The organism is Paenibacillus chondroitinus NBRC 15376, assembly GCF_004000765.1.
Taxonomy (GTDB): domain Bacteria; phylum Bacillota; class Bacilli; order Paenibacillales; family NBRC-103111; genus Paenibacillus_E; species Paenibacillus_E chondroitinus.
This window is the reverse complement of the sequence record NZ_BILW01000021.1, coordinates 1-114,807: the sequence shown is the minus strand read 5'-3', so window position 1 is coordinate 114,807 and position 114,807 is coordinate 1. Positions and strand designations below refer to the sequence as shown.

General features: G+C 46.0%; 115 protein-coding genes and 2 pseudogenes (1 of these 117 only partly in view). 95 read left to right on the top strand and 22 right to left on the bottom strand.

From position 1 onward, the window contains the following. The 7 genes from PCH02S_RS21945 to PCH02S_RS21920 form a co-directional block, all read left to right on the top strand. Nucleotides 1-836 carry the 3' portion of a GntR family transcriptional regulator gene (locus tag PCH02S_RS21945; RefSeq protein WP_127456089.1) on the top strand. It extends 262 nt beyond the left edge of the window, so only the last 836 of its 1,098 coding nucleotides appear in the window; its start codon lies off the left edge, out of view; its stop codon occupies nt 834-836. 79 nt (nt 837-915) lie between these two features. Then, a complete protein-coding gene (locus tag PCH02S_RS21940) occupies nt 916-2,595 on the top strand; it encodes a ribulokinase (protein ID WP_127456088.1) in 1,680 nt (559 codons plus the stop codon). Nucleotides 2,596-2,637: 42 nt separating this feature from the next. Further along, nucleotides 2,638-4,125 (top strand): L-arabinose isomerase, encoded by a 1,488-nt coding sequence (araA, locus tag PCH02S_RS21935; protein ID WP_127456087.1) that lies wholly within the window; start codon nt 2,638-2,640, stop codon nt 4,123-4,125. A 202-nt stretch (nt 4,126-4,327) separates the two neighbouring features. After that, on the top strand, nt 4,328-5,329 hold the full coding sequence (locus PCH02S_RS21930; protein WP_127456086.1) for an aldose 1-epimerase: 1,002 nt from the start codon (nt 4,328-4,330) through the stop codon (nt 5,327-5,329). 106 nt (nt 5,330-5,435) lie between these two features. Continuing rightward, the gene (locus PCH02S_RS35830; protein WP_164819681.1) at nt 5,436-5,591 is read left to right on the top strand and encodes a hypothetical protein; all 156 of its coding nucleotides are present in this window, start codon (nt 5,436-5,438) and stop codon (nt 5,589-5,591) included. 72 nt (nt 5,592-5,663) lie between these two features. Further along, nucleotides 5,664-5,996: an ASCH domain-containing protein gene (locus PCH02S_RS21925; RefSeq protein ID WP_127456085.1), complete on the top strand. Its 333-nt coding sequence runs from the start codon at nt 5,664-5,666 to the stop codon at nt 5,994-5,996. A 69-nt stretch (nt 5,997-6,065) separates the two neighbouring features. Then, nucleotides 6,066-6,509, top strand: coding sequence for a DUF2269 family protein (locus tag PCH02S_RS21920; RefSeq protein WP_127456084.1), 444 nt, complete (start codon nt 6,066-6,068; stop codon nt 6,507-6,509). Between the two features lie 2 nt (nt 6,510-6,511). Here PCH02S_RS21920 and PCH02S_RS21915 read toward each other — a convergent pair whose 3' ends face one another. The 4 genes from PCH02S_RS21915 to PCH02S_RS21900 all read right to left on the bottom strand — a co-directional run bounded on the left by PCH02S_RS21915 (nt 6,512) and on the right by PCH02S_RS21900 (nt 9,574). After that, nucleotides 6,512-7,210, bottom strand: a complete 699-nt coding sequence (locus PCH02S_RS21915) for a class I SAM-dependent methyltransferase (RefSeq protein WP_127456083.1) — start codon at nt 7,208-7,210, stop codon at nt 6,512-6,514. A 152-nt stretch (nt 7,211-7,362) separates the two neighbouring features. Beyond that, the gene (locus tag PCH02S_RS21910) at nt 7,363-7,788 is read right to left on the bottom strand and encodes a threonine/serine exporter family protein (RefSeq protein ID WP_127456100.1); all 426 of its coding nucleotides are present in this window, start codon (nt 7,786-7,788) and stop codon (nt 7,363-7,365) included. 2 nt (nt 7,789-7,790) lie between these two features. Continuing rightward, nucleotides 7,791-8,570, bottom strand: coding sequence for a threonine/serine exporter family protein (locus PCH02S_RS21905; protein WP_127456082.1), 780 nt, complete (start codon nt 8,568-8,570; stop codon nt 7,791-7,793). Between the two features lie 248 nt (nt 8,571-8,818). Then, nucleotides 8,819-9,574, bottom strand: coding sequence for an alpha/beta hydrolase (locus tag PCH02S_RS21900; protein ID WP_246069200.1), 756 nt, complete (start codon nt 9,572-9,574; stop codon nt 8,819-8,821). 77 nt (nt 9,575-9,651) lie between these two features. On the opposite strand from PCH02S_RS21900, the gene PCH02S_RS21895 reads away from it, so the two are divergent. From PCH02S_RS21895 to msrB, 6 genes are all read left to right on the top strand, one after another. Beyond that, complete coding sequence (locus tag PCH02S_RS21895; RefSeq protein WP_127456081.1) at nt 9,652-10,497, top strand: HAD-IIB family hydrolase; 846 nt, start codon at nt 9,652-9,654, stop codon at nt 10,495-10,497. A gap of 33 nt (nt 10,498-10,530) precedes the next feature. Beyond that, nucleotides 10,531-10,980, top strand: a complete 450-nt coding sequence (locus PCH02S_RS21890; protein ID WP_246069199.1) for a DUF6157 family protein — start codon at nt 10,531-10,533, stop codon at nt 10,978-10,980. 361 nt (nt 10,981-11,341) lie between these two features. Further along, nucleotides 11,342-12,097: a DUF2087 domain-containing protein gene (locus PCH02S_RS21885; RefSeq protein ID WP_127456080.1), complete on the top strand. Its 756-nt coding sequence runs from the start codon at nt 11,342-11,344 to the stop codon at nt 12,095-12,097. 9 nt (nt 12,098-12,106) lie between these two features. Beyond that, nucleotides 12,107-12,481, top strand: a complete 375-nt coding sequence (locus PCH02S_RS21880) for a GIY-YIG nuclease family protein (protein ID WP_127456079.1) — start codon at nt 12,107-12,109, stop codon at nt 12,479-12,481. 126 nt (nt 12,482-12,607) lie between these two features. Further along, a complete protein-coding gene (locus PCH02S_RS21875) occupies nt 12,608-13,540 on the top strand; it encodes a manganese-dependent inorganic pyrophosphatase (protein WP_127456078.1) in 933 nt (310 codons plus the stop codon). A gap of 113 nt (nt 13,541-13,653) precedes the next feature. Then, nucleotides 13,654-14,634 (top strand): peptide-methionine (R)-S-oxide reductase MsrB, encoded by a 981-nt coding sequence (gene msrB / locus PCH02S_RS21870; RefSeq protein WP_127456077.1) that lies wholly within the window; start codon nt 13,654-13,656, stop codon nt 14,632-14,634. A gap of 66 nt (nt 14,635-14,700) precedes the next feature. Here msrB and PCH02S_RS21865 read toward each other — a convergent pair whose 3' ends face one another. Continuing rightward, on the bottom strand, nt 14,701-15,591 hold the full coding sequence (locus PCH02S_RS21865) for a cation diffusion facilitator family transporter (protein WP_127456076.1): 891 nt from the start codon (nt 15,589-15,591) through the stop codon (nt 14,701-14,703). A gap of 248 nt (nt 15,592-15,839) precedes the next feature. Between PCH02S_RS21865 and PCH02S_RS21860 the strand changes: the two genes are divergently transcribed. The 3 genes from PCH02S_RS21860 (at nt 15,840) to PCH02S_RS21850 (ending at nt 18,051) form a co-directional block, all read left to right on the top strand. Then, entirely contained in the window at nt 15,840-16,487 is a 648-nt protein-coding gene (locus PCH02S_RS21860; RefSeq protein WP_127456075.1) for a serine/threonine-protein kinase, read from the top strand. Between the two features lie 49 nt (nt 16,488-16,536). Then, complete coding sequence (locus tag PCH02S_RS21855) at nt 16,537-16,800, top strand: HPr family phosphocarrier protein (protein WP_127456074.1); 264 nt, start codon at nt 16,537-16,539, stop codon at nt 16,798-16,800. Between the two features lie 216 nt (nt 16,801-17,016). Continuing rightward, nucleotides 17,017-18,051: a Gfo/Idh/MocA family protein gene (locus tag PCH02S_RS21850; RefSeq protein ID WP_127456073.1), complete on the top strand. Its 1,035-nt coding sequence runs from the start codon at nt 17,017-17,019 to the stop codon at nt 18,049-18,051. Nucleotides 18,052-18,098: 47 nt separating this feature from the next. On the opposite strand, the gene PCH02S_RS21845 is transcribed toward PCH02S_RS21850, so the two are convergent. Together PCH02S_RS21845 and PCH02S_RS21840 are read right to left on the bottom strand one after the other, a co-directional pair. Continuing rightward, nucleotides 18,099-18,995 carry a YitT family protein gene (locus PCH02S_RS21845; protein ID WP_127456072.1) on the bottom strand — a complete coding sequence of 299 codons (897 nt, stop codon included), beginning with the start codon at nt 18,993-18,995 and terminating at the stop codon, nt 18,099-18,101. A 42-nt stretch (nt 18,996-19,037) separates the two neighbouring features. Further along, nucleotides 19,038-19,400, bottom strand: coding sequence for a hypothetical protein (locus PCH02S_RS21840; protein ID WP_127456071.1), 363 nt, complete (start codon nt 19,398-19,400; stop codon nt 19,038-19,040). 357 nt (nt 19,401-19,757) lie between these two features. Between PCH02S_RS21840 and PCH02S_RS21835 the strand changes: the two genes are divergently transcribed. From PCH02S_RS21835 to PCH02S_RS21820, 4 genes are all read left to right on the top strand, one after another. Next, the gene (locus PCH02S_RS21835) at nt 19,758-21,680 is read left to right on the top strand and encodes a DUF2334 domain-containing protein (protein WP_164819680.1); all 1,923 of its coding nucleotides are present in this window, start codon (nt 19,758-19,760) and stop codon (nt 21,678-21,680) included. 38 nt (nt 21,681-21,718) lie between these two features. Continuing rightward, nucleotides 21,719-22,153 (top strand): NUDIX hydrolase, encoded by a 435-nt coding sequence (locus PCH02S_RS21830; protein ID WP_127456069.1) that lies wholly within the window; start codon nt 21,719-21,721, stop codon nt 22,151-22,153. 542 nt (nt 22,154-22,695) lie between these two features. After that, nucleotides 22,696-23,751, top strand: coding sequence for a YheC/YheD family endospore coat-associated protein (locus PCH02S_RS21825; protein WP_164819679.1), 1,056 nt, complete (start codon nt 22,696-22,698; stop codon nt 23,749-23,751). Between the two features lie 92 nt (nt 23,752-23,843). Further along, nucleotides 23,844-24,056, top strand: coding sequence for a hypothetical protein (locus tag PCH02S_RS21820; RefSeq protein ID WP_127456067.1), 213 nt, complete (start codon nt 23,844-23,846; stop codon nt 24,054-24,056). 25 nt (nt 24,057-24,081) lie between these two features. On the opposite strand, the gene PCH02S_RS21815 is transcribed toward PCH02S_RS21820, so the two are convergent. Further along, nucleotides 24,082-24,381 carry a hypothetical protein gene (locus PCH02S_RS21815; RefSeq protein WP_127456066.1) on the bottom strand — a complete coding sequence of 100 codons (300 nt, stop codon included), beginning with the start codon at nt 24,379-24,381 and terminating at the stop codon, nt 24,082-24,084. A 107-nt stretch (nt 24,382-24,488) separates the two neighbouring features. Between PCH02S_RS21815 and PCH02S_RS21810 the strand changes: the two genes are divergently transcribed. The 5 genes from PCH02S_RS21810 to PCH02S_RS21790 all read left to right on the top strand — a co-directional run bounded on the left by PCH02S_RS21810 (nt 24,489) and on the right by PCH02S_RS21790 (nt 29,216). Then, on the top strand, nt 24,489-24,797 hold the full coding sequence (locus PCH02S_RS21810; RefSeq protein ID WP_127456065.1) for a hypothetical protein: 309 nt from the start codon (nt 24,489-24,491) through the stop codon (nt 24,795-24,797). A 7-nt stretch (nt 24,798-24,804) separates the two neighbouring features. Then, nucleotides 24,805-25,278 (top strand): hypothetical protein, encoded by a 474-nt coding sequence (locus PCH02S_RS21805; protein ID WP_127456064.1) that lies wholly within the window; start codon nt 24,805-24,807, stop codon nt 25,276-25,278. Between the two features lie 147 nt (nt 25,279-25,425). Continuing rightward, nucleotides 25,426-26,184, top strand: a complete 759-nt coding sequence (hisA, locus tag PCH02S_RS21800; RefSeq protein ID WP_127456063.1) for a phosphoribosylformimino-5-aminoimidazole carboxamide ribotide isomerase — start codon at nt 25,426-25,428, stop codon at nt 26,182-26,184. A 76-nt stretch (nt 26,185-26,260) separates the two neighbouring features. Further along, entirely contained in the window at nt 26,261-27,634 is a 1,374-nt protein-coding gene (locus tag PCH02S_RS21795) for a PDZ domain-containing protein (protein WP_164819678.1), read from the top strand. Nucleotides 27,635-27,671: 37 nt separating this feature from the next. Next, nucleotides 27,672-29,216, top strand: a complete 1,545-nt coding sequence (locus PCH02S_RS21790; protein ID WP_127456061.1) for an SAM-dependent methyltransferase — start codon at nt 27,672-27,674, stop codon at nt 29,214-29,216. 38 nt (nt 29,217-29,254) lie between these two features. Here PCH02S_RS21790 and PCH02S_RS21785 read toward each other — a convergent pair whose 3' ends face one another. Continuing rightward, the gene (locus tag PCH02S_RS21785) at nt 29,255-29,884 is read right to left on the bottom strand and encodes a TerC family protein (RefSeq protein WP_164819677.1); all 630 of its coding nucleotides are present in this window, start codon (nt 29,882-29,884) and stop codon (nt 29,255-29,257) included. 368 nt (nt 29,885-30,252) lie between these two features. Here PCH02S_RS21785 and PCH02S_RS21780 point away from each other — a divergent pair, with 368 nt between their 5' ends. The 10 genes from PCH02S_RS21780 (at nt 30,253) to PCH02S_RS21740 (ending at nt 42,165) form a co-directional block, all read left to right on the top strand. Continuing rightward, nucleotides 30,253-31,155 (top strand): S-layer homology domain-containing protein, encoded by a 903-nt coding sequence (locus tag PCH02S_RS21780; RefSeq protein WP_246069198.1) that lies wholly within the window; start codon nt 30,253-30,255, stop codon nt 31,153-31,155. Between the two features lie 132 nt (nt 31,156-31,287). Then, the gene (locus tag PCH02S_RS35825; protein ID WP_164819675.1) at nt 31,288-31,458 is read left to right on the top strand and encodes a hypothetical protein; all 171 of its coding nucleotides are present in this window, start codon (nt 31,288-31,290) and stop codon (nt 31,456-31,458) included. Between the two features lie 361 nt (nt 31,459-31,819). Further along, the gene (locus tag PCH02S_RS21775; protein ID WP_127456058.1) at nt 31,820-33,145 is read left to right on the top strand and encodes an ABC transporter substrate-binding protein; all 1,326 of its coding nucleotides are present in this window, start codon (nt 31,820-31,822) and stop codon (nt 33,143-33,145) included. Nucleotides 33,146-33,210: 65 nt separating this feature from the next. After that, nucleotides 33,211-34,107, top strand: coding sequence for a carbohydrate ABC transporter permease (locus tag PCH02S_RS21770; protein WP_246069197.1), 897 nt, complete (start codon nt 33,211-33,213; stop codon nt 34,105-34,107). Between the two features lie 6 nt (nt 34,108-34,113). Further along, nucleotides 34,114-34,944, top strand: coding sequence for a carbohydrate ABC transporter permease (locus PCH02S_RS21765; protein ID WP_246069196.1), 831 nt, complete (start codon nt 34,114-34,116; stop codon nt 34,942-34,944). Nucleotides 34,945-34,977: 33 nt separating this feature from the next. After that, a complete protein-coding gene (locus PCH02S_RS21760) occupies nt 34,978-35,988 on the top strand; it encodes a glycoside hydrolase family 43 protein (RefSeq protein ID WP_127456057.1) in 1,011 nt (336 codons plus the stop codon). A 149-nt stretch (nt 35,989-36,137) separates the two neighbouring features. Continuing rightward, the gene (locus PCH02S_RS21755) at nt 36,138-37,460 is read left to right on the top strand and encodes an ABC transporter substrate-binding protein (RefSeq protein WP_164819674.1); all 1,323 of its coding nucleotides are present in this window, start codon (nt 36,138-36,140) and stop codon (nt 37,458-37,460) included. Continuing rightward, complete coding sequence (locus PCH02S_RS21750) at nt 37,402-39,243, top strand: cache domain-containing sensor histidine kinase (protein ID WP_127456055.1); 1,842 nt, start codon at nt 37,402-37,404, stop codon at nt 39,241-39,243. The genes PCH02S_RS21755 and PCH02S_RS21750 overlap by 59 nt, the downstream gene beginning before the upstream one ends. Beyond that, nucleotides 39,236-40,837 (top strand): response regulator, encoded by a 1,602-nt coding sequence (locus PCH02S_RS21745; RefSeq protein ID WP_127456054.1) that lies wholly within the window; start codon nt 39,236-39,238, stop codon nt 40,835-40,837. The genes PCH02S_RS21750 and PCH02S_RS21745 overlap by 8 nt, the downstream gene beginning before the upstream one ends. Nucleotides 40,838-40,914: 77 nt before the next feature. Further along, nucleotides 40,915-42,165: a CapA family protein gene (locus PCH02S_RS21740; protein ID WP_164819673.1), complete on the top strand. Its 1,251-nt coding sequence runs from the start codon at nt 40,915-40,917 to the stop codon at nt 42,163-42,165. A gap of 55 nt (nt 42,166-42,220) precedes the next feature. On the opposite strand, the gene PCH02S_RS21735 is transcribed toward PCH02S_RS21740, so the two are convergent. Next, nucleotides 42,221-42,445 carry a hypothetical protein gene (locus PCH02S_RS21735; protein WP_127456052.1) on the bottom strand — a complete coding sequence of 75 codons (225 nt, stop codon included), beginning with the start codon at nt 42,443-42,445 and terminating at the stop codon, nt 42,221-42,223. 105 nt (nt 42,446-42,550) lie between these two features. Between PCH02S_RS21735 and fosB the strand changes: the two genes are divergently transcribed. Next, nucleotides 42,551-42,988 (top strand): metallothiol transferase FosB, encoded by a 438-nt coding sequence (fosB, locus tag PCH02S_RS21730; RefSeq protein ID WP_127456051.1) that lies wholly within the window; start codon nt 42,551-42,553, stop codon nt 42,986-42,988. A 42-nt stretch (nt 42,989-43,030) separates the two neighbouring features. Here fosB and PCH02S_RS35820 read toward each other — a convergent pair whose 3' ends face one another. Both PCH02S_RS35820 and PCH02S_RS21725 read right to left on the bottom strand, forming a co-directional pair. Continuing rightward, nucleotides 43,031-43,201 carry a hypothetical protein gene (locus PCH02S_RS35820; RefSeq protein WP_164819672.1) on the bottom strand — a complete coding sequence of 57 codons (171 nt, stop codon included), beginning with the start codon at nt 43,199-43,201 and terminating at the stop codon, nt 43,031-43,033. Between the two features lie 59 nt (nt 43,202-43,260). Continuing rightward, nucleotides 43,261-44,145 carry a DUF2334 domain-containing protein gene (locus PCH02S_RS21725; RefSeq protein WP_164819671.1) on the bottom strand — a complete coding sequence of 295 codons (885 nt, stop codon included), beginning with the start codon at nt 44,143-44,145 and terminating at the stop codon, nt 43,261-43,263. Nucleotides 44,146-44,526: 381 nt separating this feature from the next. Here PCH02S_RS21725 and PCH02S_RS21720 point away from each other — a divergent pair, with 381 nt between their 5' ends. The 11 genes and pseudogenes from PCH02S_RS21720 to PCH02S_RS21670 all read left to right on the top strand — a co-directional run bounded on the left by PCH02S_RS21720 (nt 44,527) and on the right by PCH02S_RS21670 (nt 57,140). Continuing rightward, complete coding sequence (locus PCH02S_RS21720; protein WP_127456049.1) at nt 44,527-45,537, top strand: LacI family DNA-binding transcriptional regulator; 1,011 nt, start codon at nt 44,527-44,529, stop codon at nt 45,535-45,537. Between the two features lie 102 nt (nt 45,538-45,639). Beyond that, nucleotides 45,640-47,073: an extracellular solute-binding protein gene (locus PCH02S_RS21715; RefSeq protein ID WP_127456048.1), complete on the top strand. Its 1,434-nt coding sequence runs from the start codon at nt 45,640-45,642 to the stop codon at nt 47,071-47,073. A 78-nt stretch (nt 47,074-47,151) separates the two neighbouring features. Then, the gene (locus tag PCH02S_RS21710; protein WP_127456047.1) at nt 47,152-48,027 is read left to right on the top strand and encodes an ABC transporter permease subunit; all 876 of its coding nucleotides are present in this window, start codon (nt 47,152-47,154) and stop codon (nt 48,025-48,027) included. A gap of 10 nt (nt 48,028-48,037) precedes the next feature. Then, on the top strand, nt 48,038-48,907 hold the full coding sequence (locus PCH02S_RS21705; protein WP_127456046.1) for a carbohydrate ABC transporter permease: 870 nt from the start codon (nt 48,038-48,040) through the stop codon (nt 48,905-48,907). A gap of 30 nt (nt 48,908-48,937) precedes the next feature. Then, nucleotides 48,938-50,218, top strand: coding sequence for a CehA/McbA family metallohydrolase (locus tag PCH02S_RS21700; protein ID WP_127456045.1), 1,281 nt, complete (start codon nt 48,938-48,940; stop codon nt 50,216-50,218). A gap of 6 nt (nt 50,219-50,224) precedes the next feature. Beyond that, nucleotides 50,225-51,016 (top strand): endonuclease/exonuclease/phosphatase family protein, encoded by a 792-nt coding sequence (locus PCH02S_RS21695; RefSeq protein ID WP_127456044.1) that lies wholly within the window; start codon nt 50,225-50,227, stop codon nt 51,014-51,016. Between the two features lie 38 nt (nt 51,017-51,054). Continuing rightward, nucleotides 51,055-53,673: a glycosyl hydrolase-related protein gene (locus tag PCH02S_RS21690; protein WP_127456043.1), complete on the top strand. Its 2,619-nt coding sequence runs from the start codon at nt 51,055-51,057 to the stop codon at nt 53,671-53,673. 96 nt (nt 53,674-53,769) lie between these two features. After that, nucleotides 53,770-54,780, top strand: a pseudogene (locus tag PCH02S_RS21685) (LacI family DNA-binding transcriptional regulator). Between the two features lie 124 nt (nt 54,781-54,904). Next, complete coding sequence (locus PCH02S_RS21680; RefSeq protein WP_127456042.1) at nt 54,905-55,366, top strand: hypothetical protein; 462 nt, start codon at nt 54,905-54,907, stop codon at nt 55,364-55,366. Continuing rightward, nucleotides 55,363-56,388: a CehA/McbA family metallohydrolase gene (locus PCH02S_RS21675; protein WP_127456041.1), complete on the top strand. Its 1,026-nt coding sequence runs from the start codon at nt 55,363-55,365 to the stop codon at nt 56,386-56,388. The genes PCH02S_RS21680 and PCH02S_RS21675 overlap by 4 nt, the downstream gene beginning before the upstream one ends. Beyond that, nucleotides 56,385-57,140 (top strand): glycerophosphodiester phosphodiesterase, encoded by a 756-nt coding sequence (locus PCH02S_RS21670; protein WP_127456040.1) that lies wholly within the window; start codon nt 56,385-56,387, stop codon nt 57,138-57,140. Before PCH02S_RS21675 ends, PCH02S_RS21670 begins: the two co-directional genes overlap by 4 nt. Before the next feature lie 67 nt (nt 57,141-57,207). Here PCH02S_RS21670 and PCH02S_RS21665 read toward each other — a convergent pair whose 3' ends face one another. Beyond that, the gene (locus tag PCH02S_RS21665) at nt 57,208-57,552 is read right to left on the bottom strand and encodes a DUF1904 family protein (protein ID WP_127456039.1); all 345 of its coding nucleotides are present in this window, start codon (nt 57,550-57,552) and stop codon (nt 57,208-57,210) included. 208 nt (nt 57,553-57,760) lie between these two features. On the opposite strand from PCH02S_RS21665, the gene PCH02S_RS21660 reads away from it, so the two are divergent. Continuing rightward, entirely contained in the window at nt 57,761-58,111 is a 351-nt protein-coding gene (locus PCH02S_RS21660; RefSeq protein WP_127456038.1) for a hypothetical protein, read from the top strand. A gap of 79 nt (nt 58,112-58,190) precedes the next feature. Here the strand turns inward: PCH02S_RS21660 and PCH02S_RS21655 are convergent, their stop codons facing one another. Then, nucleotides 58,191-58,670, bottom strand: a complete 480-nt coding sequence (locus tag PCH02S_RS21655; RefSeq protein ID WP_127456037.1) for a C40 family peptidase — start codon at nt 58,668-58,670, stop codon at nt 58,191-58,193. Between the two features lie 196 nt (nt 58,671-58,866). On the opposite strand from PCH02S_RS21655, the gene PCH02S_RS21650 reads away from it, so the two are divergent. The 4 genes from PCH02S_RS21650 (at nt 58,867) to PCH02S_RS21640 (ending at nt 61,684) form a co-directional block, all read left to right on the top strand. Next, nucleotides 58,867-59,682, top strand: a complete 816-nt coding sequence (locus PCH02S_RS21650) for an MBL fold metallo-hydrolase (RefSeq protein WP_127456036.1) — start codon at nt 58,867-58,869, stop codon at nt 59,680-59,682. A gap of 17 nt (nt 59,683-59,699) precedes the next feature. Then, complete coding sequence (locus PCH02S_RS21645) at nt 59,700-60,569, top strand: aminoglycoside 6-adenylyltransferase (RefSeq protein WP_127456035.1); 870 nt, start codon at nt 59,700-59,702, stop codon at nt 60,567-60,569. A 115-nt stretch (nt 60,570-60,684) separates the two neighbouring features. Then, a complete protein-coding gene (locus PCH02S_RS35815) occupies nt 60,685-60,834 on the top strand; it encodes a hypothetical protein (protein WP_164819670.1) in 150 nt (49 codons plus the stop codon). Between the two features lie 136 nt (nt 60,835-60,970). Further along, nucleotides 60,971-61,684: a 2OG-Fe(II) oxygenase gene (locus PCH02S_RS21640; protein ID WP_127456034.1), complete on the top strand. Its 714-nt coding sequence runs from the start codon at nt 60,971-60,973 to the stop codon at nt 61,682-61,684. A gap of 49 nt (nt 61,685-61,733) precedes the next feature. Here the strand turns inward: PCH02S_RS21640 and PCH02S_RS35810 are convergent, their stop codons facing one another. Continuing rightward, nucleotides 61,734-63,653 carry a family 43 glycosylhydrolase gene (locus PCH02S_RS35810; RefSeq protein ID WP_164819669.1) on the bottom strand — a complete coding sequence of 640 codons (1,920 nt, stop codon included), beginning with the start codon at nt 63,651-63,653 and terminating at the stop codon, nt 61,734-61,736. Nucleotides 63,654-64,154: 501 nt separating this feature from the next. Between PCH02S_RS35810 and PCH02S_RS21630 the strand changes: the two genes are divergently transcribed. From PCH02S_RS21630 to PCH02S_RS21610, 5 genes are all read left to right on the top strand, one after another. Then, nucleotides 64,155-65,588, top strand: coding sequence for an FAD-binding oxidoreductase (locus tag PCH02S_RS21630; protein ID WP_127456033.1), 1,434 nt, complete (start codon nt 64,155-64,157; stop codon nt 65,586-65,588). A 6-nt stretch (nt 65,589-65,594) separates the two neighbouring features. Continuing rightward, nucleotides 65,595-66,134, top strand: a complete 540-nt coding sequence (locus PCH02S_RS21625; protein WP_127456032.1) for an MFS transporter — start codon at nt 65,595-65,597, stop codon at nt 66,132-66,134. 84 nt (nt 66,135-66,218) lie between these two features. Beyond that, nucleotides 66,219-67,085: a VOC family protein gene (locus tag PCH02S_RS21620; protein ID WP_127456031.1), complete on the top strand. Its 867-nt coding sequence runs from the start codon at nt 66,219-66,221 to the stop codon at nt 67,083-67,085. A gap of 322 nt (nt 67,086-67,407) precedes the next feature. Then, nucleotides 67,408-68,061 carry a YheC/YheD family protein gene (locus tag PCH02S_RS21615; RefSeq protein ID WP_127456030.1) on the top strand — a complete coding sequence of 218 codons (654 nt, stop codon included), beginning with the start codon at nt 67,408-67,410 and terminating at the stop codon, nt 68,059-68,061. A gap of 96 nt (nt 68,062-68,157) precedes the next feature. After that, a complete protein-coding gene (locus PCH02S_RS21610; protein ID WP_127456029.1) occupies nt 68,158-69,288 on the top strand; it encodes an L-dopachrome tautomerase-related protein in 1,131 nt (376 codons plus the stop codon). An 88-nt stretch (nt 69,289-69,376) separates the two neighbouring features. Here the strand turns inward: PCH02S_RS21610 and PCH02S_RS21605 are convergent. After that, nucleotides 69,377-69,637, bottom strand: a pseudogene (locus PCH02S_RS21605) (DUF817 family protein); the annotation flags it as partial. Nucleotides 69,638-69,788: 151 nt separating this feature from the next. Between PCH02S_RS21605 and PCH02S_RS21600 the strand changes: the two are divergent. The 23 genes from PCH02S_RS21600 (at nt 69,789) to PCH02S_RS21490 (ending at nt 96,041) form a co-directional block, all read left to right on the top strand. Further along, nucleotides 69,789-71,459, top strand: a complete 1,671-nt coding sequence (locus PCH02S_RS21600; RefSeq protein ID WP_164819668.1) for an efflux RND transporter periplasmic adaptor subunit — start codon at nt 69,789-69,791, stop codon at nt 71,457-71,459. Between the two features lie 30 nt (nt 71,460-71,489). After that, complete coding sequence (locus PCH02S_RS21595) at nt 71,490-72,212, top strand: ABC transporter ATP-binding protein (protein WP_127456027.1); 723 nt, start codon at nt 71,490-71,492, stop codon at nt 72,210-72,212. Then, complete coding sequence (locus tag PCH02S_RS21590) at nt 72,209-73,387, top strand: ABC transporter permease (protein ID WP_127456026.1); 1,179 nt, start codon at nt 72,209-72,211, stop codon at nt 73,385-73,387. Before PCH02S_RS21595 ends, PCH02S_RS21590 begins: the two co-directional genes overlap by 4 nt. A 54-nt stretch (nt 73,388-73,441) precedes the next feature. Continuing rightward, entirely contained in the window at nt 73,442-75,658 is a 2,217-nt protein-coding gene (locus tag PCH02S_RS21585) for a hypothetical protein (protein ID WP_127456025.1), read from the top strand. A gap of 380 nt (nt 75,659-76,038) precedes the next feature. Beyond that, nucleotides 76,039-76,779 carry a class I SAM-dependent methyltransferase gene (locus PCH02S_RS21580; RefSeq protein ID WP_127456024.1) on the top strand — a complete coding sequence of 247 codons (741 nt, stop codon included), beginning with the start codon at nt 76,039-76,041 and terminating at the stop codon, nt 76,777-76,779. Between the two features lie 123 nt (nt 76,780-76,902). Then, a complete protein-coding gene (locus tag PCH02S_RS21575) occupies nt 76,903-77,883 on the top strand; it encodes a glycoside hydrolase family 43 protein (protein ID WP_127456023.1) in 981 nt (326 codons plus the stop codon). A 162-nt stretch (nt 77,884-78,045) separates the two neighbouring features. Continuing rightward, complete coding sequence (locus PCH02S_RS21570; RefSeq protein WP_127456022.1) at nt 78,046-79,761, top strand: spore germination protein; 1,716 nt, start codon at nt 78,046-78,048, stop codon at nt 79,759-79,761. Beyond that, nucleotides 79,709-80,824 (top strand): GerAB/ArcD/ProY family transporter, encoded by a 1,116-nt coding sequence (locus PCH02S_RS21565; RefSeq protein WP_127456021.1) that lies wholly within the window; start codon nt 79,709-79,711, stop codon nt 80,822-80,824. The genes PCH02S_RS21570 and PCH02S_RS21565 overlap by 53 nt, the downstream gene beginning before the upstream one ends. After that, nucleotides 80,805-82,019 carry a Ger(x)C family spore germination protein gene (locus PCH02S_RS21560; protein WP_127456020.1) on the top strand — a complete coding sequence of 405 codons (1,215 nt, stop codon included), beginning with the start codon at nt 80,805-80,807 and terminating at the stop codon, nt 82,017-82,019. The genes PCH02S_RS21565 and PCH02S_RS21560 overlap by 20 nt, the downstream gene beginning before the upstream one ends. Before the next feature lie 15 nt (nt 82,020-82,034). After that, complete coding sequence (locus PCH02S_RS21555; protein WP_127456019.1) at nt 82,035-82,235, top strand: CLC_0170 family protein; 201 nt, start codon at nt 82,035-82,037, stop codon at nt 82,233-82,235. A 116-nt stretch (nt 82,236-82,351) separates the two neighbouring features. Beyond that, nucleotides 82,352-83,335, top strand: coding sequence for an aldo/keto reductase (locus PCH02S_RS21550; RefSeq protein ID WP_127456018.1), 984 nt, complete (start codon nt 82,352-82,354; stop codon nt 83,333-83,335). A gap of 14 nt (nt 83,336-83,349) precedes the next feature. Beyond that, entirely contained in the window at nt 83,350-84,618 is a 1,269-nt protein-coding gene (locus PCH02S_RS21545) for a sensor histidine kinase (protein ID WP_127456017.1), read from the top strand. Between the two features lie 117 nt (nt 84,619-84,735). After that, nucleotides 84,736-85,194, top strand: a complete 459-nt coding sequence (locus tag PCH02S_RS21540; protein WP_127456016.1) for an alpha/beta hydrolase fold domain-containing protein — start codon at nt 84,736-84,738, stop codon at nt 85,192-85,194. 98 nt (nt 85,195-85,292) lie between these two features. Further along, nucleotides 85,293-86,525, top strand: coding sequence for an aminopeptidase (locus PCH02S_RS21535; protein WP_127456015.1), 1,233 nt, complete (start codon nt 85,293-85,295; stop codon nt 86,523-86,525). Between the two features lie 18 nt (nt 86,526-86,543). Further along, nucleotides 86,544-87,152, top strand: coding sequence for a TetR/AcrR family transcriptional regulator (locus tag PCH02S_RS21530; RefSeq protein ID WP_127456014.1), 609 nt, complete (start codon nt 86,544-86,546; stop codon nt 87,150-87,152). 24 nt (nt 87,153-87,176) lie between these two features. After that, a complete protein-coding gene (locus PCH02S_RS21525) occupies nt 87,177-88,052 on the top strand; it encodes a GNAT family N-acetyltransferase (protein WP_127456013.1) in 876 nt (291 codons plus the stop codon). Nucleotides 88,053-88,151: 99 nt separating this feature from the next. Continuing rightward, the gene (locus tag PCH02S_RS21520; RefSeq protein ID WP_127456012.1) at nt 88,152-88,499 is read left to right on the top strand and encodes a hypothetical protein; all 348 of its coding nucleotides are present in this window, start codon (nt 88,152-88,154) and stop codon (nt 88,497-88,499) included. A gap of 476 nt (nt 88,500-88,975) precedes the next feature. Beyond that, nucleotides 88,976-89,854, top strand: coding sequence for a methyltransferase domain-containing protein (locus PCH02S_RS21515; protein ID WP_127456011.1), 879 nt, complete (start codon nt 88,976-88,978; stop codon nt 89,852-89,854). 538 nt (nt 89,855-90,392) lie between these two features. Further along, the gene (locus PCH02S_RS21510; protein WP_127456010.1) at nt 90,393-91,439 is read left to right on the top strand and encodes a LacI family DNA-binding transcriptional regulator; all 1,047 of its coding nucleotides are present in this window, start codon (nt 90,393-90,395) and stop codon (nt 91,437-91,439) included. A 146-nt stretch (nt 91,440-91,585) separates the two neighbouring features. After that, entirely contained in the window at nt 91,586-92,899 is a 1,314-nt protein-coding gene (locus tag PCH02S_RS21505) for an ABC transporter substrate-binding protein (protein ID WP_164819667.1), read from the top strand. Between the two features lie 73 nt (nt 92,900-92,972). After that, a complete protein-coding gene (locus PCH02S_RS21500) occupies nt 92,973-93,857 on the top strand; it encodes a carbohydrate ABC transporter permease (RefSeq protein WP_127456008.1) in 885 nt (294 codons plus the stop codon). A 13-nt stretch (nt 93,858-93,870) separates the two neighbouring features. Then, nucleotides 93,871-94,710: a carbohydrate ABC transporter permease gene (locus PCH02S_RS21495; RefSeq protein WP_127456007.1), complete on the top strand. Its 840-nt coding sequence runs from the start codon at nt 93,871-93,873 to the stop codon at nt 94,708-94,710. Between the two features lie 68 nt (nt 94,711-94,778). Next, complete coding sequence (locus PCH02S_RS21490; protein WP_127456095.1) at nt 94,779-96,041, top strand: Gfo/Idh/MocA family protein; 1,263 nt, start codon at nt 94,779-94,781, stop codon at nt 96,039-96,041. 42 nt (nt 96,042-96,083) lie between these two features. Here PCH02S_RS21490 and PCH02S_RS21485 read toward each other — a convergent pair whose 3' ends face one another. Beyond that, complete coding sequence (locus PCH02S_RS21485) at nt 96,084-96,644, bottom strand: helix-turn-helix domain-containing protein (RefSeq protein WP_127456006.1); 561 nt, start codon at nt 96,642-96,644, stop codon at nt 96,084-96,086. 142 nt (nt 96,645-96,786) lie between these two features. Here PCH02S_RS21485 and tdh point away from each other — a divergent pair, with 142 nt between their 5' ends. The 5 genes from tdh (at nt 96,787) to PCH02S_RS21460 (ending at nt 101,278) form a co-directional block, all read left to right on the top strand. Beyond that, nucleotides 96,787-97,827, top strand: a complete 1,041-nt coding sequence (gene tdh / locus PCH02S_RS21480; protein ID WP_127456005.1) for an L-threonine 3-dehydrogenase — start codon at nt 96,787-96,789, stop codon at nt 97,825-97,827. A 21-nt stretch (nt 97,828-97,848) separates the two neighbouring features. Further along, complete coding sequence (locus PCH02S_RS21475) at nt 97,849-99,024, top strand: glycine C-acetyltransferase (protein WP_127456004.1); 1,176 nt, start codon at nt 97,849-97,851, stop codon at nt 99,022-99,024. A gap of 128 nt (nt 99,025-99,152) precedes the next feature. After that, nucleotides 99,153-99,710 (top strand): Hcp family type VI secretion system effector, encoded by a 558-nt coding sequence (locus PCH02S_RS21470; RefSeq protein WP_164819666.1) that lies wholly within the window; start codon nt 99,153-99,155, stop codon nt 99,708-99,710. Between the two features lie 174 nt (nt 99,711-99,884). Further along, nucleotides 99,885-100,193, top strand: a complete 309-nt coding sequence (locus tag PCH02S_RS21465; RefSeq protein ID WP_127456002.1) for a hypothetical protein — start codon at nt 99,885-99,887, stop codon at nt 100,191-100,193. After that, on the top strand, nt 100,190-101,278 hold the full coding sequence (locus tag PCH02S_RS21460) for a PQQ-dependent sugar dehydrogenase (RefSeq protein WP_246069195.1): 1,089 nt from the start codon (nt 100,190-100,192) through the stop codon (nt 101,276-101,278). The genes PCH02S_RS21465 and PCH02S_RS21460 overlap by 4 nt, the downstream gene beginning before the upstream one ends. 61 nt (nt 101,279-101,339) lie before the next feature. Here the strand turns inward: PCH02S_RS21460 and fabF are convergent, their stop codons facing one another. Further along, the gene (fabF, locus tag PCH02S_RS21455; RefSeq protein WP_127456001.1) at nt 101,340-102,578 is read right to left on the bottom strand and encodes a beta-ketoacyl-ACP synthase II; all 1,239 of its coding nucleotides are present in this window, start codon (nt 102,576-102,578) and stop codon (nt 101,340-101,342) included. Between the two features lie 141 nt (nt 102,579-102,719). Here fabF and PCH02S_RS21450 point away from each other — a divergent pair, with 141 nt between their 5' ends. Together PCH02S_RS21450 and PCH02S_RS35805 are read left to right on the top strand one after the other, a co-directional pair. Further along, nucleotides 102,720-103,556 (top strand): helix-turn-helix transcriptional regulator, encoded by an 837-nt coding sequence (locus PCH02S_RS21450; RefSeq protein ID WP_127456000.1) that lies wholly within the window; start codon nt 102,720-102,722, stop codon nt 103,554-103,556. A 22-nt stretch (nt 103,557-103,578) separates the two neighbouring features. Further along, complete coding sequence (locus PCH02S_RS35805; protein ID WP_164819665.1) at nt 103,579-103,743, top strand: hypothetical protein; 165 nt, start codon at nt 103,579-103,581, stop codon at nt 103,741-103,743. A gap of 144 nt (nt 103,744-103,887) precedes the next feature. Here the strand turns inward: PCH02S_RS35805 and PCH02S_RS35800 are convergent, their stop codons facing one another. Continuing rightward, nucleotides 103,888-104,052, bottom strand: coding sequence for a hypothetical protein (locus PCH02S_RS35800; protein ID WP_164819664.1), 165 nt, complete (start codon nt 104,050-104,052; stop codon nt 103,888-103,890). A 140-nt stretch (nt 104,053-104,192) separates the two neighbouring features. Between PCH02S_RS35800 and PCH02S_RS21445 the strand changes: the two genes are divergently transcribed. Then, nucleotides 104,193-104,399, top strand: a complete 207-nt coding sequence (locus tag PCH02S_RS21445; protein WP_127455999.1) for a hypothetical protein — start codon at nt 104,193-104,195, stop codon at nt 104,397-104,399. 218 nt (nt 104,400-104,617) lie between these two features. On the opposite strand, the gene PCH02S_RS21440 is transcribed toward PCH02S_RS21445, so the two are convergent. Next, nucleotides 104,618-106,114 (bottom strand): peptide MFS transporter, encoded by a 1,497-nt coding sequence (locus tag PCH02S_RS21440; protein WP_127455998.1) that lies wholly within the window; start codon nt 106,112-106,114, stop codon nt 104,618-104,620. Nucleotides 106,115-106,236: 122 nt separating this feature from the next. Between PCH02S_RS21440 and PCH02S_RS21435 the strand changes: the two genes are divergently transcribed. From PCH02S_RS21435 to PCH02S_RS21425, 3 genes are read left to right on the top strand one after another with little or no spacing between them, the layout of a single operon-like run. Further along, nucleotides 106,237-106,614: a ribosomal maturation YjgA family protein gene (locus PCH02S_RS21435; protein ID WP_127455997.1), complete on the top strand. Its 378-nt coding sequence runs from the start codon at nt 106,237-106,239 to the stop codon at nt 106,612-106,614. 21 nt (nt 106,615-106,635) lie between these two features. Beyond that, complete coding sequence (locus PCH02S_RS21430) at nt 106,636-107,088, top strand: GNAT family N-acetyltransferase (RefSeq protein WP_174806809.1); 453 nt, start codon at nt 106,636-106,638, stop codon at nt 107,086-107,088. Continuing rightward, nucleotides 107,081-108,253, top strand: coding sequence for an alanyl-tRNA editing protein (locus PCH02S_RS21425; RefSeq protein ID WP_127455996.1), 1,173 nt, complete (start codon nt 107,081-107,083; stop codon nt 108,251-108,253). The genes PCH02S_RS21430 and PCH02S_RS21425 overlap by 8 nt, the downstream gene beginning before the upstream one ends. A gap of 51 nt (nt 108,254-108,304) precedes the next feature. Here the strand turns inward: PCH02S_RS21425 and PCH02S_RS21420 are convergent, their stop codons facing one another. Together PCH02S_RS21420 and PCH02S_RS21415 are read right to left on the bottom strand one after the other, a co-directional pair. Then, complete coding sequence (locus tag PCH02S_RS21420) at nt 108,305-108,733, bottom strand: cupin domain-containing protein (RefSeq protein WP_127455995.1); 429 nt, start codon at nt 108,731-108,733, stop codon at nt 108,305-108,307. Between the two features lie 96 nt (nt 108,734-108,829). Further along, nucleotides 108,830-109,081 (bottom strand): hypothetical protein, encoded by a 252-nt coding sequence (locus PCH02S_RS21415; protein ID WP_127455994.1) that lies wholly within the window; start codon nt 109,079-109,081, stop codon nt 108,830-108,832. Nucleotides 109,082-109,264: 183 nt separating this feature from the next. Between PCH02S_RS21415 and PCH02S_RS21410 the strand changes: the two genes are divergently transcribed. From PCH02S_RS21410 to PCH02S_RS21395, 4 genes are all read left to right on the top strand, one after another. Next, nucleotides 109,265-110,908: a PAS domain-containing sensor histidine kinase gene (locus tag PCH02S_RS21410; protein WP_127455993.1), complete on the top strand. Its 1,644-nt coding sequence runs from the start codon at nt 109,265-109,267 to the stop codon at nt 110,906-110,908. Between the two features lie 198 nt (nt 110,909-111,106). Continuing rightward, nucleotides 111,107-113,428 carry a xanthine dehydrogenase family protein molybdopterin-binding subunit gene (locus PCH02S_RS21405; RefSeq protein WP_127455992.1) on the top strand — a complete coding sequence of 774 codons (2,322 nt, stop codon included), beginning with the start codon at nt 111,107-111,109 and terminating at the stop codon, nt 113,426-113,428. Beyond that, nucleotides 113,425-114,264, top strand: coding sequence for an FAD binding domain-containing protein (locus PCH02S_RS21400; protein WP_127455991.1), 840 nt, complete (start codon nt 113,425-113,427; stop codon nt 114,262-114,264). The genes PCH02S_RS21405 and PCH02S_RS21400 overlap by 4 nt, the downstream gene beginning before the upstream one ends. A 2-nt stretch (nt 114,265-114,266) precedes the next feature. Continuing rightward, a complete protein-coding gene (locus tag PCH02S_RS21395; protein WP_127455990.1) occupies nt 114,267-114,740 on the top strand; it encodes a (2Fe-2S)-binding protein in 474 nt (157 codons plus the stop codon). Nucleotides 114,741-114,807 lie beyond the last annotated feature (67 nt).

The following is a 114,807-nucleotide window of genomic DNA, read 5'->3' as shown; positions in this document are numbered from 1 at the left end:
TGACCACGTATATATCCGATTATATTTTTCCTCATATTGTGAGAGGGGCGGAATCAGCTTTACGTGCAAGAGGCTACAGACTAGTTTTGTCGTCAACAGACAACGATAAGGACAAGGAAAAGGAAAGTTTGACGATGATGTTAAGCCAGCCCCTAAGCGGGCTGATTATAGAACCTACGAAAAGCGCGGAAGGCAACCCGAATCTCAACTACTATCTCTCGCTCGACTATCAGCATATTCCGTATTTAATGATTAATGAACGTTATCCAGAGATGAACTGCCCGTCTCTGGTTGTCGACGATGAAGAGGGCGGCTTCAAGGCGGCGCAGCATTTGATCGAGCTGGGACACCGCAAGATTGCCGGATTTTTTAAGACGGATGACTTGCAGGGGGTCAATCGCTTGAAAGGATTTATTCGCGCTCATCACCATTACCAGGTTCCTTTATTGCCTGAGCTTGTCATCCACTACACAACGGAGGAAAAAAGGCAGAAGCCTTATGAACATGCGCTTTCGCTGCTAGGCCATGTGGACGAGCGTCCAACGGCTTTCGTCTGCTATAACGATGAGCTGGCTGTCCACTTGCTAGAAGCTGTACGTACCTTAGGGCTTCAAGTGCCTCAAGATGTTTCGTTAGTCGGTTTTGACGACTCTTCTTTGGCGATGGCAACCGAAGTGAAATTAACGACACTTTCGCATCCCAAAACCGAGTTAGGCACAGATGCTGCTGAGCTTTTAATTGATATGATTGAGAATAAGCGAGTAACGGGAAGAGAGACAGGCAAAATCTATAAGCCTGAACTCGTGGTCAGGGAGTCTACGATCCGCCTTTCATAAGAAGAAAATTCATCTAGCCAACTTGTACGTACAAGTGTTATACTTGATATAGAGATTGGAAATTCGAAGGAGGTTCTCTATGTCTAAGAAGTATGCAATTGGCGTCGACTATGGGACGGAATCCGGACGCGCCGTTTTGGTCGATTTGAGTGACGGCACAGAGGTTGCAGATCATGTAACCCCTTATCCGCACAATGTGATTGACGAGAAACTGCCGAATTCCGGCATTAAACTTGAATATGACTGGGCGCTTCAGCATCCGCAAGATTATTTGGATGTGCTTACGCGCTCAGTACCTGCTGTTGTGCAAGCTTCCGGCGTTGACCCAGCCGACATCATCGGTCTTGGTATTGACTTTACAGCCTGCACGATGCTTCCGGTCGATGCGCAAGGCCAACCGCTTTGCTTCAATCCGGAGCTGGCGAATCAGCCGCACACCTGGGTGAAACTGTGGAAACATCATGCCGCTCAAGACGAAGCGAACCTGATTAACGAAATCGCTGAGCGCAGAGGCGAAGATTTCCTGCCTCGATACGGCGGTAAAATTTCATCCGAATGGATGATCGCGAAGGTATGGCAAATATTGAATGAAGCTCCTGACATTTATGAGCAAACGGATCGCTTCCTGGAGGCGACGGACTGGGTTGTATCACAAATGACAGGCGCTTCTGATATTGTGCGTAACAGCTGTACGGCCGGCTACAAAGCTATCTGGCATAAGAAGAAAGGCTTTCCAAGCAACGAGTTCTTCAAAGCATTGGACCCGCGCCTGGAAAATGTCACTGAGAGTAAGCTTCGAGGCGAGGTTGTGGCGCTTGGCACCAAAGCTGGCGAATTAACGGAATCGATGGCCAAATTAATGGGCTTACAGCCAGGCATCGCTATTGCTGTAGGGAATGTAGATGCCCACGCGGCTGTACCAGGTGTCGGTGTTGTAACACCGGGTAAATTGGTGATGGCGATGGGAACTTCGATTTGCCATATGCTTCTTGGTACAGAGGAGCGGGAAGTTGAAGGCATGTGTGGTGTTGTTGAAGACGGCATTATCCCTGGATATTTGGGATATGAAGCTGGGCAATCAGCTGTAGGGGATATTTTTGCTTGGTACGTGGAACAGGGAGTGCCTGCTTATGTGCAAACTGCGGCAGAGCAAGAAGGAACGAATGTGCATGAATGGCTGGAGCGTCATGCATCCGCTTACAAACCAGGTGAAACAGGTTTGCTTGCGTTGGATTGGTGGAATGGAAATCGGTCCGTGCTGGTAGATACGGAGCTTAATGGCCTTATTCTGGGCTATTCGCTTTTGACGAAGCCGGAAGAGGTTTACCGATCGCTGCTGGAAGCAACCGCTTTTGGAACTCGTAAAATTGTCGATGCTTTTCACAATAATGGCGTTGAGGTACAGGAATTGTACGCATGCGGGGGACTTCCGCAAAAAAATCGCTTGCTGATGCAGATTTATGCGGATGTAACGAATCGTGAGATTAAAGTCGCGGATTCCAAACAAACGCCGGCACTAGGAGCCGCCATGTTCGGGGCCGTGGCCGCAGGCGCAGCTAACGGAGGTTACGATAGTATCGTAGATGCCGCGCAAAAAATGGCGCGTGTACGCAAAGATACGTTTAAACCGATCCCAGAAAATGTCGCTGTTTACGAGAAGCTTTACCAAGAGTACAGCAAGCTGCACGATTATTTCGGCCGCGGAGAGAACGATGTCATGAAACGTCTTCGTGCAATCCGTGAGGAAGCGCGGCACTAATTCACATTCATCCATTTCCATTATCCAAGGAGGCAAATTGCCATGAAAGCTTCAGCAGAAAAAGTATTTTGGTTTGTAACCGGAAGTCAACACCTATACGGACCTGAGACATTGCTTCAAGTAGAAGATCATTCGAAGCAAATTACGGAAGGGATTGATCGTGATCCTTCGATTCCTAGCAAGCTTGTGTTCAAACAAGTTTTGACAACGCCGGATGCGATTCGCAGATTATGTTTGGATGCCAATGCAGATGACAACTGTGCAGGTATCATCACTTGGATGCATACCTTTTCTCCGGCGAAAATGTGGATTGCAGGCCTTGCCGAGTACCGCAAGCCGCTCTTACACTTACATACACAATTTAATCGTGATATCCCGTGGGAAACGATTGATATGGATTTCATGAACCTCAATCAAGCGGCGCATGGCGATCGCGAGTATGGTTTTATTGGTGCACGCATGGGTATTTCCCGTAAAGTGGTTGTTGGTTACTGGGAAGATCCAGCCGTCCTCTCCCGTATTGCGGGATGGATGCGTACAGCGACGGCTTTTGTTGAAGGACGCAGCTTGAAAGTGGCTCGTTTTGGCGATAACATGCGGGAAGTGGCCGTAACTGAAGGGGATAAAGTTGAAGCGCAGATTAAATTCGGCTGGTCGATTAATGGTTATGGCGTAGGCGACCTTGTTCAGCGCGTAAGAGACATTTCCGAATCGGAAGTGGATCAATTAATGGATGAATACAATGAAGTTTATGATATAACACCTGAGGGGCGCTCAGCAGGACCGGTACGTGAGGCGATTCGTGAGCAAGCGCGTATTGAACTTGGGATGAAAAGCTTTTTGGAAGAAGGCGGATTCGGGGCGTTTACGACGTCGTTTGAGGATCTTCACGGCCTGAAGCAGCTGCCTGGCCTTGCTGTGCAGCGTTTGATGGGGCAAGGTTACGGCTTCGGCGGCGAAGGCGACTGGAAAACAGCTGCACTCACGCGTGTCATGAAGATTATCGCAGGCAATAAAGGGACTTCCTTCATGGAAGATTACACCTATCATATGGAGCCAGGAGCGGAGCTTGTGCTTGGCGCACATATGTTGGAAATTTGTCCGACGATCGCGGCGACACGTCCAACCATCGAAGTTCATCCGCTTGGTATCGGCGGGAAAGCGGATCCAGCGCGTCTTGTTTTCGACGGAGCTTCCGGTCCTGCGCTGAATGCATCAATCATCGATATGGGCAACCGTTTCCGGTTGTTAATTAACGAAGTGGATGCCGTGCAACCCGTGAAAGCGATGCCTAAGCTGCCAGTGGCGCGCGTTCTTTGGAAGCCTCAGCCGTCCCTGCGTGATTCCGCAGAAGCTTGGATCTATGCGGGCGGAGCGCATCACACGGTTTTCTCTTACGAGGTAAGCACGGAGCAATTGGTAGATTGGGCGGAACTGGCTGGCATTGAAGTTGTCATTATTAATAAAAATACATCTACGCTGCAGTTCCGTAACGAACTACGTTGGAGCGAGGCTGCTTGGAAGCGCTAGGATTGCAAGCTGTCAACTGAACGTAAGACCGAGGACCGTTCTTCCCTAGTGGGAAGACGGTTTTCTTTGTCCACCGTGAAGAAGTCACTTTTGTCGATATCGGCGCAATTTTCGTCCATTGACTTCCTTGTTTCTCATGCTTTAAAGTAAATTCATATGAGCCTGTCCAAATTATGGGCATCGCAATAGGAGGATAACACAGATGACAACGAAAGCTTACGAAGGTATATTCCAAGGAGAGAAAGCGGTTTGGCTGCAAGCGGGCCGTTATGAAGCAGCGGTATTGCCGGAAATCGGCGCGAACCTGATTGCTTTTAGAGACAATGAGAAGGAATACCGTTTTCTGCGTGAGCCGTCCCTGGAAGAAATGGAAGCGTTTAAAGCACGTCCAATTATCCACGGTATTCCTGTCTTATTTCCGCCAAACCGTTACGAAGACGGAAAGTTCCCATGGAAAGGCAAAGTTTTTCAATTTCCGGTTAATGAGCCGAAAACGGGCAATCATCTGCACGGTTTTGTCCATGATATTCCTTGGGAAGTAGAAAGATTTGGCACAAATGAAAGCGAGAGCAGCGTTACTTTGGCGCTGAAAGTAAGAGAAGGGCATTCCGTATATACCTATTTACCGTTCGAGTTCACGCTTCGTTTGACTTATGTGCTGAATCAATTCGGTTTGCAGCAGCATATTTCGGTCCATAATGAAGGTCAAGAAGCGATGCCTTGTCTGATTGCCTACCATACAACGATCAATGCGCCTTTTGCGCCGAATTCGCAAGCAGCGGATTACACCTTCAAAATGACCATCGGCAACCGCTGGGAAATGAGCGAGAGAATGCTGCCGACTGGCGAGTATCAACCGCTTTCAAGCGAAGAAGCGAAGATGAAAGTCGGAGGTTTGTCGCCATTCTTCGAGTCGATGGACAATCATTACACGACGGCTCCGCAAAATGGACGAAATTACATGGAATTGACAGACGCACGCGAAGGCGTCAAACTGGTGTATGATGTGGGCACATCCTATAAACAGTGGATGATCTGGAACAATGGCGCTACAGAGGGCTTTTTCTGTCCGGAGCCGCAAATGAATTTGGTTAACGCTCCGAATGTCGATATGCCGGCTGATCAAATCGGTCTGGTGAGTTTGGAGCCAGGTGAAGTGTGGAGCGAGTCTGCTCGTCTTTACACGATTGAAATCAAGAAATAAGGCAATAAGGCAATAAGTCAGCCCCCTTTTGACGCATGGAGAGAATCCACCGTGATGCTCTGCAAGCGGGGAGGGGGCATTTTTATCGAAAGCTCAGGTGAACCGCATGGACAAAGAACAATTACTCGCAGAAAACGAACGTTTGAAGCAGGAGAACGAGAAGCTGAAGCAGGAGATAGCCAAACTTCGCGGCGCTAAGCGGCCAACAGCAGGTTCGATGGACAGCATGTCTACGAAACTGAAGGAAGCGCTCAGAGAGTAGGGAATCCGGGGTCGTTCGACAAATCGGATCTCATTCGTTATAATGAGTACTGGAAAAAGGAGGGAAACATGAATGAACGAAACATTACCGCCAAAAACTTGCACCATCGACCGCCTTGTGACCAAAGAAGCTGAAGTAGGCAAAGTGCTAGCCGGCCAAAAGACAGCTTGCAGACGCAATGGGCGTTATGCAGACATCGGTGAAACGATGGACCTGCAAGGCAATTCTTTTACTGTAACCAAAGTCTATCAGCAAGCGCTCGGTGATCTTACAGTGGAAGATGCCATCGCGGAAGGACATGCAACGATTGACGAATACCGCGATAGTATCCTATCCATTCATCCCGGCATGCCTTGGCTGCCGCAAATGAAAGTATGGGTACACGAATTTCAGAAAGCCGAATAAGTAATGAAAAAAACAGTGTGGATCGCAGGATCTACACTGTTTTATTGAATTTTTCCTACAGAATGGAGGATGGCGTTGTCCTGGTATATCTTGCTTTTATATCTTCATATTTTTAGTGTTGTACTCAGCATTGGCCCTTATTTTGTGTTATTCCCGTTATTGATTAAAATAAGAACCGCCCCGTTTGAACTCCTTCCTGAGTACTTGGAGCCTTTCCGGATTACGGTTCGACTGACGAAACATGCTGGACATGTGCTGGTAGCGACCGGAATTTTGCTTACTTGGCTGACCGAATGGACGTGGAAAACATCCTGGATCGTTTTCACGGTGCTTATTATGGTAGCATCCTTATATTTCATTGCGCGTGCATTTTCACCGCTGCTGAGAAAGCTCCGTGCGCCGCACGAGGACCGGAACGTATTGGTGAACCAACTGCGCAGCGCGTTAATCTGGTACGTGATCATTACGTTGTCGATGATGTGGTTCATGGTAGCGAAACCTTCGTTTTGGTAACCTTAAGCTCCCGGCTTCTGAGCAAACATGACGACAAAATTATAATATTTGTACACACAATCAACATCTGCGAAACCGCTGGCTTTCAGCCATGCAAGCTGCTGGTCGAGAGGCGCCATTTTATCCAGTTTGGTTCTTTCATAGGCAGCTTGAAGCGCTTCGCGGGTTAAGTCAGTCGCCTCTATTTTCGCCTCCCAATCCGCGCGGTACAAATGATCAAGAAAAGGTGATCTTCCTAGAACTTGATCCGCATTTACGAAAATGCCCCCAGGCTTTAACAGCTTAAAAATCCGCGCATATAAGTTCTGTTTGGCTTGATCCTCCAGATGATGAATGGACAAAGCCGATACCACACAATCAAAGGGTTCATCCGATTCGAAAGCGGTATAATCTCCTGCCTGAATCGTTAAATTTGCGTTCATCTCACCAAAGCGCAGCTTCGCGATGTCTAACATCCCCTGCGAGAGATCAATTAACGTCAGCTTCGCATCCGGATATTGGCCCAGGATATAAGAGGAGAGCAGGCCCGTTCCTGCACCTAGATCAAGGATGCGAGGCGCAGCTGTTTGCGGCTGAACAAGCGATGTGGCCGTCCCATAAAAGTCGTCAAAACATGGAATGAGCTTCCTTCGTTGACCGTCATACTTCTCAGCGACTTCATTGAATTTCGTTATCAGCTGGTTATTGTTTTTGTCCGTCATAGAAATCATCTCCATATCGTTGTTTGGCGAGACTTGCTTCTTGGGACTATTTTATAGGGAAAAGAAGTTAAAATCTAAGACATAAATCCGATTATGGTTATAGGTTAAACCTATCAAAATGAAGCGACCTATTAAGATAGGTCGGAAAAAGGCTATTTTGCCCGGCGGCGAAAAAGCTGATTCAACACTTCGGAGAAGACTAATCCGATCGCGATTGCGCCCGAAAGCATGAAGGCTTTGGCAGCCAGCTGCACGGCAAGATCGTAATGATTGAGCACGGCGTTTTTCATCGCGTCATAAGCTAAGCCGCCTGGCACTAAGGGGATTATTCCCGCGACACTGAACACAATGACCGGAGTTTTATATATTCTTGCAAAAAATTGACTGATGACAGTTACGAGAAAGGAAGCCATCAACGTTGACAGAATTGGATCTAATGGAATCAATTGTGTTGAAACGTAAATCATCCAACCGACCATTCCAATGAATCCACATTGTATGATCGTGCTTCGCGGCACATTGAACAAGATGGCAAACGCTGCTGTGGAGACGAAGCTGGTGACGAGCTGCCCAAGCATATTCACACCATACCCTCCCCATTGTAAAAGGATAGTACAAAGGCAATGCCTGCCCCGATGGCAAAAGCCGTGAGAAAAGCTTCTGCCCCCTTGGAAACACCTGACACAAAATGTCCGGCCATTAAATCCCGCACCGCGTTCGTAATGAGAAGCCCTGGAACTAGCGGCATAACAGAACCGATAATGATCGTATCCAAATCATGGCCAAAGCCAATATGCACGAATAAGAAAGCTAACACTCCTATGAATAATGAGGCCAGAAATTCAGCAAAAAACTTAATACGGACTAAGCGATTAAAATAACCGAGGAAGGCTAAACCTGCCCCACCTGTAAGAAAAGCCGGCAGGAAATCATGCCACATTCCTTTGAACATGATTAAGAAACAAGCGCTCGCAACCGCGGCTGCGAGTATTTTTGCCCATGTCGGGAAGCTGGTATTGGCCGCATCGATCTCTGAAAGCAGGCGATAGGCTTCTTGGGGTGATAAATCTCCTTTGCTGATGCGTCTGGAGATGGCATTCACGACGGTCACTTTATGCAGATCGGTGGATCGGGCCGAAATCCGAATCAGTCTTGTCGTCTGCTCAGGCCCATCGATGGAGAATATAATGCCGGTGGGTGTGACGAAACTATGCGAATTAGGGACGCCGAAGCCTTCTGCAACGTGCGTCATCGTATCTTCGACACGGTACGTTTCACCGCCGTTTTCGAGCATAATTTTACCGGCTAATAAACAAACTTGCGCAATTTCATAATTGGTTGGTGGGAGAGGTTCCTTCATTGCTTGTCTCCTGTTTTTGTATTTGACCAAAGTATAATACATTTTGGCAGTAATTCCTAAGACAAGCCTAACGCATGTTGAAGAGCTAGTAAATAGAACTGGACTTTTATATACCCGGTCCGCTTTGGCATTGACGTAAGAACCCAAACCGAGGTGACAGCTATTGACCGGCATGTCAAAACATAGGGGTGTCACATCAGGTTATGAAAACTTGATGGACAACCCCTTTTTTATACGGTAAATTCAACTTAGTGTGCTTGCTTGGCAGGATGAACAGCTGATTCCCAATCCAGCAGCAGCTTGACGGTTTCATCCAATTGCTGCTCGGCAGAAATTTCTGCAGGGTGATCCCCTTTCTGAAAACCGTAGCTGCCGAATTGCGAATGGTTTCCGCCGCGGATTGTATGATATTCCGTCGTACTTGGTAAATCGCTTTTTGCTTTGGTGAACGCAGCCATATTGATGGCTCCATCATTGGAACCAACGACGGAGAACACGGGCAAATTAGACGAAACCAAGCTTCCTTTGGGATCAGGATAAGATGCAAAGAAAAACACACCTTCCAAATCGCTGGCATGTGCTGCAGCATATCGAGCTGCCATCACGCCGCCAAGCGAATGACCGCCAAGCAGGAAGGTCTCATCAGGCTGTTTCGCTGCAATGATCGGTTGAGCACGATCTCCGCCGAAAACGGCCAGATTCAGAGGCATTTTCACAATATAAACGCGATGACCTGCTTGCGCAAACGCTTTCGCATAAGTCGCATAGCTCTCCGGCTTTACGAGACCGCCGGGATAATAAATGATGCTGGGTTGCACAGGTGTTTTGGGTTCAAAACGGATGAGCCGTTTCTCTTCACTGACCGTAATCTCATCAGTAGACTGCATGGCAGACAACGCAGTCTGACTAGGTTGGTAGGGTCTTAAATACCAGTAGATTAATCCCATCAGAAGGATAAGAAGGGCTAACCCCGCTTTCCACCAGTGGCGTTTGAAAGCTTTCACGATCCATCACCTCTCGCCGAGTAGGTTATCAATTCGTAGGGGGAGTGTCAAGTGAATCCATATGAGGAGGTTTTTTGATGAACAAAGGATATTATTTGACGGATTTAGACGGTACTTTGCTTCGCTCAAATGCCGCTTTATCCGATTATACAGTCCGTGTAATCACGGAAGCTTTGGAAGCTGGAACGGTGATCAGCTATGCAACAGCAAGGAGTTATCAAAGCTCATCCGCTGATGTTTCCCAAATTCCTTGGCGTTACCCGCTTGTCCTATACAATGGAGCCTTGCTGTTTGATCCTGTGCATAAACGTGTGTTAGACGGTTACTTTCTTGACCGGGAGCGTACGGAAGCAATTTTAGCAATCGGCAAGTCAAAAGGTTTTGTCCCTCTTTTATTCGCTTTAAACCATGAAGATCAAGAAAAGGTCTTGCATGAAAAACTTGTTAAAACTGGGGATCTGCAGTTTGCTGCGAGTCGACCCAATGATCCTAGATTCAGCGAAGTGAAGGAGCTAAGCTGTCCGCCTCATTTACGAACGCTGATTATCACCTATATTGGTTTGTTAGAGGAGTTGGAGCCGCTTAAAGCGGCGGTTGCTTCAGCGTTTGGTTCAGAAATCCATATTCATATGATGAAAGATAATTATATTGAAAATCATTATTTTCTGGAGTTCAGCCATCCTCAAGCGAACAAGCAGGAAGGACTTCTTTTATGGGCAAAGCACGTTGGCTGTGCGCCCGATAATATCACTGTTTTTGGCGATAATCTCAATGATGTCGGGATGTTTCGTGCTGCTGGCCGCAAAATTGCTGTGGAGAATGCGCATGCTGAGATTCTGCACATGGCCGATAAAGTCGTGTCAAGCAATGATCAGGACGGCGTTGCTGCTTATGTAGAATCCCGGTTGAAAATGGGTGTATAATGGAAAAAATAGGAGGAAGGAGGGAGTTAACCTATGCCTTACAACGATGAACACATGAGTTATTCGAATACGTTCATTCAAGTCGCGACGGATTGTCCCGTTGAGATGGGAGTCGAGCCGCCGATGAAAAAGGAGGGCAAAACAGCTCACCGAATTCAATATGAGCTGTTGTCGCAGAACCCTTACAAATTCACGCAGGGCGAACTCATCTATGCGGTGCATTTGCAGCATAAGCAGATTTCGGATGTGGAGAGGGAGCAACGCGGCGCCGAAATTCGTGAGGCGTTGTTTGCCAAAAATCATCCCTGTCTTCGAGCGTCCATGCTCCCGAAGAAACACGGTTGGGGCGTTCACTACAATGAAGAAGGCAAAATAGCGATATACCCGATGGAATCGGAAGCATACCAGCAGTTTGTTGAAGCGGGGACGCACCAGCCGGACGGGCCTAAGCTTTTGTTTGCAATGCGCAGTTCACGCGGATGAGTGGGAAAATATTTTGAGAGGGTAACCGTCTAGAGGGTTACCCTTTATTATTTTCGAAGATGGTTAGAGAGAACTAAAATAGATGGAAAAACTATCGTTATTTTGGAAATATCTATCGAAGAAAAGGGAATAACGCCGGAAGCTCCAGTTAAATCGTCGTTAGCTAAGCCAACTCTGTTTAGAATAATAACAGGAGTAATCGGAGGTAACGATAAGTCAAATCAACACATTCCACTTGTGACGGCGCTTACAAATAAATGCATTGGGCTGATAGAGTATCATCTCACGCATTGTTGACATATTTATAAACAAAATAATATAATGTCTATGAATTACTAAACAATTTTAGGAAGTGTTTGTTGTGGAAGTGTCTGATCAGTTTTGGCAGGCTTCAATCGACGACTGGAAGCGCGGCTACGTGAAGGAGAATGATTTCTATTGCTGTCTGTTATGCGGCAAGCGGACGGAAGCGGGAATTATTTATCCGGAAAGCGGAGTTTTATACGAAGCAGAACGATATATGAAATGGCATATCCAGCATGCGCATGTTTCGGTATTTCATTATTTAATCGGTCTGGACAAGAAGCTTACCGGGCTGACCGATCATCAGAATAGTTTGTTGAAGCTGTTCTATGAAGGCAAAAACGATAGTGAAGTTCAGCAGGAAATGGGGATTGGCAGCGCCTCGACCATCCGCAATCATCGCTTTGGACTGAAAGAAAAAGAGCGGCAGGCCAAAGTTTTTCTAACGATGATGGAGCTATTGAAAGAAAAGGATCAGCATGCGCCAACTTTTGTAGATATTCATAAAACGGCTACGATGGTGGATGAACGATACAATGTCACACAAGATGAGTATGAGCAGATTGTTAAAAAATATTTCCCGGAAGGTACATCGGGCAAGCTCACTTCCTTCTCACAGCAAGAAAAACACAAGTTTGTTGTTCTTCGTGAGATCGCCAAACGATTCGAACAGGATCGCTTTTATGGAGAAAAGGAAGTTAACGAGCTGTTAAAACCGGTGTTTCACGACTATGTGAAAATCCGCAGGTATCTAATTGAATATGGCTTCCTGGACCGCGAGCCAGATGGCAGCCAATATTGGTTGAAAGGATGATACGAGACCATGACAAAAAAGGAATCAAATCAACGGAGACAAGAATTGCAGCAAATCTATAAAGAAACGAAAAAAGAATCCGGAGTATTTCAAATCCGCAATACGGTGAATGATAAGCGTTGGATCTCGAGCACGAAAAATTTACGCTCCTTGAATGGCAAACGAATGGAGCTTGATATGGGTAAACATATGAATCATGCCCTGCAACAGGAATTAACCGAATTTGGAAGCAGCGCTTTTGAAGTTGAGGTATTGGAAGTGCTTAAAGTAAAGGAAACAGGGTACTTCGATGAGGATGACGCCTTGAGGAAGCTGGAAGACAAATGGCTGGAACAACTGCAGCCTTATGATGATCGCGGCTATCATAAGCGAAAGACTGAATAATTTTTATCATTTTTTCATTCATGAATAAGGTTTTGGTTTAGTAATGGATTTACTGAGATTTTTTAGTATAATCGTAGGTAGAGATTGAAAACTCTTACTACACTTTTACTAATAAGGAGTCTTATCATGTCAAAAACACTTATTTTCGGACATAAAAATCCGGACACTGATTCAATCACTTCAGCAATTGCTTATGCAGCACTGAAAACGAAGCTTGGCCAAGAGGTTGAAGCTGTTCGTCTAGGCAGCGTGAATGGTGAAACACAATTTGCACTCGATACGTTTAAAGTTGCGGCGCCTCGTCAAGTCGATACGGTTGCGAACGAAGCGGCGAATGTAATTTTGGTTGACCACGTTGAGCGTCAGCAAAGCGCTGCGGACATTGATCAAGTGCGTGTAGTGGAAGTTATTGACCATCATCGAATTGCAAATTTTGAAACCAGCCACCCGCTGTACTACCGTGCAGAGCCAGTTGGTTGCACAGCAACAATTTTGAATAAATTGTACAAAGAAAACGGCGTTGCCATCGATAAGGACATCGCAGGTCTGATGCTTTCTGCTATCATTTCTGACTCCTTGCTGTTCAAATCTCCGACTTGCACAGAACAAGACGTTGCCGCAGCTCGTGAGCTTGCAGCAATTGCTGGTGTAGACGCTGAAGAATATGGTCTGCAAATGCTGAAAGCCGGCGCTGATCTGAGCGACAAAACCGTTGCCCAATTGATTTCCCTGGATGCAAAAGAGTTCCAAATGGGCAGCTACAAAGTTGAAATCGCGCAAGTAAACGCGGTGGATGTCAATGATGTGCTTGCGAAGCAAGCCGAAATCGAAGCTGCATTGAACACCATTATTGCTGACAAAAACCTGGATCTGTTCCTGTTCGTCGTGACCGATATTCTTAACAACGATTCCGTAGGTCTTGCCCTTGGCCGCAAAGCTGAAGCTGTTGAAAAAGCATACCATGTAACGCTTGCCGACAACAAAGCGCTTCTGAAAGGCGTAGTTTCGCGTAAATCCCAAATCGTTCCTGTACTTACGGATATTTTCAATAACCTGTAAGCTTGAAACGGCATACCGCAGGCATCGTTCGCGCAAGTGGACGGTGTCTTTTTGGTTATCGCGCAAACTTTTGGTATGATAGAAGTGATTTCAATGAAAGAGGTGGAGAAGAGATGGAAACTAACGTGCAACAAAGTAAATATGACAAGGCAACTTTTGCCGGGGGTTGCTTCTGGTGTATGGTTACGCCGTTCGACCAGCTGCCGGGGATTGTGTCTGTCGTATCTGGTTATATAGGTGGTCATACAAGTAACCCGACATACGAAGAGGTGTGCTCGGAAACAACAGGTCACGCTGAAGCCGTCCAAATTACATTTGATCCCGAACTTTTTTCGTACAATAAATTATTGGAAACCTATTGGCGCCAAATCGACCCTACAGATGCGGGCGGACAGTTCCATGACCGCGGTTCCTCCTATCGTACAGCGATTTTCGCACATACGGATCAGCAGAAGTTGGAAGCGGAAGCCTCCAAGCAAGCCTTGCAGAATAGCGGGCGATTCAACGCTCCGATCGTAACGGAAATCGTGCGCATCGATGCGGATGCTTTCTACCCGGGAGAAGAGTACCACCAGGATTATCATCATAAAAATCCGCTGCGCTACAAAGCATATCGCAAAGGCTCCGGGCGCGATGCGTTTATTGCCAAACATTGGAATACGGCCAAAGATAAAGAAGAGCGCAAGAAAAAGCTTACTCCGCTGCAATATGAAGTGACGCAAAACAGCGCGACAGAACGCCCTTTCGACAATGAATTCTGGGACTCCCATGAAAAGGGATTGTATGTAGACATCGTTTCAGGCGAACCGCTATTTACCTCTATCGATAAATTCGATTCAGGCTGCGGTTGGCCCAGCTTCACGAAGCCAGTATTCGAAGGCAACGTGAAAGAGAAAACCGACACCAGCCATTTCATGGTCAGGACGGAAGTACGCAGCCAGGAAGCAGATTCGCATTTGGGTCACGTGTTTAATGATGGTCCTGGACCAACTAGACTCAGATATTGCATCAATTCAGCTGCACTTCGGTTCGTCCCGCTAGCAGATATGGAAAAAGAAGGATATGGAGCTTATCTTCGTTTCTTTGAAGTTTAATTAAGCAAAAAGACGCCAGTCAGGTTTATGCCTGATTCGCGTCTTTTTGTTTATTTGCTCAGTTCTTTAATCTTCGTACCAGGGATTTAAATGGATGAGAACTTCGTCAACATCGGCGTGCTGGTCCATGATCGATTTTTTGATCACTCGGGTAATATCGTGCCCTTCCTGAACGGTAAGTTCACCAGGGATGGATACTCTAGCATCTACCAGGATGTAGTGGCCATGTTCGCGAGCACGAATACGGTCAATTCGTTTTACTTCAGGCACCGCCTCAATTAGTAAGATGTATTGGTGAAGCTTCTCTTGATCAACTGTTTTTTCCATCAAAATATCAAAGGATTCTTTGCCCATTTCCACGGCTAGTCTTAAAACGAGCAGGGATACGATAATTCCCGCCGCGGCATCACCAAAGGATAACCACGCAATGTTATAGGCTCCTCCGACAAAAGCCAAACCAATACCAACAACGGCAGCGAGCGAAGCGTAGACATCGGCTAAATGATCTTTTGCAGTCGCTATCAGTCCCTTGCTGCTGGTGTTAACGCCAATTCGCATGGTGTACTTATAGAGCACAAACTTCCAAACGGTTGAAATAACAGCAGCTGTAAAAGCGACCCAGCTTGGGGATTGAGGCTCATGAAATAAGGCAATAGTAGAATGATAGCCAATATAAAGTGCGGCAATCAGCAGGATAAATGCGACAAATCCAGAGCCGAGCACCTCAGCTTTGCCATGCCCGTAAGGGTGGTCCTCATCGGCTGGCAGTTTGGATATGCGCATCGCGCTAAGGGCTGCGATTGTAGCGATAATATCGCCGGCATTATGGAGTCCATCGGCTAGTAAAACTTCACTTTGGAACCATAACCCGATAATAATCTTCATGAGCGTTAGAAAGATGTTGCTGATCAGCGAAAGCCATATCGCCAATACGGATGATTTGTTGTCTACAGTCATTAATGATGACCTCCTACAGAAGTGTTTCCCGAAGGAAAAAAAATCCCTTGACCTAGGTAGAGCTCAGGTCAAGGGATTGATTTTTTGATGTATATAGTAATCTAGTAACTATCAATAGGCGCATAATCAACACTTCACTTTACACAAATATCTTTGTATAATACCACACATAGCAGAAATTAACAAACCACGAATCAGAGAGTCTTGGAGAGGCACTAATTTGTGGGGGAAGGAAGTCTGGAGAAACAATGTTAAAGCCATGGTTGCTTGAGATCGAACATCAATTATTGCCACAGTTAGAGATATACAGCAAACAACCCTACGATCCGATTGTAGTCCATTATATTCCGAAGCCGTGGAAATTGCTTGGTTCAGGTAACTATGCGGCGGTCCTTATGCATCCCAATTATTCTGATCATGTTGTTAAAGTATATGCGCCAGGCAGGCCGGGAATTGAAGAAGAAACGGAAGTCTATCGGCGGCTAGGCAAGCATCCTGCTTATTCCGAATGTTTGCATGCAGGAGTCAATTACTTAGTTCTGCGCCGGTTAACTGGCGTTACGCTTTATAAATGTTTGCAGCGTGGACTTCCAATTCCAAGGCAGGTCATAGAGGATATAGATGAAGCACTAGCCTATGCGGTTAAAAGAGGCCTGAATCCACATGATGTACATGGGAAAAATGTGATGATGAAGGATGGCCGAGGTTTAGTCGTAGACGTATCGGATTTCATGAAAGAGGAATATTGTCCGATGTGGGACGATTTGAAAAACGCTTATGACCGATTTTATTATCCGTGGGTTCGTAAAATGCCTATACCCAATTTTGCTTTAAATGTTGTGCGGAGAAGCTATCGGAAATGGAAGAAATTTCGCCGGACTCGTGGTACAATCTAAGTAGAAGAGATGAGATTTCCTAAATTTTAAACATAAGGAAGGCGCGTCTATGAGAGTACATGAATTCGAGTTAGGTGCTGACTTGCAGCGAAGTGATCTTACGGCGATTTCGGCCAAATCTTCCCATTTTATGTCGGACATTACGATTGATTTTGAGTATGATCATTCCATGCATTGTGTCGATGTGAAAAGTTTACTGGGTATGCTGTTAATACCGATCAGAGCGGGGACTACGCTGCGCTTGCTGACCAAGGGCAAAGACGAGGAAGAAGCGATGCACTACATGTTCGATCTGTTTCAATCCTATCGGTAAAATAAAATAGATCCTGAAAAAGACGTCCATTCTAACACTTCCGAATACTTGTTTATTCGATGGTGAGGAAGCGGCGTCTTTTTTCAGAGATGGATGTAAGCGGTTTAACTATAGGACAAGATGTGACGATTTTCCGTCAAGATTGGATAGAGCATGTACCAAACAAAAGGGATAAAATAGGTCTATATAGACGGAATAAAGGAGCGTGGCTGCTAAATGAATAAGCATCAAATTGTCATCGTTGGTTGCGGAGGCATGGCAAATGTTTGGGTTGACTATGTGTTAAAACGTGAGGATTGCTTGATTGTGGCGCTGGTTGATATCAAAAAGGAATTCGCTCAGGCTATGGCGGACCGTCATCAGCTGACTTGTGGCATTTACACGGATCTGGAGCAAGCGATTGAGGAGTCCGGCGCGAATCTGGTGCTGGACATCACCATCCCAGCCAGCCACTTCCAAGTGGCGACGACGGCGCTTCGCCATGGCTGCAACGTCTTCGGCGAGAAGCCGATGGCCGCCACCATGGCGGAGGCACGTGAGCTCGTGCAGCGGGTGGAACAAGCGGGAGCATCGCTCTCCGTCATGCAAAACCGGCGCTATGACGCGAACATCCGCGCCCTGCGCGAGCTGATTCATGCGGGCACGATCGGCCGCGTGGGTTATGTGGGGGCCGATTTCTTCCTCGGCCCGCACTTCGGGGGCTTTCGCGATGCGATGGAAAGCCCGCTTATCCTGGACATGGCGATCCATACATTCGATCAGGCTCGTTTTATTACTGGGGCAGACCCGGTGTCGGTGTACTGCCAGGAATTTAACCCTCCCGGTTCGTGGTACGCCGGGAATGCTTCCGCCATCTGCATCTATGAGATGTCAGATGGCACGGTGTTCTGTTACCGCGGCTCGTGGTGCGCGGAAGGGGCGCCGACCTCCTGGGAGGCGTCATGGCGCGTGACGGGCGAGACCGGCAGTGCGATCTGGGACGGGGCTGGCGCACCGTACGCCGAGGTTGTCGCCGGCGGCGAGCAAGACGGCAAATTCCTTCGCGAGCATACGCGCATTGACGCGGAGGTGAGCTGGCAGGGCCGCAGCGGGCACGCTGGCTGCCTGGATGAGATGTTCGCGGCGCTGGAGCAGGGGCGCCGTGCGGAGACGGACTGCCGCGACAACATCAAAAGCATGGCCATGGTGCTTGGCGCCATCGACAGCGCGAAGAGCGGCCAGAAGGTCGATCTGCGCAGCTACTGGAGATGAGAAAAAGGGTTGAACAGATGAGCATCTGTTCAACCCTTTTCTTGTGTTTAGTGAATGTCTTTCTTTTTGAAGCGGCCGCCTTTGACATCGTGAATGTTGCCAATCGCGAGAAAAGCCTTGGGATCCAGCTCATCGACAATGGATTTTAATTTGGCCTCTTCCAGCCTGGTGATGACACTGAAGATGACTTTCTTGTCATCTCCCGTGAACGCGCCTTCGCCCTTGAGATAGGTAACGCCGCGGCCTAAACGGGAGGTGATGGAGTCACCGATTTTGCTGAACTCATCGCTGATAATCCAAACGGATTTGGATTGATCCAACCCTTCAATGGTGATATCAATCATTTTGAAGGCAATGTAATACGCGATCAGCGAGTACATGGCGTGGTCCCATCCGAAGACAAAACCTGCGCTGCCGAGAATGAAGAAGTTGAAAAACATGACGATTTCACCGACGGAAAACGGCGTTTTTTTGCTGAATAAGATCGCGACAATTTCAGTTCCATCCAGCGAACCGCCGGAACGGATCACAAGTCCGACGCCGATGCCTAGGATAATACCGCCGAAAACTGCGGCTAACAGAGGATCAATCGTGAACGCTTGAACCGGGTGGAGCAGGGTCGTTCCGATGGACATTAAGATAACGGAAAATAGCGTAGACAGGGCAAAGGTTTTACCTATTTGCTTATAGCCTAGCAATAAAAATGGCAGATTTAACAACACCAGAAAAATACCTAACGGGAAGTGGGATAAATGCGACAAAATAATGGAAATACCCACAATTCCGCCATCGATAATATTATTCGGAACCAGAAAAACTTCTAAAGCGACAGATACTAAGGCGGATCCGATGATCATAAACATGACTCTGCGTAAAAATTTGAGGCGGGTCAACTTTTGATGTTGGGAGCTTAATTGTACGGCTCCATTTGGCAGGTTAGACATAATAGATTCCTCTTTTCCTCATTCATTTCCAACATAGCGCTCTTATGAAATAGGAAGTATGAGGCCCGTGTAACCCGAGGTGAATTTAAGGAATGACAGAAGAATTGATTTTAATCTAAGCCAAATTTTCTTGACGAGATAAACAATGAAAATAACAAAAACGGTAATTTCATATTGTGTATAAACATCATACGGCCATTGGAGCTTATCAAAGCGCGTATAGATTGTTTTCTTGGCAGGAACATGCTCCTGAATCGAAAGAACTTGCGAGGTATTGGCGAGTACAAGTATTTCTGTATCTGACGAAAAATGATGGGAAATCGGCGGAGTTAATGGGAAAATAAATAAACCGAGAATGATCCAGACCAATATTTTCCACTGATGTTGTCGTGTAAATCGATGCAAGAGTCATCCCCTCCTTGTGCTAAATACAACTAAATTTGTTTGAATTGTAGCATTTCATTTTATCTGAGTCAAACCGCTGTAAGGTTGAATTATGATTTTCAATTCATACAGGGAGTGATAAAATTGGGTGGAGGACAAAAACCGACATAGTTATGGAGCGAAGTGTCCGATTTACATATTTTGTAAGCGTATACATATTGTTGGGATTAAATTTTAATCTGAATTAACGCATGAGTCGCCTTCATTCATCATTTTTTTTGGAGGAATTAAAGATGAGCATAACCAATTCATATTCAAATAAGATCATATCCGCAGCCAACTTGCATCAGAGTTTCAGCTTCCATGGGGGGAATTTGTTTGATAAAAAGATTACTACATAAGAATTCTTGGTTGCGGTATGGGATTGCGGGCTTAGTGTCCTGCGGTTTATTTCTCGGCTTATATCACATGATGACTGTCGAAGGGGCCGATAACAATCCGCGGTTCATGATGCTCCGATTGGAAGACATTGGCCCCGGCGGGTACTATAGCTCTCTTGAAGGTTTAGGTAAGTTAAGGGCGGTCCTCCACTATTTGGATGAGAAACACGTGCAGTTCGGCATGGCCGTCATTCCGCGCTGGATCAATATTACAGATGACGGAACTCGCTACGATAAATCGATCGATCAACTGGACGATACCTATATTCAAGCCTTTGATAAGGTTATCAAAGAGGCTTCGGAGCATCGAGGTACAATCGGCATGCACGGTTACACGCATCAGGCAGGGGAAGTGCGCCGCGGTGATGGCCAGCACGCTTCCGGCGTCGGCAACGAGTTTAATGTCAGCGATTTGCCGGAGACGACGACGGCGTCGTTCGCGGAGAGTCGGGTTAAAGAAGGGTGGGGGCGCTTTCGCAATGCCGGTATGACGCCTCATTTCTGGGAAGCACCGCATTATCATACAGCACCCGAGCAGGATAAGGTGTTTCGCTCCTATTTTGGACTCCTGTATCAACCGGATGTCCATATTGACCCCAACCCGCCAGTCGCGAGATATGAAAATATGGTGAATAAAGGCTTTGGAAATGCATCGCTTGGCAGTGTATATGTACCGACGACGCTTTCCTACATTCCTATCGGTAAAGACGAGAAATTTATATTGAACCAATTAGGGGTTGCAGAACGCATTTATTCTTTTTTTTATCATCCCTTTTTGGAATTCAATTATTTGGAACCTGAGCTCGATGAGTTTGGCACTCCCGTTGTCCGCGATGGCATTCCAGCTTACCAATATACCGGTGAGAATAAAAGCGTACTTCAAAAATTGATCGCACAAATTCAGCAAAAGGGATATCCATTTTATTCGATCCACGATTATGTTCCTTTTACACCGGGAGAGAGGCTGAAGGTCGGCGGCACGAAAACAGCTTTGACGGAGATCGGGAATGTCAGCGGCAGCGGTCAGATGGACATCGTTGCGTGGGATAAGAAATCGGCAGCCATGTCCGTTATCCAAGGGCAATACAAAGAGCTGCGCAATGACCGTCAGCCGGCATCGCACACATGGGCGTCGATACCGTATGCTGATGGCGCGGCATTTACTTTGAACAGCAGAATCGATAGTAAGAAGCAGGGCCTTTGGATCGTGCGTCCGAACGGTAAGCTAGAAGCCTACGCGTCAACGGGAGATTCATTCAAGCGAAGCCAGACGTGGTCCATTCCGGCAAATCGCTGGTACGATTTATATGAACTGAAACAACCGAATGGAGATTGTATCCTAGCTGGGCAATCACAGGATCGAAGCAAACTTCTCGGCTTATATTTGCACGGGAACGAAATTAAAAGTATTAAACCGTATACGTTCAGATCGAGCGCAGCTCGAGATTTAATCGTGCGGAATTTAGCTGGCAAGGATCAGCAAAAGCTGATGTTATTTAAAGAAAATACATCACAAGGTGTGGAATTTGCGCTGGATCAGGCTAGTATGCAGTGGAGACTGGATAAAGTTGAGCTGGACATTCCAGATGAGCTAGGCAGTATTCGTTTCGGCGATTTTAATGGAGATGGGAGAGAAGATATTCTTCGATGGGATCCAAGAAATTTAACCAATCGCGTGTATCAACAAACGGAGGATCATACGTATAAGCTGCTTTCCATTTTTGGACCTTGGGGCAAAACAAACGGTCGCCTGTCTGTCGCTGATTTCGATGGAAACGGGAAAGATGATATCGCGATGTATGGAAATGAAGACGGGTTTTTGGATGTAGCTTTATCGTTTCAGACCGATCATGTAAAATAAAATAGGTTCATTCGGAAAGAAAAACTTGGAGGATCACCATGCGAACACCTATTTTATATGGATCGGTACACATTTTATTTTATCGAAATGATGAGGTTTTATTGTTAAAACGGCAAAATACCGGGTTTCAAGATGGCAATTGGAGCGTAGTGGCCGGCAGGATGGATGGTAACGAGGAGGTCGTTGCTGCGGCGATCCGGGAAGCAAAGGAAGAAGCAGGCGTCGATATCGAGCCTGATCAGCTTGAAATTATCGGCATGATGCATCGCAAAAACACAACGTCCGAATGGGTCGATTTCTTCTTGAAAGCGCACGACTGGAAAGGCGAGATCATGAATATGGAGCCGGAGAAATGCGAGCAATTGACATGGTTTCCATTGCGCGAGCTTCCAAGCCAAATGGTCAGCTATATTCGCGTGGCGATCGAGCATAAACAAGATGGGCTTTGGTTTGAAAGTATAGGTTGGAAATGAAAGGAGCCGGCGCGCCGGCTTTTTTTGTTTGTTCTTAAGTATAATAATGGAATTTCTAAGTAACAGCAGTATTTCCAGTTGACGGTTGTGTGATTGGCAAAGGGCGAACGATGATGGGGATCAGGGGACAGGGAGGTGTATAAGGTGGCAAAGGGTCTCCGGGGAGTGAACTTGAGGACCTACGTTGCATTTTCTACAGCGTAGTAGCATGAATTGACTGTGAGTACGATGCTTTGTTGCACAAAATACAACCATTTCTCTCGAAAAGCTGAGATCCAAACAGTTTAGTGGTTTAATCGTTGTATAAAATACAATATAGAGGTGATCTGAGGCACAATTACAGCTATATGATTGCACAAAATACAACATAGAACGCTGTTGCAGCGTTTTCCTCTCCCTCTCAGCCCCAGAAGCCAAGTATATGCAGACGTGAACATCCGGTTTAGCATGTGAAAAAAGGTACATGAATGCCGTTCTTTTGGACCAGAAGGGGAGCAAGTGCATACAGTGTTATTGATGGCTTTTTGGGTGGAGGTGTTCATATGCGCAATGTAGTGGGCATTCTTTTGGATCGAAAAACGTACTTAGGAATACAGAGCAAACAGACCGGATATGAACAAATTGATTTGTATAACCAAGCGGCGGAAAAACTGGGTATAACGCTTTTTTATATTTGCTTGCAGGAAACGAGCGCTGAGTCAGCCCTTGGTTTATGTTTTGAAAACAAAAGCTACCGCCTACTTCGTCTTCCAATCCCCAAAGTCATCCATAATCGAGCTATTTCGCTTTCCCCATATATGCTTAAGAAATTGAACCATCTTGCTGCATCAAGTCAGGTCTTCAATCGTCAAAATCGGTATGATAAACTCCGTATTCACAAGTTGCTGCATACGAAGGAGTCGCTTCGGGCGCATCTCCCGGCGACTTTGTCGTATTCTCGCACGCATCTGCTTGAGGCTATGGAGCAGTTTCCCGATTTTTTCGTCAAACCGACAAACAGTTCCGTTGGCAAAGGGATTATTAAGCTTTCAAAGCAGGAAAATGATAAGTGGGAATTGTTTTGGAGCAATAACCAGCCCAAGAAGTTGACCCGTGACCAAGCGCTGGCTTATATCAAAACCAAGGTTGGAAAGCAAACCTATCTCATACAAGAAGCCATTTCTTTAGCAACGCACCAAGGCAGGCCCTACGATTTAAGAGTTTCTGTGCAGCGCGGTGCAAAGGGCAAGTGGCAGGTAAACGGGATTGCAGGAAAAGTTGCCGCCCATGGCAGACAGGTTACCAATTTGGGCAAAGGCGGAGAAGCTTGGCGATGCGAACTTTTATTTCATCGGAGCGGGTTTCAGCCTGAACGGATGAAAGAAGCCGTTGAGCAGGTATCCCTGAGAGTAGCTGAAGTATTGGGCAAACGTTTACCGAATATGGCGGATTTAGGTTTGGATATGGGAGTCGACAAGACAGGGCACATCTGGTTTATCGAGGCCAACGGGAGGGACCAAAGGTACGAATTCAAGCAGTTAAAAATGGAGGATTCGTTCTATCAGACTTATGAGACACCGCTTGTGTATGCCAAGTACCTACTTAATAAACGGGGATAATCACCCATCTAGAAATGGAGAATTCATTTAGTACACTAGCAATGAAAAGTGAATAAATTACTATTATAGCGCTGTAAAGGTGGAGTTTGATAGTGAAAAATAGGGTGTTAGTCATTAAAATGAATTTATTACCCTGGTACAATGAGCTTAGTGATGAATTGGAAATTAACCATCCGGCCTTTCCTATCCCGGTAAAAACAAAAATTTTATTGTTCGGTGAGTATTCAATTGTAGCTATTAATCGAGTTGAAACCAGATTACGACAGATAAGCCAACAATCAGATGAAAAAACCTCCAAACCGTGACTTGGGTAATGGAGGTTTTCTTTTTTTATAAGTGAAATCTTTCTATTTGTTCCCATTGGTGTTCAAGCTCTAAAATTTTCTTTTGGATGGGCCCAAATAAGTCGTAATGCGGATATGAGGGACTGTGGTGAATGTATTGCGGATTGAGACCATGGGACAAGCACCAGTTGGTTAATCGTTCCAAATCCGAACAGCCGACTTTGGTTACGGTACTTATGCCAGCAAAACGATCATCAAGCCAATAGTGGGTTAAAAAGGCGATTTCACCGCGGCTGACAGCGTCTTTCCATCGATAAAGCTCATCTCTTTTTATGCCAAATGCCATGTCAAACTCCATCCTACTGTTAATTTTCAATGTTAAGGCTTAGAATATATAAAAGTGTGTTATAATTATACAATACATCAATGGTTCATGGAAAAGGGGCACAAAAATTGAATGTTCATTTGAATTTTACGAACAAAGGTAAGCTGGTCATCGAGAATTTTAACAACGAGGAACTAATCGAAATTTTTAGTCGATATATGAATACATTGACGAAGAAATATGCCGTAGATGTTAACGTTCCGGAAGAGGCCAATCAAAACATTGTCCAGGATGGTTCATTCAAGGTTGTTCTTAGCAATGTACAATGCGATGTTGACACTTTTTTCAAAGAGCTTGGTCGTGATATCAAAATTCCTTTGAAAAAAAGATCTGAAGGCAAATTGGAGAACGTATTTAAAATTCAAGTGATGGAGTAATTGACGCATGCTCAGTTTAGAAGAAAAATTAGCGATTGTGGAATCATTTCCCGAGTTACATCGTAAGGATGTTTCTCTGGGACGCATTAATTTTCATTATGAAGAAAGCAGCTATGATAAGAAAATTGTTGTCTACCACTTGCACCCGAACGGCAACGGATTTGTTTATGCGGAATATGTGAAGGGGTATGCAACGGATAACAAAGGGTTAATCAATATTCGTGATTTTAGCGCGGAAGAGCTTCGTGACATTATTCGAAAGTCCATCCAGTCATTAACGAGCGCTGCTGCGATTCAAGATCAACCGGAGTCGGACTCATCGCAGGAAGAGCTGTGGACGGATGAAGAAGGCCATGCTTTGGCTGTTACTTTTGAAGAAGATCTATGGTACGTCTATGCCGGGAGTAATCTGGACTGCGCTTTTGAAACCTACGAAGAAGTTGAGGAATACATGGCGGAAGAAGGATTCATCAAGCAATAAGATCATATTACGAGCCAGGCCGTCCCGAACGCTATGGGAAGGTCTTTTCTATTTTGTGATCCCATCAAAGGTTCTTTGTTGATAGAATGTGCTATAATAAATGGAAAATCAAGCTAGCTATAATTGCGGATAGTGGGGGTAAAGTCATTGGAATTTCGGCCATGCATCGATCTACATAGCGGGAAAGTGAAACAAATTGTTGGTGAAACGTTAGGCACAGAAGGAAAAGCTATTATTGAAAATTTTGTATCTTCATTTGACTCCAAGTATTATGCGGCAATGTTCAAAAAGGATCAATTAGTTGGCGGGCACGTCATTATGCTCGGAGATGGGAATCAAGATGAAGCCGTAAGTGCGCTTCAGGAATATCCAGGCGGTTTACAAATCGGTGGCGGCATTCACGCTGAGAATGCCATGTATTATTTGGATCGCGGTGCATCCCACGTCATTGTGACGTCGTACATTTTCCGGGACGGACAACTTAATCAGGAAAATCTGGATAGAATAGTAGATAAAGTTGGAAAGAAACGCTTAGTCATTGATTTGAGCTGCAAAGAGAAGGATGGCAAGTGGTTCGTTGCGACCAATCAATGGAAACAATTAAGTGATTTTGAGCTGAATGAAGAGAATATTCGGTTCCTGGAGCAATACTGCGATGAGTTTCTTATTCATGCCGTCGATGTAGAAGGCAAACAAAGCGGTATTCAACAAAGTCTGGTCCGCACGCTTGCGGAATGGGTTACGATTCCGACAACGTATGCCGGCGGAGCGAGATCGTTCGAGGACATCGAGTTATTTAAACAATTATCCGCCGGGAAGCTGGATATTACGATTGGCAGTGCCCTGGATATTTTCGGTGGAAACCTTTCGTATGACCAAGTTGTCGCCTACATGAAAGAGCAATGAAGTTGAGTTGAAAAAAGTAGCGAACTCTCCATACGAGAGCGTCAGCTACTTTTTTACATAGGAAAGGATGCATAGGATGGCTCTTTGGAAAAAGTTATACTATTCGGCTATGGTTCTGACGCTGCTATTAGTTGTTCTGGGGGAGTTGATTTGGCTCCCGGACCCGCTGCGGCTCAGCTCTACAATCTACTGGATTGATATGATTGATGAACTTATCTATGTCCTCATCCTCATTCCACTGCTTTGGATCACGGGTTCACTCGTCCACTTAAGGTCGCACAGACAGGCAGGGATGTGGGTGAGAGCTGCGTCCATCATCGTGGCAGGCCTGGCCTGTATCATCATCTTATTGACGGTACCAAAGAAGTTAGAGTATTCGGCAGGGGCATTTATTTTGACCTGGTTGCTAGTTTTTGTGGATTTATTCGTTCATGAACGCAAAGGGCGCAAGCTGCCTATAAAAAGTATAAGTCTTTTTGCTGCAACGGTAGGTTTGATGTTAGTGATGTTTTGGCCGACTAAGTATTTAGTGACGTATCCTGGCCTGACGCTAAATATGAACCGATATGCACATACCAGTGAAAGTAATGTTCATGGAGACATCTCAGGGGTGCTGGTGTTTGAACGTCCCGCATTTCCGATCGATTGGATATATGCGAAGCTCTTCGCGAAGTATTCATTTGAAGTCGAAAATTTAGGGATGACGTTAGGCGAATACAATCAAGAAGTAAGGCTCATGAAGGCCGATGCGAATGCCGCGGGAAGTGCGGTTGCTTTTCAAAAGGTCGGAAAAGGGAAGGGAATCACATCCGACGGTGTTCGTATCACAGCCATTCTCAAAGATAGCCCGGCGAGCGCCCAGATTCAGTTAGGGGATGTGATCCAACAGGTGAATGGACAGGCTGTCACCACAGTCCAAGAACTCACTGAGCGTATGAAATCAGTCAAGCCCAATGATCAAGTGGCCCTCATGGTGCTGCGCGGCGGCAAGCAAGTCAGTTTACAGGCTAAGACACGCGCGAATCCGGATGATCCGAGTCGTGCTGCCTTCGGCATACAAGTTGAGAACGAGGTGCAGTATGATGTGCCAATCCTTGTGAGTTATCATGATTATTTATTGCATGAAGGCGGACCTTCCCATGGTGCTATGCTGGCGTTAACGTTGATTGATCAACTTACTCCTTGCGGTGTAACCTACGGGAATCATGTTGCGGGCACGGGAACCATGGAACCGGACGGCACCATCGGTCCTGTAGGCGGACTGGAACAGAAGGCCTACACCATTAGCAGAACGAATGCCGACGTTTTTTTTGTCCCGGCCGCGAATGAGGCGGAAGCGAAGAAAGGGGCGCAGAGCCTGCAGATCGTGCCCGTGCGCACGTTAGATGATATTCTGAAGTGGTTGAAAGATCACCCGAAACAAGCGGCGGGCCAGCTTTCCTGTCCTTAGTCTTTCACCAACATTTATGAAAAGTAGGTTCAATTATATGGTAACGAACGATCAAAAAATGTATCGGTTCAGTGAATCTCCCATCTGGGAGCTGCAGCGAGCCTATTATGAAGAGATGGGCATAAGCGCATGGCAAAATAACGAAGTCCCTGAGTACATCACAAGTAATCCGGTGATAGCTACCTCCTATGCGGAGATTATATTTGGTTTTCTGCAAGATCGAGCACAGCTAGGGTCTCTATCTGAGTCTGTTACGATCGTTGAGCTTGGTGCAGGCTCCGGTCGGCTCGCCTTTCATGTACTGAAGGAATTGTGCGCCATGAGGGATTATGCGGGAATGGCTCTGCCTGCATTTCGTTATGTTATGACGGATTTGGCGCTCAAGAATTTGGCTTACTGGCAGCAGCACCCAAGTTTGCAGCCTTTTGTGGCGCAGGGGGTTCTGGATTTTGCTCAGTTCGATGCCGTGCAAGATGCCGAGCTGAACTTGACGGAAAGCGGCATCAGTGTCCGAAACGGAGATTTGCAGCAACCGCTGCTGGTGATTGCGAATTATTTTTTCGATAGCATCCCGCAGGAGCTGCTCTATGTGGATGATAAGCGCGTCTATGATTGTAGGGTATCGCTGCATTTCAACGATGAGGTCACTGGTGGCAGTGCAGCTGATATGCTGGAAAGCGCAACGGTCGAGTATGAATATCGGCTTGCTGAGGAATACGAGCAACAATCGTATGCGTACAGCAGCGTTATTGCGCAATACACCCAAAAATTGGAAGATTCTCACATCCTATTTCCGGTAATTGGTTTGCAATGTCTTGACCGGTTGAATCAACTTTCGAGGGAAGGATTCGTTCTGCTTACTGCTGACAAGGGAGACCACCGGCTGGAAAGCTGGGAGTACTGTGAGCCGCCGCAGCTGATCCATCACGGCAGTTTCTCGTTAACAGCGAACTATCATGCCCTGAACGAAGTTTGGGAGCAAAAAGGGGCTCTGTGTCTGTTTACACAGCATCCTTATCATCACCTGAACATTGGTTGTATGTTGATGCTCACTCAGCCAGCCGGGTATGGAAACACTCGTTTAGCCTATCGACGATTTATCGAGCGGTATGGGCCGGACGATTTTATCACGGTGAAAGAATGGCTCGATGGTTATTTGGAACAGCTGGAAGTGCCTCAATGTCTTGCCTTTTGGCGATTATGCGGGTATGATGCTCAGTTTTTCCTGCAATTTGTAGGACGACTGACAGAGCTGCTGCCGATGTGTGAGGAAGGCATATACTCTGACATACGTCTTGGCATTTACCAGATGTGGGAAGGATACTACCCGATGAAGGAGCGGCATGAAATGGCTTTGGAGTGCGCAGCGCTTTTGTATCAGATGGAGATGTATCAAGATGCCAGTGTCTTTTTCGAGAAAACGGAAGAAGCTTACCATCAGAATCCGGATGTCCTCTATGATATGGCGATCTGCTATTATGAGGTCGGGGATGTCGAAGCAGCTAGGCGTTACGCAGAGCTTACACGGAATTTTGCCCCGGAGCACGAAGGTGCTTTGGCACTATTGGAGCTAAAAGACTAGCTAGCTGTAACTGAGTCGTCCAATCGAAGGGATGGCGATCACATCGGGTAAGATCGGCTTCTTAAGAAATTATACCAACCCACCGCGCAAATCACGCACATCGTGATGATGCCCACCAAATCGAACCATTCCTCTTGAAGCAGCAGCAGGATACCTGGTTCTTTTTTTATTTGCAGAACAGCTAGTTGCGCCAGTAAGCCGGCTATGACGATTTCGAGCCAGGGCATCTTGAAAAAAAACATTTCCATTTTGGAGGAGAAAAAGAACAGAAGCAATAAAGCCGGGAGTACGCCTGTTGCAATAAAAGCGACATTATCCGAAAGTCTGGCCGATAGCAGAATACTGTCGATGCTCATGACTAGATCCAAAGAAGCTACGCTGCTGAAAATCCATAATAATGAGAAATGTTTTCTCATTTGATTCTTGGGCAGAACCATTCGAATCGCAAAAAATAACATGATAGCGGCTGTAGCCAAGTTGATATAAGGAATTCGATACGAGGATTGGACACAAGCGATGAAGATGATGCGCAGCAAGCATAAGAGTCCAAGTAGGTACAATTTGAATTTACTTCTCAGGCTATATCGGTTAAGGGAATTTTGAATCATAATGGCGTTATCGACGTTGGTAAATAAATTGTATATGAAAATGATAAACCAATTCTGCATCCTTGGTCTTCCTTTCCAGGACATCGGCCTGTCCTTAGAAACTAAGATCATTATATGATTGAGATTCCAAAATAAACCAAATACTATTGGAGAACATTAATGGAAATAAAAAATCTTGCACGGATAACAGATAAACTTACTGAGTTTGACATTCCTTATGCGCTAGGCGGAAGCGGTTTATAGAAGAAATCATAATAGAGCTTGCAAGAAACGAGATGATGGATGAGTCGATCAAAGCGGACTTGCGTCAGCTGCTTGGCTGAACGATGAGTTTTCATGGGAAATTTTGCAACATTTTTCGAACGGCTTACGTTAAGAGGGTAACTACAGATCGAGTCATCACAAAAATGGTAAAGGAGAGAATGAGGATGAAAAAATTAGCAGCCATCACATTAACGACCTTGTTGATCAGCTCATTGACCGTTAGTTCGGCATTTGCCTTTTCTGATCTGGAAGAAGGTCAATCCGATGCTGTTATGGCGTTGAAAGACCGCGGGATTGTAAGCGGAATTGACAGCGAGCACTATGTGCCAAAAGGGAAAATCAGCTATGCGCAAAGCGTGCAAATGATTGTAAAAGGCTTGAATTTGAATATGGATACGATACGTTTCATCAAGCAGCCATTGGCGTCGGACACATACACGAATGTTCCAAATGATGCTTGGTATGCAGACGCCTTCATCATTGCTCATTATAACGGACTGGACATTCCCAAGGATGTGAATCCGAACGCAACCATTTCACGTGAGCAATTCGGGGATTTATTAGTCCGCGCTCTTGAAACGAAAGGCAATTTCCCGCTTGTTAAAATGTTTATTGTGATCAAGGATGAGGATCAAATTAACATCAATTACCAGGGCACTCTGCAAAGATTGCTATTGTACAAAATCACACAGCTGGATAGTGAAGGCAGGTTCAATCCGAAAGCTGAGCTTACACGTGGCGAAGCAGCCAGCTGGGTTTATCAGGCGATTCAATTTGTAGAATCGCATGCGCAGAACCAGGCTCCGGTTGAAGAGGTCTCGGTGAAAGTTGAGAAGGTGAATGACGAAGTCAATAAAGTGACATTGTCCAAAGAAATGCCGAGTCCCGGATATGGCCTTGCTATACAGGCGATCGAGTTCCAAACAGATGGGCAGGCTGTCATTCGGTACACGATTCAGCAGCCAAAGCCAGGCATGATGTATCCGCAAGTGATTACAGAAGCAAAGGCGGAAACGTTTGTATCTTCCAAATATAATGCGATCGCTAAACCAGCGGTCTCGCCATAAGTAGTGGCATGCTGCCGCCTTGAATGAGGTGGCGGCTTTTTTTGTGCTTCTGCATCACTGTCATTTGGACATGTCCGATGCCAAGTCTCTCTCATAGAATATAGCATCCTATTTTCATAGGAGGTGAGAGAGATGAAAGTAAACTACTACACGTTAACTTTGGGCTTAATCGGTGCAGCCAAATTGATTTTGGACGCATATGGTATGGACCTTATTAAAGATGCGGATATGAACGCGATTGCCAATGGTGTTGCTGCGTTGCTATCTGTCGTTGGTATTTATACAAACCATCAGAAATCCTAATTAATTTCCAGAAGGGATGGATGTGGGCGAGGAGGCTTCGAGCGATAGCTCGGGGCTTTTTTGCGTTTTGTGGCGAGGAGTAGCTTTATCTGAAAATATGTCCAAAGGTTCTTGAATATCGTCATGGTAACGTTTTCTTGAAATGATTATAGTTAAGTTGCGAGTAAGAAATGGAAGAGGGGGTTCGACAAAGAAAAAGCGATATAAGGGTCCATTGGTGTGGGCACGCCTTATTATCGCTCGTCGGTAGTGAGACTGAATTTTTGGCGAAATTCAATCATCACTACAATTTTGACACAAGAGGGTCCTGAGATGCAACTACTATAATCTGTGTTTAAATTGAAGGGAGCTTGGAAACAGGATGAAAATGAACAACTTTAAAGTGATCGGTTTAACATGCATTTCTTTTGCCATGGTTTTGTCGGGATGCTCGACCACGAAAACAGCTGAACCAGCTGCGGCGACAACAGCACCAGCTGCTTCAACAGCAGCAGCGACTAAAGCGCCAGAACCGGCAAAAAGCGGTGAGAAAATTACGATCAACTTCTGGAACCCTTTCTCTGGTAATGACGGTCCATTTATGAAGAAAATTGTGGACAATTATAATAAATCGCAAGACAAATACAACGTAAAAATGACGATTCAACCAAACGGCGACTACTACAAGCTGCTGGATACGGCGATTGCGACGAAAAAAGGGGTTCCTGATGTGGCCATTATGCATCTTGACCAAACGCCTACGTATATTGCCAAAGATTTGCTGCAGCCGTTAGATGAAGTGGCTAAGTCCGCAGGTGTGGATAAGGGCAACTTCCCGGCAGCAACGGTGGACTATTCGACCAAAGATGGCAAATGGTACAGCATTCCGCTTGATATTCACCCATTAGTGATGTACTACAATAAAGATTTATTCGCTGCGGCAGGTATCACGGCTCCTCCAACGAATCGTCAAGAATTTGTTGATGCAGCGAAAAAGCTGACAGATCCGTCCAAAGGAATTTGGGGAGCGGCGATGCCAACGTTCTGGATTCAGAACTTCTTATTCCCGACGGTCTTATTCCAAAATGGCGGCAGCTTCCTGGATGAGAAAGGAAATATTGCCTACAATTCACCGGCAGGCGTTGAGGCCGTTACCTTCATGAGAAGTTTAACCACGATGAAAGTTTCCCCGCCAACGGTGGCGGCGGACGGCGATTTCAACTTGTTCCAACAAGGGAAAAGCGCCATGCATTTCAACGGCCCATGGGCGAAAGACGCTTTCGATAAAGCGAAAGTGAACTATGGCGTTGCGGAGGTGCCGCAATTAGGTACAGTGAAAAAAGCTGTTTTCGCCGGATCGCACAACTTTGTCATTCCTAAATCAACGACGGATGCAGCGGTGCTGGCTGGTGTCGGCGATTTCTTGAAATATGTCTCGAATAATTCCATCGATTGGGCCGAGTCCGGCCAGGCTGTTGCATCCAAAGTCGTTCGCGACAGCGCAGCGTTTAAGGCGATGACACAACAACAAACAGAAGTTGCCAAAGAATTTGATTATGTGCAATTTGCACCTAAAGTTTTGAACTGGGGTCCAATCTCCGACAGTATCTGGAGCGAACTGGCGAATGCGCTGCAAGGGAAAAAGGATCCTAAAGCCGCCCTTGACGATGCAGCTGCGAAATCTACGATTGCGATGAACAAAAAATAATACCGAGCGAAGGCAGGCGGGTACACGTTACCCGTCTGCCATTTTAAAAAAAGGAGGGGAAGCCCTTGCCTACAACATCCTCTTGGAAATCAAAGCTGACATCCAGCTTATTCATACTTCCGTATTTTGTGGCCTTTATGGCGTTCACGCTTATTCCGATTATTTATGGTTTTGTGATTAGTCTAAAACAATATAACCTGCTCGATCCCGTACATCCTTTTGTTGGATTGGACAACTACAAGAGCATTTTCACAGAGGGTACGCAAGAAAATGATCTTTTTTTTATCGGCATGAAAGCGACTTTGAAATTTGTTATCTTTTCTGTTCCATTCTTAGTCCTCGTGGGCTTAGGCTTTGCCTTATTGTTAAACGCGCTTCCCGCCAAACTGCGCTCCTTCTTCCGCTCGATTTACTTCATACCGTATGCGGTTTCGGCGACCGTAATGGCGGTCATTTGGAAAAGGATGTTCGATGTTACGGGAGGATTCATCAATTTGCTTTTGGCTAAGATGGGAATCCATGAATTTGACCCGATTCCTTGGCTGCTGGATAAACCGTTTGTGTGGATTGCGTTGGTCGTGGCTACGCTCTGGTGGACGATTGGTTTTAATATGATTATCTTTGTCAATGCGCTTAATGGCGTTCCAGAAGATCTGTATGAAGCTGCCAGAATAGATGGGGCAAATGGTTGGGAAAGACTGAGAAACATCACGCTGCCATCGATCCGGCCTGTGATCATTTTTGTGCTGATTACTTCTACGATTGCTTCTTATAATATTTTTGCCCAGCCCAATCTCATGAGCAATGCCGGAGACGAGACCAAGGTGCTGCTGATGGGCATCTTACAAACAGCTTATACAGCCCGGGAAATTGGCTCGGCATCGGCGATGGCCATTTTGATGGGATTAACGATTATGATCGTATCGGTCATTCAATTTAAAGTCACGAACAGAAAGGAGTAGAGGACGTTGAAACCTTTAAAGCTATTTTACGTGTTGTTGGCTAGTGTATTAGGCATTATATTCATTTTGCCCATCCTGTGGATGTTTTCGAATTCGTTCAAAACCGACGTAGAAGTGATGGCTCCTGTGTTTCATTTATTGCCGCAGGAATTCACCTGGGATAATTTCCATACGATATTTGTCGGCGGTGACGTCGAGGTTCCGATTTTCCGTTGGATTTTCAATTCATTTTTTGTGGGATTTGCTGCGACTTTTTTGGTCATTCTACTGGACACGATGGCGGCGTACGCGTTAACGAAGCTTGATTTGCCTTTTAAAAAGACGTTAATCGCCTTGTTCGTCGGCTCTTTGATGGTGCCAGGCATTATTTCATTTCTGCCGCAATACTTGAACTTCAGTAATCTGAATTTGATTAACACGTATTATGTGCTTATTTTGCCATATTCCGGCGGTGCGCTTGGCGTATTTCTGTTGATTCAATTTTTCCAATCGTTTCCGATTGAGATTATTGAAGCAGCAAAAATGGATGGGGCAAACAAGTGGCATGTGTTCACGTCCGTTCTGCTGCCGTCTTCTGTTTCGATTGTAACAACATTAGCAATTTTCACGTTTATGGGGGTTTTCAACGATTATGTGTGGCCGTTTTTTACGGTGACTGATTTGGAAATGCGCACTCTCACTGCGGGAATTGCTGTTATGGCTACTGGAAGTTTTGTGCAATCCTATGGTAAATTAATGGCACTTGCCACACTATCGACCCTTCCAACCCTTCTGATTTTTCTAATTGGGCAGAGACAATTTATTCAATCTATTACAGCCACGGGAGTTAAGCAGTAGAAAGGCTGTTTAGCGAGGGCGGTGTTTTCAAAAATGCGTACGTTTGTTGTGGTGTTCATCTGCTTCCTGCTTGCAGCGGGTTGCACGAAAGGAGCTGGGAAAGAGGGAATGACGAAGACATTTACGAATCCAATTCTCGATAACGGAGCAGACCCATGGGTGACTTCGAAAGACGGCACTTATTATTATACACATACGACAGGTAACTCCATTAGAGTGTGGAAATCGCAAAAGCTGACGGGGCTTGCTGATGCCGAATATAAGGATGTATGGCTCCCGCCTGTATCAGGCCCTAATACTTCAAACATCTGGGCGCCTGAACTGCATTATCTGCAGGGAAAATGGTACATCTATTATGCAGCCGATGATGGCCAGAATGAGAACCATCGCATGTTCGTGCTGGAATCAGAAACGGATGATCCGCAAGGCCGATATATCGATAAAGGAATGATGGATACAACAGGCAGATGGGCAATTGATGGGACGACGCTGCAAAAAGAGGACGGTTCCTTATACTTCATATGGTCCGGTTGGGAAGGAACGATTAATGTCAGTCAGCACTTATACATTGCTCCAATGAGTAATCCTTACACGATTAGCGGCAAGCCGGTCGAAATCTCCAGGCCTACGTATGAATGGGAATTGAACGGTACACCAACCATTAACGAAGGTCCGCAGGTTTTGCTGCATAAGAATCAAATTTATGTCATTTACTCAGCAAGCGGCAGCTGGACGGATGATTATTGTTTAGGGATGCTAAGCGCAACGATGAATAGTGATTTGTTGAATCCGGCTTCATGGAAAAAGCACGAGCAGGCTGTTTTTTCCAAAACAGATCAGGTATTCGGACCAGGCCACAGCTCTTTTACAAAATCGCCGGACGGCAAAGAGGATTGGATTCTGTATCACGGTGCGAAGACGCAAGGCTCTGGCTGGAATCGCAATGTACGTATGCAGCCATTCAAGTGGCATCCGGACGGTTCTCCTGATTTCGGAGTGCCGATTGCAGAGGGTGTTCCTATCCCTGTCCCGAGCGGTGAATAACAATCGAAACATCTCCAGGATTGGGGATGTTTTTTTGCAATTTATTCGGGATCCAAAAATATGTCCATGTCTGGTGGAAATAGGTCATTGGATTCAGATGGGCCAATTTGTATAATGAAGACACACTATGTATGGAGCGAGGGATTTCTGTGAGAGGCAAGCTGCGAGCTAGAATTAGCACCATGATCCTTCTGATTCCATTCAGTTTACTTACCATAAGCTGCAGCTCTCAGCCGGATATGCAAGTTGATGAAACGGCATCGAATAAGCTCAGAATTACGTTCTGGTCGCCATTTAGCGGTGGAGACGGGCAATTCATGGCTGAATTAATTCAGCAGTATAACAATGAGAACAAAGATCATGTGAAAATTGATCAAATCAATAATAACTCAGGTGATTATTATACCAAGCTGTCCACAGCGATTGTGACAGAAGAAGCGCCAGATATCGCGATTGTCCATTCAGCCAAATATTCGCAGTATGCGCCTGCTGGATTTTTAACGGACTTGAATACGCTTGCTTCAGAAGCGGGCGTGAACTGGCAAGATTTTAACCCGACGATATTGAAAAGTACGGTTGCCGATGAAAAACATTACGGGATTCCGCTCGATACCCATCTGGAAGTGATGTACTATAACAAGGCTTGGCTTAAACAGGCAGGTCTTCTAGATGAGAAAGAGAAGCCTGTTCTGATGAATGGCGAGGATGGATTCTTGCAATTTTTACAAAAAATAAGACAAAGTGTACCCGCAACTGTTACGCCATTGGCTGAACCCAATGTACGTATCGACTCATTTTGGCTATGGTACTCCTTTTACAGTCAGATGAATGTAGATGGTGGCAGGTTTTATACAGACGACGAGAAGGAAGCGGCCATCGATAATGCTTCTGCGCTGCAATCACTGAATTTTGTTAATTCCCTCTATTCGCAAGGGTACATCATTCCCAATATAAACGATTCCGTACAAACCTTTTCGAAGGGCAACGCCGCTTTGTTAATTACGGGTGTTTGGGCGACAGGCACGTTTGAGAAAATTCCCGATCTTAACTTCGGTGTCACGAAAATACCGCAAATTTACGATCATCCCGCAGCTTGGGGGGATTCCCATACCTTTTCCTTGCCTTATCATGAAAAACCGGATAAGAAAAAGCAAATCGCAGCGCTGAAATTTGCGAATTGGGTTGCGGCGCACGGCGCCAGCTGGGCGAAAGCCGGCCACATTCCAGCGGTGAAACAAGCGGTACAATCCCCGGAGTTTCAGAGCTTGAAGTACCGTCCGGACTATGCAAGTTCCGCTGACGATGTGAAATATTTTCCGAATCACCCTAGACAGGGGAAAATGAATGAAGAGATCGTACGCGAATTCGAAAAGATGATGGTGGGGCAATCCACCCCGCAAGAGGTGCTGCGTAATGCGCAAAGGATTATTAACACGAATATTCAAATACAGCAGAATACAGCTCCAGACTAAAAAGCAGTGGATCCAGAATCTTCCGATCGTCACCAAATTGATCGTTATCAGCTTTATCCTCATAGCCGTTCCGCTGGGGATAGCCAGCTATTTGACGTTTACGAGTTATTCGGCTTCGATTCAGAAAAACACAGGCAAATATCAAATGGACGTTGTGAAAGAGTTAATGGCTAATATTGATACATACATGAATGAGCTTAATCTTTTAACCTTATTGCCGTATCAATCCCAGGATATTGTGAAATATTTGGAGTCGAATAAGGGGACGGAAACGACGATCTCGTTTGATGATCGGGTAACCGTTGAAGATTTCGCCAAGCGCGTGTATGCCAATGGACGTGTAGATATATCGGGATTAACGCTGTATCGCCAATCGGGCGGCACTTATACGGCGATGTTAGAGGAGCAAGCGAATTATTCCCTGAAAAAGGCTGAAAATGAACCTTGGTACCCCAAGGTTTCCAGGACAGGGAAGGTTGTCTATATCGGCACGTACAACAAGAACGCGTATGATACGACGAATCAAGTGTACTCTTTTGCGAGGAAAATACGCAGTGTAGATACCGGTAGGGTGCTGGGCTATCTCGTTTTGGATGTGGACAAAAATATCATTCGCAACAAAATCGAGACAATCTCGAACGACAAGAAAAACATTATGATTGTTGACAGCGAAGGGGCGCTCATATATAAAAGCGCTGATTCTTGGATCGATATGGACAAAGTGCAGCAATATCAGGGTACCGGCACAGTTATCTATAAGCAAGGTGTAGATACAGAGCTGTTATCTTACTATACTTCACCGAATACAGGATGGACGATGATTGAGATGGTGCCTCTCGCGTCATTGCTTCAGGATACAGTGAATGTCAGGAATTACATCATTCTGATTGGTGTCGTTTGCTTGCTGCTGGCTGTTATTCTGTTTACAGCTTTAGCTTTTCGTATCACAAATCCGATTGGCGAACTGCGTAATCTCATGAAAAAAGTGGTGCTAGGCGATCTGGACGTTTCGATTCCCATTCGAAGCCGGGATGAAATCGGTCAGTTAAGCCAATCCTTTAACCTCATGGTTTCGAAGCTCAGTGATCTGGGCTACCGGCTTTACGAATCGGAAATCAGAGAGAAGAATGCGCAAATATCTGCGCTGCAAAGCCAGATTAATCCCCATTTTTTGTACAATACGCTGGGCTCCATTAGCATGTACGCTGAAATTCAAGGCAATCGTGAGGTTGTCAAAATGACGAATAATTTAAGCAAGCTGCTGCGCTACAGCATCAACAGCCACAAAAGCCAAGTGCCATTGAACATGGAATTGGAGCATGTGAAGGGTTATATGGCTATTCAGCAGATCCGCTTCGAGGATAAAGTTCAATTCCAGGTCGATATCGAACCTGAATTGCTTGTCTATTCAGTGATTCGGTTTATTTTGCAGCCGATCGTCGAGAACAGTATTGTGCACGGTTTTGAAAAAGGAAGCGGGTATGGGACCATTACGCTCAGCGGTAAGAAGCAAGATGACACGATGGTCATTATCATTCAGGATGATGGTGCGGGGATGAGTGAAAACCGGTTGCAGCAAGTGCTACAGAAACAATTTGATTTCACCCCAAATGAAGAAGGAACAGGCGGACACGGATTAATGAACGTGCATCGGAGGATTGTGCTTCGGTATGGCCAACCATACGGCATGAAGATTGAAAGCCTTTTACACCGAGGAACGACGATTATTCTCACATTACCACTCATCGCAGATGAACTTGAAGGAGGCAAACTGGATGCCTAAACTCCTTATCGTGGATGATGAAACCATCTTCCGCAAAGGCATTGGTTTAATGATTGCTGAAATGCAGTCGGAATGGTCGGTTATTGACGAAGCCAAAGATGGCGTGGAAGCTTTAGAGAAAATTGAAGCCTTGCAGCCGGACCTGATTATTACGGATATTAAAATGCCCCGCATGGACGGCATACAGCTGCAGTACATTGTGAAAGAGCGATATCCGCATATCTCCTGTGTAGTGATGAGTGGCTATGACGATTTTCAGTATGCACGTGAATCGCTTAAATTAGGGGCGAAGGACTACTTGATGAAGCCTTTCGAACGGGCAGAGCTTTATACTTTACTGGACAGGCTTCAGGTTGAAATCGCGCTCGAGAAGGAACAATTGACTACGAACAAGAAAGACAAGCAAGTTCAGAATCAAATGCGTCAGCATGTGCTTGCCGGACTGTTGACAGGAAGCTTTTCACATGGAGAAACAGAACTGCTCGATAATGTCGGCGTACAGTTTCCGCTTCCCTGCACAAGCTGTTTGGTAGCCAAGCTGGACCGAGATTCCGTGACGGATGAAAGGTATTACCAGTTAAATCCATCCTTATTTTCTGTGTATATTCAGCAGTTCATTCAGGAGAGCATCGAAAAACCGCTGCTTGGTTATGTGTTTATTTTAAATGAGCATGAAGTTGTTGCGCTAATTAATCACGAAGATACGGCGGCCTCCTTTGCTGACATCGAGAAATTAACGAATCGAATCCGCAAGGGAATTCGGGGGCAGTCCAATTTTACGATCTCATTCGGGCTCGGAAGTGCTGTGAAAGATTTGGAGTCGATTTCCAAGTCCTACAAGGAAGCGGGTTTGGCGCTGCTCTACCGTTTAGTTATTGGCGGGGATCGCCTTCTTTCCAGTGACACGATTGCTGATAGGACGATGGAAAAGCTCGAATGGCACACCGCCGACTGGAATTTACTCAATCAGTATGTGCAGGAGGGGGATTTGGCGAATGTGCGTCTTCAAGCCGATCAATTCGTTACCAAGCTATGCCAGCAATGGAGGGATCCCGAGCTGATTCATGAGCAAATTTGCAAAATGCTGCTGCATTTTTACGAGTTGGCCGTGAATTTAACCGTGGTGAAGATGTGGCTGCAAGGTACGGATATGAAGCAGGTATTGATGGAGATTTATTCGATTTCGTCCAGTAAAGAGCTGAGCGAACGCTGCCAGAAGCTGCTGGGGGAACTGAGCGTGTGCATGGTGAACCGTAAAAAGAAATTCGTGACTAGCCCTGTTGAATTGGTGGTTCGGTATGTGGAGGAGCATTATGCGGAATCCATTACCCTGAATATGATGGCGGAGATCGTCTATCTCAACCCCTCTTATTTGAGTTCTTTGTTTAAAAGCAAGCAAGGCCAGTCCTTTATCGATTTCTTAACGGAAAAGCGGATCGAGAAAGCGAAGGCAATGCTGCTTCACTCTGATGAGAAGATTCAGGTGATCTCGGATTCTACCGGATTTACGAACATTCGCCATTTCAACCGCGTATTCAAAACGCTTACGAATCGGACGCCCACGGAGTACCGGGAGGGTAGACAAACGAGCTGACAAACGGCCAATCAAGTGCGAGGGAATTATTTTGCTGGGGCATACTAATGGAAAATGTCTGGCAGGAGGGGTTCCGTTTGCAAAGGAAACGCGTTGTTGTGATAGCTTTCTTGTTAACTGTAACCACTGGTTGTTTCTATCGCGCAAACCCTCCTGTTCATAAGGAAGCGGAGCCACAAGTTAAAGATGAACTGTTAGATGTTAAACAGAATACCAAACCAGAAGCTACGCGAGAAATTAAACCAGTAGCTGAGCGCGATCAGCCACCGACTTCTGTAACGGTACCCACAATTCCGCCGATTGTTTCGGAGCCTAAGGTAAGTAAAGTCACATTGGGAGCAATCGGCGACGTGCTCATCCACATCGAAATCTACCAAGATGCGAAGCAAAAGGACGGCACGTACAACTTCTTCAAAATGTTTGAAGACGTGCAGAGCTATCTGCGCATGCCTGACATTTTGGTTGCGAATCAGGAGACGATGATTGGGGGGAAAGAGCTGCGACTATCCGGCTATCCGTCGTTCAACAGTCCGCAGGAAGTTGGGGATGCTCTCAAAGCGGCCGGGGTGGACCTCGTTACAGTAGCTAATAATCATACGCTGGATCGCGGGGAAAAAGTGATTCAAAGCGCTCTGTCGTACTGGGATCGCCTCGGCATTCCGTATACCGGATCATTTAAATCAAAGGAAGATCAGAAGTATATTCGTACGATGGTCAAAAATAACATTACGTTTTCCTTTCTGAGCTACGCCTATGGTACGAATGGCATCCCCCATCCGAAAGGGAAAGCGTATTTGGTTAATCGCATCGATACCGTTCAGATTGCTCAAGAGGTCGCACAAGCCAAGCGTGTATCCGACGTTGTCGTGGTTGCTATGCATTGGGGGACAGAATACGAAACTTTACCAAATGAGAGTCAAATGGCGCTGGCTCAAAAGCTGGCGGACTACGGTGTTCATATCGTCATCGGGAACCACCCGCATGTTTTGCAGCCGCCTGCTTGGGTATCAGGCAGTAATGGCCACAAGACGCTGGTTCTGTACTCGTTAGGCAATTTCATATCCGCCCAAGGCGGAGTTGCCAAGCGAGTAGGCGGAATGGCGACGATTGACGTCATCAAAACGATGGGGAAAGAGAAGACCATTACGCTGAAACAGCCCTCCTTTCTTCCGACATTTACCTCATACCAAAACATGACGCAGTTCAAGGTGCTACCTTTGAAGCAAGCTGTTCCTGTACAGATTAGGAACGGTACGATTCAGTTTGATCCGGTTAAGCAACATATGAGAACATACATACATGAACTTCGCTTTATCGGAACGGAATAAAATACCCCTCGAACAGGTGTCGAGGGGTATTCGCTGCTGTGATTGCTGCGTGGCATTAAGAGAGACTTTCGTCATCCTCATTGCTTGCAGATGATTGCGTTGTACGCGCTTCAGCTAATTGTGCATGCGCCGCGTCTAGCTGCTCCTGCGCACCTTGAATCACCTGCCGGCGATTATTGTTGGCGGTCTGGGCTACGTTCAGATTGTGCAAAGCATCGGCCACGGCATTGTGAGCCTGGATTTCTGCATTTTGCTGTTGATCGGATTGTTGATCTGACATGGAGGATCCTCCTAATTATTGGAATTTTTCTATGTTAATATGCCCAAGAAGGCAGGAATCATTCATGCAGCGATAGAAAATGTCAGGTGGAAGGAGGTTGAAGCGTTGAATATTAAAAGTGTGAACCATTTTCTTTTTTCGGTAACGGATTTAGATAAGTCGATTTCATTTTATCAGGATGTGTTTGGAGCCAAGCTGCTGGTCAAAGGGAGAAGCTTAGCTTACTTTGACTTGTGCGGCATATGGCTGGCGTTGAATGTCGAGAAGGAAATTCCTCGGAATGAGATTCAATATTCATATACCCATATGGCTTTTACAGTAGAAGAGGCGGATTTCGATGCTGTGGTGGAAAAGCTGAAGCATTTAGGAGTCAATATACTTCCAGGGCGGGAGAGAGATGAACAGGATAAGCGATCTGTCTACTTCACCGATCCGGACGGGCATAAATTCGAATTCCATACCGGCAGCCTGGAAGACCGGTTAGCCTACTACAGGAAAGAGAAGCCGCATATGACATTTTATGAAGATGATTTCCCTAAATAGAAATAGGCTGCCCCGTGGGGCAGCCTATTTGCTGTCTAATCCTTAATCCTGCGAATCGCTATTGGAAGATGAGGATGAATTGGATTGGAATACTTCTGCCGCTTCCTCTGCGGAGAATTCTGTATCCTCTTGACCAGGAACCGGTAATTTATTTAGTTCGGTAGTCTGTACTTGCGCTTTGGATGCTTGATTGGATTGATTTTGATTTGGCATAGTGACACCTCCTTTGCTCTATAAACAACAAAGAGTAGTATGCCAAAGTTTGGAACTTTCTATACAGATTGTGTGGACATAAAAGAATAAATCAAATCTTGAATGTTAACGAACCGACGCTCTTTCGAGAGCATGTGGTGCACCAGTCGTTTCAGCGGGGTTCGTTCCTCGTAATAAGGTGGGGCATATTTGCGAATGTGAATATACGGAAATTCCAGAAAGGGGTGGTAATAGAATGAAGCCAAATCATCCGCACCGTATTGATCTACTTGATCCATAATCCTAGTAACGTCCTGCTCTACGGCATCACCCCTGACAAATCCGAGTGGCGTTGGGACGTAATAGGTTCTTCCAACGATTGAAGCAGCCATTTGATAGCTCACCTGGCGGTTGGTTGGGTCATGGGGATTATCTTCGTAAATCAACCATGAGCAGGATTCAATAATCGTACGCTGCACATCCGAGGCTGCATAGTGTGGCGTTTCAAACCAATCAGGTCGCAGGCCGGCGGCTTGAAAGGCGGATAAGGCCATATGAAATCTGCTATACGCATAGGACCTCTGAATATGCAGACTATCAGAAAGGGAAGACCTCAGGTCATCCGGCGGGCAATCTTTGAGGCAGTCCGGATATGCGAATTCGTACCCCTCGCCGCTGATAGAGTGCCCATACTGATGAGTGTACCCGTGAATACCTAGTGAAGCTCCGCGAGTTCGTAAGGCTTGTAACGTTTCAACAAATCTGACGGAAATGGCATCAAACGGATTGCTGATGGTGCAGTCATATTGCAGATTCGGATTGATGTATCGGGGAATGACAGCCACATGAAAAGGAATTTTTTGCATATATAAATAATCCGCAACGGCACGTAATTTCATTTGGTCTTCTGTTTTTTCGTAAAAACCGCCAGGTCCGATATCTTCAAGCCGCAGTAATGCTTTCACGGTGAAATCCCTCCGCAACGAGTAAGTTGGATACTTCCAATACCATTGTATGTGTAAGACTTCCGTTTCATTTCGCTGAATATAGGGGGTGAAATTCATGTGGAATTATGTCGATGCTTGTCCAAAAAAGGAGAATCCTGGCAAAGAGGAAAGAAGGTTAAGGTAAGCGATTACAAGTTTTGTTAAAATAGCGTAAATCTCTTTTGTATCATTGGGTTAAACGCTTTCCCTAATTTTACGAATTATTAATAAAAAACGTGTTGTAATTTGTCTGTTTTTAACTATAATAGGAAATATGAAGGGCGTTAAACCGGTTTAATTAAACCGCTTTAATGATTTGGAAGTGAAAGCTATTTTAGATTGCATAGAGGAGGTGGAAGGATGGCTACCATTGATGATGTTGCCAAGCTTGCGGGTGTTTCCAAAGGAACAGTTTCGAGCGTTTTCAGCAAAAAAAGACCGATTTCTCAACCGGTAACGGATCGAGTACTTTCGGTAGCCAAAGAATTGGGATATTTCCCGAATCATATTGCCAGAAGTTTGGCAATTAAGAAGACAATGATTGTTGGACTCAAGATGCCGATTTCTAAAGAAGGCTCGACGACGCAATTTGAAATTCAAATGCTGAATGGGGTCATCAAGGAATGTACGAAGCATGGGTATCGTATTCTGCTAGACACGCTTCCAGAGCATGAAGATCTTACACAATTTTCAAGCGATCCTGTCGATGGTGTTATTATGTTGAATCCACGTAAGCACGATCAGCGCATTGAGCGATTCGAGCAGATGAGAATTCCGTTAGTGCTGGTAGGCAGACCTGATCCCTTGGAGAGCTCAATCAGCTATGTCGATAATGACAATGAGCAGCTTGCCTACGAGGTTGGCAGTTACTTATTGAAGCAAGGCCACCGTTCTATTTTATTCTTAAATGCATCAGCGAACATGACGGTTTCAGTCGATCGTGTAAATGGTCTTAAGAAGGCATATGAGGAGCAAGGAATTCCTTATGATAACGTCCATGTTATGAATTTTGACCGTCAGCAGCATGCAACACCGATGGATTACGGCTACATGTCTATCCTGCAAATGCATGAACAGATTCCTTTCGCAGCGGTTGTGTCGGATACAGACAGAGTTGCACTAGGGATTTTGCGGGCCACTCGTGAACTCGGTATCGACGTCCCAAAAGACCTTTCGATCGTGGCATTAAGCAACGATGTGAGGTTGGCCGAAGAGATGTCGCCGAAATTGACTTCTGTTGAGCTTTCTGCGGAAACACTAGGAGCAGAGGCAGGACGCATTTTAATTCAAAAAATGAAAGATCCGTCAACGGTGGAACAACTTATCGTAGATGCACAGCTCATTGTACGTGAATCTACCCGAAGTTTATAAGGACGAGAAGCCATGAAGGAAGGTTCATTGCCTATTGTGAAAGCGCTTTATTAACATTTCGTAAAGGTTAATCCCATAATAACGCATATAACGGAGGGTAATATGAAGGCCAAAAAAGCGAAAGTCGTTACGTCGATGATGGCAGTTCTGCTTGTCGGAAGTTTAGCAGCGGGTTGTACATCTAACAGCAGCACAGGAACTGAAGCTCCGAAAGGATCCGATCAGGCGAAGACGGAAGGGAATAAGGAAGAGCGCTCTTTGCGAATGATGTCCGGTGTTGTTGGCGGTAAAACTCCCGAAGAGAACGTCCTGTTTGAGAAAGAAATCGAACGTTTGAGCGGCATCAAAGTTAAGATGGAAAAGCCGGCTTCGGATTATAATCAGAAGCTGATGGCGGCTGTTTCTTCCGGCGAGAAATACGACCTGCTTCAAGTAAGCAAAGAGTTGATGAACACGCTGACTGAGCAAGGTATTCTCATGCCTTTAACCGATCAAGTGAAAGGGTCGAAAACACTTCAAGATCCTGAAGTTTTGCCAACGTCGGAGTGGGATCAAGTGAAAACCAAGGACGGCAAGATCTATGGCGTCTTCAGTAAATTCCAAGGTGGAACGATGCCGATCGTTCGTGCGGACTGGCTCAAAAAACTTAATTTGCCTGAGCCGAAAACGTTTGATGACTACTACAAGGTCTTGAAAGCATTCACGGAGCAAGACCCGGATGGTAACGGGAAAAAGGATACATACGGATTAAGCACAGCTGGGATGTACGAACTGCAAGGTTTCTTCAGCGGAGCCGGCTTGAAACAACGTTATGTGGAGAAGGATGGGAAGCTGGACGTTCCTTATTCAACAGACGCCGCCATTCCGGTATACGAGTGGTTAAACAAATTGTACAAAGAAGGCATTCTTGACCCTAACTTTGCAACGAACGATACAGGTAAAATGCGGAATCTGTTCCTTGCTGACCGTGTCGGTATGATTACTTACTGGGATGCTTGGGTTGGTATGCTGAACAATACAAGAAAAATTGCCGATGCGAATACCGCATTTGAAGCGAAGGGCCTTCCAGGCATTGCCGGAGCTGACGGGAAATATATGCTGCGCCGTGGAGATCCGGACGTTTGGGTCATTCCGGTGAATGCGCAACATCCAAAAACAGCTTTTGAATTCATTGAGTGGTGGCACTCCAAAGATGGCATTGTTTTGGGCAGTATGGGTATCAAAGATACGGATTACACGGAAAATGGCGGGAAATACGAGCTTACACAAACAGGGAAAGATCATGCCATGGATCACGGCGTTCCTTTCTGGTATAACAAGAAATTCCCGAATCCATTCGGTTTACTTCCGGGCGTGAAGGAAGCGCAGGATCTTATTTTGAAAAATGCAACGCTTGAGCTGACGCCACCGAAATGGGCGGATGCTGAGAAAATCATTAATGAATATTCCTTCAAGGCTATTCTTGGCGAAATGCCGGCTGCGGATGCTGTGAAGAAAATGCGCGAACAATTAAAATCAGCGAAATTGATCGACTAGTTCATATGGACAGGGGAGTATGCACGACATATGCATGACATACTCCCCTTACAATTAACGGCAAGGTGGTGACTTCGTTTGAAAGTTGTATGGAAATTCAAAGCCCTCTATTTGATGATGCTTCCAATCATGGCTTATTTTCTTGTGTTCTCCTACTATCCGCTCGTTCGTGGCTTTATCATTTCCTTCCAAGAGTTTCGATTGATTGGAAACCGGCCTTTTATCGGATTTGATAACTATATTACCGTGCTTAAGGATCATGCCTTCTGGGAAATGCTGCAAAACACATTGCTGCTAGGCGGAGGCATGCTGGTGATCGGTTTTATTATGCCAATCTTGCTTGCGCTGTCGCTTAATGAGATCCTCCAGGCCTGGTTTAAAAAAGTGGTTCAGATGATTGTTTACATTCCCCATTTGTTCTCATGGGTTGTCGTAGGCGGCATGTGGATTCTTATGCTTTCTCCGGACACCGGTATTGTGAATGCGATTCTCAAGCTGGTAGGCGTGGCAAAACCGATCACTTTTATGGCCAGTGCGGACTCTGCCCGTTGGGTCATGGTGCTTACTTCGGTGTGGAAAGAGATGGGTTTTATCTGCATCCTTTATCTAGCGACGATTGTAGCCATCAATCCGGCGTTATACGAGGCTGCTCGAATGGATGGAGCAAACCGTTGGCAATTGGTTCGTTATGTTACACTGCCATCGCTGGTGTCAACGATGAAAGTTGTGATTATGCTGAATGTGCTTAGCATTTTGCGTATTTTTGATCAAATCATCGTGATGCGCAACGGTGCCATTGCCAAGAAAGTGGATGTCATCATGATGTACACGTACCAAAAAGGGATTCTGGAATTCAAAGTCGGTTTAGCAACATCAGCAGGATTTTTAGTGATTTTCGCGACATTGCTCATTACGTTTGTGACCAGAGCGATCATTCGCTATGACGAGGGGTGAAGGGATCTCCATGAAAACAAACAATTTGCCTACGAGCTGGGGAAGCCGGTTATTCGATGGGGTTAATTTATTATTTTTATTCATTTTACTGGCTACGATGCTTATTCCGTTATTGAATACGTTCGCACTGGCTTTCTCATCCAATTTTGCTTCCATGCAGCCAGGCATTATTTTATATCCAAAACAATTCAGTGTTGAGGGCTTTACGACAGTCTGGAATCGCATGCAATTGTATACGCCGTTCCTGAATAATGTAATTGTCACACTTATAGGGACAGTATGTCATGTGCTGCTGTGCTCGATGGCTGGTTATGTATTGATCCAAAGAGGGTTGCCCGGGAAAAAGTTTATGGTTTCTGCAATTCTCCTTACAATGACGATTCCAGGCGAGGCGATCATGATCCCCGTTTATGTGGTGAACAAAGAGCTTGGCTTGTTAAATTCTTTAACGGCATTAATTATGTCCGGACTGGTTTCCGGTTTCAGTATTTTACTTATGCGTAATTTCTTCCTGTCCGTACCTGTTGAAATGTCGGAGTCTGCGACGATGGACGGGGCAGGAGCATTCCGTATTTTCATTACTATGTACATCCCGTTAGCTGCAGCAGGACTTGCTACTGTGACGCTTTTCGAATTCGTTAGCCGTTGGAACCAATTCACGCCAGCACTTTTATTTATTAGCGATCATGCGAAATATACCTTGCAAATCGCCTTGAAATCCTTAATCGTAGATACCGATTCTACATCCAGTAACTTTATTGTCACGACGAATGTAAGGATGGCAGGGATTGTGATTGCGCTTCTCCCTCTCGTTATTATCTATCCCTATGTGCAGAAATATTTCGTCAAAGGCATTTTGGTTGGTGCTAACAAAGAGTAACATATATGAAAAAGGAGCGTGGAGTTCGTCATGCCGCAGACAAGCCGAAGAAACCAAGTCACGACTTACCGCAGAGAGATTCATCACAGTGAGCAAAGTACCTATGTGGAAGTTCCTTTCGAAATGCCTGAACAGGTGGAAGAGGTTCATGTGCAATTTGCCGTTCAATCTCACGGTGATGCCAAGCCTGTCATTGATCTTGGCGTCAGAGACAGCCATAAAGTGCGAGGCTGGAGCGGAGGGGCTCGCTCCGAGTTTGTGATCGGGCTGGAGAAGGCGACTCCCGGTTATTTGCCTGGTGAACTGCAAGCCGGGGACTGGGCTGTTCTTCATAACGCCTATAAAGTTCCTGAAGAAGGCTGTGAAGTTACGATCACCATCACGTTCTTTTTTCATACAGCGCGCTGGCTCAAAGGGGACTTGCACACGCACAGTGTAAACAGCGACGGCTCTTATACGCTGGAAGAAAATGCGGCGATCATGGAGCAGCTGGGCTGCGATTTCATTGCGATGACGGATCATAATGCGGTTAGCCAAAATTACTCGTATCCTCGGAATACGCCGGTCGTCATGATCCCGGGCATGGAGTTTACGACCAATTTTGGCCATAGCAATTTCCTTGGCGTTTTGGAGCCAATTGATGATTTTCGAGTGAAGAATCAAGAGGATGTTAATCTTCGACTCGCAACGGCACGTGAGCGTGGGGCGAAAATCGTTCTTAACCACCCCCATTGCGATTATTGCCCTTGGGAGTGGGATTTCAATACGGATCACGACTGGTGGGAGGTCTGGAATGGCCCTTGGACAGCTCGCAATGAGCGGGCGCTCGCATGGTGGCAGGAGCAGCTTGCCTCAGGCAGGAAGCTTGTCGCAACTGGCGGCAGTGATGTTCACCGACCTGAACGTTATGTCAAACATGCCATGCCGTGTACATGGATTTATGCCGAAACGAAGACGGTGAATGGTATTCTTCAAGGGATTGATAAAGGGTATGTGGTGATTAGTTATTCACCGGAAGGCCCTTTCGCACAGCTAACTTGTGGTGATTATATGACCGGCGATACCGTACCAAATGACGTGAATGACAACGTGCTGGTCAGGATTGAACACATTCAAGAAGGTGACCAAATCAAATTGATTAGTGAACATGGCGTAGAGTTAACGGAAGCTTGCTCATCAACAGGTTCATGGGAACTTGCGGTTGAGCAAAAGGGCAGAGCATTTTACCGCGTTGAAGTCTGGCGCCGCTTTGAGGAATTCGATCAGCCTTTAATGGCGATGTTAACGAATCCAATCTATTTTGAGAGGTGAGTGCAGATGGCATATACCGTAATGACATTTAACTTAAGATACAATAATCCAGGGGATGGACAGAACGCATGGCCGAATCGGATTGACAAGGTAGCGGAAATGATTCATGCGCATGCACCACTTTTTGTCGGAACGCAGGAAGGCTATTACGAGATGCTGAATGATTTGCAGCCGAAACTGGCCGATTATGCGTGGATTGGCGAAGGCCGGTTTGGCGCCCGCGAGAATGAACATTGCGCTATTTTCTACAAGCAAGAGGAGCTGACGCTTCAGCAGCATGGGCAGTTTTGGCTGTCAGAAACGCCGGAAGTGACCGCTTCGATTTCGTGGAACAGCGGTTTTCCTCGCGTCTGTACGTGGGCTATTTTCGAACATAAGAAAACGGGAGAGCGTTTTATCGTCTACAACACGCATCTTGATCATCAAAGCCAGCAAGCTAGAGATCTCGGCACGAAAGTAATCTGGGATTATATTACCGCTCATCACAAAGAACATGCCCTTCCCGTGATTTTGATGGGAGATTTCAATAGCCGACCTGCGGATTTACCGATTCGTTTCCTGCGCGGTGAAACTGATCTGGATGGCGAGCAATCCTGGCTAAAAGATGCTTATACTCAGCTTCCTGGTCCGATTGGATGGACAGCACATGACTTTCAAGGCGGCGAAGCAGGGGAGCCTATCGATTATATTTTTGTATCGCCGGATGTGGCAGTGGATCGAGCGCTTGTAGATCGAAGGGAAATTGGCGGGGGTTATCCGTCCGATCATTACCCGGTCATTGCTCAGATTAACCTCTAAGAAGAACAACGAGATGACAGTCAGAAGGAGACAGAGGAATGACACTTGAGAAGATTTATGTCGTTTTTAAAACGCATTTTGATATTGGATTTACAGGATTAGTTTCAGACGTTGTGGGGCGTTATCGCTCCGAGATGCTGAAGGATGTTATCGAGATTTGTGATCAAACCCATACGAATGAGGAACATGAAAAATATGTTTGGACCATGTCAGCTTGGCCGCTGCTTCAATCCTTGAAGGGCAGCCAAGAGGAAGAGAAGCAGAAGGCGCTTGCCTATCTGGAGAATCGACAGCTGATTTGGCATAAGCTTCCTTATACGACGCATACGGAATTTTGCGGTTTAGAGGAATGGATTCGCGGAATGTATGTATCGGAAGGACTTACCAACCTCTATGGCTACGATCCGAAGGATGCCAAAATGACGGATGTACCCGGCCATACCTGGGTCGTGCCGTCACTCCTCAAAAAAGCAGGCGTGGAGTTTCTGCATCTCGGCTGCAATCCGGCTACAACACCGCCTGACGTTCCGCCGGTCTTTTACTGGGAAGGCCCTGATGGCGAGCGTTTGTTGACGTTTTATTCCAAAGGGTCCTATGGGACGGGCATTTTGCCGCCGGAAGAGTGGACGCATCCCGTGTGGCTTGCGATGATTCAGACCAGCGATAATCACGGGCCGCATGACGCTAGTATTATCGAAGAAATGAAAGCCTCCATTCGTGAAAGCGGTTCAACGGCAGAGCTGCATATCGGCAGCTTGGGCGACTTCGCAGCGGATTTCTTAGCACGGAATCCGGAATTGCCGGTGATTCGCGGCGATATGGCCGATTCTTGGATCCATGGGGTTGGAACTGCGCCGCGCGAGGTGGCAAGGGTAAGAGCGTTAAGAAGTGAGGTTACCGCAGTGGAAAGCGCAGTAGCTGTGAAACATTTTGAGGGTGCAAAAATAGAGTCTGAGAAGACAGTAAAAGCCTTCATCGATGAAAGCTATGAGCACACGCTGCTGTTTGGCGAGCATACATGGGGGATGGATTGCAAGACATTCCTTTTTCCGAGAGTCGCTTACGATAAGAAATCATTCCTGCAGTTAAAGCAGAGTGAACGTTATCAACGCATGGAACAATCATGGGCGGAACAGGTTGACTATTTGAACAAAGCGGAGAGCTCTTTGCATGAGGCAAAAGCGGAATTGACAAGCGGACAATGGACAGATAGTCAGGCTGCAAGGGCGCTGCGAGTCCACTCTAATTTGGGCTGGAGCCGTGCGGCCAAAACATGGATTCAAGAAAGCGATCTTCCCGCTGACGATGAGGTACTAGTCGATGCGGAAACGGGCGAAGCGATTGCCTTAAAGCCGTCCGAGGGTGGTGCTGAAGCTTACATCTCCGGCTTGCCTGCGCTTGGCTATAAGACGCTGAATTATGTGAAGAAACACGGTCAGACTCTTGCCGCTGAAAATAAAGGGCTAGCGCGAGCTTATCTAACGGAGACCCAGGCTGTTATCGAAAATCCTTTTATCATCGTAAAAGTGGATCGAAACACGGGCTGGGTTCAAAGCCTCTGGGATAAAAAGCTCCGTAAGGAATGGATCGACGATCGCGCGGAAACCGGTTTTGGTCAGTATAAATACGATATTTACTCCAATAAAGAGATCACGCGTTATTTGAAGAAATACGCCTATCGCTTTTACGATTGGGGTGTCCATGACTTTGGTAAAACCGATTATCCGGAACAGCAGAAAAGGCTTACGTTCACTACGCAAGCTGCGGATATTCAAATCTGGGAAAACGGCGGTTCCGTCGGCCTTACTTGCAAAGCAGCCACAGACATTGAAACTACGACGGAGTATGGCAATGCGAGTTCTATCGAATGGACATTCTCGTTGACTGAAGATTCTCCGTATCTGGATGTTGCCTACAAGCTGCATGCCAAACAGGAAACCCCGCTGGCAGAATCGGGACATATCGTTTTCCCGCTGAAGCTTGAACGTCCGCAATACAGTATCAATAAGCTGGGCTCAGTCGTGAATCCGCTCACGGATACGATTCGTTCATCGAGCACACTGCTTCATTGCTGTGAGCATTTTGTCGATATTTCCAATGGATTCGCGGGAATGGCGATCATTCCGCTCGACTCGCCGCTCTTTTTTATCGGGAAAAATGGCATGTGGGACTTCGAGCACGCGTACAAGCCGGAGCAGCCTGAGCTGTATTTCAATGTATTCAACAATTGGTGGGGGACGAATTTCCCGCAATGGAGCGGCGGCGACTTGCATTATCGTTTTCGTTTGGTTCCGCATGCCGGTGATTGGCGAGAAGGCGAGGTTTGGAAAGTGGCACAGGAGACGATGACACAAACGGTTACGATTGCTGCGCCTGCAGATGAGCTCCAAACGATGCAAGACATCCTTCCGGCGGGACTGGATGGGATGGCGGTTAGCTGCTGGAAAGTTGCAGAAAATGGGCAAGGCTGTATCCTGCGTATTCGTGAATGCACAGGCGTTCTGAGAGAAGTTGAGATTGTTCTCCCGGAGCAGGTCAAAGAAGTCCGCGTGACGAATCTTCTGGAACGCGATCAAGACAACATGCCATTAAGTAATCATCGTATTCGACTGATAACGAAACCATTTGAAGTGCATACATTTAGAATAATCAATTAATTGCTATTCTCACGTTTACAGCTCGGCGGTTCATATCGTATGATAAAGCCAATATGGATTGTCTGTGATAGGAACGTTTATTGAGAGGGGCAAGGAATGAAACCGACCATCTACGATGTTGCCCAAGCCGCCGGGGTATCCATCGCTACCGTCTCCAAAGTTATCAACGCCACGGGCCGAATCAGCGATAAGACGCGGAAGCACGTACATAGCGTAATGGAGCAGCTGAAATACCAGCCAAGTATGGTAGCGGCAGCGTTAACGGGGAAAAGCACTTACACAATCGGACTTACGCTACCCGATTTGGCGAATCCTTTCTTCGCCGAGATAGCCCGGTCTGTCGAAGATCGGGGACACGAGCATGGTTTTAACGTGTTTATATGTAACACCGATAACGATCCGGACAAAGAAGTGAAATATTTATCGCTGCTCTCACAGAAGCGAGTAGACGGAATCATCTCGGCGACCCGAATTCAGAATGATCAGTTTTTAAAAAAGCTGATCCAACAAAACATTCCGATTGCTTTAATTACGGGCGAAATGCCAACGCTAGCCGTGGATACGGTTATGGTTGACGACTATCTTGGGGGTTTCCAGGCGGGCAACCATCTATTGGAATTAGGTCATAAGCGAATTGCTATCCTCGTTGAGGATATGGATAATATGAGCAACCGGGAGCGACTCAGAGGCTGCAAGTAAGCTTTGAGCCATGCCGGTTTGCAGGTTGAGGAACGGTTGATCGCTACAGGCGGTTTTTCCGTAGAGACCGGCCAGCAGGCGATGGCCCACCTGCTACAGCTCGAAGACAAGCCTTCGGCGGTGTTCGCTTGCAACGATCTGTTAGCTATCGGCGCCATTCGCGCGGCTAGAGTTGCGGGCATGCAGCTGCCGAACGAGCTATCGGTCGTCGGTTTCGATAATACGATTCTCGCAACTTTGATTGATCCTCCCCTTACCACCATTGCTCAACCAATCCAGGAAATTGGACGCAGGGCGGTTGATCTGCTCGTAGAGGAGATTAAAGGAGAGAAAGTGTTGAAACAGCGGGTTGTTTTGCTGCCGGAGCTTGTTATACGGAACTCATGTACATCTTACAATAAGCAATAAACGAGGCCGTTCTACCTCTCAAGTGATAGATTTGAGAAGATAGAACGGTCTGAATTATTAAGATTAGGTTAAGCGCTTACCCTATTGTACCCCGAGGTGCTATTATCAAGAAGGAGGTTTTAGGATGAAAACTTTGTTGATTGCAGAAGGAACCGTAACACCGAGCTGTTCCAAAAGTCATATTACTTACACGCTTCATCTGCCTAAAGATTGCCATGAACTTCATGTGAAATTCGCCTATGAGCCGAAAAAGCTGGAGGATGAGGAGCAAGCGGAGGCATTGATTCGCGAAGGACTTAACCAATACATCCTGGAAGAACATAGAGCCTCCTACAATTGGCGGGAGTTTCTGCCTTTGCAGAATTTATTGACATTATCCTTCGATGATGAGCATGGATTTCGCGGCGCCGGACACCGCCATGATCCTGTCCAACACCTCACGGTTACTACTACGGAGGCTTCTCCCGGATTTACCCCGGGTGTCTTCCCGAGGGGGCAACTAAAGATCATGATTAATGTTCATTGTGTTGTAACCGAGGAATGCCGCTATCGCCTGCAGGTATGGGACGGAGGTGCAGACGCATGAAGCAATGGCTGCCATTTGAGCTTCACTGTCATACCTTTCACAGTGACGGCAAGCAATCCCTGTTAGAGCTAGCTGAAGCTGCCAGAGAATTAGGGCTGCGGGGTGTCGCGCTAACAGATCATAATACGATGACAGGTCTTTCGAATCGTGATGAGGTCGTGGCCGCAACCGGGGTCGAGGTGATCCCGGGATTGGAATGGACCACTTTCTTTGGTCACATGCTGACACTCGGATTGTCCGAGTATGTCGATTGGCGAAATTTAAGTCCGTTTCACATTCATAGAGGCATAGAAGGTGTTCATCGCCAAGGCGGGCTTGTCGGGCTGGCGCATCCTTTTCGTGTCGGCAGTCCCATGTGCACAGGCTGCTACTGGGAGTTCGAGGTCTCGGACTGGAACGAGATCGATTATATTGAGGTATGGTCAGGGTTGTTCCCATCGATTCGGAGAAATAACGCACGCGCATTCGCAATGTGGACGGATCTGCTTAATCAGGGTTATCAGATTGCCGCGACGAGCGGCAGAGATTGGCACGTGTCTGATCCGGTTTCAGAGCCGATTTCTGCGACTTATTTAGGATTAAGCGATTCGCTCGTGGCAAGCTCAGGCATTGTCGCTGCGGCACTTGATGCGTTGAAACGCGGAGCGGTCGCGGTTTCCATGGGGCCGCTGCCGCAGCTGCGCGTTGGTCAATCCGGCCGTGAAGGGGCAGAGATCGGCGACAGCATTCAAGTTAAGCAGGGTGAGCTGACGGAAGTCACGGTTGGCGTCGATTTTACGGCAAGAGAGGGCCACTGGGAGCTTCCGGATCATCCGTTAGAGATGAAACTGGTTAGCAACAAGGGGGAACTTGCCGTATTGAAACTGACGCGAGACCAATCTCATCTGACAATAGAGCTTGATTTAACAGGCGTTACATGGATGCGAGCGGAGATGTCCGGTGTTTTTTGCAACGTCCATACGTTAATTGGATTTACGAATGCGATTTATCTGTCAGAGGATAGAGGAGGAGGCGATAAATGAGTTCATTTCCACGAATGACAGCCCACACCGGCTGTATGGGTACACCGGATAATACGCTCAAATCCATCGAAGCTGGGTTAAGATGCGGAGCCGATATCCTGGAAGAGGATATTCTTGTTACGGCTGATGGAATTCTTGTTCTTTCCCATGATGATAATGTTCATTTGGCAGACGGCACAGAATGCTGGATCTCTCAGATGAGCTATGAACAATTGCAACAGATAGATGTTAAAGCCCATAACGGGGCTCCTGGTGAAACCATGCGCATTCTTTCTTTGGACGCTGTACTTCCTTACCTGAGGAAGTCCGGTGTGCGGATGAATTTGGACCTTAAATCAGATGCATGTGTAGAACCCATATCGGCATGGATTGAAAAGAATCAACTGCTGGATCAGGTTTTCTTGTCCGGCTGCGAGAAAGACCGTGCCCAGCTTGTTCAGCGAGTAAATCCGCGTCTACGCAAGCTGTTAAACGTTGATCCTGCTTTATTTATGACGAGTGCTCCTTACTTGGAGGTTGCTCATCAAATTTGTAAAGACGCCGCAGCTTCAGCCTGTTTCGGGCTTAATTTGAATTATCGCGTGGTCGCACCTGAACTGCTGCCAATTGCAGCGGAGTATGGGCTAGATGTCTGCATTTGGACAGTCAATGAGGTAGATGAGATGGAGCATTTTAGTCAAATGGGCGTTCACTCGATCACCACACGTAACATTGCCGCTCTCGTCCAATTAAAGACTGACAAGCAAATATAGAAAAAGAAAACCTCCCAAACCACAGTTGTGGTAAGGGAGGTTTTTTACTTGTTCCTCATGACCGGAATCATGTTAAGGAGATGGGTTCTTCCGAAATGGACTTCAAGGGTTGTCCTTCTTTGTAATACAAATGAGGGGACAATAGGATAAAGAAGATATGAACATCGCCATAGCCATGCGCGGCTAGCAGATTATTCATCTCTTGCGCAATACGGTCGTGCATTTCCTGATCTCTTGGAAACATGAGAATTTCCAGCGATTGCGGTGAATTGCTAAGCTGTTCTATTAGCAGAAGCTCGATTTTCACCTTTTGCGGCAAGACGCCGGTTACCTTTGAAAACTCCTGCACCACATTGGTTGAGATCGAAGAAACGAAGTCTTTCTGAAATCCTTTGAAACGGAGAAACGGCATGCTGATTCCTTCTTTGCATAGTTGTTAGCGAATTTAATCATTCTATTGAAAACTAAACATAAAAACAAAACCTATTTTAGATGAAATCATTCTCAGATCTCGATAGGTCGTGTGAACGATCTTGTACACTTAATCGTATTATAGATGTTCAGATAAGTTTAGGAAAGTAATGCTGAATGGAAAAAATTTGAAGCTCGGAGGTACTCCTATGCCAAGAACCGTTGAATATACGAATGACCGCCTTATTCTACATCTATCAGGATTGACTAGTGCTGCCGCGTTAAAACGTCATGTAGAAATCCCTTTTAAAAACATCAAAAAAGTGTCGATTGAAGATTTTAAACTATCGATGTTTCAATTCCGGGTGGGTACTTCGGTCGCCGACATTCGAGAAGGTCGTTTTCTGATCGGGAACAGATGGTGCTTCATTTCTTATGAAAATCACAAGGATGTCGTTGTTCTTGAATTGGAGGAACATGAATTTGGCAAAGTTGTGTTTCAGATCGATCATCCGGAGGAAATTAAACAGCGTATTTTGGAGCAAACTGTGAGATCATAATCAGTGAAAAAGGGAGAGAGTTCAAAGGAATGGATATTCCTTGAACTCTCTTTTTAGTAAGTATGCCTAATATATAGGATTAATAATGTCTAGCTGTTATGTAGCGAGTACTCCAGTAACCTGTGTTTAAAGACGTAATGACAACGCCGGAGCTCTTCGTGTTACTTATGAAATTACCATTTCCAACATAAATCCCTACATGATCGATTTGGCCAGGCTTGCTCACGCTGAACATGACAAGGTCGCCGATGGCTAATTGGCTCTTGCTTGGCACGCGGGAACCGAAACTCGTTTGAGCTTTGGAGCCCCAAGGGATATTAACGCCATTTTGCTTGAATACAAATTGTGTAAATGCAGAGCAATCAAAAGTGAGATGCGCCGGATCTTTGGTACCGAAACGGTAAGTTACTTTACCGATATAAGATTTTGCTGTATTTACAAATTTATGACCGTTCGTGGCATAAATCTCTTGTGCCGATGCAGAAGCAGGCATTGACACCCCAACCGTCGAAAATAGTACAGAAAGCGCTACCGTGGTAGATATAACTAGTTTTTTCATATGTGATGACACATCCTTATTCCAAATTTGGTAGTAAAAAGGCTTTATGGGATAACTGTACCATAGAAAATCATGGCGGGCTTTAGTGGATTAATGGGTACGATGGGTTTATTAACCATGGCAATTATTGTGCTTACATGTAAACGTAAGATAGAATAACGAGTACGATTTGCGTAGAAAGAAGGATGAGAAACCTATGATTCAATTGCAAAATGAAGCTGTGACCGTTTTCCAAAGCGCACTGTTTCAAACCACTTCGACCGTCATACAAACGAATGAAATGATCATCATCGTGGATCCAAATTGGCTGCCGAATGAAATTGAAGCCATCCAACATTATGTCCAATCCATCCAGGGAGAGCGGGAGATTTATCTGCTTTTTACACATGGAGATTTCGATCATATCATTGGCTATCAGGCGTTCCCGGGCGCGAAAACAATTGGAAGTTTGGCGCTCCAAAACCACCCCAAGAAAGACCATAAGCTGAAGCTTATTAAGAACTTTGACAACGAGAATTATGTGATCAGGAATTATCCGATTCTATTTCCCGAGCTGGATATCGTGATCCAGGAGGATGGACAGCAGTTACACCTGGGAGAAGCGACTTTGACCTTCTATTTGGCGCCAGGACACACAGCAGACGGATTAATGACGGTAGTTGAACCCTTGGGCATTCTGATTGCAGGGGACTATTTATCGGATTTTGAATTGCCTTTCATTTACGATAGCGCGAAGGCGTACAATCAGACACTTGAGAAAAGCAGCAGAATCCTCGAGCAGCATCATGTACAGCTATTAGTCCCTGGTCATGGCTTAGCCACATCCGATCAAGGTGAAATGAAGAGACGTGTGGAAGTGGCAGCCGATTACCTGGAAAGGCTCCGCCAGTCTGTTGTCGCGAACGATGTATCAGCGCTAGAGGCGCTTCATCAAGAGCATGCTTTTCCATCTTCCTTCACGGAAGAGTGCCATAAAGAAAACGTGAGTATTATGAAACGTGAATATTTGTAGGATGTGGAGGAATCGAAATGAGAACTGAAAAAGAGATGCTTGCACTCCTTCTAGGGTTTGCACAAGAGAGCGAAAACATTCGAGCGGTCATCATGAACGGTTCACGCGTCAATCCGAACGTTCCGAAGGATATTTTTCAGGATTATGACATTGTGTACGTGGTGACCTCTGTGCAATCCTTTATTCAAGATCGCAGTTGGATTGACCGCTTCGGGAAAATTATGATCATGCAAACACCGGATGAGATGGGGGAGAAAGTTTCAGAACCCATACATAAATTTACATTCCTTATGCAATTTACGGACGGTAACCGCATTGATTTATCCTTCTACGAAGTAGACCATATCGCCACTTGGCATAGAGACAGCTTGAGCGTGCTTCTGCTGGACAAGGATGGAATTATCGAACCATTTGATGAACCAAACAACCGCGACTATTTGACACATCCGCCTACTTCATCTCAATTTGCAGGTTGCTGCAACGAGTTCTGGTGGGTGAGTACCTATATAGCGAAAGGATTATGGCGCAAAGAGCTTGTCTATGCGAAATTCATGTACGAGCACCCCGTGCGGGATATGTTAATCAGGATGCTTCAATGGCATATCGGAATCAAAACCGAATTCGCTGTTGACTCCGGAAAATGCGGCAAGTATTTCGAGAAATACCTTGCACCCGTTCAGTGGACGGCATTTGTTCAAACCTATCCAGATGGGGATTATGATCGTATGTGGCAAGGACTTTTTATCATGTGTGAGCTTTTCAGGGAAACAGCAAAGGAAGTAGCTCAATATTGTGGTTATGCTTATAATGTGGACGAAGACGAGAAGGTCTCGGCTCATTTGGCACATGTAAGAGAACTTCCTGCACACGCGGAAGGTATTTATTAGGAGTAAAGTCGGATAGAGCGGAGGGCGTCTATGAAATCAGCGGTTGACCGAACGCGTTTTTTTGAACATTATTTTTCGGTTGTGTGCGGCTAGTCTTATCGGGGGAGGGCGCAGTATGCATGAACTTGTTGGTACTTGTGCAAAGTGCAGTAAACCGATTTATTGCCGGGAAGGGTTTCTGGACGGTGTTGTTTTGGAGGACAAAAGCCTCGTTTGTTTTGAGTGTTTGGAACTTTCGAAGCCGCATCGGGAGCCGTCGGAGTAACGACGTATATTCGTAACATAAAATCTCATTGAATGAATTTCGTTATCTTGCTGTCATATTCCAGAATACGTACAAGAGCTTATTTTGGGGCTATACTGTTTGTGGACACCATTATCAGAAGGGGGAGACTTACAATATGCCTGAAAACCTCTTGTTAAGCGTAGAGAATTTGGATTGGAATTGTATTCAGCAAATGCTGGACGAAAATGCTTATGCTAAACTACCCCGTTTGTTAAAGACAAACGAATGTCAAGAGCTCATCAACACTTACGAAGAAGAAGGTCTCTTTCGAACGACTATCGACATGTCTCGATATCGGTTTGGGGTTGGTGAATACAAATATTACAGTGCTCCACTCCCATCATTGTTAAAGAGGCTGCGTGAAGGGTTGTATCCGGAGCTTGCTATAACGGCGAATCGCTGGCTCAAACAATTAGGCCACGATGCTTCATATCCGGCAACACTGGAAGAATTCCTTGCACAATGTCATCAAGAGGGTCAGAACCGACCAACCCCATTGATATTGAAATATGAAGCAGGAGGGTATAATTGCTTGCATCAGGATTTGTATGGGAAAGTATTCTTCCCATTTCAGGTCGTATTCGCTCTCAATCAAAAAGAAGTGGATTTCACAGGTGGTGAATTTTTATTGGTGGAGCAGCGGCCGCGGGCGCAAAGCCAAGGGCATGTCATAACCCTGAATCAAGGGGAAGGTCTTATTTTTCCGACCAACCATCGGCCCGTATTAGGAACCCGTGGTTATTATAGAACGACACTTAGACACGGTGTAAGTACTGTAACTACAGGTACAAGATACAGTTTGGGGATTATTTTTCACGATGCGAAATAGAAAAAACACCTAGACCAGGGAGACCAAGGTCTAGGTGTTACTATTTGCATCAGTTTGGTACTAGTTTAATGTAATCAAGTGAAAGATGGTTGGCTGAACTTGAGCCATTTTTACCTGCAACAGTAAACTTGAAAGCTTTATCGCCTGCCGAGCTGAAGGTGATGTTGGCGACATTCAGTTCCACATAGTTAAATCCAGTTGAGTATAAATCCTGAACCACACCATGATTTACACCGTTTACCGACAATTGGAACTGCCCTCTGTTGGGTCCCTTTTTCACTCCGACCCTTACACTATAGCTGCGTGCCTCGGGCACATTCACCGTGTATGTCACATAGTCATTGACAGCGTTGGCTTCCAACGCAGTTCCAAATCCGCCGCTCAAGCTGAGGTCACGACCAGTTCCATTTCCAAACATGGTGTGTTTGTCGCCAGAGGTAGCGCTTACAATTAAATTTTCTGTCTCGTATCGGCTGCTTTGAACGGAAATATTATCAAATTTGGCCGCTGAATCATAGGTTCGAACGCCTACACTTCCTCCCTTATAAGTTGAATCCGTCACACTAACCTTTGATGTCGTCATATCTCCAACATAAACCTTAAGGGAGTCATCTTGTGCGACTATTTTAACATGATACTTTGTATTAGCGGTTAAGCTCATCGGAGCCGTGGCAAGCGAGGTCCAGTTATTGTTGGCCTTGCCAATCAACACTTGCTGATTGGGAACATCGAGTCCCGCATAGTAGCCTTGGTAAGCATCTGCACCCGTTCCAGGATTGGATACCCTAAATACCAGACCCGCATTGCCAGTTGACCCCGGTGTCACATCAGCTTCATAGATCAGATCTGAGAAATTGGTATCCAAAAGAGCCTTGGCACCCGGGTTTGATGCTGCACTATACTGCCCGCCAGATACTGTCCATGCACCGCCATATGTTGTCCATCCTGTATCATTACCGTCGTCAAAGTTATCTTCTTCGGCCATTTCGACTGGCTTAATCGTATTATCAGGATTAAACTCAAATTTATCATACGCCAGTACGCGTTGGGAATTATTCAGATAACGTTTATGGTAAAAAATGTACCAATCATTAGTTGTTGGGGATTGAACAATACCATTATGACCAGGGCCATCTGCTGTCGTCGTATCCGTATGCAGCATAATCCCTTGTGGCACAAATGGTCCTGTTACAGAGCTGGACGTTGCATACATGACCTTATAAGATGAATCAGCCCATACACCTGCAGCATAATTCATATAGTAAATCCCGTTTCGCTTGAACACTTTAGGCGCTTCAAAGTAGTCATTATCGCCCGTTTTCGCAGGCGTAACTTTCTTATAGACGGTTCCGTCGGGCCATGTTCCCAGAGATTTCATGTCAGCGTTAAGCTTTACAACATTACACTCGCCCCAACTGCCATAATACATATACGCCTGACCGTCATCATCGATAAATACATCTTGATCCATGGGACCTGCGCCATTTCGTACAACATTGATAAGGGGGGCGCCAATTGCATCGGTATATGGCCCTTCTGGATGATCAGCGACTGCAACGCCTATTCCGCCTAATTGTCCATCGCCATTAATTGCGTTAGCGGCAAAATAGATATAATATTTCCCATCACGATAAGCCCCGCTCGGTGCCCACAGTGAATGTTGCAACCATGATATATTGGCCGAACTGATGACATTTGAGTATTTGGTCCAATTAACCATGTCCGTTGAAGAGAAAATGTCCACAGATTTTGCACCAGTGTTGGATTCTCCCGCTTGAGTCGAACGTGTCGGATACACCCAATATGTGCCATTATATATCTGTACATCAGGATCTGCATAATAGCCGTCCACAAATTGTGGGCCAGCGTGAATCGGAGCAGCATAAGCCAGTCCCGGCATCGATACAATCAAGCCAAATACGATCGAAAAGCAAAACAATAACCATTTGGATTTATTTATTTTCCCCATAAAATAACCTCCTTTTTAGCTGACAAATTACTATTCTTGTTGGCATCTGTTACTTCGAACCTGGTTGGGAAACGCTTTCAAAATTGATTAATTGTTACAAACGGGCCACCTCCTAGAGAATGTATCCGCCACTGCTGCCTAGCGCTATCGATATGCGGTTTACACTTAGCACAAATGTGATTCGAGAGAAGACTCTGTTGGGAATTTTATGCAGAGACTTCATGTCAAAAATTATACGCTGATGAATTTTTATTAAAAATGTAATTTGATAAATAAATTTTGTAAAAAATTTATATGTGAGATATAGCCGAAATCCTTCGGGAGAATGGGATTAAATTAACGGGAGTTTAGTTTAATAGGTAGAGGCGAAAATATGTTAATATGGATTTAGTTATTAAATCATGAGGAAGCTGGAAAAACGAAAAACATCTACATTATTTAATATAATTCTATTTTTACATACATGATAGAATAAGAGATAAATAGGAGGAGACGGCAAAGATGAAAAAATGGATTGCCTTCTTTCTTCTAGTCATCTTATGCGTCATTAATTATGTGAAAAACGATACGCCAGATCAAGACCCTTATCTCATCACAGACTATAGTCGATTGCACCCTGTAAAAGTAACTAGTGTAGTTAAAGGCCATGAGGAGGAGCAGCTACGCGGTATCTTGCAGGAAGCACAGGAGAAGGGTCTTACAACTTCTATTGCAGGGCAGAGGCATAGCCAAGGCGGTCATACGTATTACAAAGATAGTGTTGTCATTGATATGACATCATTCAATCGTGTGCTTGCTTTCGATCCCAAGCAAAAGTGGATTCGAATCCAAGCTGGTGCTACCTGGAAAGACGTACAAAATTACGTTAATCCGTATGGGTTGGCGGTGAAAACGATGCAGTCGCAAAACATTTTTACATTGGGCGGTTCCCTTAGTGTCAATGCACATGGTCGGGATATCCGAAACGGATCACTGATTAAAAGCGTAGAAGCATTCCGTCTGCTTCTTGCGGATGGCCGTATTATGAACGTGAGTCGAAATGAGAACGTTGAGTTATTTGACCTTGTTATCGGCGGTTATGGGCTTTTCGGGGTTATTCTAGACGTAACACTCTCGTTGACTGAAAATGAAATGTATAAGCTGCGTTTCGATACGATGGATGTTGATTCGTACAGTCATTATTTTGAAGAACAGGTGAAAGCTAACCCTGAGATTCGTCTGCATATAGCACGGATTTCTGTTGCTCCTGACCATTTTCTGAAGGATATGTATGCCATTAATTACTTAAAAGACTATTCAACACCTCTGGAAGGCAATGATCGTCTGAAGGTAAGGGAAGATGGCGTGCTTATATCCAAATTGATGTTTAATTTAAATAGGACGTTTAGTTGGGGGAAGAATTTGTTTTGGAAACTTCAAAAGCCTGTTTTTGCCAGACAGGATGGCACGCTGATAACGCGGAATAACGCCATGCGGTCAGAGTCTCTGTTCATGGAGAATAGGCAGGCAGGTAGCAACGATATTTTGCAGGAGTATTTTATCCCGGTCAAAGAGTTTGCTGGTTTCGTTCATGACTTGAGTACTGTGCTGCAGACAGAGAAGTTAAATCTTCTAAACCTTACAGTACGATACGTAAACCATGATGAGGAAGCATTACTTTCATATGCGACAGACGATATGTTCGCTCTTGTTTGCCTATTCGATGTTCCTTTGTCGAAGGAGGGGCAGGGGCAAGTGCAGTCAGGAATACAGAACGTGCTTGACCATGTAATTAAGCATAAGGGTTCTTATTATTTACCGTATATCGCTTACCCTAGGCTTGATCAATTTCGATCAGCGTACCCAAGGTATGAGACATTCTTCCGGAAAAAAGAGCAGTACGACCCGAATCATGTATTCATGAATTACTTTTATTCGGATTACAAGGGAGAGTAACCAATCATGGATACGAAATGGCTCATACGTTCACAAAGCGTCGTGACGTTGGCAGCGGGTATGATTTATCCGTATTATCTGTTGTTTCTTAAAAATCTCGGAAACAGTTATTCGAAATACGGTCTTGCTTTTGCTGTATTCACAATTAGTTCTGCTGCAGTTTCTCAATGGGTGGGCTCGAAGTTGGATCGTCATGGGCTACGATTAATGACTTGGAGTTCGCTTGGCATGATGGCTGCAATGCTGATTTTTCCTTGGGTAGTGAATTATTTGTTGGTGTTGGTTTTGCAGCTTCTGATGGGAGTTAGCAATGCAATGCAAAAGATGAGTGAACGAGTTCATCTTGCTGATTTAACAATTAAAGGCGAACGTGGCCAAGTGATAGGGAATTTCCATTTCTGGACTTCCATCACCTCCGGCTTCGCAGTGATTTTGGGTGGTTATGTAATTGATTGGTTAACAATCGACGCGCTTTTTTATTTTAGTGCGATATTATACGCAAGTAGTTCCTGGGTGACTTGGCGAGCAGGAAAAAGGGCAATTTAGCATAGCCATTTTCATCACCTTGACGTAATTAAATAACTTTACTAAACTTAATTACAAATAGTAAGTATTTAAAGGGGGATTTCCATGTCAGCGACTCTGCCTAAGGATATGAAGCTTGGCATTATCAAATTGTTGGTCTCCAATTTAGAACGTTCCATACGCTTTTATCAAGAAACGGTCGGCTTTCGCCTAGGCAAGACAACGTCCACATCGGCTGAATTGACGATTGACGGCAGTGAACCCTTTGTAATATTGGAAGAAATGCCTGATGCACGGATTACAGCACGCAGATCTGCAGCCGGGCTTTATCATTTTGCAATTTTGCTGCCGACACGGAAAGATCTTGGTTTGAGTTTGAAAAATTTGATCCAATCCGGCATCCATATTGGTCAAGCGGATCATTTGGTAAGCGAAGCTCTGTATATCACCGATCCGGATCATAACGGTATTGAGATTTATTGTGATCGGCCAAGAAGCACGTGGCGCCGCGACGCCGAAGGAAACTATATCATGGCGGCAGATCCGATTGACTGGGATGGTTTGCTGCATGAGGCGGAAGGTGCGGTATGGAGCGGTTTACCCGTCGGTACGGTGATGGGGCATATTCATTTTCACGTTAAAAATTTGCAGAAGTCCAAGGAATTCTACTGCGATATTCTAGGTTTCGATGTGGCGGCTGATGCTCGCATGGCGATGAAAGCCTTGTTTATCTCCGCTGGTGGCTATCATCATCACATCGGTTTGAATGTTTGGGCCGGTGAGGAGGCGCCATTACGGCCTGCCAACGGCACAGGGCTGGATTATTACACTTTGGTGTTTCCTGACGAGCAGACCCGTAATGAGGCCATCGAGCGCTTGAAGCTGGCGAATGTGCAAGTGAGTGAAATCGATAATATCTTTATGGTAAAAGATCCGTCCGGCATTCCGCTGAGATTGGGTTACGAACAATAAAGCCGAAAGAAGCAGATGCGGGGGGAACCCTGCCTGCTTCTTTTTTATTTAGGGAGCTACAGTCCACCAATTTCAATACAAAATAAGGTACCCCAGTTCCCCTCCGCCGAGTCACAGCCTCGGCCCTGTCTTGCCGCCGGCATGCCAGGCACCATGCTGCGGCACATAGAGGACCCTGAGGGCACTATTTGTGCCCTCAGGGCTCTTCCTGTTCTTTTTTGTGCACAAGGAACAAAAATTAGTTCCAGATTGTCCCTTGCTCTTCGGAAGAACCACGCATACTTTAGCATAAAGGATGGCATGTACTGAGGAGGAGTCTTTCATGCGTCGAGTTGCTAGTAAGTGGTCGAAGTTCGCTGTTCTGCTGCAGCATTCCGGTGTCGCCAAGCATATTCCAGCTATGCGTCGCTACAGCGCAGAGAACCTAGCAGCAATGCTTCGTCAATTTCAATTTGTCGTAGCCAAACCAATCGTTGGAACCGGTGGGAGCCGTGTGATGAAAATCCAACGGGCAGGAAGCGGCTTCATGCTTCACAACGCGGGTACGAAAAGAGTCTATAACTGGAATGAGCTGCTGCAAGCCATTAATCGCATACGCCAGAGCCGCCCGTTGATGCTTCAACAGGGCATACAATTGACTACCATCGATGGCAGGCCCGTGGATTACCGGGTTAAGCTGGCCAAAGTCGGACGTACTTGGGAGATTCGGGCGGTTGTGGGCCGATTAGCGCGTCCAGGTCTGTTCGTTACGAACCTGTGTCAAGGCGGTACACAGCTGAGAGGCAGGCATGCTGTGGGCCGGACGTTCCCTGCTGCGCTTGTCAAATCCAAAATCGACACCATGGTTGGCGTTTCCCGGACTTGTACCATGTTATTAGAGGCCAAATTTCCCGGAATTGGGATGCTAGGCTACGATTTTGGCATCGATAAAAGGGGAACTGTCTGGATTTTTGAAGTGAACACAAGACCTCACTAATATTGGCCGCATGCTTCAGCCCACACGCCTTATTCCTGAGCGCATACCAATATGGTAGGTGCATGACTACTTACAAGTCACAGGAGGCTCATATCCATGTATAAAATAATATGTCATTGGAGCCGTTTGGATTGGCACTTTCCTCAGACTGTGATGAAGGAAGAATTTGAAACGAAGCAAATTTGGAAAAAGGCGATTCCCGCCAGTGTGAAAGTTGATCATCAAGGACAGTATTACGTTTCGGTTCCGCGGTGGTCTCCCGATATTCCTGCAACGATGAATCGCATCGTGGTCAAGGAAGATAAGCCGCTGCTTGAAGCTTTTCCAAGTTGGGCATGGAATGAGGTTGGCGACATCACTACCCTGCAATCTGTCCTCGGCTTTGAAATTGATGAATATAATCGCATGTGGCTGCTGGATCAGGGAAAAATTGCCTTCGAGCCTTCGCCGGAAGGATCTCAGAAGCTTTTGATTTGGGATTTAAACAGCAACTCGTTGGTTGACGCCATCGACATTCCGGATGAGATCGCACCGTATCGGACTTCCTTCCTTAATGACCTCGTGGTGGATAATAAAAATGGTTTTGTTTATATTACTGATTCCGGCTGCGGCTTCCCGGATCATCCGTTACGTGGCGGCATTATTGTGTATAACATGAAAACGAAAACGTTCCGGCGTGTGCTCGACGGGCAGTTCAGTACGCAGGATTTCCCTGACTTTCATTTTCAAATTGATTATAAGCCCGTGTTTAAAAATAAACCGCTGCGTATCGGAGTCGGTGGCATCGCTTTGTCAGGTGACCGTTCTACACTCTATTATTGTCAATTAACTGGCCGCAATTTGTACGCGGTTCATACGAAACTATTACGAAACGAGCAAATACCGCTCGAACAAATAAATAGCTCCGTGCAGGTCCTTGGGAGCAAAGGGACAACAACAGACGGGATGCATGCGGATAATCGGGGTAATTTGTTTTACACGATGTTGGAGGGAAAAGGGATCGGTTTTTTCGACGCAAGGGATCGCAGTTTCCATAAATTCGTTTCCGACGACCGGATGTTGTGGGTAGATGGGGTTGCTTTTGATCAGAAGGGGTCCATCATCTTCAATAACAATCGGCTTCATGAAATGATTGAGGATCATGAAATCGATTGGAACAATCCGTACAATTTAATTATCTGGAAAGCTTACGTTGGAAAAGATGTGAAATCCTATTTATATGGATAACTTTAAAATATGCTAAAAAACGGTCCAAGAAGGTAGAAGCTACCTAAGTGACCGTTTTTTTGTTTTCAGTCGTTTTAGTTCAGCGACGATAATAAAGGATAAAGAAATTGAGATAAATACAAGCACCGAAAGGAATCGTGATCCATTTTGGCGGGTAAGCGTTCAAGGAAAGTGATAATTGACGCCAGGATTGACAGATCAAACTTGTTACACTTGCATACATAAAGCCACTGTAGAGGGGAACGCCTCAAAATTTGCTAAACTCATACTCTGGATAGCTCCACGATCCCATATGTACTTTAAACAATTCTAGAGCAATACCACTGACATGAAAGACACAAATAACTTTTTTCCATTTTCAGCAAACGTTAAGTTAGCTTTCAACTTTCTTTCAGCCTGTGCTCAGTAGGGTTTCAGCCAAACCCCTTAGACTCCTAAATGTGAGATCTATATGACGAAGACAATCGTGGTCTTGGTACATGGGAGAGGGGAAATCAACAATGAACATGAATCGGAAGAAAAAATGGATCATTGTCGTTGTGGCTGCGATGTTGTGTGGTGCTGGAACTTACTACTACATACACAACAAATCGAAGCCTGTAGCAGCCGCTACGGGGCAGCAATCGGCAATGAAGGTAACCAAAGGAGCCATATCTTCATCTATATCGGGAACCTCTCAGCTAGATGCTAAAGATAAGCAAAATATCGTAATACCCGTGGATGCAATTATTAAAACAATGAATTTGACTCAAAACCAAGCGGTAAAGAAGGGCGACGTACTTGTAGAGTTGTCTGTTCCTTCCACAGAAACAAATCTGAAAGAAGCGCAGGTAACTCAGCAGCAGTTGGAAAAGGAACTCGCTGAGCTGCAGGGCGAGCAAAACCATATGAGTATATCGGCCTCAATGAGCGGAAAGCTTACTTTGGCTTCCAATTTGGATGTGGGCAGTCAAGTGAATAAAACGACGAAGATCGGTACGATTTCGGATACTTCACAGTTTAAAGTCAAACTTGCTTTCCCTCTGCAAGAAGCTGTTCAACTGCAGAATGGGGAAAACGTCGAATTGACGGTAGACGGATATTTACTGTCCAAGATTGGGACGGTATCCAACGTATCTCATGAAATGAAAGCTGATACGAACGGCAATAAGATCGTTGACGTAGAGGTACTAGTCACGAATGACGGGACACTTTCCGCCGGCATGAAAGTGAAAGGCACTATCGGAAGCGGCGATAGCAAGATTGAATCAACAGAACTAGTCGCATTGGATTATGTGCGCACAACGCCTATTTTTTCCGAAGCTAGCGGCACGGTCAAAAGCTTGAAATTTAAAGACGGAGACACTGTGAAACAAGGGGATCTCATCGCAACGTTGTTTAACGATGATCTTCAGCAAAACATCATCAGCAAGCAAGCGGCCATCGACAGCCAAAAAATTAAAGTCGACGATGCGCAGCAGAAGGTGAATCAATTGACGATCACAGCGCCATTCGACGGCGTGTTCTCGGCGGACTTTGCGAACAGCAAAAGCAATGTGCTCCGCAACTATCCGGTAGGAGCACAAATCACGGCGAATACTACGCTTGGTGCGGTAGCGAGTTTAAGCACGATGCAGCTGGCCATTGCCGTGGATGAGCTGGATTTGACGAGTGTGAAGGTCGGTCAGAAAGCTGTCGTGAAGGTGGATGCGATTTCGGGTAAATCTTTTGAAGGCGAAGTGACATCCGTATCCAATGTCGGTACGACAACCAACGGAGTAACCACTTACGATGCCGTTGTTTCCATCCCGAATCCGGATAGTGTACTCAAATACGCGATGACGGCAACAGCTGAAATTTACATTCAAGATAAAAAGGACATTCTCGTAGTCCCAATTCAGGCAATTACGACAACGAAGGGCAAATCCACCGTTTCCTTGAAGAAAGCGGATGGAACCGTTGAAGAACAGCATGAAATTAAAACGGGCATACGCAGTAAAACACAGGTTGAAATCTTGAGCGGTTTGGCAGAGGGCGATGAAGTTGTGATGCCGACGCGCAAAGCTACGACGACGAACGCTCAGATGCCAGGCGGTTTCCCTGGCGGAGAAGGCGGTCCTCCTGCTGGTTTCCAAAGAGGCGAAGGTGGAGGCGGAGGCGGATTCCAAGGCGGAGGAGGAGCGCGCCCATAATGGGCAGCTTCGAGGAAAGGAGCCAGTCGTATGAATATCATTGAATTAACGGGAGTCACCAAAAGCTACGCACGCGGGGAAGAAGAATTGCAAATTCTCAAGGGAATTACCCTGCACATTGCCAAAAGTGATTTCGTTGCTATTATCGGTCCCAGCGGATCTGGGAAATCCACACTCATGAATACGATCGGATTGCTGGATATACCGACTTCAGGCACATACTCGCTGGATGGCGTTTCTACGGTAAAAATGTCCGACAACGGCTTGGCCGAACTCAGAAATCGGAAAATCGGCTTTATTTTTCAACAGTTCAATTTGCTGCCCCGGCTATCCGCTATCGAAAATGTGGAATTGCCGATGATTTATGCAGGTATTCCTGCCAAACAACGCCGAGAGCAAGCCCAACGAATGCTGGAAAAGCTGGGGATGGGCCAGCGCGGACATCACAAGCCGAGTGAGCTTTCAGGGGGACAGCAGCAAAGGGTGGCGATTGCCAGAGCGCTGGCCATTTCACCATCGTTAATATTGGCTGACGAACCGACCGGAGCCTTGGACTCCAAAACAGGGATTGAAGTGCTGGAGTTAATTCAGGAGCTCAATCAGCAGGGCAACACGATTGTACTGATTACGCATGACAATCATATTGCCGATCATGCCAAACGTGTTGTAACGCTTCGAGACGGCGAAATCATCAAGGATGTTCGCAATCAGCCGATGCCGATTCCGAAAGTGGAAGAGGCGGTGACGAGATGAGACCTTGGGAGCTTTTTCAAATGGCGATGGCCACGGTTCGTTCCAATCCGCTCAGGACGGTTCTGACGATGCTTGGCGTTATTATTGGGGTTAGCTCCGTAATTACTCTGGTATCTATCGGTCAGGGAACGTCCAAATCGATTGAGAAGCAATATGAGGGACTAGGAACGAACCTGCTTACGGTGAATCTGCTTGGTAATGGCCGCGCAACCCAATTGAAGTATGAAGAGATCATGGAGCTTGAAGGAACATCGGGCATTAGCGGGATTGCACCGACCATGACCAGAAACAGCACGAATATCAAGTATGACCGCACGACGGAAACGTACAACGTGATAGGGACGAACGATCGTTATCTGAGCATGCAAAAAGGTGAAATGGGCAGCGGGCGTTTCCTAGCCGAAGCGGATTTGGATTATCGCAATCACGTGGCGGTCATAGGAAGCGAAGTGGCGACGAAATTTTTTGGCAAGGATGATCCTTTGAATGAGGAGATCAATGTCAATGGCTACATGTATACGATTATCGGTGTTTTGAAAAGCAAAGGTTCTAATACAAGCGGAACGTCGCTAGACAGTGCGGTTATTGTGCCGCTGCCAACAATGAGCAGAGATTTTAAATTAGGATCCATTCGCTCTGCGTATGTAGAAGCAGCAAGCGGGGACGAGGTCAGCAAGGTGCAGGCTGTTCTTGAGAGATATTTAGCGAGCAAATTCAAGAGTACGTCAGGTTATAACATTTTCAACTCATCCGAATTGATCAGCGCCAAACAAACGGCGTCAAGCACGCTAACGAATCAATTAGTTGCTGTAGCTGCGATATCCTTGCTGGTTGGCGGTATAGGAATTATGAATATCATGCTTGTAACCGTTAGTGAACGAACGCGAGAGATTGGGATTCGTAAATCCATCGGGGCCAAACGTCGAAATATTCTCTTGCAGTTCCTGGTGGAAGCTACGTTAATCAGCGGAATGGGTGGATTCATTGGCCTTGTTGTTGGGGTAGCGTTATCGCTCGCTTGGCCCTATATTAATCCGAGTCAGGAAACAAGTCTTTCCATTAATGTAGGCCTATACGCATTCTTATTCTCAGCATTAGTCGGTGTCATTTTCGGATTGTACCCGGCCAATAAAGCGTCCAAATTAAAGCCAATTGATGCTCTTCGTTACGATTAATTCATGATTGCTGAGTGATTTATTGACTATTCTAAGCTACGGGAGGTAACCATCATGATTCGCAAATTGACAACACTTTCTTTGAAACATACGACCTTAGCCTTGTTATTGACCGGCAGCCTAACCGCTGCCTCTTTACCCACAGGTATGGCTCAAGCAGCAGGGGAAGCCGTTTATATTACTTCTGCCTCTTATTTTACAATCAGCCAAGCTGCGCTCTCGTCCTCATCGTTACAGTTCGCGGTTTCCTTACATAATGGGGACCAGAATGCAATCGACTTCAATCAATATGGCGTGCGCGTCACCGATACGTCTGGGCATAGTTTTACAGCTAAATTGAGTGAAAAGAAAAGCGCCAGCGTTCTTCCCGGGCAGGATACGAGCTTTCGTTTCTACGCCAATTTGGCGGAAGGCGAATCCGCAGATCAGCTGAAGATCGATGTGTTCCGTTGGGATGCAGGGCAGGCAGATTTCATGAAACATCTGGGGCAACTGCCTGTAAGTTCTGCGCTTGGAGAAGGTCAGGTGACCGTGCCGGAAGAGATTATTAATCTTCGGACACTCGACAGCACATTAGCCAATGATGCTTCACTCGCTTTCCAACTAGGGCAGAGCGTTCGCGTTTCGGAGAATGGAAAATGGTATCTGTATACGCAGGTATCCGCGAAAAATCTCGGTTCCAGCAGCGTTAAACTGCCTGCAGCTCTTCAGTTCAGATTAGTAGATGCCAATGGCCTGAAATACGCTTCGACCTATGCAAATGGATCAAGTACAACGTTCCTTCCAAGTGAATCGGATACCTTAACGTTAAAAACACCTATCTCAAAACAGATGGCGATGTCTGGTGCATCGTTGGAATTTTATTACTTGAATCAAACCGAAGATGTGACGCTGGGGAACATGAGCCTGAATGCATCCCTCCAAACAACAGCGCTAAATACGAAACAGAAGTACAGCGGACAGCAAGACGGAGAGCAGATGACAGTCCAAGCGAGTTCGTCCCAGTACTCGACGCAAGCTGACGGCGTTCATGTGCAAACGGTTGTTACGTTAAGTAATAACGGCGAAGCGTCTGCGGCAATTCCATCCTTCATTGCGACTTACCAAGTTGGAGATTCCGGCACGGCTTTGTCTGCAGCGGATAATACGGCTCGCTCCGCATTTTTGGCTCCGAAAGAAACAACAACCTTTTATTTTAATGCGATTTTGCCGTCCGGCACGGATCCGAACGCGGCTCAGCTTGTCCTCTGGGAGAAGACATCGGGCACGACGGGCGCAGGTAATGGAGGCAGTACGGGTAGTGCGGGTAATACGAACAACACGACTAGCACGAACAGTGCAAGCGGAGACACAGCGTCAACAACAGCTGGAACGAACGAGACGTCCGAATCGGCAACAGTTTCTACGGGTAGCGGAACTACAGGACAGATGCCTGTAGCGGTGTTCCTGCTGAAAGGTGCGAGCGAAGCCAAAAACGGCTTTACAACAGCTGCAAGCTACTTGATTGGCAATAAGCTGACTTTAACGGATAATTCCATCGTGAATAAAAATGTGGATGTTTCACTTGTTGAGCTTCATGCTCACGAAAACGATGATCTTGGCTACAAAACCGCCATCGCCAAATACAAAATCACAAATAACGGCTCAAACACGATTGCCTTGCCTGAGCTTCAAAATGAGCTGTTGGATAGCAGTGGCAATTCGTACACCGGCACACGCCAAAGCTCTGTCACCACGCAACTTACGCCGGGCAGCTCTTATGTGGTTAGCTATTCCTATCTGCTTCCGAATCGCAAAACAGCGGACGATGAAGCCTTTGCGCTGAACATCTATGATGATAAATCAGTGTCCGAAGGCAAAGTATCACTCGGAACGTATCAGGTTGCTCTACAGAAAGAGGATGAGGGCGACACAATTGATCTCTATCCGTTCTCATTGAAAGTGAATGATGAGTCAATTAGTTGGCTGTACAGCGGAGGTTCTTACTCTTATCAACTAAACCTTGATCTTGATATCACGCATGAGGATCAAGTCATCATAGACTCGAACTTCTCGACCATTGAATTCGACATGGTGGATTCGCTTGGGCGCATCGTAGGCACTCAAACGTCCGCATTGGTCGGTACAGGCAAACTGACGAGCGGCAAGCAAAAAATTGTTGTCACTGGACTTAAAAACGAGCAAGTAGATTCGGGTGTCGTCGTCAACATGTACGAAGTTATTAATACCCCTAACGGGACAGCTAAACGTCTGATTAAGCAATTCCATTAAGATTTACAGTATGCAGCCCGACGGGACATAGACCTGTCGGGCTTTTTACATATGATTAAGCCACTGGCTGACAAGTTGCTGCTTTGGATTTGCTATGGTGCCTCGCAGCGGTAACAACAGGAATTTCTAGCGTTAATTTTCGCGACTTTGCGGCAGAAAATGAAATAGAGTTAGTAGCTCCATCTAAATCATCAGTAGCTGCACGAAATCTGGTAACTCTCGCGGAATTAGCTGTAGGAAGTCCAGTTGCTTGGCCAAAATTGGGTCAGATAAATAAAGTGTAGACCGAAAACCAAACATACTTGATATGATTGGTTTTTATATATTAGGCTAGTAGTGTACGAGAAAAATATGAAGCCGACGGGAGCTAGTAGAAAATTATGAAACAAAACAAATATGATGATCACAGCTTTTTTGAAAAATACAGCCAAATGGCACGCTCGACAGGTGGATTGGACGCGGCAGGGGAGTGGCCTGCACTTCGCGCGATGCTGCCGGAGCTTTCTGGCAAAGCCGTGCTTGATCTTGGCTGCGGATATGGCTGGCATTGCCGATATGCACGCCAGGAAGGAGCTCGCTTCGTTGTAGGCGTGGATCTTTCCGAGAAAATGCTGGAGCGTGCGCAAGAACTAACGGAGGATGAAGCCATCACCTATCGCCGACTTGCGATTGAAGACATCGACTTTCCGGCAGGCCAATTTGATGTGGTGATTTCATCACTTGCCATTCATTATGTGGAACATTTCGATGACCTCTGTCATAAGGTTCATCATTGCCTCACAGAAGGGGGGCGCTTCATCCTCTCCGTCGAGCATCCGATGTTCACTTCACGTGCTGAACAAGATTGGTATTATGGTCCTCAAGGCGAACGCCTGCATTGGCCAGTCGACAATTATCAGGATGAAGGACTAAGACAGGCTAGATTTCTGGAAACGGACGTCGTGAAGTATCATCGAACGGTTGCCACGTATATGAATGCGTTGATCGATGCTGGATTCAGCATAACTAAGCTCTCCGAGCCTCAACCAACGCAAGAAGCATTGGACAAGTATCCGGAGATGAAAGATGAAGCCCGACGTCCCATTTTCCTTTTGATTGCAGCAGAAAAACGCACCCAGTAAGCACTTTTTCAATCATTTCATGCCCAGATGCATAATTTTCTTGATTGTTAGGCGAACTTGGTTATAATGAAGTATGTAAGTTTATACATTAAACAAACTAAGTTTAACAAGGAGAAAATGGACATGAACAAGCCTGCACAGCCTAAGGAACCTTTAGTTACGCATATTTACACGGCTGATCCATCTGCCCACGTATTTGACGGCAAAATTTATATTTATCCTTCCCATGACCTAGACCACGATGGACCTTCTAATGATAATGGCGATCAATATGCGATGGAAGATTATCATATTCTCTCCATGGACGACTTTAATTCACCTTGTGTCGACCATGGCGAGGCTTTGCACCTAAGAGATATTCCTTGGGCGAAGCAGCAATTATGGGCACCAGACGCAGCGTATAAGAACAATACGTATTATCTCTTTTTCCCGGCTCGGGACAAAGAGGATATTTTCAGACTTGGCGTCGCGACAAGCTCAACGCCTGCAGGTCCTTTTACGGCTCAGGAGAATTATATCCCAGGCAGCTACAGTATTGATCCTGCCGTGTTCATCGACGAGGATAACAAAGCTTATATTTATTTTGGCGGACTATGGGGTGGTCAGCTGGAGAAATGGCAGACAGGAACATTCCTTCCTGATGCTAAGGGGCCGGCAGAGAATGAACCAGCCTTGGGGCCGAGAGTGGCTGTTCTAAGTGAGGATATGCTCACGTTCACGAACGAGCCGCAAGAAATCAAGATTGTGGACGAAGAAGGCAATCCAATCCTAGCAGGAGATGAGGACAGACGATATTTCGAAGGTCCATGGGTTCATAAATACAATGGATATTACTATCTGTCCTATTCAACGGGGACTACACATTGTCTTGTTTATGCAATGAGCGAACATCCTCAAGGGCCGTATGTGTTTAAGGGTACGATCCTTACGCCGGTAATCGGGTGGACAACCCATCATTCCATTGTTCAATTCCAAGATAAATGGTACTTATTTTATCATGACTGCTCCCTATCAGATGGCGTTAACCATAAACGCTGCGTCAAATACACGGAATTAACGTATAACGCGGATGGAACTATCCAAACGATTGACCCTTATAAATAAACAATTATTCCTATAGAACTGCTTCCTACGGTCTTGTAAGACTTGAGGGGGCAGTTTTTTTCATGCATAGAATCCCGATTTTGGATAAAAATACATGGAAGGAAATCAATGGGGCGAAGAAAGCTGCAATCATCTAATGAGATGTACAGGGGGCGTATTCGGATGACGATTTGGCAATGGTATAGGCGTCGAACAAGACCGGGATCCCAAAGTCAACAGTCTTCAAAGATTTTACATGTCGAAACACCCGCACATCAGACTTTGGAGAAATATGCTGAAGCTACCATTAGCCATAAACTCGATGACTCCTTGGACTTCGTTCAGGGTATACTTGGCGACAATGACGATTTTATCATGCGCCGTTTTTGCATATGTGACGAGCATCCGGCAGCTGCTTTATATTTCGCTGATTTAATTGATAAACAACTTTTAAATGATCATATATTAAAGCCCTTGATGCATACGACCGCGATGGGATATCCGAAGGATGATAACCGTTCAATGAGAGATTATCTGTTGAACGATACCCTATACTCGTGTGAAGGCAGAACGGAAACCGAGCTGGATGAGATCATCCAAGCCATTGTAGAAGGGAAAACTGTCATCCTGGTTGATGGGCTGGCGGATGGTTTTGTTTTCAGCACCCGCCAAGTTGATAAGCGTTCGATCTCGCAGCCGGAGACAGAGCAGGTGATCAGGGGAGCCCGGGAAGGTTTTATCGAAATATTGGGGACGAACTTGGCACTTCTCCGCTATCGGCTCCCGACACCGGATTTGCGGATAAAAACCATACGGATTGGGCGAGTTACGAAATCCAAAGTAGCTCTTTGTTATATTAATGGCATTGTGAACCCTGAACTCGTTAAAGAGGTATTCAGACGCTTATCGTTGATTGATATTGATGGCGTTCTTGATGCAGGTTATTTGGAGCAATTTATCGAGGATAATCATGTCTCGCCTTTTCCTCAAATTCAAAACACAGAACGGCCAGATAAGGCAGTCGCCAACCTGCTGGAAGGCAGGGTGATTCTACTGGTAGACGGATCACCGTTTGCTCTTATTTTGCCAACAGTTTTCAGTCAATTTTACCAAACGGTGGAGGATTACTCGGAACGGTATCTCTTGGTCAGTTTCATACGTCTGTCTCGTCTCGTTGCTCTGGTATTCTCGCTGATTTTTCCATCGTTGTATGTAGCTCTAATCTCGTTTAATCCGGAGCTTATTCCAACGGAGTTCGCCGTCGCAGTGGCAGGGGGAAGAGCAGGAGTGCCATTCCCGTCGGTCATTGAAGTGTTAATCATGGAAATCTCCATGGAAGTTCTGAGGGAAGCGACGCTGCGGCTCCCCCAACAGGTTGGCGGAGCTCTATCCATCGTTGGTGTGCTTGTTGTAGGACAAGCGGCGGTAGCGGCAGGATTTATCTCACCGATTACGGTTGTTATCATTGCGTTAACGACAATCGGTTCATTTGCAACACCGGCCTATAACGCAGCGTTAGCTCTTAGATTGCTGCGATTCCCGCTGGTCATCTTGTCAGGAATTTTCGGTCTGTATGGCGTGATGATCGGATTAATTTTGATCGCGAACCATATGCTCTCCCTGCGTTCATTCGGCGTTCCGTATTTGAGCCCGATAGTGCCTGGAAATTTCCAGGGGATGAAAGATACGCTGGCACGCTTGCCCCTATGGTCGATGCCCAAAAGACCTGGGCTTTTACATACCCCTAATGACACTCGTCTAAGCAAATTAACGAAAGAAATGAGTGACAAAGCAGCAAATAATACGTTAGATCCATTGAAGGTTGGAGATAGGAGGAACGTAACCTATGGAGCATCCTCGCCAGATAACGGTAATTCAAGCCGCGATCATACTGATTAGCACGATTATTGGAGTGGGGGTGCTAGCTCTCTCACTCTTTGCTGTCCGAGCAGCTGATTCCGGGGCACCGCTTGTTACTTTTCTCGGTTTAATGCTTGGAATAGCTGGTCTTTGGCTTCTAACAAAGCTCGGAATGCGATTTCCTGATCAAACGATTATAGATTACAGCAAGGTTTTAATCGGCAAATGGACGGCAGGCGTATTCAGTGTATTAATCATTGTTTTTTTTGCTCTGATTACAGCGCTGGCAGCAAGGGAATTCGGTGAAGTCGTTGTTACGTCCGTATTGATGAAAACACCGCTTGAAGTGACGGTAATCGTCATGCTGCTGCTAGCTGCTGTTTCCTCACGGGCGGATATTACCACGTTTACCTATTTCCATCATTTTTATTTCCCGGTCATTGTATTTCCTGGATTATTAATTGTTGTACTCTCGCTGAAGAACGCGCATTTAGTCAATTTGCTTCCCATATGGGGGAATGAACCAAGCGGCATGTCTGCTGGCATCCTCACGATGGCAGCCTTATTTCAAGGCTCTTTTGTTATGACCATCGTCATACCTGCGATGCGCAGACCGGAGAAGGCCATGATTGCAGGCTATGTCGGGATGGGGATTTCCGGAGCTTTATATGTCCTTATCGTCATTGCGACGGTTGGCGTCTTCGGATCGGAGGAAATTAAAAAATTAGTGTGGCCAACCTTGGAATTAGCCAAAACAACTTCACTGCCTGCGAACATCTTGGAGCGTTTGGATGGGGCTTTTCTTGCTGTTTGGGTTACGGCGGTGTTTACGACATTACTGTCATCGTATTACTTAGCCATTTATTTTATCAGCCAGCTCTTGCGACTTAAGGATCACAAGATGTTTACTTTCTTTCTAGTTCCTTTTATATATGTAATGGCTATGTTTCCTCAAAATTTGCTGCAGATGTATGAAATTATTCAAGTTGTCGGACGCTGGGGATTATTCATCACAGTGGTGTATCCACTTGTTTTATATATAGTGGCATTGATTCGTAAGAAAAAAAGTCGGGGTGACCAACTTGTGGCAAAATCTGATTAAACAGATTCTTGTTGTCGTGTTGATGACCCCTTTGCTTACAGGCTGCTGGGATCGTCTTGAAATCGAAGATCGCGCGGTTGTATTAGCCATTGGTATTGATGAAGCCAAGCCGGGAGATGAGAAAGAAACCAGCAATGCGACACATCTACTTAATCAGGAATCCTCAAACAAGGGACTCATTCGTGTCACCGTTCAAATTGCTGTACCAGGTCGCATTCCACTCGGGACAGGAGGCGATACAGGGGGGCCAGCTGATCAAAAACCAGTATGGGTTTTGACCAGCGTAGGAAACACCATTGAAGATGGTTTAATGAACTTACAGCAGCAGCTCGCGGATCGGTTGTTCTATGGCCATTTAAGAGTCATTGTTCTCTCGGAAACGGTCGCCAAAAAAGGGATTCAGAACGAAAATGACTTCTTTCGCCGTCAGCCTCAAGTCCGCAGAACGGTCTGGATGGTTGTTTCCAAAGGAGCCGCGGCAGACATTATGAATGCTACTCCGCAATTAGAGCGCGTACCATCCTTATATTTGCTTGCCACTTTGGAGCATGCCAGAGAAATGGGCAAGCTGCCCAACATTTTCTTAGGTGTTTTTTTCAGTGCCAGTTCGGCTAAAGGTCAAGAAGGGACGGTTCCTTACTTGGAGTTAAAAAAGGAATCGAATATTGAACTTGCCGGAATGGCTTATTTTAAAAATGATAAAATGGTGGGCACCACAACAGCTTTGCAAATTGGCCACTATATGGCCATAAAGCAATTAAACCCCGGTGGTTACAGTATTCTTCAGGAAATGCCGAACTCTCATACAAACGTTATTTTCAAAACCACACATCGGAAATCGAAAATAACAACAACAATCAAAAATGGGAAAGTGTTTGCGACCATTAGATGCCAAGTCGAAGGGGACTTAACGGAAAAATCGGATGAGAAGGTACTCGTGACGAAAAATAATTTGATCCAGCTGGAAGAGAAAATAAAGAAAGACGCTGAAAAGGGATTTGTGAAATTCATCCAGCAGACGCAGGAAGATGGCAGTGACATTTTCGGCTTTGGAGAATTTGTACGCGCGACGCAGCCAGCTTATTGGAACAAGGAAATAAAAACCAAGGAAAAGTGGGAGAGCAAATATAGAGAGATGAACGTTGATGTCTCGATGCACGTTAAGATTAGACGAATTGGAACGAAAACGAAGTAAGGAAGGATTCGGCTCATGATTACCTTTAATAATTACACGGTTTTGCTGCTGCTGATCTCCGGACTGCTCGTCTTAGTTTTCGATGTGAGAGTGTATAAGAAAGCAAACTTGCAGAGGGAGAAAAAAGGGGCTCTTTTTACCGGATGGCTCAATATATCCCTAGGGATTCTTTCCTATTTAGGCTACCTTGTTTATGAAAAATGGTTCTGGAAATAAGCGCGCTCAGCCTTCTCGGTGATATTCTTCAATAGAGGGAAATAGGAGATATATGGAGAATATAGACATGCTGCACTTTGTACCAAAGCCGCAATTACGAGGAGGGGGAATTAGCAATGAAATACCGTCAACTAGGTGATACGGAACTTAGCATTAGTGAGGTTAGCTTCGGCACATGGGCCATCGGTGGGAGCTGGGGACTGTCTAACGATGATGAAGCCATTAAAGGCTTGCACTTGGCTATGGAAGCAGGGGTTAACTTTTTTGATACAGCCGATGTTTATGGATCGGGGCATGCGGAAGAACTGCTGGCCAAAGCAACTAGAGGAAAAGAAGATGACATTTACATAGCAACAAAGTTTTGCCGTGCTGGAGATATTTATGATGCAAAAACGTATTCAGAGGAAACGGTTCGAGAGTATTGTGAAGCTAGCTTGAGAAGATTGAATCGGGAAAGAATCGATCTTTATCAAATTCACTGTCCACCGCTAGCCATTTTGAAGGATGGTCACGTTTTTGAAGTGCTGGACAAGCTCAAAGCGGAAGGCAAAATTCGTCATTACGGCGTTAGCGTCGAGACTGTGGAAGAAGGTTTGTTCGCGCTGAGTAAGCCAGGAGTCAAGGCGCTGCAAGTGATTTATAACCTGTTCCGGCAAAAACCGGCCGAAACTTTATTTCCGCAAGCACAAGCTGCGGGGGTAGGGATTCTGGTCAGACTTCCGTTAGCCAGTGGCCTGCTGACCGGGAAATTCACAGAATCGAGCACATTTGCTGCGGATGATCACCGGAATTTCAATGCGGATGGCGCACAGTTCAACGTTGGCGAGACGTTTGCCGGGCTTCCATTTACCAAGGGAGTGGAGCTGGCAAGGGAACTGGCATGGATCGCAGAAGGTCGCGGCAACATGGCGCAAGCTTCTATGCGCTGGATATTGGACAATCCGAACATTACCTGCGTGATTCCAGGATTCAAAAACGAACGCCAAGTTGCTGATAACCTCGGCACGGCGCAGACGCCATCTTTTTCCGAGGAAGAAATGGCTCGACTTCAAACTTTTTATGAGGACAGGGTGAGAGACTACATTCGGGGGCCTTATTAGAAGATGATGTTTCTATGATTAATTTTTTTAAAGACTTTATATTAAATATCTTCTTGATTTTCTCTCCGCTTGTTGTTTATCCCTATTTGTACAAATTTCAAAGTCATAGCATGAAGTACCGGCTGTGGCTTTGCTTTTTTTTCACAGTAGCCATTGGGTTCGCGATGTCCATTCCGGTTAATTTGAATGGTTTGGTCTATGATTTTAGATCTATCCCATTGATTGTCGGATCCCTGTATGGCGGAATTTACGTGTCGATGTTTCTGTATGCGGCAATTATCGTAGTCCGTTATCTTCTCGGAAATCCAAATAATTTGATCTATTGTGTTTCCTTTCTTCCAACCATTATTTTTATCGTATTGCTGCTGAAAAGATATCCTCATATGCGTCTAGCCCATAAAATGATTTCTGCCGTTATTGTTTGCGTAGCGGTTAAAATTGTTAGTTTTCTCATTTATTTAACGAGTATTGGAAAGCTGGAGCTTTTTACCGCCAATCTTCTCTCTTCCTCCCAAACCTACCTTCTGCAGAGTGTAGTAATCGCCGTCTATATTTATCTGATCGAGTTTCAACAGAAGTACATTCATATGCAGGAAGACGCAGTCCATGGTGAGAAAATGAGGATTGTCAGCGAGATGGCGGCTTCGGTTGCCCATGAAATCAGAAATCCGCTCACTGCCGTTAGAGGGTTTATTCAACTCATGGGGGTACCACATTTAGCCCCGTCGAAGCTCCAATTTTATCAGCAAATCTCACTGGAAGAATTAGAGCGGGCACAAGTCATCATCAGCGACTATTTAGCCATCGCAAAGCCTGAACCTGAGAAAGACGAGCTGATCCTGATGAAGGATGAAGTGCAATATGTTTCTCAGGTGTTAGTAACGATTGCCAATTACAACGATGTCAAAATTGAAGTAACCTTGCAGGATGAACAAATGTTTATTCAAGGGGATCGGAATAAGCTTAGGCAGTCGCTGATCAATATTGGGAAAAATGCCATTGAGGCGATGTCGAAAAGCGGTGGTGTTTTGGAAATTGGGTTAAAAGAGCAGACCGATAAGATTATGATTACAATACGTGATAACGGGATTGGCATGACGAAGGAACAAATTAGCCGATTGGGTACGCCGTATTTTTCCACCAAAGAGAAAGGCACTGGCCTAGGTACAATGGTTTCATTCAGTCTTATTCGAGCGATGAAGGGGAAAATACATATTACCAGCGAAGTAGGCAAGGGGACGGAGTTTGAAATATCATTCCCAGCAGTTCCGCGCGGATTGTGACAAAAGTTGAATAACAGTTACTTAAGGGGCTCGCCATTGGCAGCTCTTTTTTTGTTTATATTCACTTAAAAATTGTCCCGAATAGTTGATCGCAAGACAACGTAGGAGGCGGACAGGATGGGAAAAGAAAGCATACAAAGCCGTTTCATTAAAGCTGGATTACGATTCATACAAGTCAATGCCATATGGAAAAAGACGGGGGAAGTCGTGCAACCTTTGGAATCAGCTGCAGGGAACAAGCATATCTTCTACTTGCATGGCGGAGGCCATGTGCTCAAAATCACCTCGCTGCACGATATTGCCAAGTGGTATGCGGGCGAAGAAAGTGTGAAGCATTACTTGGTTAGTCCCATATACGGGAATTTCCATGACTTGGGAAGGATCAGCGTGTATATCGGAACGCATGATATCTTATATCCTGATGCGAATAAATTCAGTAAACTCGCTGGCATGCAGGGTATTCCTATTAATTATTATGAATACCCTTCTATACTTCATGTCTGGCCGTTATTTCCTTGTCCGGAAGCCAGGCAAGCACGGGAACAGATGATGCATACGATTCGATCATCTTCATAATTTTTTAACAAATGCGCTTGACAGTTAAAACGATTTGGAATAATAATAAAAACGACTGAGTAGTCATTTTAAAGAGAGAATAGATGAGGAGGATTTCAATGACTAAACACCATGATCAATTAGTTAAATATGCGTCTTTGGCCATACAACTGGGAGTTAATGTGCAGCCGGGACAAACACTAGTCATTTTTGCACCTCTAGTATCGGTGGATTTTGTACGCTTATTAGTTAAACGCGCCTACGAAATAGGGGCAAAGCTTGTCTATGTGGAATGGGCTGACAGTGAAATTACACGCTTGAAATATGAATTGGCGCCATTTGAGGCGTTACTAGAATACCCAATGTGGCAAGCCAAAGGTTATGAAGAACTAGCAAGCCAAAATGCCGCTTTCCTATATGTTTCAGCCAATAACCCGGATCTGATGAACGGCATTGATCCCCAACGGCTTCAAACCGCCAGCAAAACATCAAGCACGGCAACCCAAGGGTTAACGATGGCAAGATTAACAAACAAAGTCAGCTGGACGATCGTCGCTGTGCCAACACCAGCTTGGGCGGATAAAGTTTTCCCACTGCTCCCGGAAGAGGAGCGGGTTGATGCGCTTTGGAGCGCCATCTTCCAAGCAACACGAGTTGAGAAAGATGATCCGATCGAGGAATGGAGGAATCATGCCCGCACATTACTAACCAAATCTGATTTGCTGAATGAGAAGCAATATAAGGCGCTTCATTACCGCGCGGAAGGTACGGACATTACGGTTGAATTGCCTCAGGACCACTTATGGGTATCGGCCGGCAGCAATAATCAGCAGGGAGATCGCTTTATCGCAAATATGCCGACAGAAGAAGTGTTTACGTCTCCTTTACGTACCGGTGTAAATGGTACCGTAAGAAGCACGAAGCCGCTAAGCTACAACGGGGTTCTGATCGAAAATTTCTCTCTGACTTTTGAAGAGGGAAGGATCATTGATTTTGCAGCGGAAAAAGGCGAAGAGATGCTGCGCACACTTGTTGAGATGGATGAAGGATCTCATTATTTGGGGGAGATTGCGCTTGTTCCGCATCGCTCGCCGATCTCGGATATGAATCTCATTTTCTACAATACCTTGTATGATGAGAACGCCTCCTGCCATTTTGCGATCGGCCGGGGATTCCCGTTTTGCTTGAAAGACGGCGTGACGATGAGTGGGGAGGAGCTGCTGAAACGCGGCTTGAACGAAAGCTTGACGCATGTAGATTTTATGATGGGATCAGCCGATATGGACATTGACGGGATTAAGATGAATGGCGAAGTTGAGCCGGTATTCCGCAAAGGGGACTGGGTTATTTAATAGAAACGGAGGAGCAGCATGTCACCGAAAGTCACGCAAGCCTACAAGGAAGAGAAGAAGGCCGTCATTCTTGAGGGAGCGCTCCACTGTTTTACGGAAAAAGGCTTCCAGGCTACGACGATGGATGATATCGTTCGGCATTTGGGCATTAGCAAAGGCGCTATTTACAGCTATTTTGCCAGTAAAGAAGAAATGTATATTCAGATGGCTGATGATAAAATGAATGCCATGCTGGAGAACTCTACAGAAACCTTCAAGAGTATGCCTAGCGCAGCGGATCAAATCCGTTACATGTACAACCGGTTTCGCAGCCAATCGCTGGCAGAACTTCGCAAATGGATAGCCTTTCATTTGGAATTTATGCTGTATGCAGCACGCCAACCCCAGTTAACACAGCGATGGAATGAGTACGCGGACAAAGCCCTAGTGTTCATTAAGGAAATCATGGATGGCGGCAAGCTTACAGGCGAATTTCGCTCGGATTTGGATAGCGCGGCAGCTTCTCGGTTGTTCTGGTCGATTCGGGATGGCCTTGCACTGCATTACATGTTAAGTGGCGAGGAAGCCGACTACAAGCGCACAATTGATGATATGGAGAGTATGATGTTCCGCTATATCATGGGGTAATCTTTTGAGGGGGAGAGGTAGGCCATGTTTTTCAAAAGAATGAGCGAAATGTCCGCCGAAGATATGGTAGCGTTATGGAATAAAGGCTTCGAAGGATATTATCTAAACAGTTCGCTGGACATGAGCAAATTCATGGCAAGAACCGTTCATGAAGGTCTCTCTTTGGAGCATTCGTTGGTATTGTTTGAAAATGAGGAGCCGATTGGTTTTGTCATGAACGGATTTCGCACCATTGAAGGGAAAAAGGTGGCGTGGAACGGTGGTACCGGAATTGTTCCTGAATACAGAGGTAAGGGATTCGGAAAACACTTAATGCTTAGAAATTTGCAATTATATCAAGAGCAGGGTGTGGACACCGCCATGCTTGAAGCGCTAGTTCAAAATGAAGCTGCAATTAAACTTTACCAGAAGGTCGGCTACGAGATTACCGAACATCTTGTCTGTTTGCAGCATACGGGCGAGCTTAATGTTAACCTGCTGGAATCAAATTTCCCAGAAAGATATATATTACGTCGGGGACATCCCGTTGAGATTAACGCGGTGCCATTCAATAGGCCGATGTCTGCCTGGCAGACACAATGGCCTAGTATGAAAGGCGGCGAAAGCGTATTTGTAACAGTTGCGGAGGAAATGGTAGGTTATGCGCTTTTCAAGCGAGTTTATGCGGAGAATGGCAGTTTGGCATCGTTCGTCCTTTATCAATGTGAAGCACGTCCAGGACGCGAGGATGAAACGGAGATTCTGAAAGCGGCTTTAAGGGAAGTATACGCACCACTTACCTCTTCCTGTACGCGATTAACGATGAATATCAGATATTCCAATAAAGGGTTAAACGAGCTGTTAGCCGGATTAGGCTTTACCTCTTTTGTCGATCAGGTACATATGCTGCACCATATTTGAAATCTGCCGGCTTGGAACATGTGAACCTGACGTATGAGTTGGGCATGGGGCGCATATGAATCGTTATGAGCAGAAAACGATGAATGGAGGGGGTACCCCATGTCTTTTTTTGACAAAGTCAAACAAGGTGCAACGGATGCCGCGAAGAAAGCTCAGCAAACCGTTGAGCTGACGAAGCTTAAAGCGCAAGTCTCTTCCAAAGAGAAGGAGATAGAGAAATTTTATAATCTCATTGGAGAGTCCGTGTATGCCGCTTATATGTCGGGAGATATTGCTCGTGCCGGCGAGATTGTCGAGAGATTCAGCCTTGGCATCGACGCGGTTAAGCAAGAAATTGCCGTATTGGATCAAAAAATCATTGAACTGCGCAATGAGAAAGAATGCGTTTGTGGGAAAGTCGTTGTGGCCGACACGAAGTTTTGTTCATCTTGCGGCCATCAGTTTTGAGGAAGCGGAGACAGTCTGAAGAGACTGTCTTTTTTGTTGCGGGTGCGACATAAACCCTGACGGTACAGCCCCGTCAGGGTTTTAACCTAGCTACTTCACCGGCCTTCCACCTTCCAGCCACTTAAATGCACGATACAGCCAATTTCCACCTCAGTAGCACACGACAAATTTCTTGAAACCTAGCGAGAATTCCGCTATGGAGTTTTTAGAGGGAACTGTGGTCCACTATTTGAAGGAGAATCAGCTTTTCCATTGGTGAGTGGGAACTACAGGCTCTTATTTGGCCTCAGAGTCACGATTTTCGGAAGAAATCGGCGAAATAGGGGATCGTAGTTCCCCTGGCCTGTTGGGAGATGTATCTTTTCTGGAAAATAGCGGACTGTAGTTCCCATAACATGCAGGGATATGTTGGGGCATAGGGAATTAATGTAAGTGGATTGCCATGCAAGCGACAAATAAAAGCAAAGGAGTCCTAAATGTCCGATTATGAATGGGATAACAAAATTGAATATTTAAGAAATACTAGAGATTTATACTACAACGATGACTATTTGGAGTTTCTAGTGAAGTCAGTTTGGAAGATCACACAGCAAGTGAATATTGTTGACTATGGTTGTGGGTACGGATATTTGGGGCTGAAGCTGTTACCGCTTTTGCCCGAGGGGTCCACATATACGGGGATTGACAGAGGAACAGAGCTAATTAACACAGCAAGGGAAATCTTTGCAAGGCAGCCTTTTACAACAAATTTTATCGTAGCAGATGTTGAAACGTTAGCGATCGACAGAAAATATGATCTGGCCGTCTGCCATGCGTTATTATTGCATCTGTCAGATGCGAAGAAGTTACTCGATAAGATGATCAATTGCGTGAAGGATGAAGGGATGGTCATCTGCTTCGAGCCGCATTGGATTGCCAACATGTCTAACTACAGTTTGCAAGGTTACAATCAAAGCCAAGTGATCCGCTTGGGAATTCTACAAAAACTATTTGAGCAGGATACCAAAAGTAACGGAAAAGACGGAAATATCGGGATAAAAATACCCGAATTTCTAAGCGAATTAGGCTTAACAAACGTGCAGTGCAGAGTAAGCGATAAAGTTAATTTTCTAGATCCGAATGCGGAGCCACAAAAGAGACAACAGCTGTACAACTCCTTGAGAGAGGAAGGGATTGGCGGTTTTCCAGGGGAAGAAAGCAAGTTTATACGCAATTTGATGAACCGAGGGCTGACAGAAAGTGAATCGCAGAACCAATACGAGGCGGAGTACTTATTTTCAAAAATATTCAGCGAGGACTCCGTATTAACCTACGCTCCTAACATGAAGATTTCATTCGGTACGGTGAAACGATGAGCACAGAAAGCAAAATGCTTTTTAAAAAACCTGTGATCGTTGGGGCAATCGGCTGGGCTGTCTTACTTTTGTCAATTTCTACTTGCTATCTTATTTGGTTATTTAGACAATATGCGATCCTCTACTATTGCGCATTTTTATTTGCAATTTTCCTCGTGGTTTGGACGTTTGTTTCTATTTTTGGCGTATTACAGAGTTTATTGGATTTCAAAGAATTAAATTTTTTGAAACCTTATCTCCATCCATCCGAAATGAAGAAGCGGAAAACGCTGTTTATGTTGGGACTGCTTGCAAATTTATTATTAATTCTATGCAACGGCATGTTAATTTTTTGTCTATACAAACTATGGCAAAAGGTTTTTCCGTAAAGGCCAATCCCAACCAAGCATGTCAGAGTTGTGCGCAAAAACAAAAATAAGAATTCTCATCGTAACTATATTGACACAATGTAAGGGGATACATTAATATGTAAACATGCTCAGGAAAACGTTTGGGCAAGAATTTGGATCACGGTTTTGGATAAAAAGGAGCTGTCACTATGCCTACACTTAAGGATATCGCTGATTTAGTGGGCGTCTCCATTTCAACAGCCTCGCGAGTGGTTAGAAATGATACAAGCAGGCATATTAATCCGGAGACGAGGGCCAAAGTTTGGGAGGCCGTTCGCCAGCTCGATTACACACCGAACGAGTCAGCACGCCATCTTGTGAATAAGCAGAAGACCGAGAAGAGACAGACCAAACAAATCGGCTGCATTATTCAAGCGGCACGACTTAATGACGATCATCCATACTATTCGCCGATTATTACGGCTTTTACGAAAAAGATTTTGGAGTCAGGCTATTCATTAGCCTTTATTCATACCTCGGACGAGCTCGCGGACGATGCTTTGCTTCACCGCTGCATCCACGATATTCAAGTGGACGGCATTATTATCGTTGGCGAAGTCGGGCCGGCGATTCTGGACTATTTGCAAAAGGTAGAGGATCTTGCTTTGATTGGCATTTGTACGATTGGGACTGAGATTACGATGGTGGATTATGATCGTATCCATGCAGCCAAATCCGCTGTCGATCACCTCATTGCGCAGGGCCACCGTTCCATCGGATTTATCGGCGGACCAGGACATACGGGAGAGCTCAACAGTGAAGAGAGGTTCCAAGGCTACAAATTCGCGATGTATGACGCCGGCATTCCCTTACATAAAGACTGGGTGATAGACACCCGTTGGGAAATTGACCGTAGTTACGAATACGTGAAAGAGCAATTGAAACGGACCGACGTGGAGCGCCCTACGGCAATCTTCTCAGCAAGCGATCAGTTGGCGATTCCGGCGATGCGTGCTGTGATCGAAAGTCAGCTGCGAATTCCGGAGGATATGGCTTTCATCTCGATGGATAATATTGATTTCGCGCAATACACGACGCCACCGTTATCTTCAGTGCATGTGCCGAAAGTGGAAATCGGTTTGACAGCAGCTGCAACCTTGCTGGATATGTTAAAAGGAGAGCAGCTGGCGCTATCGAAAGTGTTGCTGCCACATAAAATCATTGTTAGAGAATCGTCCACATTTGCCAGAAACTAATTTTTTTTATTACTCAGGATAACGTTATCCTGAGTTTGGCGCCAAACTATTTTTACTACGTCAAGGAGGTGAAATCAGCTTTTACGGGTTCCATTTTTAGCAAGGTCATGATTCTTTCACAAAAATTAAAAAAGGGTGATTGCGAAATGGTAAAGAATACAAAAAAAATCGTCTGCGTAACTATGTTGATGTCTTCAATGGTTGTTGCAAGTGCTTGCGGTAATTCCTCTTCCTCTAATCCCGTCTCATCCGGTGCGCCTGCAAATGATGCAAAAGCAACAGCAGCCGCCAGCGGTGAGAAAGTAACCATTACCTATGGCGGTTGGGGTCTGGATACGATGACGGAGGTTATCAAAGCCTTTCAAGCCAGTCATCCGAACATTGAAATTAAAGCAGAGAATACACCGTATAAGCAATATTTCACCAAATTGGAAACAGCGGCACAAGGCGGAACGATGCCTGACGTGCTATGGATGAATGGTCCGAATTTCATTAAGTACGCGGAGAATAAAATGTTGTTGGACTTGTCCGAAAACATCAAAAAGGACCAGTTGGATCTCAAAAATTATCCGGCATCTCTCGTTTCCCTATACAGCCTTGGCGGTAAAAACTACGGGATTCCCAAGGATTATGACACGATTGGTCTTTGGTACAACAAGAAACTGTTCGATGAAAAAGGCGTCGCATATCCAGACGCAACTTGGGATTGGAATAAGTTAACGGAAGCTGCTAAAAAGCTAACCGATCCTGGCAAAGGCATCTACGGCTTCGCAGCTCCAATGATGAATCAAGAGGATTACTACAACACGATTCTTCAAGCCGGAGGCACGATTATTTCCGACGATCACAAGAAGTCGGGTTATGATCAGCCGGAAGCGATTGAAGGTTTGAAATTCTTGACGGATCTCATTCAAGTTCATAAAGTATCGCCTACATTGGCGCAAATGACAGAAACAGCGCCTTCGGATTTGTTTACTTCCGGCAAGCTGGCAATGTATTTCGACGGTTCATGGGCAGCTTTCACGATTAATCAGAATGCCGAAATGAAAAATAATGCCGATGTGGCGCCACTGCCAAAAGGGAAAAAACAAGGCGTTGTCATTCACGGCTTAGGTAATGTCATCTCCGCGAATTCCAAGCATCCGAAAGAAGCATGGGAATTTGTGAAATTCCTTGGTTCGAAAGAGGCGGCAGAAGTTGCCGCTAAGCAAGGCGGAGCGATTCCGGCATTCAAAGGCTCTGAAACAGCTTGGTTAGCGGCATTTCCGCAATACCACGCCAAAGCGTTCATCGATATGACGGAGTATGCTTCCCCTTATCCGGTTTCCAAGAATACATCCGTATGGACAACTTATGAAACTGAGATTTTGAAAAATGCATGGACAGGAGATAAACCGGTAGCTGACGCAGCCAAAGAGCTCGGCGCCAAAATGAATCAAGCGCTAGCTGCAGAAAAATAAGCTTTCGGTGCGGAGGTTCGCTTGCAAGTGGCGAATCTCCCTCCTTACTACACTCATGGGAGCGTGAGTACTCATGCGAATCAGCTCGAAACGCCGGTCCGATTGGATGTGGGCGTACATCATGATCACACCTTTAATGCTCGGTTTGCTCGTTTTCTACATTTGGCCTGTGTTTCAAACGTTTTATTTTTCATTCACAGATTGGGGTTCTTTCGGCAAGTATACATGGTCAGGTTTGGCGAACTATAAGCAGCTTTTTACAGATAAAGATTTGCTGTATGCCTTTCGAAATACGGGGATTTACATTATAACGGCTGTCCCGGTCGGCATTGTTTTATCCATTATCTTAGCTGTTCTGCTGAATCAAAAGGTAAAGGGGTTATCGGTATATAGAACCCTATATTTTCTTCCGGTCGTCACAATGCCTGCAGCGGTTGCGATGGTGTGGAAGTGGTTGTACAATTCCGACTTTGGACTCATTAACTATGTACTCAGCAAATTGTCCATTACAGGGCCGCACTGGCTGACGGACAATCGCACGGCATTATTATCTATCATTATCGTAGCCATCTGGAGTTCCATTGGCTCGCACATGATTATCTTTTTATCCGGCCTTCAGGGCATTTCGGAGTCCTATTACGAAGCCGCATCGATCGATGGGGCAGGTTCTTTTACGAAATTCACGCGAATTACGATGCCTCTTTTAACGCCGACGATATTTTTCGTCATGGTAACGTCTCTCATTGGTGCGTTCCAGGTATTTGATTACATTTATATGATGGTTGGCGAAATTGTTATGGAATCTACGCAGTCGATTGTATTTTTATACTACAAATACGGGTTTCTCAAAAATGCCAAGGGGTACGCCTCTTCCATTGCCGTCATGCTGTTCGTCATTATTATGATCATTACGTATATTCAGATGAAAATTCAAAAGAAATGGGTTCACTACGAATGAGAGGGGCGAGTGTATGAATACGAAACCAGTCAATCAGAAATCGCTTCGAATCGGCGGAATCCATCTTATCCTCATATTGGGTGCAATTATCATGGTTACGCCATTTATCTGGATGTTTCTTACATCGGTAAAAACATTAGGAGAATCAACGGCTATTCCTCCCGTTTTGCTGCCAAAAGCTTTTCAATGGAGCAATTATGCGAAGGTTTTTGTAAACTTGCCGTTTTTTACTTTCTATTGGAATACATTCATAACAACTTTGGTTAAAGTAATCGGCCAGTTGATTATCTGTTCGTTAGCGGCATATGCTTTTGCAAGGATTGCTTTTCCGGGGCGCCACTTCTTTTTCATCCTGATGTTGTCGGTGCTTATGGTTCCTGGGCAAGTATTTCTCATTCCGCAATATATGATTATGAAGGATCTCGGCTGGTTGAACTCTTTGACAGCGCTAATTGTACCTGGTCTATTCAGTGCTTTCGGGACCTTTTTGCTGCGCCAATTTTTTATGACGCTGCCTAACGAATTGGAAGAAGCCGCGAAGTTGGATGGCTGCAATCAATTCCGAATTTATTGGCAAATCATGATGCCGCTTGCAAAATCCGGGATGATTGCGTTGGCTATTTTTACCATGTTGTGGTCATGGAATGATCTGATGTGGCCGCTTATCGTCAACTCCTCACCGGATAAAATGGTGCTGTCCGCAGGGATCGCTTTCCTGGAAGGGGAGCACAAAACGAATTACACGATCATTATGGCAGGCTCCATGATGGCGATTTTGCCAATGATCATCATTTTCTTCGTTTTCCAACGTTCTTTTATTCAAGGGATTGCATTCACAGGAAGCAAGTCTTAATCAATGGCATATATTAGCCTATCGTTATCATTATCGTTATAAACGAAGTCACAGGAGATGAGTATTTGATGCAAAAAGTAACGGCAATCCTGCTCGGCGCAGGTGATCGAGGGGCGCAAGCTTACGCGCCATATGCACGGAATTACCCGCATGAATTACAAATTGTAGCAGTCGCTGAACCGAATGAGGAGCGTCGCGCTATCTTTGCTTCCGCACATGGAATTGCACCGGAGCGCGCTGTTGAGAATTGGGAGCAGCTGCTTGCACAGCCCAAGCTGGCGGATATCGCCATCATTTGTACGCAGGATCAGATGCACTATCATCCCACAATGAAAGCATTGGAGCTTGGCTATCATGTTTTGCTGGAGAAGCCGATGTCTCCTAGTCCGGAAGAGTGTGTGGAGATGGAACTTATGGCGAAAAAGCATAACAGGCTGCTAACCATTTGCCATGTTTTGCGGTATACAGCTTTCTGGACGGCCATGAAACGAGTGATTACAGAAGGTAAAATCGGACAAATCGTCAATATTCAGTTGAATGAAAATGTCGGTAACATGCATATGGCACACAGTTTCGTACGCGGGAATTGGAATAATTCCGATAAGTCTTCCCCTATGATTTTAGCCAAATCATGCCATGACATGGACATTCTCTCTTACATCATGGGCGAGCCATGCGAGCGTGTCAGCTCCTTTGGTTCGTTGATGCACTTCAACGAAGAGAATGCGCCAGCAGGTGCGCCTGCGCGATGTTTGGACGGCTGCCCGGCAGAAATGAGCTGCCAATACTATGCACCTAAATATTATTTGGGCGCAGGACGCCGTTGGGCGCGTAAATTCACAACGGATACGAGCAATGAAGGTATCATTGAAGCGTTGAGCACGACGCCTTACGGGAAGTGTGTGTATCGCAGCGATAATAATGTCGTTGATCATCAAGTCGTTAATATGGAGTTCGCGAGCGGTGCGACAGCGATGTTCAGCATGTGCGGATTTACCCGTGATAACACGCGCATTCTGCAAATCATGGGAACAAAAGGTGATCTTCGCGGCAATATGGAAGAGAATGAATTCACCATTCATGATTTCGTGACGAATGAGAAAACGACCGTGCGTGTGCACGCCTCGGAAGAGGGGCATAACGGCGGAGATGCGGGCATTGTGCGCAGCTTTTTGAGCGAAGTCAGAACGTATAACGGGGGAGAAAGCAGTTCTTCCGCTTCCGTTTCCGTGCGCAGCCATCTGATGTCATTCGCAGCGGAGGAATCCCGCTTGAATTGCGGCAAGCCCATTGCGATTGAAGAGTTTTATAATCGACTCGTTACGGTATAAACAAAACGCAAGCGACCAGAGAGGCTGGCTGCTTGCGTTTTTTTAAGAAGACGGGTAGTAAATAAGCGTCTTGTATACAGCTTTGCGATCAGACAAATTCGTATACGTGTGCGGACGATCTGCTGTGAAATGGATCGCGTCACCAGGTTGAAGAATGTAGCTTTCCTGAGCAATGGAAATTTGCAGCTTTCCTTCGACCATTAGAATGTATTCTTCAACACCCTCGTTATGCGGCTCAGAAGCATGTGTACAGCCTTGCTCCATTTCGACGGTGTAGATTTCGAAGCTTTTTTGCGGGTGAAAAGGGAAAAGGGGATAGGCGCGATATTGGCCGTCCTCCTCATCAAAGGAAGAAAGATCTTCGGAACGAACAACCGTAATCTTCGGTTCGTCATCCTCAATCAAGCTCGTGAAAGAGATTTGTAATCCGCTCACAATTTTCCACAAAACAGAGATCGTTGGGTTAGAATCTCCTCGTTCAATCTGCCCCAGCATAGCTTTGCTGACTCCCGTCAATTCTGCAACTTGATCTAAGCTTAAACCTCTTGTTTTCCTTATGTTCAGTAGCTTTCTGCCCACCATTTTGTGTATCGGTTCCTGCATCAGTGTGACTCCTTTTATTTATTTTGTGTCCGTAAAAATAGCCTATTTACAATATAACATACATTCGTGTACTATGGTATATATAGACAATAAAACGCACGTATGTGTATTATATTGCATATTTGTCCTAGGGGGAAAAATGATGGGCGCAACAATGATAGGGTTGGTTAAAGAACACCGTGGACCCGGTGCTACACTAAAGGAAGTTCCTGTTCCCACGATTGGTGACGATGAAGTGCTCGTTCACATTAAGGCAACTTCCATCTGCGGAACGGATTTGCACATTTACAATTGGGATGCTTGGGCTGATAAAACGGTGCTGACCCCGAATGTGTTCGGTCACGAGTTTGCGGGCATCGTCGTTGACATCGGGGACCGCGTACGAGGCGTTAAGATCGGAGATCATGTTTCAGCAGAAGGACATATGATTTGCGGCACCTGCAAGGCTTGCCGAACCGGAAACGGGCATGTTTGTCCGAATACGAAAAGCTTTGGGATTACCGCGCCGGGATGTTTTGCCGAATATGCGGTTGTGAAAGCGAGTAATATTATTCATAATGCGCCTGAGCTGCCTTTTGAAATCGCTTGTTTGCAAGATCCGCTGGGAAATGCGGTGCAAACCGTTTTGTCCGGAGACATCGTAGGTAAAACAGTGGCGATTATCGGTGTAGGACCGATTGGCTTGCTTGCCATCAAAGTTGCCAAAGCTTGCGGAGCAGGAGCGATTTATGCGGTAGATATTAATCCAAACCGATTAAAGATGGCTTTTCAAATGGGAGCGGATGTAACGATAAACGCGATGGAAGCGCGTACATCTGAAGAACTGCGCAGGCTGACGGATGGCGAGGGCGTTGAAGTTGTGCTTGAAATGTCCGGGAACCCAGTGGCGATTGCGGATGCGTTTGAAGCTGCGGCCAATGCAGGCAGGGTGTCCTTGCTTGGAATCCCTACAAAAGAAGTCAGCTTGGACGTAACGAATCAAATTATTTTCAAAGGCCTCAAGGTAGAAGGCATCACGGGCCGTAAAATGTACCAAACCTGGTACCAAATGAAGGGTTTATTGAATCAACACCGGGTTGATCTCGCATCCGTCATCACCCACAGATTCACGCTGGATCAGTACGAGGAAGCGTTCCGATTGATGCATGAAGGACAATGCGGAAAAATCGTGTTTACTCACTAAAAAAGGCTCGGGAGGGCAAAGATGAATTACTTAAATGATTTGGCGGCAGATATTGAAGGCTGGAAGCGCGATGGACGTTACCGCACGATAAAAGTATGGGAAAGCGGTTCGGATACATGGATGAATTTGAACGGACGCAAAATTCTCCAGATGTCCTCCAACAATTATTTGGGATTGACCCATCATCCCAAATTGAAGCAAGCAGCGATTGCAGCCATTGAGAAATACGGCGTCGGCAGCGGCTCCGTGCGCACCATTACAGGGACGCTGGATATTCACGAACAGCTGGAACTGGAGCTGGCTGCTTTTAAGGGCACGGAAGCGGCGCTCGTGTTTCAATCGGGTTTTACAACGAATCAAGGCGCATTGTCTTCGATTCTTGGCGCAGACGACGTCGTCATCAGCGATGAATTGAACCATGCCAGTATCATTGATGGCATTCGTTTGACGAAGGCGAGCCGTAAAATTTTCGCCCATAAAGATATGAATCAGCTTGAAGCCGTACTGAAAGAAACGCAAAAGCATCGCAAGCGTGTTGTGGTAACGGATGGCGTATTTAGTATGGACGGCGATATCGCGCCGCTGCCTGAAATTGTTCAATTGGCTGAAGCCTATGATGCCATTGTGTATGTCGATGATGCCCATGCGAGCGGCGTATTAGGGAAAAACGGCAAAGGCTCAACCGATCATTTCGGGCTTCATGGACGTGTTCACATTCAGATCGGGACACTGTCCAAAGCGATTGGCGCTGTTGGCGGGTATGTAGCCGGTGCGCAATTGTTGAAGGAACACTTGATTCATACGGCAAGACCGTTCCTGTTCAGCACTTCGCAGACGCCAGCGGTAGCAGCGACTTGCTTGGCAGCGATTCAGGTGCTGCGCGAGAGCGAGGACTTGGTAACCCAATTATGGGCGAACGCCAATGGATTCCGCAGTGAATTGCAGCGTTTAGGCTTCGACACCGGAGCAAGTGAAACGCCGATTATCCCCATCATTATCGGAGATCCTGCACAAACGATGTCATTCTCGGATCGCTTGCTGGAAGAAGGCGTATTCGCGCAAGGGATCGTTTACCCGACTGTTGCCATGGACAAAGGGCGTGTACGTTTGATTGTGACGGCACAGCATACGAAAGAGGATTTGGCGTTTGCTTTGAACAGCCTGCAGAAGGTTGGCAAGGAATTTGGATTGGTGTAAAGCAGTGTAGACGGCACCGCGGCATTTTTCTTATGTGGACAAAGATTTGCGGAATAGAAAGTCACTTGCTCCTATATAATTAGGTCGATGGTTACATTTTGTAACATAACCGATGAGGAGTGATGGGGTTGAGCAAGTTCCGTAAACAGGCTTTTATCTTCTTAATTCTTAGCGTGTTGGTGCTCGCGTTCAGCGTAGTTCCGGCAGCGGCTGCAAGTGATGATTATGACATTTTTTTGAAACTGGATGGCATTAACGGGGATTCGATCACAAGAGGGTATGAGAAGTGGATTCAGCTTAATGATTTCTCGTTCGAAGTGACAAATAAGGCGACGGTGGCTGTCGGAAGCGGATCTGCCGCAGGCAAAGCTACTGCTCAGCCCATATCGATCAATAAAAACTTTGATTCCGCCTCGATTCCCTTATTTTTAAATACAACGACGGGAAAAGCAATTGAGAAGGGTCAAATTGTTTTCGTAAAAAACACGGGCAATGAACGGCAAGTTAGCCTCGTTATTGATTTGGAAAAAGTCCTCGTCAGCAATTTTAGCCTATATGATACGCATGAGAGCATTGAACTCACGTATGGAGCCATTACTTTTAAATACAATATTGTTGGTCCTGATGGTAAGACAACAAGTACAGTGACAGGCGGTTGGGACTTCACAAAAAATCAGAAAAAGTAAGACAGATTGATAAGTATTTATGGGAAGCGATAGGGCTTACTCGAGAGGACTGAAAAGGCCTTTTGGGTAGCCCTATTTTCATAACAGCAGGGGGGATTATGTAAACTGTACATCTCTTCTCGATGTCGATATAATTGGAATTATTTCTCAGGCATTGAGGAGGGAAGAGCGTTTATGTTTATGGAAGAAGAGGTCATCGTGTACTTGAGAGCGGGTTTCCTGATCGTTATGCTGCCGGTGATGGCTGTCGTCCTTTTCTTAATGCTGAAATTCAAGAGGATGGGGTACGGGTGGTTTTTGATCCATCTGGTCTTGTTCTCCATTGGTGCTCTTTGGTGGATACGGTTACTTGAAACTAGAGCATTTACCAGTTCTATTTATAATTCTCTCATGATCGCAATGATTGGGATGCTGTGGCTGATAAGTATGGTCTTTTTCGTCAAAGGATTATTTTCACTAAGGAATAAGGGGGCTCGTGTGTGATTAGATTGGTGGGAATAGGGATTGTTGGGATGGCGGTAATCTTGCTAAGCTCAGCTTGCTCGGACAAACTCAGTTCAACGACGAAGTCGAAAACGGTTGAGAGCCAGACAAAGGCAGGCAATGCCTACACGATCCTCGCTGAAAAGCTGCGAACACCGTGGTCGATTCAGTTCGATGAGGAAACCGTCTATGTGAGCGAGCGTGAAGGAAGTATTGTCAAAATAAGTAATGGCTCTGTGTCACGTCAAAAGGTGAAGCTTAACAAACCCCTGAAGGTACAAGGAGAAGGTGGGTTTCTCGGGATTCAACTGGCTCCTGATTTTCAAAAATCGCGCCAAGCCTATGCTTATCATACCTATGAGGAAGGCGGCAAGATTTTCAATCGAGTCATCGTTCTGCAGGAGATAAATGGCGAATGGAAGGAAATCAAATCATTCCTCGAAGGCATTCCTGGCGGTCAGATTCATAATGGGGGCAGACTTGCGATCGGCCCTGATAATATGTTGTATATGACAACTGGTGACTCGGGAGTAGACAAGCTTGCACAAGACTTGAATAGCTCAGCGGGCAAAATATTGCGCATGACATTGGATGGCAAAGTCCCATCTGATAATCCATTTACCAAGTCTTATGTTTATTCATATGGGCACCGAAATTCACAAGGGATTGCGTGGGACAAGCAGGGGCGCATGTTTAGCTCTGAACATGGTCCTTCAGGAAATCCTGGCGGGCATGATGAAATCAATCTCATTGAAAAAGGCAACAATTACGGGTGGCCGGTTATGATCGGAAATGAGAAAAAGGAAGGGATGGTAACTCCGCTGTACCAAACGGGAGATACCGCCATTGCACCATCGGGGATTGACATAGATGCAGACGGACAAATTTTGATCGCAACTTTAGTCGGGAAGAAGTTATACAGGTTCAACCCTGACACCAAGCAAATGGCTGCCGTATTGGAGGGTGAAGGGAGACTGCGTGACGTAAGGCTGCATAATGGGGATATTTATGTGCTGACTAACAACACGGATGGTAGAGGAAGTCCTTCGGCGAGCGATGACCGTCTTCTGATACTAAAAAAGTAAAAGCAAAAAACCTAACCCACGCAGTAGCGGCTGTACGGATTAGGTTTTTTTATTGGATTAATTAGACAGTCGTTTTCTTGAAAACCAGCACGGCATTATGGCCGCCAAACCCGAAGGAACTGGATAACCCGTAATTGAGCTCCGCCTTTCTGGCTACGAGTGGTACATAATCGAGATCGCACTCTGGATCTGGATTCTCCAAGTTAATGGTAGGAGGAATGATCCCGTCCTGCAAGGTTTTGATCAACGCGACAGCTTCTACACCACCGGCTGCGCCAAGCATGTGCCCAATCATGGACTTGTTCGCGCTGATAGGAACGTCGTACGCGCGGCTGCCAAGAAGCCGCTTGATGGCGCGCGTCTCCGACAAATCACCGGCAGGCGTGCTTGTCGCGTGCGCGTTGATGGTGTCGAGCTCCTCGGGCGCCAGGCCGGCATCGGCCAGCGCATCGCGCATGGCCCGGTAGGCACCCGCGCCTTCAGGATCGGTCGCCACGATGTGGTAGGCGTCCGAAGTCGAGCCATAGCCGATGATCTCGGCATGGATGCGGGCACCGCGGCGCTCGGCATGCTCGAGCGACTCCAGCACAAGCACGCCGGCGCCTTCGGCGGCGACGAATCCGTCGCGCTGCGCATCGAACGGGCGGCTCGCCTGCGTCGGCGCATCGTTACGCGTCGACAAGGCTGTCGCGTTGCCGAAACCCGCCAGCGCGAGATCGGCGATCGTCGCTTCGGCGCCTCCGGCAATGACGGCGTCTGCGCCTCCGCGCTGGATCAGCTTAAAGGCTTCGCCAATGGCATTGTTGCCCGTGGCGCAGGCTGTTACCGGCGCAAGGGTAGGGCCTTTGGCGCCGAACAAGATGCTGACTTGCGCCGCTGCCATATTGGCGATCATCATCGGCACGACGGTCGGGCTGACGCGGCCTGGACCGCGGGACAGCAGAGTCCGGTAATTGTCCAGAATGGTATGAATCCCTCCAATACCAGAACCAATGTAGACGCCGACGCGTTCCTCATTCGTCGCATCAATGGTAAGGTTCGCATCCTCCACGGCTTGCTTGGCTGCGGCAATAGCAAATTGTGTATAGCGATCCATACGGCGGACTTCCCGTCGACCGACGGCTGCTTCCGCATCGAAATCTCGCACGATCCCTGCGATAGTGGTTTTATATTCGGATACATCCATGTGATCGATTGTAGAAATACCTGATGTTCCATTGATGAGATTTTGCCAAAAACGTTCGACTTGATTGCCAATTGGCGTAATTACGCCCATCCCTGTCACAACTACACGCTTCATAGATAACGCCTCCTTGGTATTTTTCATAACTTGCTCTTAGTACCTGATATCAATAGCATGTCACACTTGTTATCCTATTACAAGTTATCGTTTATACTGGTATAATGACTTCTATGATGAGATGTGAAGGGGGAAAATGATGTGAATACGAAGGAACGGCTGCAAGCTCTTTCTGCGTTCTTAACCACTCACCGGGCAAGGCTTAAACCTAGTGATGCGGGGCTTCTTGGCGGCAGCCGGAGACGCACGCCCGGCCTCCGCAGGGAAGAAGTAGCGACAATCGCAGGCGTAAGCACAACCTGGTATACCTGGTTAGAGCAGGGGAGAGAAATCAAAATGTCGGTGCAGGTGCTGGACCGAATCGCCTTTGCTTTACAGCTCAACCAGGATGAGCGTCAATATTTGTTCATGCTGGCTCTTGAGCAGCCAGCGCCAACGACCATTGTTGATCAGGCACCGACAATATCGCCTGCTTTGAATCGAATTTTGGAGGAGCTTCATGATTGTCCCACCATTATTTCGGATCGCAGATGTAATATCGTCGGTTGGAATCAAGCGGCCGCGGCAGTATTCCTGGATTTTGCACTGGTTCCGTTGGAAGAGCGGAATCTGATTTGGCTGCTTTTTACGAGAAAAGAATTAAAAGCATTGGCTGTGAACTGGCGTGAGTTTGCGATGGGCTTTTTGGCGATGTTCCGCTCCTATTATGGACAATATCTGGGTGATAATTGGTATAGCGAGTTTATTGAGCGCATTAGCGGAGAGAATCAGGATTTTCGGACATTCTGGAATCAGAGCGATGTGAGCAGCGCTCCGGAAGTGTTCATTGAGTTTCGTCATGCGAAGGCAGGGAAGCTTTTATTTGATTTGACGACATTGCAGGTGCAGGGCCGAGCGGATTTAAGATGCAGCGTGTATACGGCGTCGCCGGGGTCGGACTCCGATTCTAAAGTAAAGCAGTTGATGAGTAGAATTTAGGGTATGAGGATGTGGGGATAGGATGCTGTCTTTTAGAAAAATGGACGAGAACGACTACGACTTTTTGATGGATATGCAGTATGAATCGATTCACATTTTGGAGAACAAGCCGCCTAAACTGGAATTGCTGAACGATCCTCATCTCAAGATGTATCACGAGACTACGGAGTTAGGGATTGCTGTTTAAACGTGGCTCAGAGGAGGGAAATAGCTGGAGTAATCGGCGTTATTTCACAATACATGAAGGTGTTCGCCTCGCCTAGTCAGGACTTTTCGTTTATAGCACACAAAAAAAGGAACGCTATCCAGCGTTCCTTTTAAACAGCTCTATTTACGTATGAGATAGTTTTTTGTCCTCACGTTCCAGTGCTTTCTGCTGCTCTTTGGTGAAGGTACAACGAAGTTTGGCTAATCCGGTATATTCGTTGACATAAATGATTCTAACAATGCCATGGATCGATTTCAGTTGTTTAGTCCATTCTCGCGGATCGAACATGAACATCAACTCCTTTTGAAAACGCTTTATTCTTTATTTTATTTTATGTGCCTGGGACAAGTTTCATGCCTGAGGTATGGAAATGCTAAAAAAGTGGCATTCTGGTTAGTAATGACATGATTGTACGGTGGGTGAAAAGGTTGAAAGTAGAAAAGAGTCAATCAGCAATTTGTTCGTATTGTGAGGAATCTGCAACATTTCGGATCGGCAACGACGAGTACGCGCTGCATGCTTGTGATCGTCACGAAGATTCTGCGTATAACGAATTCGATTTCGTGAGCGGTGAGGACTCGTGGCGCATTATTTCCATCGCGTCGCACGGCTTTCCTGAACAAGCCATCATTTAAACAGGAGGGATTCCCATTCGTTTATTTCATTTGAGCTACATTCTTTTTTTTAGCGCTGTGCTGCTTGCTGGGATCATTGGAATCGCTTGGTTTGTTTTTCATCGCAGAAAAAGAAAAGCACGTTAATGTTCATGATCATGGTTAGAAACCATAAATTAGTTTATGCAAAAAAGCCTCCACATTCCACTAATTACGTGGGAGTGGAGGTTCTTTTCTTTTCAGCGGACGCCTTTCATAAGGCCTTGAATTTTTGGAGTCATTAGAAAGAGAATGACACTTAGGACCAAAGCAATCACGCCGATAACACCGAAATACAGCATTTCCGAGTCAGGCGAGTAAAACTTCACGATCTGCGCGTTGATGGCTTGGGCAGCAGCATTTGACAAGAACCACAAACTCATGGTCTGGGCTAAAAAGGCCGCAGGCGCTAACTTGGTCGTTGCTGAGAGCCCGACTGGAGACAAGCATAATTCACCGAGCACGACAATGAAATAGCTGAGCACAAGCCATAACGGATTAACGAGCGATTCATTGCCGCCGAAATAAGCGGGCAGGAGGATAACGAGAAAGGATACGCCGGCCAGCAGCAAACCTAATGAAAACTTGGTGGGAATGGAAGGCTGCCGGTCTCCGAGCTTGACCCAAATCCAAGCAAAAATCGGCGCAAATACGATAATAAATAACGGATTCAAGGATTGGAACCATGCTGGAGAGATATGTATGCCTGCAAAATCAAGCTGTGTCCGCCGGTCTGCATAATTGGCGAGAATTGTTGATCCCTGCTCCTCAATGGCCCAGAACATGACAGACGCAATAAAAAGCGGGATATAGGCGAGAACTCTGGAGCGCTCGATGCTTGTGGTCTTAGGGCTTCTATACATGACAATGAAGTAAATGGTTGGAATCAGGATACCCAGCAGGCCAACGATGGCGCTAAAAGTCTGAAAAGTCAGGTATCCCGCAGGAATCGTTATGACAAGTAATACGATGATGATTACGGCACCTAGCCCAATCCATGTCATGACCTTTGTTTTTTCCAATGGCGAAAGCGGGTTTACGACAAATGTACCTGCGAGTCCCAAGTTTTTTTTCTTCGTAAACAGGAACACAGCTAACCCAAGAAACATGCCGATTGCCGCTAATCCGAAGCCCAAGTGGAAATTAACATTCATCCCTATCGTACCGACGATCAATGGGGCAATGAAGCCTCCGAGATTGATACCCATGTAGAAAATGCTGAATCCTGCATCGCGGCGGGCGTCCTCTTCACTATAGATTTCTCCTACAATGCTGGATACGTTTGGTTTTAGCATGCCTGTCCCTAACACAATCAGCACCATAGAAACAAAAAATAACGCGACACTTCCTGGTATAGCTAATACAATATGGCCTAGCATTATGAATATGCCGCCATATAGCACAGCTTTTGAATTTCCAAATATCCGATCAGACAACCACCCGCCAATAATGCCGGACATATAGACAAGCGAGCCGTAAATCGACATAATGGCAAGAGCGGTATTTTCGGCTATGCCCAATCCGCCTTTGGAAACTTCATAATACATATAAAAAACAAGAATTGCGCGCATGCCGTAATAAGAAAAACGTTCCCAAAATTCTGTGAAAAAGAGTGTGAATAACCCTTTCGGGTGACCGAGGAAACCGTGTTGTGGAACACTTGAGACAATCTTCTGTTTTTCATTTATGTCGGTCATGAAGTAATCTCCTTTAGTTAACCTAGTTGTGAGCTTTATGCTGTATCCCCACAAGGTAGATTTCCCATGTAGATAAAGTTCTACACTTTAATTAAGTCCATATTCGAAGGAAAGGGGAAATCATGCTAAAATATACTGCAGCCATCATCGTGACGATCGTCTTAGGGTTAAGCTCAAGAAGGTTCCCGAATGTACTTCCTGATATAATCACTGTAAACGCGGGAGACATTCTTTGGGCGAGCATGATTTACTTTGGGTTTCGGTTTATTTGCACCAAAAGATCGTTAGCTTGGGCAGCAGGATGGAGCGCCATCTTCTGCTTTGGCATTGAATTCAGTCAGTTATACCAAGCGGAATGGATTGTAGCGGTTAGAAGCACAGTCGTTGGCTCGCTGATCCTTGGCAGAGGATTTTTGGCAATTGATTTAGCTCGATATGTGATAGGCATTGCTGCTGCATGGATCGTGGACAAGTATGCTTTCCAGCGCAGTAAGCGTTAACTCGGCTTTGGAGATGATGAAATGGAGATTAGACGCATTCAAAAAGAGCAGGCCTGGCAGCTGCGGCATGAAGTGATGTGGCCGGAGCGAGAGCTGGCTTATGTTCAACTTTCGGATGACGATGAAGGCGTACACTACGGACTTTTTGAAGGGGACGCGCTTCTTTCTGTCGTATCGCTATTTATCCGGGGAGAAGAAGCTCAATTTCGAAAATTTGCCACCAAGGTATCCGATCAAGGCAAAGGCTACGGCAGCCATCTGCTTCGCCACATGCTTACGGAAGCTAAGCAGGCAGGTGTGAAGCGCATTTTTTGCAATGCAAGGAGCAACAAGGTCTCATTTTATGAAAAATTCGGATTGGCCGTAACAGATAAGCAATTTACAAAAGGCGGAAAAGATTATGTTGTCATGGAACACCATGTCTTCCCGGAACTTGATCTAGCCGAAATAAGAAAGGAAGATTCACATGTCTAATAAGCTGTACTACGATTCTGCTTATATCCGAGAATGGCAAACAACGATCAGCCGCGTGATAGAGAGAGAAGACGGGGTTTATGTCCTTCTGGAGGAGACAGCTTTTTATCCACATGGGGGTGGACAGCCTTGCGATGAAGGGCATATCAACGGCGTGCCTGTATTGGATGTCATCAGTGAAGAGGAGAACGTGCTGCATAAAGTGGCGAGTCTCCCTGGAGAGGGCACTGTGTCCTGCGAGGTGAATTGGCAGCGAAGGTTCGATCATATGCAGCAGCATAGCGGCCAACATTTGTTATCAGCAGTATGCCGTGATCTCTACCAGGCAATGACCGTCTCTTTTCACTTGGGCACGGATTATGCCACCATTGATGTGGAACAGCCGGAACTCTCTCCTGACCAGTTGGCGGCTATTGAAAAAGAAGTGAATGAGCAGATCTATAAGAACCGAACAGTCACCAGTTATTTCGTTACGGAAGAGGAATTGGCCAAGCTGCCGCTGGTGAAACAACCCAAGGTGACGGAAAATATCCGCATTGTCGAAATTCAAGGTGTGGAGTATAACGCGTGCGGAGGCACACATGTTTCGTCAACGGGCGAAATCGGGATGATCAAGCTGCTGAAAGCGGAGAAGCAGAAGGGGAATACGCGGATTTATTTTAAATGCGGATATCGTGCGCTCCAGGAGTTTAATGATAGCCTGAGGATTTTGGGGGCATTATCCATCAAATTCAACACCGGTAAAGACGAAATTGTCGATCGCTTGGAGAAATGGGAGTTCGAGACGAAACAACTGCAAGCAGAATTAGCGCAGTTAAAAGAAGAGAACGACACCTATGTAGCAGGTGAGCTTCTCGCCCAACGAGAAGGGAACTTGATTGCCCGCGTGTTCGAAAACAAGTCCTTGAAAGACTTGCAAAACCTCGCTGGCAAGCTGGTGGTTCAGAGCGATTGCCCCGTACTACTTGCCACCCTTGCTGAGAACAAAGTTGTTTTAGCGAATAATAGTGCATCGTTATCCTGCGGCGCATTCTTCAAAGCGAATTTGGCTGCCTACCAAGGCAAAGGCGGCGGGAGCGACAAAATCGCCCAAGCGGGATTTCCGTCATGGGATGACGCCGCAGCTTTCTTGGAGCACGCGAAAAAACAGCTTATTGCTCTATAAGTAAGAAGATCAGGCAGCTCACCTTCATTGGGTCAGCTGCCTGTTTTACGGTTAATCGGCGGGTGTGCGCTGCTTCTGCCATAGCGTTTCAAGCTCTGGGAGCAAACGAACACTTTCCTGTTCATTTGGATCCGTTCTTGCCAGCAGGGCGGTGCAGGACTCGCTTTCGCTAGGGTTATAGGGCATATGAGGCATCCCGGCAGGGATGTACAGAAAATCGCCTTCCTCTACCTCCATATGCTGGTCGAGTTTCTCGCCGTACCACATGGCCGATTTCCCTTGCAGCATGTAGATGGCTGTTTCATGTTGTTCATGCAAGTGGGCTTTTGCTCGCTTGCCGGGGGGAATCGTCAGCAGATGCATGCATATGCCTTGCGAGTCAACGCTTTCCTTGGATATGGCCTCCGCATAGTCGAAGCCTTGTTTGCCATGGTATGTGCGAGATGAACGAATGAGTCGACATGATCGTGTTGGCTCCATGTTCAAACACACCTCCTTTGATTCAAACTATTAAGTAGGATGAAATTTCATGCAGAAAAACCCTCATCTAAGGAGATGAGGGTTTTCCATTGATCATTAGCAAGGACGGAAAGGGAAAAATGGTCTAGTATCCAGTAAGGCAATCGCCAAAAGATCAAATAGGACGAGCGGTAAAATGAACGGCAGAAATGAAATTTGCGCCTTGTTCCCGTTTCGGGACGGCTTCAGATAGACTTTATTATTGTCCACTTTGACAATGGTACCTTTGTAAGTGCCGTGAGTTGTTTTGATCATCACTTCGCGATTGAGGTACTTTTTACAAATTCGATAGGAATCCGTTTTTTTCATCGTGAATACCTCCTCTCTAGCTGTCTTATTCTAGTATATGTTCGTCCAATAGAACTAGTGCGTGGAAATAGGAAGGAATGGGAGAAAGATCCAATAAGTATTTTGAAGAATAAATGATATAATCATAAAGCAAATTACACCGCTATCTTATAAAATTGCAGGGTTAAGGAAGAGTAGATCGATATGCACAAGAAGTCAGTAGTAAGGGTAAAAAGCTCTTTGAAAGTGACCTTGCTTTATGTCTTGTTTGGAAGTTTGTGGGTTATTCTATCAGATCGATTCATTGATCGTGTGAACTTGACCGATGTCATTTCCGTAAATTCATCAAAAGGTCTTTTTTATGTCGTGATTACTGCATTTATTTTGTATTTTTGTTTAAAACGGTTGAAAAAGGCATTGTTGGAGAGCGAGGAGCGGTACCGGGTCCTGGTAGAGCATTCGCCGGAGCCAATCGTTGTTCATAGCGATGGAATCATCATTTTCATTAACCCTGCCGGTGCCAGAGTGTTGGGTGCCAATTCGCCTGAAGAGCTCATCGGACAATCCGTCATGACATTTGTGCACCCCGATTTTGTAGAGATTACACTGAAACGGATCCGCCAAATTATCGAAGACAAGCAGCCAACGGAACCGATGGATCAAAAGTTTCTGAGACTCGATCAGCAAGTTATTGATGTTGATGTAAGAGAGGTGCCGATCGTCTTTCTTGGCGAGCCTGCTGTGCAGTTGTTATGCCGAGACATCACGGAGCATAAACGGGCGCAATGTATGCTGGAAATGCGGGAACAGAGCTATAAATCGCTTGTCGAGCACAATCCCGATGCGATTTTCACGATGGATTTAAAGGGGAATGTGCTGTCCGTTAATGCGGCTACTGAGAAAATTACCGGTTATACAGAAGAAGAGTGCACACAACACACGTTTCAGCCCTTTCATGTTCCCAGTGACCAAGAGAAGGCATGCCAGCTGTTTGTAAAGGCGATGCAGGGCGAATCCAACAATACGGAAATAACACTTATGCATAAAGAAGGAAATCAAATCGAATTAAATTTGAAAATGGTTCCTATTTATATTAATGATAAAATTGACGGCGTCTACGGCATAGCCAAAGATATTACAGAACGTAAACGGACGGAAGAGCTGCTGCTCAAATCAGAAAAGCTGTCCATCGTTGGGCAGCTCGCGGCAGGGGTCGCCCATGAGATTCGAAATCCATTGACTTCGCTGAGAGGTTTTGTACAGCTTCTACAGTCGAAAGTAGAAAATTATCCGTATTATTTTCAAATCATGTTATCGGAATTGGACCGAATTAACGATATCGTGAGCGAGTTTATGGTGATTGCGAAACCTCAGGTGATTAATTTTGAAATGAGAGATGTCGGAAAGATCTTGCAAGATGTCATCTCCCTGTTGCAGACCCAAGCTATTCTTAATAATGTGCAAATTCATACAGAGATCTTGACCGAAATTCCTTTCATCAAATGCGAGGAAAATCAATTGAAACAGGTCTTCATTAATATTCTTAAAAATGCGATCGAAGCCATGCCAGACGGAGGAAATGTCATTATCGAGTTGAAGTCGGATGACGACAACGTTCAGATTCGTTTCATTGACGATGGCTGCGGCATCTCGGAGGAGAGATTGGCGGCACTAGGCGAACCTTTCTACACAACCAAAGAGAAAGGGACGGGCTTAGGTTTAATGGTTTGTCATAAAATCATCGAAGCTCACCGTGGATGCCTTAAGATCGAAAGTGAAGTTGAACAAGGAACCACCGTACATGTATATCTGCCACTTGATGAAGAAAGTTCGGTTCGAAAAACTTAAAACAAAAAAAGGACTGCTCAATAGTAGGTTTTCTACTAGGAGCAGTCCTTTTTATAATGATTGAATGATTATTTTTTCACGCGTTCCCGTACGACTTTCTGGGACCGGAATAGGACAAGTTGAATCTTGATAAGATGATAGAAAACACCAGCTTTGTCATCCATCATGTATGTCGTAATAGATTAGGAGTGGTTGAAGTTGAGCGTAATAGGAAAGGGCATCCCAAGACTTGAATCCCGGGATAAAGTAACCGGTTTCGCTACATATACGAACGATACACAATCTCCAGGTATGCTGCATGGTTGGCTTGTGACCAGCGCCTATTCGCATGCGTTAATATTATCGATTGATATTACGGATGCGATAGCAGTGAGCGGAGTGCATGCCGTCGTGCGGGGAGAGGACTCCCCCGTCCTAACAGGTACTCTTCTAGCAGACCGCCCGCCGCTCGCCTGGAAGAAAGTGAGGTATTACGGCGAGCCGATTGCCGTCGTTGTGGCGGAAACGGAGCAGATTGCCAAACGCGCGGCAGCCTGTATACGAGTGAAATACGAACAGCTGCCTGTTGTTCATTCACCCAGTGTTGCCTTACAACAGAATGCTTCATTAATACATGAAGATTTGGGCAATTATCAAAAGTTCGGTGATGTGTATCCCGTTCCAGGAACCAACATCGGCAATTTAGTCAAAATCAGAAAAGGTGACATGGCCTCAGGCTGGGCAGCAAGTGAAACGACCGTGGAAGGGACATATGCGTTCAATTCGTCCGATCATTGCGCGATGGAACCGCGTTGTGCCATCGTTGAAGCAAAGCCAAGCGGTTTAATCAACATTCAAACATCGACGCAAGATCCTTTTATGATAAAACGTGCCTTTGAGCGCTTTTTTCAAGTGGAGCAGTCCAAGGTGATCGTGCATGTGCCTTTTGTAGGCGGAGGATTTGGCGGCAAGGGCTCCATTCAATTAGAATACATGGCCTATCTCGCATCCAAAGCTTGCGGCGGCCGTCCCGTCAAAATCAATAATTCCAGGGAAACGGATATGGTCAGTTCCCCTTGTCACATTGGTCTGGAAGCGAAAGTGAAGCTTGGCGCTACCCGAGGCGGCAGATTAACCGCAGCCGAAATTACGTTTTTATTTGATACAGGTGGTTATACAGACGAGGGAGCAACGGTGACCGTAGCCGGAGCAATCGACTGCACGGGGCCTTATCGCGTAGAAAACGTGTGGTGCGACTCTCTGTGTGTCTACACGAATCATCCTTATGCTACGGCATTTCGGGGATTTGGGCATACGGAAGCCCTTTATTGTATGGAGCGTACGATGGATATGCTTGCGAAGAAGCTCGGGATGGATCCTTTGGATTTGCGGTTTCGCAATGCGATCCAGCCAGGCGATACGACACCAACGCAAACTCCGCTTACAAGAAGCTCGGTGGGGGATCTACCGGTATGCATTAACAAGTTGAGAACGCTTATTGAATGGGATCAGGGTCAATGGACGAAGGTTGACCGTGATAAAGTCAGGGTCAAAGGGATGGCCTGTGTGTGGAAAGCCTCGGGCTCTGGCATCGATACCGGTAGCGGGGCTACGATCACATTCAATCACGACGGCAGCGCGAATCTCAGCGTAGGTTCGATCGAGATAGGCCAAGGGAACCGTACCGTCATGGCGCAGATCCTGGCCGAAGAGCTGGATATGGATGTGAAGGATGTTCATGTCAAAATGGACATAGATACCCAAATCACACCTGAGCATTGGAAAACAGTGTCGAGCAGCAGTACGATGATGGTCGGTCGTGCCGTTCAGGATGCAGCTGAAGATGTAATCTCCCAGCTGAAAGCTAATGCATCAATCGTTCTGCAAGTACTGCCCCAGGATCTTGCAGTCGGCCGAGGCATGATTTATGTCAAAGACGATCCGATCATCAGTCTTAAAGTCAGTGAAGTGGTTAGCGGCTACGAATATCCGAATGGCAGTGCTTCGGGCAAACCGGTTATCGGCCGTGGCAGATACCGTGTCCATGATATTACAAGGCTTGATCCCGAAACAGGGAAAGGCATCCCAAGCCAGCAATGGACCGTTGGCGCACAAGCCGTTGAGGTTGAATTTGATACTCGCGAATGTACATACCGAGTTCTTCGGGCGGCATCTGTTTTTGACGCGGGTAAAGTGCTTAATGAAGCCACCGCACGCGGGCAGGTGGTAGGCGGAATGAACATGGGGCTCAGCTTTGCCACGCGTGAAGGATTTCTGTTTAATCAGGCGGGGCAAGTGCTTAATCCGCAGCTGCGGTCTTATAAATTGACCCGGTTCGGGGATCATCCGGAGTATTTGGTGGAATTTGTGGAGACGCCGTTTACAGAAGGTCCCTTTGGCGCCCGCGGCGTTGGAGAGCATGGAACAATCGGGATGGCTCCTGCTCTGGCAAACGCCTTATCGCTTGCAGCCGGTATTGAATTGAACGTACTGCCTTTGACTCCAGAGGTAATCTGGCAATCGATGGGGAGGAGCCAATGATATCATTTGACTTTGAATATTATAAGCCGTCTACCTTTGATGAAGCAGTATCAATCTATCAGAACATGGAAGCAAGCGGTAAAGCGCCCTTGTATTATGCCGGTGGGACTGAAATTATTTCCATGGCGCGCATGGATCAGCTCCGCACAGGTGCGGTGATTGATATGAAAGGGATTCCCGAATGCCGCGTATTTCATTTTCAACATAATCAACTTGTCGTTGGCGCAGCAACTACACTTAATGAGCTTGTGGAATCGCCTTTGTTTCCATTACTTGCGGATACCGTTCGAGACATCGCCGATCATACGATTCGCAATAAAATTACAATCGGCGGCCTCCTATGTGGAAAGTTCATTTATCGGGAGGGGCTTCTGCCCTTTCTTCTAACGGACAGCGAGGTTGTTCTGGTTGGCCCCCAAGGTGCCCGACAAATCCCTATTCGCCAGATTTTGAACGGTGAGCCGCGATTGGAGCCGGGTGAACTTCTCGTCCAAATTATAACCGATGCCAACTATTTGGAAAAACCTTATGTGACGATAAAGAAGACCAAATTGGAACGAATCGATTATCCAATCGTCCGCATAGCTGGACTTCATACAGGAGAAAGGATTCGTATTGCTTTCAGTGGAGTCAGCTCGATACCTTTTCGATCAAAGAAAATCGAAGAAATTTTAAACGATTCCTCACTTTCTTTGGAAACTCGCGTAGATAACGCCATTCAATGCTGGCCTGTACCGATTCTGAATGACATTCTCAGCACATCTGCTTATCGGACATTCTTGCTTCGCAACACACTATTGGATGCTATGGCAGCCATGGAACAGGGGAGGCGATGAGGATGAGCGGGACGTTCAAAAGTGAGGTTGAACTCGTTGTCAACGATAAGCGGCATCACGCTGTTATTCGATCCGCGGATACGCTATTGCGAGTGCTGCGGGAGCAATTGGGGCTAACTGGAGCAAAAGAGGGTTGTGAAAATGGCGATTGCGGAGCATGTACGGTGAATGTGAATGGGGTCCCTATCAAATCGTGCCTGATGCTGGCCATTGAAGCTCCGGGATCCAGCATCACGACGATTGAAGGGTTAGGCGGAGATACACCTATGCAAAGGGCTTTCGTCGAACATTTTGCTTTTCAGTGCGGATTCTGCACACCGGGTTACATTATGGTCGCACATGCTTTGAGCCAGCAATGCCCCAACGCGAGTGAAGACGTGATGCGTAGATGGCTGCAATCCAATATTTGCCGCTGTACAAGTTATGAGGAAATCGGGAAGGCTGTCAGGTCTGTGATCTCGAACTCGCAGAAATAGGTGAATTAGAAAATGGAAGGAACTACGATCCTCTATTTTCCTGAAAACCTACATCATCAACAGAGAG

What these genes read in the sequence shown, in the direction of transcription:
- PCH02S_RS21940 (WP_127456088.1), top strand. Translation starts at nt 916, where the DNA reads ATGTCTAAGAAGTATGCAATTGGCGTCGACTATGGGACGGAATCCGGA.
- araA (WP_127456087.1), top strand. Translation starts at nt 2,638, where the DNA reads ATGAAAGCTTCAGCAGAAAAAGTATTTTGGTTTGTAACCGGAAGTCAA.
- PCH02S_RS21930 (WP_127456086.1), top strand. Translation starts at nt 4,328, where the DNA reads ATGACAACGAAAGCTTACGAAGGTATATTCCAAGGAGAGAAAGCGGTT.
- PCH02S_RS35830 (WP_164819681.1), top strand. Translation starts at nt 5,436, where the DNA reads ATGGACAAAGAACAATTACTCGCAGAAAACGAACGTTTGAAGCAGGAG.
- PCH02S_RS21925 (WP_127456085.1), top strand. Translation starts at nt 5,664, where the DNA reads ATGAACGAAACATTACCGCCAAAAACTTGCACCATCGACCGCCTTGTG.
- PCH02S_RS21920 (WP_127456084.1), top strand. Translation starts at nt 6,066, where the DNA reads ATGGCGTTGTCCTGGTATATCTTGCTTTTATATCTTCATATTTTTAGT.
- PCH02S_RS21915 (WP_127456083.1), bottom strand. Translation starts at nt 7,210, where the DNA reads ATGACGGACAAAAACAATAACCAGCTGATAACGAAATTCAATGAAGTC.
- PCH02S_RS21910 (WP_127456100.1), bottom strand. Translation starts at nt 7,788, where the DNA reads ATGCTTGGGCAGCTCGTCACCAGCTTCGTCTCCACAGCAGCGTTTGCC.
- PCH02S_RS21905 (WP_127456082.1), bottom strand. Translation starts at nt 8,570, where the DNA reads ATGAAGGAACCTCTCCCACCAACCAATTATGAAATTGCGCAAGTTTGT.
- PCH02S_RS21895 (WP_127456081.1), top strand. Translation starts at nt 9,652, where the DNA reads ATGAACAAAGGATATTATTTGACGGATTTAGACGGTACTTTGCTTCGC.
- PCH02S_RS21890 (WP_246069199.1), top strand. Translation starts at nt 10,531, where the DNA reads ATGCCTTACAACGATGAACACATGAGTTATTCGAATACGTTCATTCAA.
- PCH02S_RS21880 (WP_127456079.1), top strand. Translation starts at nt 12,107, where the DNA reads ATGACAAAAAAGGAATCAAATCAACGGAGACAAGAATTGCAGCAAATC.
- PCH02S_RS21875 (WP_127456078.1), top strand. Translation starts at nt 12,608, where the DNA reads ATGTCAAAAACACTTATTTTCGGACATAAAAATCCGGACACTGATTCA.
- msrB (WP_127456077.1), top strand. Translation starts at nt 13,654, where the DNA reads ATGGAAACTAACGTGCAACAAAGTAAATATGACAAGGCAACTTTTGCC.
- PCH02S_RS21865 (WP_127456076.1), bottom strand. Translation starts at nt 15,591, where the DNA reads ATGACTGTAGACAACAAATCATCCGTATTGGCGATATGGCTTTCGCTG.
- PCH02S_RS21860 (WP_127456075.1), top strand. Translation starts at nt 15,840, where the DNA reads ATGTTAAAGCCATGGTTGCTTGAGATCGAACATCAATTATTGCCACAG.
- PCH02S_RS21855 (WP_127456074.1), top strand. Translation starts at nt 16,537, where the DNA reads ATGAGAGTACATGAATTCGAGTTAGGTGCTGACTTGCAGCGAAGTGAT.
- PCH02S_RS21850 (WP_127456073.1), top strand. Translation starts at nt 17,017, where the DNA reads ATGAATAAGCATCAAATTGTCATCGTTGGTTGCGGAGGCATGGCAAAT.
- PCH02S_RS21845 (WP_127456072.1), bottom strand. Translation starts at nt 18,995, where the DNA reads ATGTCTAACCTGCCAAATGGAGCCGTACAATTAAGCTCCCAACATCAA.
- PCH02S_RS21830 (WP_127456069.1), top strand. Translation starts at nt 21,719, where the DNA reads ATGCGAACACCTATTTTATATGGATCGGTACACATTTTATTTTATCGA.
- PCH02S_RS21825 (WP_164819679.1), top strand. Translation starts at nt 22,696, where the DNA reads ATGCGCAATGTAGTGGGCATTCTTTTGGATCGAAAAACGTACTTAGGA.
- PCH02S_RS21815 (WP_127456066.1), bottom strand. Translation starts at nt 24,381, where the DNA reads ATGGCATTTGGCATAAAAAGAGATGAGCTTTATCGATGGAAAGACGCT.
- PCH02S_RS21805 (WP_127456064.1), top strand. Translation starts at nt 24,805, where the DNA reads ATGCTCAGTTTAGAAGAAAAATTAGCGATTGTGGAATCATTTCCCGAG.
- PCH02S_RS21795 (WP_164819678.1), top strand. Translation starts at nt 26,261, where the DNA reads ATGGCTCTTTGGAAAAAGTTATACTATTCGGCTATGGTTCTGACGCTG.
- PCH02S_RS21790 (WP_127456061.1), top strand. Translation starts at nt 27,672, where the DNA reads ATGGTAACGAACGATCAAAAAATGTATCGGTTCAGTGAATCTCCCATC.
- PCH02S_RS21785 (WP_164819677.1), bottom strand. Translation starts at nt 29,884, where the DNA reads ATGCAGAATTGGTTTATCATTTTCATATACAATTTATTTACCAACGTC.
- PCH02S_RS21780 (WP_246069198.1), top strand. Translation starts at nt 30,253, where the DNA reads ATGAAAAAATTAGCAGCCATCACATTAACGACCTTGTTGATCAGCTCA.
- PCH02S_RS35825 (WP_164819675.1), top strand. Translation starts at nt 31,288, where the DNA reads ATGAAAGTAAACTACTACACGTTAACTTTGGGCTTAATCGGTGCAGCC.
- PCH02S_RS21775 (WP_127456058.1), top strand. Translation starts at nt 31,820, where the DNA reads ATGAAAATGAACAACTTTAAAGTGATCGGTTTAACATGCATTTCTTTT.
- PCH02S_RS21760 (WP_127456057.1), top strand. Translation starts at nt 34,978, where the DNA reads ATGCGTACGTTTGTTGTGGTGTTCATCTGCTTCCTGCTTGCAGCGGGT.
- PCH02S_RS21750 (WP_127456055.1), top strand. Translation starts at nt 37,402, where the DNA reads ATGCGCAAAGGATTATTAACACGAATATTCAAATACAGCAGAATACAG.
- PCH02S_RS21745 (WP_127456054.1), top strand. Translation starts at nt 39,236, where the DNA reads ATGCCTAAACTCCTTATCGTGGATGATGAAACCATCTTCCGCAAAGGC.
- PCH02S_RS21735 (WP_127456052.1), bottom strand. Translation starts at nt 42,445, where the DNA reads ATGTCAGATCAACAATCCGATCAACAGCAAAATGCAGAAATCCAGGCT.
- PCH02S_RS35820 (WP_164819672.1), bottom strand. Translation starts at nt 43,201, where the DNA reads ATGCCAAATCAAAATCAATCCAATCAAGCATCCAAAGCGCAAGTACAG.
- PCH02S_RS21720 (WP_127456049.1), top strand. Translation starts at nt 44,527, where the DNA reads ATGGCTACCATTGATGATGTTGCCAAGCTTGCGGGTGTTTCCAAAGGA.
- PCH02S_RS21715 (WP_127456048.1), top strand. Translation starts at nt 45,640, where the DNA reads ATGAAGGCCAAAAAAGCGAAAGTCGTTACGTCGATGATGGCAGTTCTG.
- PCH02S_RS21705 (WP_127456046.1), top strand. Translation starts at nt 48,038, where the DNA reads ATGAAAACAAACAATTTGCCTACGAGCTGGGGAAGCCGGTTATTCGAT.
- PCH02S_RS21700 (WP_127456045.1), top strand. Translation starts at nt 48,938, where the DNA reads ATGCCGCAGACAAGCCGAAGAAACCAAGTCACGACTTACCGCAGAGAG.
- PCH02S_RS21695 (WP_127456044.1), top strand. Translation starts at nt 50,225, where the DNA reads ATGGCATATACCGTAATGACATTTAACTTAAGATACAATAATCCAGGG.
- PCH02S_RS21690 (WP_127456043.1), top strand. Translation starts at nt 51,055, where the DNA reads ATGACACTTGAGAAGATTTATGTCGTTTTTAAAACGCATTTTGATATT.
- PCH02S_RS21680 (WP_127456042.1), top strand. Translation starts at nt 54,905, where the DNA reads ATGAAAACTTTGTTGATTGCAGAAGGAACCGTAACACCGAGCTGTTCC.
- PCH02S_RS21675 (WP_127456041.1), top strand. Translation starts at nt 55,363, where the DNA reads ATGAAGCAATGGCTGCCATTTGAGCTTCACTGTCATACCTTTCACAGT.
- PCH02S_RS21670 (WP_127456040.1), top strand. Translation starts at nt 56,385, where the DNA reads ATGAGTTCATTTCCACGAATGACAGCCCACACCGGCTGTATGGGTACA.
- PCH02S_RS21665 (WP_127456039.1), bottom strand. Translation starts at nt 57,552, where the DNA reads ATGCCGTTTCTCCGTTTCAAAGGATTTCAGAAAGACTTCGTTTCTTCG.
- PCH02S_RS21660 (WP_127456038.1), top strand. Translation starts at nt 57,761, where the DNA reads ATGCCAAGAACCGTTGAATATACGAATGACCGCCTTATTCTACATCTA.
- PCH02S_RS21655 (WP_127456037.1), bottom strand. Translation starts at nt 58,670, where the DNA reads ATGAAAAAACTAGTTATATCTACCACGGTAGCGCTTTCTGTACTATTT.
- PCH02S_RS21650 (WP_127456036.1), top strand. Translation starts at nt 58,867, where the DNA reads ATGATTCAATTGCAAAATGAAGCTGTGACCGTTTTCCAAAGCGCACTG.
- PCH02S_RS21645 (WP_127456035.1), top strand. Translation starts at nt 59,700, where the DNA reads ATGAGAACTGAAAAAGAGATGCTTGCACTCCTTCTAGGGTTTGCACAA.
- PCH02S_RS35815 (WP_164819670.1), top strand. Translation starts at nt 60,685, where the DNA reads ATGCATGAACTTGTTGGTACTTGTGCAAAGTGCAGTAAACCGATTTAT.
- PCH02S_RS21640 (WP_127456034.1), top strand. Translation starts at nt 60,971, where the DNA reads ATGCCTGAAAACCTCTTGTTAAGCGTAGAGAATTTGGATTGGAATTGT.
- PCH02S_RS35810 (WP_164819669.1), bottom strand. Translation starts at nt 63,653, where the DNA reads ATGGGGAAAATAAATAAATCCAAATGGTTATTGTTTTGCTTTTCGATC.
- PCH02S_RS21630 (WP_127456033.1), top strand. Translation starts at nt 64,155, where the DNA reads ATGAAAAAATGGATTGCCTTCTTTCTTCTAGTCATCTTATGCGTCATT.
- PCH02S_RS21625 (WP_127456032.1), top strand. Translation starts at nt 65,595, where the DNA reads ATGGATACGAAATGGCTCATACGTTCACAAAGCGTCGTGACGTTGGCA.
- PCH02S_RS21620 (WP_127456031.1), top strand. Translation starts at nt 66,219, where the DNA reads ATGTCAGCGACTCTGCCTAAGGATATGAAGCTTGGCATTATCAAATTG.
- PCH02S_RS21615 (WP_127456030.1), top strand. Translation starts at nt 67,408, where the DNA reads ATGCGTCGAGTTGCTAGTAAGTGGTCGAAGTTCGCTGTTCTGCTGCAG.
- PCH02S_RS21610 (WP_127456029.1), top strand. Translation starts at nt 68,158, where the DNA reads ATGTATAAAATAATATGTCATTGGAGCCGTTTGGATTGGCACTTTCCT.
- PCH02S_RS21600 (WP_164819668.1), top strand. Translation starts at nt 69,789, where the DNA reads ATGAACATGAATCGGAAGAAAAAATGGATCATTGTCGTTGTGGCTGCG.
- PCH02S_RS21595 (WP_127456027.1), top strand. Translation starts at nt 71,490, where the DNA reads ATGAATATCATTGAATTAACGGGAGTCACCAAAAGCTACGCACGCGGG.
- PCH02S_RS21590 (WP_127456026.1), top strand. Translation starts at nt 72,209, where the DNA reads ATGAGACCTTGGGAGCTTTTTCAAATGGCGATGGCCACGGTTCGTTCC.
- PCH02S_RS21585 (WP_127456025.1), top strand. Translation starts at nt 73,442, where the DNA reads ATGATTCGCAAATTGACAACACTTTCTTTGAAACATACGACCTTAGCC.
- PCH02S_RS21580 (WP_127456024.1), top strand. Translation starts at nt 76,039, where the DNA reads ATGAAACAAAACAAATATGATGATCACAGCTTTTTTGAAAAATACAGC.
- PCH02S_RS21575 (WP_127456023.1), top strand. Translation starts at nt 76,903, where the DNA reads ATGAACAAGCCTGCACAGCCTAAGGAACCTTTAGTTACGCATATTTAC.
- PCH02S_RS21570 (WP_127456022.1), top strand. Translation starts at nt 78,046, where the DNA reads ATGACGATTTGGCAATGGTATAGGCGTCGAACAAGACCGGGATCCCAA.
- PCH02S_RS21565 (WP_127456021.1), top strand. Translation starts at nt 79,709, where the DNA reads ATGGAGCATCCTCGCCAGATAACGGTAATTCAAGCCGCGATCATACTG.
- PCH02S_RS21555 (WP_127456019.1), top strand. Translation starts at nt 82,035, where the DNA reads ATGATTACCTTTAATAATTACACGGTTTTGCTGCTGCTGATCTCCGGA.
- PCH02S_RS21550 (WP_127456018.1), top strand. Translation starts at nt 82,352, where the DNA reads ATGAAATACCGTCAACTAGGTGATACGGAACTTAGCATTAGTGAGGTT.
- PCH02S_RS21545 (WP_127456017.1), top strand. Translation starts at nt 83,350, where the DNA reads ATGATTAATTTTTTTAAAGACTTTATATTAAATATCTTCTTGATTTTC.
- PCH02S_RS21540 (WP_127456016.1), top strand. Translation starts at nt 84,736, where the DNA reads ATGGGAAAAGAAAGCATACAAAGCCGTTTCATTAAAGCTGGATTACGA.
- PCH02S_RS21535 (WP_127456015.1), top strand. Translation starts at nt 85,293, where the DNA reads ATGACTAAACACCATGATCAATTAGTTAAATATGCGTCTTTGGCCATA.
- PCH02S_RS21530 (WP_127456014.1), top strand. Translation starts at nt 86,544, where the DNA reads ATGTCACCGAAAGTCACGCAAGCCTACAAGGAAGAGAAGAAGGCCGTC.
- PCH02S_RS21525 (WP_127456013.1), top strand. Translation starts at nt 87,177, where the DNA reads ATGTTTTTCAAAAGAATGAGCGAAATGTCCGCCGAAGATATGGTAGCG.
- PCH02S_RS21520 (WP_127456012.1), top strand. Translation starts at nt 88,152, where the DNA reads ATGTCTTTTTTTGACAAAGTCAAACAAGGTGCAACGGATGCCGCGAAG.
- PCH02S_RS21515 (WP_127456011.1), top strand. Translation starts at nt 88,976, where the DNA reads ATGTCCGATTATGAATGGGATAACAAAATTGAATATTTAAGAAATACT.
- PCH02S_RS21510 (WP_127456010.1), top strand. Translation starts at nt 90,393, where the DNA reads ATGCCTACACTTAAGGATATCGCTGATTTAGTGGGCGTCTCCATTTCA.
- PCH02S_RS21505 (WP_164819667.1), top strand. Translation starts at nt 91,586, where the DNA reads ATGGTAAAGAATACAAAAAAAATCGTCTGCGTAACTATGTTGATGTCT.
- PCH02S_RS21500 (WP_127456008.1), top strand. Translation starts at nt 92,973, where the DNA reads ATGCGAATCAGCTCGAAACGCCGGTCCGATTGGATGTGGGCGTACATC.
- PCH02S_RS21495 (WP_127456007.1), top strand. Translation starts at nt 93,871, where the DNA reads ATGAATACGAAACCAGTCAATCAGAAATCGCTTCGAATCGGCGGAATC.
- PCH02S_RS21490 (WP_127456095.1), top strand. Translation starts at nt 94,779, where the DNA reads ATGCAAAAAGTAACGGCAATCCTGCTCGGCGCAGGTGATCGAGGGGCG.
- PCH02S_RS21485 (WP_127456006.1), bottom strand. Translation starts at nt 96,644, where the DNA reads ATGCAGGAACCGATACACAAAATGGTGGGCAGAAAGCTACTGAACATA.
- tdh (WP_127456005.1), top strand. Translation starts at nt 96,787, where the DNA reads ATGGGCGCAACAATGATAGGGTTGGTTAAAGAACACCGTGGACCCGGT.
- PCH02S_RS21475 (WP_127456004.1), top strand. Translation starts at nt 97,849, where the DNA reads ATGAATTACTTAAATGATTTGGCGGCAGATATTGAAGGCTGGAAGCGC.
- PCH02S_RS21465 (WP_127456002.1), top strand. Translation starts at nt 99,885, where the DNA reads ATGTTTATGGAAGAAGAGGTCATCGTGTACTTGAGAGCGGGTTTCCTG.
- fabF (WP_127456001.1), bottom strand. Translation starts at nt 102,578, where the DNA reads ATGAAGCGTGTAGTTGTGACAGGGATGGGCGTAATTACGCCAATTGGC.
- PCH02S_RS35805 (WP_164819665.1), top strand. Translation starts at nt 103,579, where the DNA reads ATGCTGTCTTTTAGAAAAATGGACGAGAACGACTACGACTTTTTGATG.
- PCH02S_RS35800 (WP_164819664.1), bottom strand. Translation starts at nt 104,052, where the DNA reads ATGTTCGATCCGCGAGAATGGACTAAACAACTGAAATCGATCCATGGC.
- PCH02S_RS21440 (WP_127455998.1), bottom strand. Translation starts at nt 106,114, where the DNA reads ATGACCGACATAAATGAAAAACAGAAGATTGTCTCAAGTGTTCCACAA.
- PCH02S_RS21435 (WP_127455997.1), top strand. Translation starts at nt 106,237, where the DNA reads ATGCTAAAATATACTGCAGCCATCATCGTGACGATCGTCTTAGGGTTA.
- PCH02S_RS21430 (WP_174806809.1), top strand. Translation starts at nt 106,636, where the DNA reads ATGGAGATTAGACGCATTCAAAAAGAGCAGGCCTGGCAGCTGCGGCAT.
- PCH02S_RS21425 (WP_127455996.1), top strand. Translation starts at nt 107,081, where the DNA reads ATGTCTAATAAGCTGTACTACGATTCTGCTTATATCCGAGAATGGCAA.
- PCH02S_RS21420 (WP_127455995.1), bottom strand. Translation starts at nt 108,733, where the DNA reads ATGGAGCCAACACGATCATGTCGACTCATTCGTTCATCTCGCACATAC.
- PCH02S_RS21415 (WP_127455994.1), bottom strand. Translation starts at nt 109,081, where the DNA reads ATGAAAAAAACGGATTCCTATCGAATTTGTAAAAAGTACCTCAATCGC.
- PCH02S_RS21410 (WP_127455993.1), top strand. Translation starts at nt 109,265, where the DNA reads ATGCACAAGAAGTCAGTAGTAAGGGTAAAAAGCTCTTTGAAAGTGACC.
- PCH02S_RS21400 (WP_127455991.1), top strand. Translation starts at nt 113,425, where the DNA reads ATGATATCATTTGACTTTGAATATTATAAGCCGTCTACCTTTGATGAA.
- PCH02S_RS21395 (WP_127455990.1), top strand. Translation starts at nt 114,267, where the DNA reads ATGAGCGGGACGTTCAAAAGTGAGGTTGAACTCGTTGTCAACGATAAG.